A 114,290-nucleotide genomic window follows, 5' to 3' on the forward strand; every position below is an offset into this window, starting at 1 on the left:
CACGGCGTGCGCGTGCTGCCGGTCGATGTGATGCATAGCGACTGGGAATGCACGTTGGTGTTCGATGAGGGGGCAATGATTGGAGGGGCAGTGAAGAAAGGCGCCGTAAAAGGCATAGCAAATGAGAGGACGGAAAATCACAATGCCGCAAAGAAAACCGCAACGAATGGAGTCCCCGGCACCGAAGGTGGGACGAAGGGATTCCCCGCCATCGAAGGCAGCATGGAATTGCGGCATGCGCCGTCGCATGCGCATGCGCCGCGTCCCGCCGTGCGCCTGGGCCTGAATCGCGTCAAGGGCATGGGGCAAGCCGCCGCCGATCGCATCAGCGCGGCGCGCGCCGTCGCGCCTTTCCACGACAGCGAAGACCTGGCGCGCCGCGCCGACCTGAATCGCCACGAACTCGACGCGCTGGCCGCGGGCGATGCCTTGCGCACGCTTGCCGGCCATCGCCGCCAGGCGCGTTGGGCCGCGGCCGCGGGCGGGTCCGCGCGGGGTTTGCTGCGTGATGCCGCCATCGTCGAGGACGCCATGCCGGAACTGCTGGCACCCGAGGAAGGCCAGACCATCGTCGACGACTACCGGGCGTTGGGGCTGACCTTGAATCGCCATCCCTTGGCGCTGTTGCGTGCAGCCTTGCACGCGCGCCGCTTCGAGACCGCGCAAGTCCTGCATACCTATCCCGACCGGCGCCTGGCGCGCGCCTGCGGGCTGGTCACCGTGCGGCAGCGGCCCGGCACCGCCAAGGGCACCATCTTCGTGACGATCGAAGACGAGACCGGCGCGGTGAATGCCGTGATCCGGCCGGAGTTGATCGAAAACCAACGCAAGGAATTGCTGGGAGCGTCGCTGCTGGGCATTTATGGCGTCTGGCAGAACGTGAACCAGGTCCGGCATCTGATCGCCAGCCGGCTGGTGGACCTGACGCCTTTGCTGGGCGCCTTGAACACCCGCAGCCGGGATTTCCATTGATGGGAACGAAAGGAGCTATTTCCCAAAGCGTAAAAAGGAATTCCTGAAGGAATTCATTTTGCCGCAGCGGGAAATGCCATGACGACGGCGTCCCTTCAATTCATGTCCCATGAAATCAAAAAGGAATTTCTTCAGAAATTCCTTTTTTCCTTACCCTGCCGGTTGAGCACGCCAACGCTGAGCATGACGCACTGCGGGGGCATAACGCTTGCTGCCTTATCGGTGATCACGCGGAATTCGCCGCGTGTATCAGCCGTCAAGTCGGCGGCCCTATCAAGCACAGGAGTCCGATGATGAGCCAGCAATCGAATCAGCAAGGCCAAAAGCAGCAAGATCAACAAGGCCAGTCCGGTCAGCAGCACAACCAGGACCAACAGCGTTCCCAGCAGCAACAGCAGCAAAACCGTCCAGGCCAGCAGCAGCAACCCGGCCAGAAGCCGTCCGGCGGCCAAGGCCAGGGATCGCATGGCAGCAGCGATGCCCAGAACAAAAACATGCAAAAGCAGCGCTGATCCGCATTGATGCGACGCACAACGGGCAGGTACGGCTGAGTAAGCGCCCGCCCTGATGAGTCAAACGGCTCTGTAGAGCCACCTGCCGGCGGCGGCGCCATACTGGTTCGAAACGGACCATAAGCCCGCCAATGACATGCCGGCGCACCGCACCCCGGCCATGGTCCTTACAAAAAGACCGTGGTCGGGGTGCATTATTTAGAAATCTCCTGCTTCCTTGCAGGATGGGCAGCGCCCGCCAGCGCCGCCGCGCGCAACTCACTTCGGCAGGAACGGCGCGGCATCGATGGGCGCAGGCAGGCCCGCCATCTGCGCCGTCAGCAAGGCCGCGCTGCCGCAAGCCAGTGTGAAACCCAACGCCCCCTGCCCCACGTTCAGCCACAGATTCTGCGCCGCCCGGCTGGGCCCGATAATGGGTTTGCTGCCCGGCGTCGCGGGCCGCAAGCCAGCCCAGGCCACTGCCGTATCCAGATCCAGCCGGGGAAAAATCTCCGCCACCTGGTGCTTGAGCAAGGCAATGCGTTGCGGATCGATGGCGGAGTCGGCACTACCGATATCCACCATCGCCGCGATGCGCAGGATCTTGCCCATGCGCGCATACACGATGCGCCGTTCGTAATCGGTCACGCTGATGGCCGGCCCTTCGTCCTCGTGCGCCAGCGGCACGCTCAGGCTATAGCCCTTGAGCGGATACAAAGGCAGGTTCTCGCCCAAGGGCCCCAGCAAGATCCGGCTGCCCAGCCCCGACGCCACCACGAATGCTTCCGCCTGGATGTCGCCCTTGTCGCTGTCGGCGGCGGTAATCACGGCGCCGCGCCGGCGCAAGCCGCGCACGTTCGTGCTCATGCGCAGCGCCACATTGGGCAGCGTCTTCAGCTTGTCGAACAACCCCTCGGTGAACAGGCGGCAATCGCCGCTTTCCTCGCTGGGCGTGTAGATGGCACCGGCCAGCTTGCCCCGCATGCCGGCCAGGGCCGGTTCCAGCGCCAGGGTTTCTTCGGCCGACAGGACCGATTGTTCCGCCCCGTGCGCCGCCTGGTAAGCCACCAGCCGCCGCGCCTTCTCCAGCAGGTTCGCGTCGCGATACGCGATCAGCTTGCCGTTGCGCACATGGCCGAATTCGATAGGCTCTTGCGCCAGCAGGCCGTGCATGGCATCGCGGCTCAGGTAAGACAGGGTCGATAGCTCAGCCGTGGACGTGCGCGCCACCGACGCGCGGCAGGCCAGCACGAAATCCAGGCACCAGCGCCACTGGTGCGGGTCCAGGCGCGGGCGGAAACGCAAGGGCGAATCCGCCCGCAACAGCCAGCTGGGCACGCTGGGCAGCACGCCAGGCCCGGCCAGGGGAGCGACATAGCTGTAGCTCAACTGGCCGCCATTGGCGAAACTGGAAACCTCGGCAGGCCGTTCCCGCGAGTCCACCAGCGTCACATCGAAACCCTGGCGGGCCAGGAAATAAGCGGAGGTCACGCCGACCACGCCGGCCCCGATCACGCATACACGCATGAAAACATCCTGAAAGATCCACCTGGGGCCGATTCTGGACGTTGCGCGAGGCACCCGCAAATGCCAAAGCCGCCAGCGGACATAACCTTTGGCTATGGAATCGCAGTCCAGGGTTTCCCTTATAAGCGATCCATGCGGGTAGATTGTGGTTAAGCTGCCGCATAACCTTCAGCTATTGCCTTACGAATACCCTCATGCGCCTGCGCCACATAGAATTGTTCGAAGCCATCCGCGCCACGGGATCGCTCAGCCGCGCCGCCCAGACGCTGCATATCTCCCAGCCGGCGGCCAGCAAGATGCTGGCGCATGCCGAAGCGCAGGTCGGCTTCAAGTTGTTCGAACGCATCAAGGGACGGCTGCAGGCCACCCGCGAGGCGGACATCCTGGCGCCGGACATCGCCCGCCTGTCGCGCGACCTGGAAAGCGTGCGCAAGCTGGCCGCCAATCTCAGGCACCATCCGCAGGGCCATTTGCGTCTGGGCTGCGCGCCCAGCCTGGGCCTGGGCATCGTGCCGCGCGCCACGGGGCTGAGCCGGGCCCGCCAGCCGGACATCACTTTCAGCATCCATACGCATCACACCGGCGAACTGATCGCGGGCCTGTTGGCACGGGAAATCGATATGGCGATAACGTACGAGCCGCCCGCCCACCCGGGCATTGCCCGTATCGACCTGGACCGATCGGAAATGGTCTATGTCAGCCGAGAGGCGGACCACGCGCCCATGCCGCTGGCGGCCGTCGATGGCAGCCGGCTGATTTCCATGGATCCGCAAGATCCGCTGGGCGGACTGTTGCAATCCGCCCTGGCCGAGCACGGCACCGCCCTGGGCACCGCGTTGCGGGTGCATACCCATTACATGGCGTGTGCCATGGTCGAGGCGGGCTGCGGCGACGCCATCGTCGATGCCTACAGCGCCCAAGGGGTGGCGCGGCCCAGCCTGTCCCTGCGCCGGCTGGAGCCGCCGGTGTACTTCCATATCGGCGCCCTGGTTCATGCCGACGATCCCTTGTCGTCGCTGCATCACGGGTTTCTGGACTGCCTGCGCCAGGCATGCGCGGAAGCGGCCAAGTCCTTGCCTTAGGCAGGACCTGGATGGCCGGGGCGATCGGCGGCGATCGGCGGTGGTCAGTGGCAGTCAGTGGCGGTCGGCGGCGTCCTGGGCGGTCGACCCGTATGGCCAGGTGCTCGACGCCGCATACACGGTGCGAACCGGTGGCAGAACGCAGTTTCTGGCCGCGCGCCAATGCAGTGCTTCGGCAGGACCAGCCAGGGTGGCCTGCCCCCCGTCCGGCATCGACCACACCACGCTGGCGACCCAGTCCTCGCCTATCGTCCAGCAACGTGCATCCCAGGTGCCGGCCGGTGCGCGCAGCGCCCAGCCGTCAGCCTGGGCGCGCAGGCCGACTGTCCGCATATCCGCCGGAAAGTCCAGGCCGGCGGCCTTGATGAAGGACTCTTTCAAAGTCCATAACTGGTAAAAAAACGTCAACCGGTCCGCCTCGGCCAAGGCCTGCAGGTGGGCCTGCTCGGCGTCGTCGCAGCACCACGGCGCCAGTGCCTCCAGGTCCCTCACCCGCTTGCGCTCCAGGTCTACGCCCATCCGCCACCCGGCCGGGCCATGCGCCACCAGGGCATGCCCATCGCTATGGCTGAGCGACCAGGCCGGCGCCGTCGCAAGGCCGGCGGCATGCCCTGCCACAACAGAGGCGTCTTCTGCGCTGCGGCTTCCCCCGCCGGCAGCCGGACGCCGCGAACCCGAGGCATGCGCCCCTGTTCCTACGCCAGCCTGCTGCAACGCCGCTCGGCTGACCCGCCATTGCAAGGCGGCGCGGGGTGTGCGGGGCGTCCCGGCGCGCGGGATGTCGGCGGGCGACAAGGCGCCGGGATCGTAGTCCTCCGCTGCCGCCGGACAGGCCCACAGCAAGGCGGGCAGGCCGGCCGCGGCGTCGACAACTGACGAGCGCGCTGAAGAATCAGCGCCTGCATCCGCTGCGAATACGCCTGCGGATGCGGAATTTATCCCGTCTCCTGGAACTGAAGTCTTGGTTTCAGACACCCTCTATTCCTGTTCAATCGCTACCCAATGGCCAGCGGATGGCCTCGATGCTGGCCAAATTGCTGACAATAACCTGAACTATGACAAAGTGTATTGCAATATGGAGACAATGTAACAAGATAGTCCCATGGAAGAGCCTGCGGCCCGGTACACTGCGCGCCATGTTGAAATTTTCAATTCCGCAGTGGCACGCCTGGGCGCCTGGAATTGAGAGCGTAGACGCTTGGCGGGACTGGGCGCGCAGCCCTTTCATCCCGACGACGGACACGCGCGCGCCCACGCCTGACATCGGATTCCTCCCCGCAATGCAACGTCGCCGGCTCAGCCCGCTGGCGCGCATGGCCGTGGGCAGCGCCTGGCCGCTGACCGCGGAGGGTGAAGCCATCCCGATGGTCTACGCCTCGCATCATGGCGAGACCACGCGCGGCTACGAGTTGTTGCACGCGCTGGCGCAGGACGAGCCTTTGTCGCCGACCTCCTTCAGCCTGTCCGTGCATAACGCCTGCGCGGGCATGTGGTCCATCCTGCGGCACGATACCACCGAGACCGTGGCCTTGTCGGTGCAGGGCGACGGCCTGGAAAGCGCCATCGTCGAAGCCTCCCTGCTGCTGGACGCCGGCCATCCCGCGGTGCTCGTGGTGCTGGCCGAAGAACGTCCGCCCGAGTCCTATACGGCGTGGATCGACGACATCCCCTTCCCCTACGGCCTGGCGCTGCGCGTTACCGCAGGGCAGGACTACGCGTTGGAACTCCGGGCTCCCGCGCCAAGGGATCCGGCGCTTCACATCCAGGGGGCTGCGGCTTCGCACACTGCTGGAACTCCCACTGCTCCCCTGCGGGAAGACCTGTCCGCTCCCCCGGCGGGCGCCGCCATCGCCCTGCCGAATCCATTGAACCTCTTGCGCCACCTGGCCCTCGGCAGCCGCGACTGGACGCACTCGCATCCGCGCCGCCAGTGGCGCTGGCAGCATCTGTCATGAGCATGGAAAACAGCATCGAACCCTTCGTCGAACCCCTGCCGCCGCGGCAGGACGCCTGGTTGCTGCGACTGTTCGCCACCGCCTTCGCCTTCACCGTCTTCGGCCTGGGCGGCCTGTTCCTGCGGCTGGTCGTCTTCCCGCCGCAGCGCCTGCTGTGCCCCGATCTGGCGCGCCGGCAGCGGCGTGCGCGCGGCGTCATCTTCTGGATGTTCCGCCTGTTCCTCCGCCTGCTGGTGCGCACCGGCATCCTGACCTACGAGTTCCGTGGCGCCGAACGGCTGGGCCGCCCCGGCCAGATGATCGTGGCCAACCACCCGTCGCTGCTGGACGTCGTGTTTCTGCTGGGCCACGTCGCGCGCGCCAACTGCATCGTCAAGCACAGCCTGGCGACCAATATCTTCACCGGCGGGCCGGTGCGCAACGCCCGCTATATCACCAACGACGAAAGCCTGGAGATGTTCGACCACGCCGCCCAGGTGCTGCGCGATGGCGAGACGCTGGTGGTGTTTCCGGAAGGTACCCGCACGCCGCGAGACAGTTCGCCGCGCTTCCATCGGGGCGCCTGCGCCATCGCGATGCGCGGCGCGCGCGTCATCACGCCGGTGGTGATTCACATGAACACACGCAGCCTGACCAAGGGCGAGCCGTGGTACCGCATACCGCGCCAACGCATGCACTACATCTTTGAGGTCGGTGCCGACGTCGATCCGCAGCGTTGGACCAGCCAGCATCCCCTACCGATCGCCGGCCGCCTGATGAATGAACATCTACATAACTATTTTGAAACGGAGCTGAAGCGGGATGAGCCAGCTGGAAAATGAGATCAAAGCCCTTGTCATCGAGGCCCTGGGGCTGGAGGACATCACCCCCGCGGACATCGACAACGACGCCGAGCTGTTCGGCGACGGGCTGGGCCTGGATTCGGTGGATGCGCTGGAGCTGGGGCTCGCCTTGCAGAAACGTTATGGCATCACCATCGATCCCGAAACGAGGAACATGCGTGGCCATTTCGCGACCATAACCAATTTGAGTGAGTTCGTCTCGGCGCAACGCAGCGCCTGAGTCTCTGGAGCAAGTGTGATGCAGACCCGGGAAGACATTTTCAACGTGCTTCGCGACGCGATGGTGGACCTTTTCGAAATCGAACCCGAGCGCGTGGTACCGACCGCCAACCTTTACACGGACCTGGAGATCGACAGTATCGACGCCATCGATCTGCTCGATCACATCAAGCGCAAGACCGGCCACAAGCTGGCCGCGGAAAACTTCCGCACGGTGCGCACGGTGCAGGATGTCGTCGATGCAGTGATGCGGCAACAGGAAGCCGCTGCATGACGAGAGCGGTTCTGGCGCTCGCTTTGCTGGCAGCGGGGCTGGCCTACCCGTTCGTCGTGTATGCCGGCCTGCAGGGCGGCGGCGCGCGCTGGATCGCCCTGCCCCTGGCAGCGCTATGGCTGGCGCGCGCGTTGACCGCGCCGTCCGGCCAGGCCGGCGGCCGCCTGTTGCCGGCCTTGGCCCTGGCCTTCTGCCTGGTGCTGGCCTTCGCCGAGGATCCGCGCTGGCTGCTGTGGTACCCGGTCCTGATCAACGCCGGCCTGTGCGCGGTGTTCGGCGCCAGCCTGGTGCGCGGCATGCCCGCCATCGAGCGGCTGGCGCGGCTGGGCGAAGCGGCGGCCGGACGGCCCGACCTGCCGCCGTCCGGCGTGCGGTACACGCGCCGCGTGACGCAGATCTGGACCGTATTCTTCGCCCTGAACGGCGCGACCGCGGCGGCGCTGGCGCTGTGGGCGCCGGCACGCTGGTGGACTTTGTACAACGGCTGCATCAGCTACATCCTGATAGGCGTCCTGATCGCCGGTGAATGGGTGGTGCGCCCACACGCGCGCAAGGCAGCGTAGCGATGGCCTGGATTTCGCTTCACGCTTTGCTGGACACTGCGTCCGTGAATCGCCTGGTCGCTTATGGGCCTGATCTGGACCGCGCCACGCTGGCGCAGCGCAGCCTGGCCTTGGCGGGAGCGTTGCAAGCGCGCGGCGTGCGCCGGGTCGGACTATGGTTCGACGATGCCGCGCAACTGGCGGTGGCCTTGCTGGCCTGCTGGCGCATCGGCGCCACGGCCGTACTGGCGCCGGACAACCGCGCGGCAACCCGCCTGGCCCTGGCCCGCCTCGATGCCGGGCTGGACCTTTGGTTGACCGATGATGAAGGCGCGGTTGCCTTGGCCATGGCAGGCGCGCCTGCCGCCGCTGTTCCTGCCGCTGGTGCCGTCAGCGAAGCGGATCGAGGTCTGGCGGTCCATGCGATAGGACCGTTGATGGCCGGTGCGGCGCCGCTGTCCGGGGGGCCGTTGGACCTGGACGTGGGCGCGGTGGTGCTGTGTACGTCCGGCTCCAGCGGCCAGCCCAAGCAGATCAGCAAGCGTTGGCGCCAGTTGGCGGCCGAGATCGAAGCGCTGGAAGCCTTGTGGCATTGGTCCGAGACGCCCGCCTGCGTGCTGGGCAGCGTCAGCGCGCAGCATATGTACGGCCTGCCGTTCCGCCTGTTGTGGCCTTTGTGCTCGGGCCGCGTGGTGGCGCGCCGCCAGCTGGTCTATCCCGAAGCCTTGCAGCATGCCAGCCTGCCGCATGCCGATTTCGTCTGGATCGCCAGTCCGGCCCTGCTCAAGCGCCTGGGCACCAGCCTGGACCATGCCGCGCTGCGCGCCGGCCTGCGCCAGATCGTTTCTTCCGGCGGTCCGCTGCCAGTGGATGTCAGCGACATGCTGGCGCGCGACCTCGCCTGCCGTCCCTGCGAAATCTACGGCAGTTCGGAAACCGGTGCCGTGGCCTGGCGCCAGGGCGACACGGCTTGGCAGCCCCTGCCCGGCGCCGAAGTCGGCGCCAGGGATCATGCTGAAACCGCCGAGACCGGTGGCAAGGGCGGTGCTACCGACACCGCCGCGGTTGGCACTACGGGCAACGTTGCCGCCCACAGCGGCGGAACTGCCTCTCCCGCGGCACTGTGGATACGTTCGCCCTGGCTGCAAGCCGGTGAGACGTTCCAGAGCAACGACGCGGTGCGCCTGACGGCGCACGGGTTCGTGTTGCTGGGTCGCATGGACCGTATCGTCAAGATCGAGGAAAAGCGTATTGCCCTGCCGGCCGTCGAACAGGCGCTGGCGACGCACCCTTGCGTACACGAGGCGCGCGTAGACCTGGTGACCGGTGAGGCGCGTCTGTCGGCCCTCATCGCGCTGACGCCGCAGGGCGTGCACACCCTGCGCAATGGCGGGCGTGCCGCGCTGGCGCAGGCCTTGCGCACGCACATTGCCCCCACGCAGGAAGCCCTGGCCGTGCCACGCCACTGGCGCTTCGTGCGCGAACTGCCCTGGAATGCCCAGGGCAAGCTACCACGCGGCGACTTCGAAGCCGCGCTGCAACGGCCCCGCTGGCCGCAGGAGATCGAAGCGGATCGCGCGGAATCGGGGGCGGGGGTAAACAAACCGGGACCTTCGCAGGACCAAGCCGCGCCGGCCAGCGCGGCGATGCACGCCGCCCCAGCCACGGACGGATCGATCCAGCTGCGCAATTACGCTCTGGATGTCCCGCTGGACCTGCGCCAATTCGATGGCCATTTCGCGGCGACACCCGTGGTGCCTGGCGTGGCGCAGATCGACTGGGCCATGAATCTGGCACGCCGGGACCTGTCCGCGGAGCTGCGGTTCCACGGTGCGGACGCGCTCAAGTTCCAGCGCCTGATGCGTCCTGGCGACCGCGTCGCGCTGGCGCTGCGCTGGGAGCCGGCGCGCGGCCGCCTGTATTTTGAATTCCGCGCCGGCGACCAGGCTTGCTCTTCCGGCCGCATCCTTACGCAGGCACGCCATGATGCAGCCTGACTCCATGCCGGCTCGCACGCCCGGGCCGGCGACCTTCAACCCCTGCGCCGTGATCCCTGTCTATAACCACCCAGGCACCGTGCGCGCGGTGGTCGAACGGGTGCGGGCCGCCGGACTGCCCTGCGTGCTGGTCGATGACGGCTCGAACGCCGAGTGCGCCCGCACGCTGGACGACCTGGCCGCGGCGGGCCTGGCGCAGCTCCTGCGCCGCCCCGTCAATGGCGGCAAGGGCCAGGCCGTCCAGGACGGCCTGCGTCATGCCGGCGCCCTGGGCTACAGCCACGCCCTGCAGATCGACGCCGACGGCCAGCACGCGCTGGACGACATCCCCGCCTTCCTCGACGCCGCCCGCCACAGGCCCGATGCCGTCATCTGCGGCGCTCCCGCCTATGGCGCCGACGCCCCGCGCAGCCGCCTCTACGGCCGCTGGCTGACCCGCGTCTGGGTCTGGATCAACACCCTGTCGCGTGCCATCCCGGACGCCATGTGCGGATTCCGTGTCTACCCGCTGGCTCCCACCCTGGCGCTACTGCGCCGCTGCAATCCCGGCCGCCGCATGGACTTCGACATCGCCGTCCTGGTGCGGCTGCACTGGCGCGGCGTCCCGATGGTGTGGCTGCCCACGCGGGTGTCCTATCCGGTTGGCGGTATCTCGCATTTCAAGGGCCTGCGCGACAACCTGTTGATCAGCCGCATGCATGCCCGCCTGTTCTTCGGCATGCTGCCGCGCGCCCCGCGACTCCTGGCGCGCCGCTTGATGGGCCGCACGCCATGAACGCGCATCCGCCGCACTGGGCCGCCCAGAAGGAACGTGGCACACCCGTCCTGTTGCGCCTCACCGCCTGGGCGGCGCGCACCTTCGGCCGCCGCACGGTGCGGCCGCTGGTCCTGCTGATCGTGTTGTATTTCTTTTGCTTCGCGCCGCGCGCACGGCGCGCCATCGCCGACTACCAGCAGCGCCTGCGGGACCAGGGCCTGGACCGGGCGCTGCCGGCCAAGCGTCCGGTATTCGGCCAGTTCATGGCGTTCGCCGACGCCATCCTGGACAAACTCGACATGTGGCAAGGCCGCCTGACCCGCGCCGACATCAGCATGGTCGATCCAGACGACCTGCACAGCCAGATGCGCGGCCAGGCGCATGGCCAGATACAGGGTCAAGCACACGCCAGCCGCGGCCAGATTCTGGTGTGCGCCCATGTCGGCAACATGGACGTCTGCCGCGCCCTGGTCGAACGCAGCGGCCATTTGGCGCTGAACGTGCTGGTGCACACCCGCCATGCCGAGGCCTTCAATCGCCTGCTGGAAAGCCACGGCGCCAGCCGGCTGCGCCTGTACCAGGTCACCGAACTGGACGCGGCCACCATGCTGGACCTGCATCAACGCATCGAGCAGGGCGAGTGGCTGGCCATCGCCGGCGATCGCGTACCGGTCCGCGCCAATCCAGGGCGGGACGTTCCCGAAGGCGGGGTCCAAACGCGGAGCGCACCGCTGGAAGGCACCCGCAAAACCAGCGCCCGCGTCACCACCGCAGACTTCCTCGGCGCGCCGGCATCCTTTCCGCAAGGCCCCTGGCTGCTGGCCGGCCTGCTGCGCTGCCCTGTCAACGTTCTCTTTTGTACCAAGATCGCCGGTCGCTACCGCGTGACGCTGGAGCGCCTGGCCGACACCGTGGCATGGACGCGCGGCCACCGCGAGGCCGAAATCGGCCGCTGGGCGCAACGCTACGCGGACCGCCTGGCGCGCGAGTGCGCGGACGCCCCGCAACAATGGTTCAACTTTTATCCTTTCTGGAATGGCCATGCGTAAGCGCGGTTTATGCAGCGTCGAGATATCCTTGACGGTTCCGTTCTTCGACGTCGATTCCATGAACGTCGTCTGGCACGGCCACTATGTGAAATATTTGGAGCAGGCCCGTTGCGCACTGTTGGACGCCATCGGCTACGGTTACGACGCCATGCGTGAATCGGGCTATGTCTTCCCGGTCATCGACCTGCAACTCCGTTATGTGAACCCCGCCGTGTTCGGGCAGCGCGTATCCGTCCGCGCCGAACTGGTGGAATGGGAGCATCGTTTGAAGATTCATTATTTGATTACGGATGCCGCTTCCGGCACCCGCCTGACCCGGGCCAGCACGGTCCAGGTCGCCGTCTCCATCGCCACCCGCGAAATGCAGCTGATGTCGCCCGAGCCCCTGCTGGCGGCCGCGCGCCACGCCGCCGGCAACGCAGATCACACCGCCGGCAAGGTGGCGGAATGAAGCGTCTTTTCCGTTACCTGGGCGCCTGCGGCGCGCTGTTGCTGGGCGCCGCCGCCCTGCCCGCGCAGGCCTTCGACCTGAACGACCTGCAGCAGCAATTGCAAGCCACCCCCGTGGTGCGCGGCCAGTTCGTGCAGCAGAAATTCCTGCGCTCGTTGCCGCAACCGCTCACCAGCAATGGCGTCTTCGTGCTGTCGGCGGACCGCGGCCTGCTATGGGAATTGCGCGTACCGCTGTTCCAGGACCTGCTGATCACCGCCGAGGGCATCTACCGCCGCGGCGATGGCGGCAAATGGCAGGCTTTGCCGCAGCAGATCGGCTCCGGCCGCGAAACCCGCCTGTTCCTGGCCGTACTGGCCGGCGACACCAAGGGTCTGCAAGACAACTTCGACATGCAAGTCAGTGGCTCGGCCGGCGCCTGGCAACTGGTGATGACCCCCAAGTCTTCCCTGCTCAAGCAGATCTTCCAGGACATCCGCATCAATGGCGGCAAGCTGGTGGAGCGCATCGAGCTGCGCGAGACGCAGGGCGACCGCACCGTGATGGAGATGAAGAACGCACGCGCCGACAACAAACTGAATGCCGATGAAACCCAAGATTTCGCGCCTTGATCCCGAGGCCCCCACCCAACGCGAGCGCCTGCTTTCCCTGATATTCCGCGTGGCCATGGTGCTGGTGCTGCTGGTGGGCGCCTGGCAATGCCGCCATGGTTGGCCGGTGTCGTCCAGCCTGCTCGACCTGCTTCCCAGCGTCAGCAGCGACAAGCTGCGCCACGAGGCCGACGCCCAGATCCAGAAACCGCTGACACGCCAGATGGTGGCGCTGGTGGGCGCGCCGGACCGCGGCCACGCGATCGAACTGGCGCGCGGGCTGGGCCATCTGTGGAACCACAGCGGCCTGTTCGCCAAAGTGCAGGTCGATGCCGACATCGACTTGAACGCGGTGCGCCAGCAAATGGCGACGCAGCGCCTGTCCCTGATTTCCGGCGCCGGCCGCCAGCGCTTCATGAACGATCCGGCGGCCTACGCGGCGCAGCGGGTGCGCGAGCTGGTCGATCCGTTCTCTGTGGGCGGCCTGGTGCCGACCGACGAAGACCTGCTGGGTCTGGCGCGCATGGCGGAGAAGTCCCTGCGGCCGCCCGGGAAGATGCATTTCGACCTGGCCAGCGGCACCCTGCTGACCGAGCAGGACGGCAAGTTCTGGGTGCTGCTGCGGGCTCAGACCAGCGGCGATGCCTTCGACCAGCACTCGCCGGCGGCGATTGCCGCGCTGGTGGACGAAAGCCGCGCCGGCGTGGCCAAGGACGGCGGCGAACTGCTGGCCACCGGCGGCGCGCTGTACGCCGCCGCCGGCCAGTCCCAGGCCCAGGCGGACAGCCTGTGGATAGGCGGCGGATCCCTGCTGGGCATCGTGTTGCTGATGCTGCTGGCCATGCGCCGCTGGCGCGTGCTGCTGGCCTTCGTGCCGGTGGCGGCCGGCCTGCTGTGCGGCATCGTGGCCTGCGTGGCGGCATTCGGCAGCATCCACATCCTGACCCTGGCCATCGGCGCCAGCCTGATCGGCATTGCCGTGGACTTTCCCCTGCACTACCTGGGCAAAAGCTACGGCCTGTCCGACTGGACCGCGCGCGACGCCCTGCGCCGGGTGCTGCCGGGCCTGAGCATCATCCTGGCGGCCACCCTGGTGGGCTATCTGGCCCTGCTGTTCACCCCCTTCCCGGCCCTGACCCAGACCGCCGTGTTTTCCGCCGCCGGCCTGCTGGGCGCCTACGCCTGCACCGTGTGCGAGCTGCCGCGCTGGTTGCGCGGCTGGGCACCGCGCCCGTGGCAAGGCCTGCCGCGCCTGGCGCAAAGCCTGCTGGACACGCTGTCGGTCTGGACCGCACGCCGCACGCTGCGGTGGTTGGCGCTGGGCATCGCGCTGATGTGCGCCGGCGGCCTGTTGAAGCTGAGCGTGCAGGACGACCTGCGCCTGTGGGTCAACCTGCCGCCGACCCTGCTGGACCAGGCCAGGCGCATAGGCGAGATCACCGGCATCATGCCCACCAGCCAGTACTTCCTGGTGCGCGCACCGGATGCTGGCACGCTCTACCAACGCCAGGCCGACCTGGGCCAGAAGCTGGACGGGCTGGTCGAAAAGAAGGCCCTGGCTTCCTACCTGTCCCTGAACCAGTTGCTGGCGCCCGAGTCCGCGCAGCAGCAGTTGCGCGACCGCATGCGCGACCCGTCCTGGCGCGCCCGCCTGACGCCTTCCTTCGAAACCATAGGCGTGCCCGCTTCCACCGTGCTGGCCAATGTCGACGGCCTGGTCAACCTGCCGCCGGTCAAGATGACCGACGCGCTGGCCGGCCCGCTGGGCGAAAGCCGGCGCGACCTGTGGCTGGGCGAACATGACGGCCAGGTCGCCGCCATCGTCAGCCTGCAAGGGCTGCGCGACACGAGCGCCGTGGCCGCCGCGGCCCAGGGCCTGGAAGGCGTGAGCTACATCGACCAGACCGGCGATCTGAACCGCAGCTTCGCCAGCACGCGCTGGGAGGCCGCCGAACTGAAACTGCTGTCCTACCTGGTCGCTGGCGCCTTGCTGTGGCTGACGCTGGGCCGCCACGCCACCTGGCGCCTGCTGGCGGTGCCGCTGGCCGCGTCGGCCTGCACCCTGGGCGCGCTGGGCATCCTGGGCCAGCCGCTGACCCTGTTCAGCCTGTTCGGCCTGCTGCTGGTGTCGGCCATCGGCCTGGACTACGCCATCGTCATGTACGAGCGCGTGGCCGGCGCCGCCTCATGCCTGATCGGCGTGGTGCTGGCGGCCCTGACCACCCTGCTGTCCTTCGGCCTGCTGGGCTTGAGCAGCACGCCTGCGATCGCCAACTTCGGTATCACGGTGGCCTTGGGCGTCAGCTTCAGCGTGCTGTTCGCGCCCTGGGTGCGGCCGACCCCTGAAACCCCTCACCCCCCCACCCACTAAAAAAAAGAGAGAGAACCTGGAAATGCAGGAAGCGCTCATGCAAGAAGTCGACATGCCGAAAGCAGTCATGCAAGAACGTCACGAGATCGTCGTCATCGGCGCCGGCCCGGCCGGCGCCATCGCCGCCGCGCTACTGCAGCGCCGCGGCCATCAGGTCACCATCTTCGAACGTCAGCGCTTCCCCCGTTTCTCCATCGGCGAAAGCCTGCTGGCGCACTGCCTGGAATTCGTCGAGGAAGCCGGCATGATGGACGCGGTCCGGGCCGCGGGTTTCCAGGAAAAGAACGGCGCCGCTTTCGCTTGCGGCGACCGCTATTCCGCTTTCGATTTCCGCGACAAGTTCTCGCCGGGTCCCGGCACCACGTTCCAGGTGTTGCGCTCGCATTTCGACCAGGTGCTGGCCGACGAGGCCGCGCGCCAAGGCGTGCGCATCCACTACGAACACGAAGTGGTGGCGGCGAATTTCGACGGTGCCGAACCGTGGCTGGAAGTGCGCGACGTCAGTGCCGGGGCGGACGCCGCCCCGCGCCGCATCGGCACCCGCTTCGTGCTGGACGCCAGCGGCTATGGCCGGGTGCTGGCACGCCTGCTGGACCTGGAGCGGCCGACCAAGCTGCCGCCGCGCCGCGCCATCTTCACCCATATCGAAGACCACATCACATCCACCGATTTCGATCGCAGCAAGATCCTGATCAGCGTGCATCCTGAACACGAGGACGTGTGGTTCTGGACCATCCCCTTCTCCAACGGCCGCTGCTCGCTGGGCGTGGTCGGCGCGGCAGAGAAGATCAACGCCGACGCCGACCTGATGGCCACCCTGCGCCACTGGGTCGACGGCGCACCCAACCTGCGCAAGCTGCTCGGCAACGCTGTCTGGGACACGCCCGCCAACACCATTGGCGGTTATGCGGCCAGCGTGCAGTCCCTGCATGGACGCGGCTGGGCGCTGCTGGGCAATGCGGCGGAATTCCTCGACCCCGTGTTCTCTTCGGGCGTCACCATCGCCATGCACTCGTCCAAGCTGGCGACCGAATGCCTGCACCGCCAACTGAGCGGCGAGACGGTGGATTGGGAGGCGGACTTCTCCGTGCCGCTGATGCATGGCGTGAATTGCTTCCGCACCTATGTGCAGGGGTGGTACGAGGGCAGCTTCCGCGACGTCGTATTCTTCGAAAAGGCGCAGCCGCAGATCCGCGCCATGATCTCGTCCATCCTGGCGGGCTATGCCTGGGACGAAAACAACCCCTTCGTGGCCGAACATGAACGGCGCCTGCGTATGCTGGCGGAAGTGTGCCGCGGCATGAGCAGCCGCGCCGCGGCCGCCGGCGATGGCGCGGCGGCCAAAGCGCCGCACACGCCGCAAGCGCTGCAAGCGCTGCAAGCAGCCGCCGTGACCGAACCGGCCGCCAATTGATGGATAGACCATGATGCCGATGATGCGCCTCCGACTTCTTCTCGCCTCGTTCTGCGCCGCCCTGCTGGCGGGTTGCGCCTCCGCGCCGCCTACCCCGGTTGCCAGCGCGGAACTGCACCTGCCGCGTTGGGTGCAGGTGCATATCGTCACGCCGGGCCAGCCCGACGAGGACGCCATGCTGGCGGTCCAGGACGAAGGCCAGGGTGCCACGCGCTGGTTGCTGTTCGATCCGCTGGGCATGCCGCGCGCGCGCCAGATCCTGCAGGACGGCAAATGGCGCAACGACGGCTTCATGCGCCCCAACGGCCAGGCCAGCGACATGTTCTCGGCCATCCTGTTCGCCTGGACGCCGGAACAGTCCCTGGCCAGCGCCTATGCCGGCAGCGACTGGCAGAGCCAGCCCACGCCGGCGGGCGGGCGCAGCCGCACGCTGGACCAGGACTGTTCGCCGCGCTGGACGGTGACCTGGGCCGCGCAGGCGCCGGACGACACCTTTTCCATCCATAAGCCAGACGGCACCGTGCTGGCGATCTCGCCGCTGAAGAACACGCCATGAGAGCGCCCTCGACCGCCTGGCTGGGCCGCCCTGGCGTCGTCTGCGCGCTGGGACAGGGCATGGACGCGGTGCACGCCGCCGCCGTGCGTGGCGAGACCGGCGGCATGCAGGCGCAAACGGGCTGGTTGCGCGAACGCGCCATCGTCGTGGGCGCGGCCGCCGGCGACCTGGCCGAACTGCCGCCCACGCTGGCCGGCGGCAAGCCGACACCCGCGCACTATCGCAGCCGCAACAACCGCCTGCTGATGACGGCGGCGGACCAGATCGCCGAAGCCCTGCACGCGGCCGTCGCCCTGTATGGCGCCGATCGGGTCGGCATCGTGCTGGGCACCAGCACCTCCGGCATAGGCGAAGCCAGCCACGCCTTGCGCGCATTGCAGCGCGACGGTGCCTGGCCGCCCGATTACGATTACCGCCGCCAGGCGCTGTCGGCGCCCGCCACGCTGCTGGCCGACTGGCTGGGCGTGGCGGGCCCCGCCTATACCCTGTCGACGGCCTGCACGTCGGGCGCGCGCGCCTTGCTGTCGGCCAAACGCCTGCTGGACGCAGGGCTGTGCGATGCTGTGGTCTGCGGCGGCGTCGATACGCTCTGCCCACTGACCATCAATGGCTTCGCTTCCATCGAAGCGATTGCCGCGGGCCTGAGCAATCCCTTCTCCGCGCAACGCGACGGCATCAACATCGGCGAAGCCGCTGCCCTGTTCCTGATGCAGCGCGAACGTCCCCTGGGCCCGGCCGCCTGCCTGCTGGGCGGCGGCGGCAGTTCCGACGCCTGGCATATGTCCGCGCCCGATCCCTCGGGCAAGGGTGCGATGCTGGCCATGCGCGCCGCGCTCGGCGATGCCGGTGTCGCGGCCGGCGCGATCGGCTGGATCAATCTGCACGGCACTGGCACCCCGCACAATGACGCCATGGAGAGCCATGCTGTGCATGCCGTCTTCCCTGACGGCGTCGCCTGCACCACCACCAAACCCCTGACCGGCCACACCCTGGCTGCCGCCGGCGCGCTGGAAGCGGCGCTCTGCTGGGGCGTGCTGAACCTGCCTCCGGACGGCGGCCTGCCGCCGCAACGCTGGGACGGCGTGGCCGATCCTGCCCTGCCCGCGCTGCGCCTGACCACGCCCGGCCAACGCCTGCCGGGCGACCGGCCGCGCATCGTCATGAGCAATTCCTTTGCCTTCGGCGGCAACAACGCCTGCCTGGTCCTGGCCGACTCCGATGCCGCCGTCGAGATCTCGACCCAGGCCGGTACCCACGGCGCGGCCAGGCGCGCCGGCAGTCCGGCCACCAGCGTCGCCACCACCACGGGAATCGCCGCGTGAACGAAGATGCCGATATCGCCTTGAACGCGCGTCCGGCTGCCGCCGGCAGCGCCGGCGACCCTGCCGCGGCCGTGGATGCGGCGGCGAACACGACGCCTGCCGCCGACGCCTGGCCGGTCGCCGACTGGCCCGTCGAACAGTTGCTGCCCCACGCCGGCGCTGCCGTGCTGCTGGATGCCGTGCTGTCCTGCGACGAAGACACCCTGCTTGCCCGCGCCACCGTGCGCGCCCACCACGGCTATGGCGACAGCGACGGCAACCTGCCGCCCTGGCTGGGCATGGAATTGATGGCGCAGGCGGTCGGCGCCTGGGCCGGCTGCCAGGCGCGCCGCGCGGGGGTTCCCGTGCAACTGGGTTTCCTGCTCGGCACGCGCCGCTACGACTGCCGCGTCGCCGGCTTCAGCGCAGGCATGCAGCTGATCATATCCGCCGAGCGATCCTTCCAGGACACGGCCGGCATGGGCGTTTTCCTGTGCCGGATCCAGCAAGGCGATGAATGCCTGGCCGAAGCCCGCCTGAACGTCTACAGCCCGCCGGACGCCGGCGCCTTCATACACGAAACGTCCCCCACGGACGACGCATCGAACCCATGACCTCACCCCTTTCCAACGCCATCCTGGTCACGGGATCCAGCCGCGGCATCGGCCGCGCCATCGCGCTGTCGCTGGCGCAAGCCGGCCACGACCTGATCCTGCACTGCCGCGCCCGCCGCGCCGACGCCGACGCCGTGCGCGCTGAAATCCTGGCGCTGGGCCGCGCTTGCCGCGTCCTGCAGTTCGACGTGGCCGACCGCGCCGCCACCGCCGCCGCGCTGAACGAAGACGTCGAAGCCCATGGCGCCCCTTACGGTGTCGTCCTCAACGCCGGCCTGACGCGCGATGCCGCCTTTCCCGCCCTCACCGGCGAAGACTGGGACCAGGTGCTGCGCACCAACCTGGACGGCTTCTACAACGTGCTCAATCCGCTGGTCATGCCCATGGTGCGGCGGCGCGCGCCGGGACGCATCGTCTGCATGGCGTCGGTGTCCGGGCTGGTGGGCAACCGCGGCCAGGTGAACTACAGCGCCTCCAAGGCCGGCCTGATCGGCGCCGCCAAGGCACTGGCCATCGAGCTGGCCAAGCGCCACATCACGGTCAACTGCGTGGCCCCGGGCCTGATCGAAACCGACATGATCGACGAACACGTGCCCGTCGACGAAATCCTCAAGGCCATCCCCGCGCAGCGCATGGGACAGCCGGAAGAAGTGGCGGCGGCGGTAGCATTTTTCATGTCGCCGGCCGCGGCCTACGTCACGCGCCAGGTGCTGGCGGTCAATGGAGGACTGTGCTGATGCACCGCGTCGTCATTACCGGCATGGCCGGCATCAGCGCCCTGGGGCGCGACTGGGACACCGTGCGCGGTGCCTTCGAGGAAGGCCGCAATGCCATCCGCACCATGCGCGACTGGGATGTCTACAAGGAATTGAACACGCGCCTGGCGGGCCCCCTGCCGTCGTATGCGCCGCCCTCGCACTGGACCCGCAAGCAGTTGCGCAGCATGGGCCGGGTGTCGCAGCTGGCGGTCAATGCCGCGGAAATGGCCCTGGCCGATGCCGGCCTGCTGGACGACCCGTCCATCGCCGATGGCCGCATGGGCGTGGCCTGCGGTTCGTCCACGGGCAGCACGGCCGACGTCATGGCCTTCGGCAACATGCTGCTCAATGGCGTCAGCGATGACCTCAACGCCAACTCCTATGTGCGCATGATGCCGCACACGACGGCCGCCAACATCGGCATTTTCTTCGGCCTGAAAGGCCGCATCATTCCCACGTCCAGCGCCTGCACGTCGGGCAGCCAGGGCATCGGCTACGCCTTCGAGGCCATCCGCTACGGCCGCCAGCGCATGATGCTGGCCGGCGGCGCGGAGGAACTGTGTCCCACCGAAGCCATCGTCTTCGACGCGCTGTACGCCACCAGCCAGCGCAACGACACGCCGGCGCTGACACCCCGGCCCTACGACGCCACGCGCGACGGCCTGGTGATCGGCGAGGGCGCCGGCATCCTGGTGCTCGAATCGCTGGAAAGCGCCCATGCCCGCGGTGCGCGCATCCATGCGGAAATCGTCGGTTTCGGCAGTAATTCGGACGGCAGCCACATCACCCGTCCGGAAGCCGCAACCATGCAGATCGCCATGGAGCTGGCGCTGGCCGACGCCGGTGTGGCGCCCGAGGCAGTGGGCTATGTCAACGGCCACGGCACGGCCACCGAACAGGGCGACATCGCCGAGACCCAGGCCACGCAGGCCGTGTTCGGCAACCGCATGGCGATCAGCTCGCAGAAAAGCTACCTGGGCCACACGCTGGGCGCCTGCGGCGCGCTGGAGTCGTGGTTCACCATCGAGATGATGCGCAACGACTGGTACGCGCCCACGCTGAACCTGAACCAGGTCGACCCCCGCTGCGGCGACCTGGACTACATCACGGGTGGCGGCCGCGCGCTATCCAGCGAATATGCAATGAACAACAATTTCGCCTTCGGCGGGGTCAACACGTCCCTGCTGTTCCGCCGTTGGCCTTGAAGGCCTCTTTCATTTTTCGACTTTTTTCATCTGACAGGAGCTCTTGATGCACACGCTTTCCAAAACGCTGATCGGTCTGGCCCTATCCTTCACCTGCGTCGCCGCCGCCCAGGCCGCTGACCGCATGTCGATGAACTCCTTCCAGGCCGCCCTGGACGCCGGCAAGGCCGAAGGCAAGCTGGACGGCAGCGTGAAGTTCTACCTGGCCGGCACCGGCCCCAAGGGCAAGGTCGTCAAGGCCGGCGCGGTGACCAACCGCAAGACCAATGCCTTCGGCAAGAGCGATGACAAAGCGTGCGAATGGGCGGCCCTGTCGGCCCTGATCAGCCTGCAGGAAGCGGCCAAGCAGGCGGGCGCCAACGCGGTGATCAACATCGTCAGCTACTACAAGAAGAACGAGAACAAGAGCGCCAGCCAATACGAGTGCCATGCCGGCGCGGTGGTTGCCGGTGTCGCGCTCAAGGGCGACCTGGCCATCGTCAAGTAAGAGCGGTGCAGTAAACTTTCCATCCTCTCCGCCACCGCTTTTAGCAAGGTTCCATCATGAGCACATCCACGCTCAAAGACACCCTGTCGGCCCAGGTCAAGGACGCCATGCGCGCCAAGGACTCGGCGCGCCTCACCACGCTGCGTTTCCTGCTGGCGTCGGTCAAGCAGAAGGAAGTCGACGAGCGCCGCGACGTCAGCGACGCTGAAATCACGGCCATCATCGAAAAACAGGTGAAGCAGCGCCGTGAATCGATCGCCGCCTTCGAACAGGCCGGGCGCACCGAAACCGCCGCGCAGGAAAAGGCGGAGCTGGCCATCCTGCAGGAATTCCTGCCCAAGGCCGCGACGCAGGCCGAGATCGATGCGGCCGTCGACGCCGCCATCGCCGAAGTCAGCGCCAGCGGCGTCACCGGCGCCCCGGCCATGGGCAAGATCATGGCCATCCTGAAGCCGGCACTGGCGGGCAAGGCCGACCTGTCCGCGGTCTCGCAGCAGGTCAAGGCTCGTCTGGCTGGTTGAACGGCGGCGCCTCCTCTTCGGGGAGGTCCTCCGGCAGGTCCGCGAACAGGTCCGCCTGGCGTGGCCTGGCGGCGGCCTCGCCGTCGGGGAAATTGCTCATGCCCACGCCTACCAGCCGGTAGCGCGTGCTGGCGGGCAATTCCACCCGCGCGCGCATCTGCCGCGCCATATCCCCCAGCGCCTGGGCGGACGCCGGCAGCACCGGCGACGTCACACTGCGGGTCAGCAGGCGGAACCGGTCCGTCTTCAGCTTCAGCGTCACCGTATAACCCCTGCCCCGCTTGCGCAGCGCCTGTTCCCACACCCGCAGCGCCAGCTTGTCGATGACTTCGCCCAGGTCGGACAGCGGCCGGTCGTCCTCGAAGGTCGTTTCAGCCGACACCTGCTGCGCCAACTGGTCCGGCTCCACCGGCCGGTCGTCGATGCCGTGCGCCAGTTCATGCAGCCGGCGGCCATAACGGCCGAAGCGCTGCTCCAGTTCCGCCAGGCTGCGGTTGGACAGGTCGCCCACCGTCAGGATTCCCATCTGCTCCAGCTTGCCCTGCATCACGGCGCCCACGCCCGGCACCTTGCGCACCGGTAGCGGCGTCAGGAAGTCCAATACATCGCGGGGCCGCAGCACGAACAGGCCGTCCGGCTTGTTCCAGTCAGAAGCAATCTTGGCCAGGAATTTATTCGGTGCCACGCCGGCGGACGCGGTCAGGCCGGTCTCTGCCTTGATCTGCGCCCGGATGGCGCGCGCGACCTCGGTGGCGGACGCCAGGCCGCCTTTGTTCTCAGTCACATCCAGATAGGCCTCATCGAGCGACAACGGCTCGATCAGGTCGGTATGGCGGGAGAAGATCTCACGCACATGGCGCGAGACCTCGCGGTACTTGTTGAAATCCGGCCCGACATACTGGGCGTGCGGGCACAGCCGCAGCGCGCGCGCGACCGACATGGCCGAGTGCACGCCGTAGCGGCGCGCCTCGTAAGAGGCCGCGCACACCACCGAACGGGGTCCTTTCCAGGCCACCACCACCGGCTGGCCCTGCAAGGCCGGATTGTCGCGTTGCTCGACCGACGCATAAAAAGCGTCCATGTCGACGTGTACGATTTTGCGCATCTCAGCTGCTGGACAGTTCCTGTGTCCGTGCCGCCCGCGCGGCGTAAAAACGCCTATTATGGCGCCTCATTTTCATCGGTTAAGAGCATCATGGAAACCAAGCAAGGCGCGGCCCCCCAGTTTTCCGTCGATTATTTCGGCGCCCGGATCCCCCTGATGGAATACCTGGGCCTGGTCCCCGAACACATCGAACCCAACCTGGCGCGCACCCGCCTGCCCTGGCGCGTCGAGCTGACCAACAGCCGCGGCGACGTCCATGGCGGCACCCTGATGGCCGTGCTGGACTTTACCCTGAGCGCGGCCGCGCGCGGTTCGCTGGAAGCCGGCATCAGCATGGCCACCATCGACATGAGCACCAGCTTCATGGCACCGGCCACCGGCGACCTGACGGTCGAGGCCCGTTGCATCAAGCTGGGCAAGTCCATTGCCTTCTGTGAAGGCGACATCTTCAACGGCAAGGGCGAGCGCGTCTGCAAGGCGACGGCCACCTTCAAGGTGATCCGCCCCCGTGCCGACGGCGGCGGCAAGGCCGGCACGGACTGAGCGCCCGCCCCTGCCCCAGCGCGCCGCCCCCTTACTTCGGCGGCGGCGTCACCGGATTATTGGTGTCGCTGGGCATATAGGACACGCAGGACGGCACCTGGAAGCGAATGGCATCGCGCATCGCGATGACGGCATCCGCGTTCCACACCGAACGGCCCCACATGGCGATATGCACGTCGCTGTGGCCGGCGTCGATGCCGACGATATCCACCCGGGCAACGTCGTTGTCCGAGAACGGCGCGGTCACGCGCAGCGTGGCCTTGCGGCCGGCGTCGTCCACCGTGCCCCGCACCTGGTAGGCATCCTTGCCGGTCAGGCATTGTTCAGCCTGCGTGCGTGCCAGCTGGTAAGCCTTCTGGTAGCCCACTTCGACTTTGTAGTCGCCACTGGGCGACTGGCCCGGGGTGATGCCTATGGCGCACCCGGCCAAACCCACGGCCAGCACTGAGGCGGCCGCCGTAATCCTCAACATAAGACCTCCAATAAACGGCGCAATTATGCGCTATCCGTGGCCGCCGTCCACCTTGGCCCCTGGACGTAACCAGGATTGCGCATTGTGAAGACGCCGTGGCGGGTCACGGACGGCCTGCCGCCGCGGGGCCTGTCCGCGGCTGGATCGGCCGCCGGATGGCCGGCCCCCGGATGGCCGGCCCCTTGATTCGACACCCTCGATGCCGCTATGGCATGATCGTAGGCCCGCCGCGGACGCATTCGTTCGCCCGCAACACCGGAGAGTACCTTGTTCAAATTCATGACCCGGTCCCTGCTGGCCGCCACGCTGATCGGTGCCGCCTCGGGCGCCGCCGCTCAAGCGCCCAAGCAATATCCGCTGAAAGACTTCTTCCGCAATCCCGACCGCGGTTATTTCCGCCTGGCCGAAGACGGTAAGACCCTGGGGTTCATGCAGCCCGTCAGCATCGACGGCCAGCCCGCTCGCATGAACATCTTCGTGCAGAAGCTGGACGGCTCCACGCCGATCGGCGAACCGCGCAAGCTCACCAGCGAAACCGCGCGCGACATCAGCAACTATTTCTGGAAAGGCTCCGACACCATCCTTTATGCCAAGGACTTCGGCGGCGACGAGAACTTCCACGTGCTGGCGGTCAATGTCGCGGACGGCAAGGTCACCGACCTGACGCCCTACGAGCACGTGCGCGCCGGCATCGAGGACGATCTCGAAGACGATCCCGACCACGTGCTGGTCAGCCACAACCAGCGCGATCCACAGGTGTTCGACGTGTATCGCGTCAACATCCGCACCGGCGCGTCCGAACGCGTGGCCGAGAATCCCGGCAATGTCGTCGGCTGGCAGACCGACCATGCCGGCAAGGTGCGCGCGGCCGTCACCAGCGATGGCCTGAACACCACCCTGCTGTATCGCGACAAGGAAAGCGACCCGTTCAAGCCGCTGATCACCACGGACTACCGCACCAGCGTCAGCCCGTCGCTGTTCACCTTCGACGACAAGCGCCTGTATGCCTTGAGCAACCGCGGCCGCGACACCCTGGCGCTGGTCGAGATCGATCCCGCCCACCCCGATACGGAAAAGCTGCTGTTCGACCCGCAGCAGGTCGACCTGGGCGGCATCGCCTATTCGCGCAAGCGCAAGGTGCTGACGGCGGCCGGCTACCAGACCGACAAGACCCACCGCAAGTTCTTCGACGCCCAGACCGAGGCGCTGTACGGCAAGCTGGAAGCGCACCTGCAGGGTTATGAGTTCATCGTCCAGGGCGAGACCCGCGACGAGGACAAGTTCATCGTCGCCGCCTACAACGACCGCACGCCGGGCTCGCGCTATCTGTACGACGTCAAGACGGACATGCTGACCAAGCTGGCCGACATCAACCCCGCCCTGCCTGAATCCGACATGGCGGAGATGCGTCCGGTGTCTTTCCAAAGCCGCGACGGCCTGACCATACACGGCTACCTGACCGTGCCCAAGGGCCGTGCCGCCAAGGACCTGGCGTGCATCGTCAACCCTCACGGCGGCCCGTGGGCGCGTGACAGCTGGGGCTACAACCCGGAAATCCAGTTCCTGGCGAACCGCGGCTTCTGCGTGCTGCAGATCAACTTCCGCGGTTCGACCGGCTATGGCCGCAAGTTCTGGGAAGCCGGCTTCGGCCAGTGGGGCCTGACCATGCAGGACGACATCACCGATGGCGTGCAGTGGCTGATCAAGGAAGGCATTGCCGATCCCAAGCGCATCGGCATCTACGGCGGCAGCTATGGCGGCTATGCCACCCTGGCCGGCATCACCTTCACCCCGGATCTGTATGCGGCCGCGGTGGACTACGTCGGGGTGTCCAATCTGTTCACCTTCATGAACACCATTCCACCGTACTGGAAGCCCTTGCTGGCCAAGATGCACGACATGGTGGGCGATCCGGAGAAAGACAAGGAGCGCCTGGCCGCCACGTCGCCGGCCTTGCATGTGGACCGCATCAAGACCCCCTTGTTCATCGCCCAGGGGGCCAAGGATCCGCGCGTCAACAAGGATGAAAGCGACCAGGTGGTGGAAGCCTTGCGCAAGCGGGGCGTCGAGGTCGAGTACATGGTGAAGGACAACGAAGGGCACGGTTTCCATAACGACGAGAACAAGTTCGAGTTCTACGCCGCGATGGAGAAGTTCTTCAACCAGCACCTGAAGCCGTAAGGCCCCTTCCCTGGGAGCAGGTGTCGTTCATCAAGGCCCGCTGACGCGGGCCTTGATTTTGCCTGGAAGGCTTGGTGCCCATGGGGCGCCTTTTTCCCCTACCCTGAATCTTCTACGCGGCCTTGGCTCGTGGTTTCCTGCGGCCCATGTCCGGCAGGAAGGCCGCCACCATGCCCAGCAGAGGCAGGAACGAGCACACCTTGTAGACGAACCCGATACTCGTGGCATCGGCCAGATTCCCCAGCACCGCGGCCCCTACTCCGCCCAGCCCGAACGACAGGCCGAAGAACAACCCGGCGATGGTCCCCACCTTGCCCGGCACCAATTCCTGCGCGAACACCACGATGGCGGAGAAGGCCGACGCCAGCACCAGGCCGATGATCGCCACCAGCACCGCCGTCCAGAACAGATTGGCATACGGCAGCATCAGCGTGAACGGCGCCACGCCCAGGATCGACGTCCAGATCACCGCCTTGCGCCCGATACGGTCACCGACCGGGCCACCGACCACCGTCCCCACCGCCACGGCGGCCAGGAACACGAACAGGTAAAGCTGCGCCGTGCGCACCGGCAGATGGAACTTGTCGATCAGATAGAAGGTGAAATAGCTGTTCAGGCTGGACAGGTAGAAGTACTTGGAAAACACCAGCACGGCCAGCACACCCAGCGCCATGCCCACCTTGCGCTTGTCCAGCGCCGGCACATCGCCCTCGCGCCTGGCCTTGGGCTTGAGCCGCCAGCGGTTCGCCGCGTACCAGCGGCTGATGCCGATCAACACCATGATGCCGAACAGCGCGGCCAGCGAAAACCACGCCACACTGCCCTGGCCATGCGGGATGATCAGCAGCGCGGCCAACAACGGCCCCAGCGACGACCCCACGTTGCCGCCCACCTGGAACAGCGACTGGGCCAGGCCATGCTGGCCGCCCGAGGCCATGCGCGCCACCCGCGAAGATTCGGGATGGAAGATCGACGATCCCGTTCCCACCAGCACCGCCGCGATCAGCAGGAAGGGATAGGTCGGCGCCACCGACAGCAGCAGCAAGCCCACCAGCGTGAATCCCATGCCGACCGGCAGCGAATACGGCAAGGGCCGCCTGTCCGTGTAGAAGCCGATGCAAGGCTGCAGCAGCGACGCGGCGATCTGGTACGTCAGCGTAATCAGCCCGATCTGGCTGAAACTCAGCTGGAACGATTCCTTCAGCATGGGATAGATGGCCAACAGGATCGACTGGATCATGTCGTTCATCAAATGCGCCACGCTGATCGCGCCCAGCACCTTGAACGCCGTGTTGTCCTTGGGCAGGGGCACGGCCGCGGGTGACGTCGCGACCGGCGGCGTGGCCGTCACGATGGGAGTCTCGATGGATGTAGTCATTATGGGGACAGGGCAAGGGATGAAATCGGGGCATGCCGCCGGTCACCCCGTCGGCCGTGAGGGACATGCCCTCTTGAGCTACCAGGAAACCGGCGCAATCCGGCCGTCACGCGAGTGTAATCACGCCCGCGCGCGGCCGAGTGACAACTTTCGTCGAATAAGTGACACTGTCGCCCATGCCTGCCCGTCCCCCCGCCCATGCCCCCTGGCGCAGCATCGATGCCGACGACTACCAGCGCGTGCCCCGCCCGGTCACCGCGATGGCCAAGGAGTTCGATCCGCGTTCCAACACCGGCCCGCACGCCCATGCGCGGGCCCAGCTCATCTACGCCGCCGAAGGCGTCATGCGGGTTTCCACCGCGCAGGGCGTGTGGGCCCTGCCCGCGCTGCGGGCCTTGTGGGTGCCGCCTGGCGTGGAACACGCGGTGGACATGATCACCCCCGTGTCCATGCGCACCCTGTACGTGGACCGCAGCATCGCCGCCGGCCTGTGGGCCGAATGCTGCGTCATCGAGGTATCGGGCCTGCTGCGCGAACTGGTCCTGGCGCTGGCGCGCGAGCCCATCGAATACGCCCTGGACGGCCGCTGCGGCCAGATCGCCAGCCTGATCCCGGCCGAACTGGCGATCGCCAAGGTATTGCCCATCCGTATTCCCTGGCCCGCCGACCGCCGCCTGCAGGCCGTCTGCCGTGCCATCCTGGACGATCCCGGCAGCCCGCGTACCGTCCATGAATGGGGCGACGTGGTCGGCGCCAGCGGGCGCACGCTGATACGCCTGTTCCAGGCTGAGCTGGGCCTGAATTACCGCCAGTGGGTGCAACAGGTACGCCTGGCCGATGCCGTTGGCCGGCTGGCCCTGGGCCAGCCCGTGGCGCGCATCGCCACCGAACTGGGCTATCGCAGTCCCAGCGCTTTCGCGGCGATGTTCAGGCGGGCGCTGGGCAGCCCGCCCAATCTATATTTGAATCAGGCTGTATCCGGATGAGGCGCGGCAACAATCCGCATCTTCGCCGGCACCCGCGACGCGCCTTCATCGGCTTGCCAGCCTCACCTGCGATAATGCGCGTTTGGTTACCTGAAAACTAATTCCCCCTGGGCGGGTCTATAGACATCTGCCCTAGAATCGCCAGCGATGAGCCAAGCCGCACCTCCCAATACTCCCCGTCCGGACGGTACGCCGGCCCGCCCCTCTTTTCTGCGTCGTTTCGTCGTCAAGACCGCTGTCTTCGCGATCGGTGCCGGCCTGTGCGGCCTGATCGCCCTGGGTCTGGCCCTGGCGCTGGCCTATCCCAGCCTGCCCGACCTGCACGCCATGACCGACTATCGGCCACGCGTACCGCTGCGGGTCTACACCGCGGACAAGGTGCTGATCGGCGAATTCGGCGAAGAGCACCGCAACGTGCTGCGCTTCAACGAGATCCCCGAGGTCATGCGGCATGCCGTCCTGGCCGCCGAGGACGATCGCTTCTACCAGCACGGCGGCGTGGACTGGAGCGGCGTGGTGCGCGCCGTGGCGGCCAACGTGCTGCGCGGCTCCAAGAGCCAGGGCGCCAGCACCATCACCATGCAGGTGGCGCGCAACTTCTACCTGTCCTCGGAAAAGACCTATTCGCGCAAGTTCTACGAACTGCTGCTGACATTCAAGATCGAGAACACGCTGACCAAGGACCAGATCCTTGAGCTGTACATGAACCAGATCTACCTGGGTCACCGCGCCTACGGCTTCGCCGCCGCCGCGCGTACGTACCTGGGCAAGGAACTGAGCCAGGTCACGCCGGCCGAAGCCGCGCTGCTGGCCGGCCTTCCGAAGGCGCCTTCGCGCTACAACCCCATCAACAACCTGCCTCGCGCGCAGCTGCGCCAGCATTACGTGCTGGGCCGCATGCGCGCGCTGGGCTGGCTGGACGACACCGCTTACCAGGCCGCCATGGCACAGCCGCTGGTCGTGCGCGGCAGCGGGGAAAGCGGCGCCGGCGGCAGCGCGTTCCGCGTGCATGGCGAGTATCCGGCCGAACTGGTGCGCCAGGCCATGTACAACACCTTCGGCGACCAGACCTATTCGCGCGGCATCAACGTCTACACCACCATCGACTCCAAGGACCAGGACGCGGCGTATAAAGCCGTGCGCGCCGGCGTGCTCGATTACACCCGCCGCGCTGCGTATCCCGGCCCCGAAGACAATATCGACCTGCCCGACGACATCGAGAAAGATCCGCAGGCGCTGGACGACCTGCTGGACGGCTTGCAGGACAAGTATCCCGACAGCGACGACCTGTATGCCGGCGTGGTGCTGGAAGCCAGCCCCACCGCCATCAAGGTGGCGCGCGGCGGGCACGACATCGTCACCGTCGACGACAAGAAAGCCCTGTCGGTGGTGGCCCGCGCGCTGGGCCCCAAGGCCAAGGATGACGTGCGTATCCAGCGTGGCTCGGTGGTCTACGTGCACAAGAACGGCGACGCCTGGGAAGTGATCAACATGCCGGCGTTGCAAGCGGCGCTGGTGTCCATGGTGCCGGACGACGGCGCCATCCGCGCCATGATCGGCGGCTTCGATTTCAACCGCGGCAACTTCAACCGAACCGTGCAGGCCTGGCGCCAGCCCGGTTCCAACATCAAGCCCTTCATCTACTCGGCCGGGCTGACGCGCGGCCTGACGCCGGCCACGCAGATTTCCGACCAGCCGTTCGCGCTGACCGCCGAGCAGACCGGCTCCAAGGCCTGGAATCCGAAGAACGACGGCAATGCCTATGAGCCCATGCTGACGCTGCGGCAGGCCTTGTACAAGTCCAAGAACATGGTGTCGATCCGCATCCTGCAAGCCATCACGCCGGCTTACGGGCAGGAGTTCCTGACGCGCTTCGGCTTCGACAAGGCGCGCTGGCCCGCGGTGCTGCCCATCGCGTTGGGCGCCGGTTCGGCCACGCCGCTGCAAGTGGTGAACGCCTATTCCGTGTGGGCCAATGGCGGCTATCGCGTCACGCCCTACCTGATCGACAAGGTCACCGACAGCGATGGCAAGGTGCTGATGCAGGCGCAGCCGCAGAAGGCGGGCGATGAAAGCACGCGCGTCGTCGATCCGCGCGTGGCGTGGATCATGGACGACATGCTGAAGGGCGTGGCTACCTACGGCACCGCGGCGCGCGCGCATTCCGTGCTCAAGCGCAACGACGTGGGCGGCAAGACGGGGACCACCAATGATTCGGTGGACGTCTGGTTCTCCGGCTATACGCCCGCCCTGGCCACCACGGTGTGGATGGGCTTCGACCAGCCGCGTTCGCTGGGGTCGAATGAATTCGGCGCCGGCCTGACCCTGTCGGCGTGGATACAGTACATGCAGACAGGGCTCAAGGGCGTGCCCGAAGCCAAGCCGCGTCCGCAGCCGCAGGGCATGCTGGTCGACAACGGCGAGTATTACCTGTCCGAGTTTCCGCCGGGGCAGGCCGTGGCGACGCTGGACCTGCCGACGGATGATGCGCTGGGTGATTTCCTGAATAACGGCGGCACGGGTGGGATGCCCATGCTGAATCCGACGGTGCCGGGGGGCCAGCCGGGTTCGATGCCTGGGGCACAACCTGGCGTTCAGCCTGGGGCCCAGCCCGGAGCGCGGCCGGGGGCTCAGCCCGGCTCTTCATCGGGCGCCGGCCAGTTGCCCCCGTCGGGCGTCGAAAGCCTGCCCATCCCCATCCCGCAGGTCGGCGAGCCGATCCGCCAGCGCCCGCCAGGCACGCCGGCAGCGGCGTCGGCGCCGAACTCGCCCAACGCGCCGGCAGCGGGCGGCCAGGCGCCGGTCCAACAGCCCTTCTTCCCCCCTATCCCGGTGCCGCGCGTGGACGCCGGGCCGGCCGGCGGCACGCCAGTCGCGATGGCGATTCGTTGAGGCCAGCGACCGCAGCGCTGCTGCTGTGAGCGAAAATCAAGAGGGGCTGTTCAAAATGAACAGCGCCCTTCTTGTTTTCACCCCGTGCGGTTCGCCAGAACGTTACTCCTTGCTCGCCTCGTAGCGCGCCTTCGCTTCTTCATTCGGCGGATACAGCCCCGGCAGCGCGGCGCCGTTGTCGATCTCCTGCATGATCCACGCCTCCTGGCGCTCCTGCTCAACGGCGATCGGCACGATCTCCTCCAGCAAGGCCGCAGGAATCACCACCGCGCCATCGTCGTCGACCACGATCACGTCATCCGGAAAGACCGCCACGCCGCCGCAGCCGATCGGTTCCTGCCAGCTCACAAAGGTCAGCCCGGCCACCGACGGAGGCGCGGCCACCCCTTGGCACCACACCGGAAGATTCGTGCCCAGCACCCCGGCGCCATCGCGCACCACGCCGTCGCTGACCAAGGCCGCCACGCCGCGCTTGCGCATGCGCGCGCACAGGATGTCGCCAAAGATGCCCGCGTCCGTCACGCCCATCGCATCGACCACCGCCACGCAGCCGGCCGGCATGGCCTCGATGGCGGCGCGGGTGGACGTCGGCGACGACCACGAAGCCGGCGTCGCCAGGTCCTCGCGAGCCGGCACGAAACGCAGCGTGAAAGCACGGCCCACCACGCGCGCCTGGCCGGAACGCAAGGGCCGCGTACCGCGCATCCACACATTGCGCAGCCCCTTCTTCAGCAACACGGTGGTCAAGGTCGCGGTGGACACACCGCTCAGGGCATCGATGATCTTTTGGTCTAGCGTCATGCCAGCAAATCTCCTGACTGCGAATCGCGGCCTCAGGCCAGGGCCGCGGAGGGTAAAGGAAGCGCCGGTACGGCGCGCAACGTCGACAGGTCCAGCAACGTGAAATAACCATCCGGTTGCCAGCCGCCGGTGTCGATATGGTAGACGTTGCCCAGCACGGTGGCGCGCGTTACTGGGGTATGTCCCACCACCAAGGCGCGCAAACCGACGACGCAGGTGGCGTCGTGCTGCTCCAGGCGCTGGCGCGACCACTGGCAGATGCCGCGCGCGCGCTTCGGCCGGGTACGCAGCAGCGCGTCGAACTTATGCCATTCCCGCACGGGCGTATCGGCGTGTACCACGCCCACCAGGCCCTCCCGGGTTTCCACCTCCAACGCCAATGGCAGACGGGCCAGCGCCTCTGCATGGATACGCTGGTCCTCGTCCGTCATGTCCAGGAACCAGCCGCCGCCGTTCTCGCGCCAGTTTTGGGTGTCCACCTGGCCATGGCGCACGTGGCGCACGGCATAGTCCTCGTGGTTGCCCTGCACCGCGTGGAACCAGGGCTGACGCAGCCATTCCAGCGCGGCACGGCACTCCGGACCGCGGTCGATCAGGTCGCCCACGGAGAACAGGCGGTCGCGCGCCGAATTGAAGCCTGCCCGCGCCAGCGTCTCGCGCAGGCGTGTGAAATGGCCGTGGATATCCCCGACGGCCCAATCGCGGCCGGACGTATTGCGTGCGAAATGCTGAATCAGAGGCGACATGGGACGGTACTCGCGAAGACAGCACCGCGCCGCGACCAGACGCCGCGCCGCGCATTGCCCATACGCTAACACGGCGGGCAACGACGACGCCGTGTCGGCGACAAAGCTCGGCCATATACCCTAATGCGTCACTACAAAGGTTTTTTTGAGCAACGCTCGTCGACCGGCACCCGCCGCGGCAACAGGGGCGATAGCCCACGAAAGGGGCGATGGGGGTACCCTGTTTAAAAAAACCTTATAGCCGGACGGTTGTAGCTCGATCGACGCCCTTGAATATCGCCCCTATTTCGCCGGGGCGTTCTTCTTCAACCAGCCCTGCAGGAACGCGATCTCCTTCTCTTGCGCGTCGATCACCTCCTGCGCCAGCTTGCGCATTTCCGGATCGCGGCCGTACTTGAGCTCGGTGCGCGCCATATCGATGGCGCCCTGGTGATGCGGAATCATGCCGCGCGCGAAATCGACATCCGCGTTGCCGGAATAATCGATCGCCATATTGCTGTGCATGCGCTGCATGCTTTCCTGATAGGCCTGGGTACTGGGCGTACCCGCGCCCGACGACATCGACATGTGCATGTCGCCATGCTTGGTCCCGGTCTGGGCTTGCGCCACGCCCGTAGCAAAAAACATCGCGCAAAATATCGACGACACCGCGCCCAGCGCGGCAACATGAGACTTCTTCATCGAAACATTCCTTTCATGGCAAGGATGCGGCGGTGGAATCCAGGCCGCACGGCGAATACTCGCACAATCGGCGCCCAGGCGTGTACATTGGCCGGTGCTCGCCTCGATTCCCACCGATTGCAGGAGCACGCATATGAAGCCACGTGTCGCCATCGTCGCCCCTGGCGCCATGGGTAGCGCCATCGGCCGCCGCCTGGATGAACACGGTCTGCAAGTCCTGACCTCCCTTACCGGCCGCAGTGGCGCCAGCGTTGAACGCGCCCGCGCCGCCGGCATGCACCACCGCACTGACGCGGAACTCTCCCACGCCGATCTTTTCCTGGCCATCGTACCGCCCGCCGAAGCCGAAGCGGTGGCCCGCTACTATGCCGCGCTGTTCCGCGATGCGGGGCGCTCGCCCGTCTATGTCGATTGCAATGCCGTCAGCCCGCGCACGGTGGCCCGCATTGCCGACATCATCCACGATAGCGGTGCTGCCTTCGTCGACGGCGGCATCATCGGCCGGCCGCCGCAACCTGGACACCCGGGCCCGGTGCTGTACTGTTCAGGGCCGGCGGCGGGCGCGGTCGAGGCGCTGGGCCGCGCTGGCATGCGCGTGAAAGTGATGCCCGCCGAAATCGGCGCGGCGTCAGCCTTGAAAATGTCCTATGCCGGCATCACCAAGGGCCTGACCGCGCTGGCCGCCACCATGTTGCTGGCGGCCACCCGCAACGGCGCGGGTGCGGCCCTGCATGCGGAACTGGCCGACAGCCAGCCGCAACTGCTGGCCCAATTCAGCCGCGCCGTACCGGACATGTTCGGCAAGGCCTATCGCTGGGTGGCCGAGATGCATGAGATCGCCGATTTCCTGCAAGAGGATGCCGCCGGCAGCGACGTGTACCGCCGCTTCGGCGACATCTACGAGGCCCTGGCGGCCGCCCACCGTGATCGAGGCGATTCCATCGAGCGCCTGGATGCCTTCTTCGCGCAGGAACCGTAGGAAAAATCTCCACTGTTTTCGGAACCAGAGTTAGTAAATCGCAACCTACGTGCGGAACCGTGCGGTTGATGTCTTGAAGATTCAACATCGACCGTACCTTTCTTCACTGTGTTTACAACAAAGTTCCGGAGACAGCATTTTGCGCTATATCCCTTCTTTCGCCCGGCATAGGCCTTGGGCGGCACGCGCCCTGTTCGCGTTGCGTGTGCTGCGCGCGCGCAGCCCGCGTCATTCCCAGTTCCACGAATCCATGCTGCCCTGCTGGCAACCGCTGCGCCACGCCGTGGCCGCCGCGCCGCGCCATGGCCGTTACCTGAGCCTTCTCGCCTGCCGTCCCGTGACGGCCGATCTGCACTAACCGTCTACCGGAGACCCACGACATGGATGCCAATGCTGCCAGCCTGTCCTTTACTTCTGCCACCCCTCAACATCTCGAGGTAACCACATCACCTGACGCCGTCAAGGTCCAGCGCCGGGAATCTTTCCCGTTCACCCCCGCCGCCGGTCAGAAAAACCGCACGAACACGGGGCCCAGCAGCGTCTGGACGGACGTACCGGCCATCGTGCAGACGTCGGTCGGCAGGACACGCGCTGCCTCGGGCGACCAGGGCGATACCGCCCCGGCCGCGACGAATGAGAACGTCGCACTGGAGACTGTCGCCCCGGAGACCGTTGCGCAGGACGTCGCCGCCGGCACGGACGGCAAGCCGGTCAAGGCCGGCAAGAATGGCCACTCGCGCAAGCCGTCCATCTTCGACAAGCTGTCGTTCAAGTGGTCGAAATCGACCGTGGAGGCCAGGCAGGCCGGCGCCAACAACCAGGGCCCCACGCCAAGCACGGAACAGGGCGGGTTGGTGCTGGCCTCGAACATCAATGAATTGACCGCGAAGGCACTGCAGCCGGAGGCAACGCTGATGCTGGTCAAAGCCGAAGAGATGGAAGCGGCCCCGCTGGACGCGGAAAACCGGCCGCCGCTGGAGGGCGGCAAGGAGCAGAAGAAGGGTAAATCGGGCCGCTTCCTCGCCTGCATCAGCCCCCGCACCAAGGACGACTGACCTACGCCCTGCGTGTCAGCCCCAGGGAGATACCACTGTCAGCGGCATCTCCCTGGGCTTGGCCTGGATCGGCGCGCGGTGTATCTCCCTGGGCTTTTCATGGATCGGCCGCGCGGTGTATCACATCGGGCTTGGCCTGGATCGGCCGCGGGCGGCATCGCCCGGGGACTTAGCCCAGATCGGCTACGGTATCGACGTCGCGCAGGACGCCTGCGTCATCGCAAGGCAGCATATGTACGCCATGGCGCTGCACCAGGTCGCGCGCGCCTGTGTCGCCATCGAGCCGTGCCAGTTCCGGCAGCAGGTGCCACGCGAAAGCGACCGGGTGGCCACGCCGACCCTCGCATGCAGGCGCCACGATGGGATGCGCCAGACCTGCGGCGCACACCGCCCGCAAGGTATCCGGCGCGATCCACGGCATATCTCCCAATGCCACCAGCACCCCATGCGGAGGCACGGCGCTGCCATCGGCCAACGCCGTGTGCGGAGGCGCGGCGTTGCCAACGGCCAAGGCCTCATGCGAGGGTGCGGCGCCATCGCCATGCCGCGCGAGCAGATGACGAGCGGCGGCGGCCAGGCTGGCGCCCATGCCACGGGCGGCGTCCATCGGCTCGATCAGTTCACAACCAGGCAACTGAACCAACGCCTCACGCAAGGCAGGACGGCTGGGCCGCAGGACGATCAGCACATGCGCTGCCACCTCACGTAAAGCGGTGGCCGCGGCGAGCACGACGGGCTGCCCATCCGGCAGCGGCGCCAACAATTTGTCGGCGTGTTCATCTCCCGCCGAAGCACGAAAACGCGTGCCTGCGCCGCCCGCCAGCAGGATGCCGACATAGACAGGACCGGATGACGAACTTGGCGAAACGGAGTTCAACGACATCGCGCCAGTGTAAGCGGAGCAGGATGGCACTGAAGCAGCGGCGCACTTGTGGCTCCAGCGGTGACGATGCCCGCGGCCACGCCAGCGGTCACAGCCACCGCCGTAGCCGTAGCCACGCCACGCCAGGCCAGGCCAGACCCGGCCAGGCGGATCAGGGTCGAGCGGAGGCGCGGGCCGAAGCCCTGGCTGCGGCCGACCGGCGGCGGCCACTCATTCCGGCATCGGATCCGGGATGCCCTCTTCGTCGACGCTCTTCACCGCGGCCAAGGCGTTGCGGGCGGCGGACATGGCTTCGATGCCGTTGCGAAAGCGCCGAGTCTTGAAAATGCGGAAAGTCAGCGGCTCTTCCTCGCTGCCATCCTTCTTCGTTTCCATGTACGCACAAGCCGGCCCGTCTTCGTTGGGCGGTGTCGAATAGGCGTAAACCGTATAGCCACTTACCAGCCTGGGAGTCGTCATCGCGGAATGTCCTGTCCTGGGGGCCGTCGGACGCGCCATGCGCCCCGGCGTCGCCTGCCGTCAGGCGAGGCGCCACGGCCGTCGCCCAGCTGCCCGTCCAACGGGCGGCAGGTCGTCAGCGCGAGAGGATCGCAGAAAAATCAATACTTCGCAAGAAATACGAACAATGTGAAATATTACTGACATTGCCCAGGCCGCCACCGAATTAGCGCCGCGGGGCGCACCCGCTCTGCTGACGGCCGGCAGCGTTGGACAAACGCACTTCCGGCGCACGCCGTCTGGGACCGGCACCCCACGGGTCGCCGGATCCCCCACGGTATCGGTCGCGGCGCTTCTGCCTGGCTCAGCCGGCCGGCAACGCGTCGTAGCTGGTGGCCAGGTGATACGGCGTTGTCGATGGCATATCCGTGCGCGCCACGATGCCGTCGGCCTGCAGGCATTCGTACCACCCGCGCGGCTGTAGAAACCGCTCGCGCAGCCGCTGCAACTGCCGCTTCAGCAGCGCCGCCACGGCGGGATCGCCATGCACCGCCAACGCCCGCGCATATTCGGTCTGCGCCCAGATCCGCTGGGTGGCGTCGATGACATCACCCTTCAGGTCCAGCGCCGCGCACACGCCGTCGGTCGCCATATCCACGCCGCGCGCCTGGGCGAACGTGAACGCGTGTTCCAGGGCGTCGCCCAGCACGGTATCGCCGAACACATCCGGCGCACTGCGCGCCAGCGCCAGCCATTCGAACTGGTGCCCAGGCTCGATGCGGTTATCCGCTACGCCCACCCGCAACTCCGTGATGCACTGCGTGGGCCCGTGCAGAAAGGCCCCAGCCATGCCACTGACGATCCGCCGCAACGCCGGCGTGAACGCCGCATCGCCCGTCGCCTGGCGCGCGGCCAGGTAAGCCTCGGTCAAATGCATCACGGGATTCTGCTGCACGTCCAGCAACGGCGCGGAAAGATCCGCCTTCAGCTGCGCCCAGTACAGCCCCGCCGGCGCCGAGAAACGCGTCTCCACCTGGCCCGCCGTGGCGCCCAGCAGGTCCAGCGCGCGCCGGTCGCGCGTCACGCCGTAATGCGCCGCACACGCGAAGATCGCGAAAGCATACGTATAGAGATCGTGCGTCGTATCCAGCGGCGCGCCTTGCGCGTCGACGCTATAGACCCACCCCCCTTCCGGATGCACGAAGCGCTGGCGCAAGGCATCGAACAACCGGGCCGCGTGCTCAGTGGCGCCGGCCGTCGTGTGGACATAGAGTTGGCGCGCGCACGCCATCGCGCGGTAGCGCGTCACCGGCAGCACTTGCAGGCGCATGCCATCCACGGCTTCGTAGGGGAGTTGCAGGTCCGCGTTATAGCCCGTCGTGCGCCACAGGGGCAACACGATATCGCGGTAGTGCTGGCGCAGGTCGGCGACCAGGGCCAGGACGGAGGAATCGAAAGAATCGGAAGGGGAAGCGGGCATGAAAACGCGCGGGCGGCGGCGAAAAAAACCACAGCCCGCACGATACCCGATGCGCGCGGCGCGGACCAGCGCAGGAGTACCTGGCCAGAGACCGCTTGGCCTTGCGCCTGCGCGGTTCACGTCGCTGGTGGCGCTATCAGTGTCCGAGGACGACTTGCAGGACCACGCCGGTACCGATGGCGCTCAACACGAAGTCAGGGCCTATACCCATCCACTGATAACCGCGCGGCGGCGCCGACAGGTTATAGCGATGCCAATCCTCGACGATGTACTGGCGGTTGCGATAGTCCGGCGGCAGGCGATCGCCCTTGGCCCAGCGCGGACCGCCAGGGCCGTGCGCGTCGGGACCATACTGCGGCCCATGGCCGTGGTTCTTGTCCGGCCCAGGCTTGCCCGAGTGTCCCGGACCGTCCTGCGGACCGCCGGGACGCCCCGGCCCCTGCGCACCCGGACCGCCGGGACGCCCCGGCCCCCCATTCTGCGGACCGCCAGGACCGCCGGGACGCCCTTGCCCCGGTCCACCCGGGCCACGGTCCTGCTGGGCCAGGGGACCGATCGGCCGTTGCCCATGATCACGGTCATCGGCGTGTGCCGGCGCGCTGATCGCCAGCGAGGCCGCCGTCAGCATTCCGGCCATCAAGGCACCGGTGGCGCGCAGTGCGCGCTGGCGAGCCGGAGAGGCGTTATATAACGGTTTCTTATGCATGTTCAGTTCCTTCCTCATGCGCGGCACACAACAATCGCGTAATCCCTACACGCATGGACCTATGTAGGGTACCGAAATCGGGGCCGGGACAATGCCCGCTCCGCTGCAAAAATACGGAGAATTCGGCACGACATGCGAATGGATGTAACCGGAGAGAAAGCGGCGGGGACTCGCTTCGGAAGAATCGTTCGGGTGACCAGCGTGGTGAATCAGAACTCGCCGGAGCCGTCCATATGCAGGGCCAGACGCCCCTTCTCCGTCACGATAAGCAGGCCGGCGTCATTACGCTTCACGCAACGCAAGGTGGTCAAGGCGTCGACGAATTCAGCGGGAACGGGCTCGTATTCCTTCTCCCCCGCCGAATTGTCTGCCACGACTTGCAACCAATGACCTAGTTCACCTTTTTTGAAATTGTGCAGCGGCATCGATGGACTCCCTAATGCTGGCTAATCTGTTTAGAACACCCGCATTATCGACCACGGTCGCGTTCAAGCCCATTTCCCTCCGTTTTCGGAATCCGGCCGCTCTCCTGCATAATGTGCGCCAAATCGCCTGGAGCCCCCATGTCATTCCGTTTTGCCCTCTTCGCCGTCGCGCTGGCCACCCTGGCCGGCTGCTCGACCACCATGGGCCCCGTCATGGAAACCGGACAACCGGACCAATACACCATCACCAACCGCAACACCGTCCAAAGCGTGTCGTGGGTCGATATCAAGAGCAAGGCCTTGCTGCGCGCCAGCGAGTATTGCCAATCGCTGGGCCGCAAGATGACCAAGCCGGTCATCACGTCCAACCACGCCACCGGCCTGGGCCCGCGTGAAGCCTACGTGACCTTCAACTGCTCGCCCTTCCCGCAGCCCAGCGAGAAGGACGCCGACGGCAAGAGCCAGTAGCCCCCAGCAGCCCGCAGGTAGCCCAGGGCCCGCTCGCGGCCCTCGCCCCCCGTCCGAAAAGCGCCCGACGGGCCTCGGGCCAGTGCAGGCCACGGCCGGCGTCGGCTCGCCCACGGCAATCATCACCAACGCAGTTCCCCGGCAAGCGGGGATGCACCTCATTGCCGCTCCGATATAAATGGTATACCGTAGGATACAAACATAAATGCCGGGCCTGGACAGGCACCGGCTTTCCCTCAAAGGAAATCGGAGACGCTCCATGAAAATGCCCCGCCGCCTGGTTTTGTGCGCCCTCGCCGTGCTGACCCCCATCTGTGTGAGCCACGCGCAGAAGGCGCCCGCCGACAACTATCCCAGCCGGCCGATACGCCTGATCACGCCCTACGAACCGGGCGGCGGCGTGGATATCATGGCGCGGCTGGTGGCGCGCAACCTGACCAGCGAGCTGGGCGTTTCGGTGGTGGTGGAGAACCGGCCCGGCGCCGGCGGCGTGGTGGGAACGCAAGTCCTCACCGTCGCCGCCCCCGATGGCTACACCCTCATTCTCGACTCCCCTTCCCCGCTGGTCGTGGCGCCGTACCTGATGAAGAAACTGAACTATGACCCGCAGAAGGACCTGGCGCCCATCAGCCTGATTGCCGACGTGCCCGCCGTGCTGCTGGTCAAGAACGACTCGCCCATCCACTCCGTCAAGGATCTGCTTACCCTGGCCCGCAAGGAGCCGGGCAAGCTGACGTTCTCGTCTTCCGGGCTTGGCGGCACCGCCCACCTGTCGGCGCAATTGCTCAAAGTGCTGGCCGACGTCGACCTGCTGCACGTGCCCTATAAAGGCACCGCGCCCGCCATCCAGGCCGTGCTCACCGGCGAAGTCACGATGACGTTCGCCGACATGACCGCCGGCCTGCCCTTCGCCAAGAATCATCAGTTGCGCGCGGTTGCCGTGACCACGCCCCAGCGCAACCCGGCGCTGCCCGATGTGCCCACCGTTGCCGAGGCCGTGCCCAACTACGCGTCCAGCGTGTGGTACGGCCTGCTGGCGCCGAAGAACACGCCCCGTCCCATCATCGACAAGCTGAACCAGGCTATCGTCAAGTTCGTGCAGACACCCGACGTCAACAAGATGCTGGTGGAGGAAGGCGCCGAGCCCAAGGGCTCCTCGCCCGAACAGTTCCGCGTCTTCCTGCAGCAGGAAAGCGAGCGCTGGGGCAACGTCATACGCAAGTCCGGCCTGGAGCCGCAATAGGTATTGGGCAACAGGTAGCAGGCATCACGCCGCCCCCACCTCAGGAGAAGTCATGCTGTTGATCAACAATGAAGTCGTCGAGAAAGTGCTGACGATGCGCGAGTGCATCGAAGCGCAGGAACAAGCGTTTGCCGGTCTGCTGACCGGCGCGGCCATCGGCCGTCCGCGCATGGACATGTATGTCCCCTGCGACCGCGACGACGGGTATTACCGCTGGGGCTCGGTCGAGGGCAGCAGCGGTGGCATCCTGGCGGTGCGCCTGAAATCCGACATCCTGGTCTGGCCGCGCGATCATGCCGCGGGCGGCAGCGAGCAGAAATACTGCATGCAGCCAGGCACCTACTGCGGCCTGGTTTTTCTATTCAGCACCGGCAACGGCGAACCCCTGGCCCTGCTCAATGACGGCCATCTGCAGCACATGCGCGTGGGCGGCGCGGCAGGCATCGGCACCCGCCTGCTGTCGCGCGAGGATTCGCGCGAGCTGGGCATCATCGGCTCCGGCGGCATGGCGCAGACCTTCCTGGAAGCGATACTGGCGGTGCGCGACATACGGCGCGTCCGGGTCTACAGCCGCAAGGCGGAGAACCGCGAACGCTTCGCCCGCGAGAACACGCAACGCCACGGCATCGAGGTCATCGCGGTGGACGACCCGCGCGAAGCCGTGCGCGGCGCCGACATCGTCGCCACCTGCACCGACAGCATGACGCCGGTGCTGCAACCGGAGTGGCTGGAACCGGGCATGCACGTGGTGGTACTGACCCCACGCGAAATCGACCCCGCCATCGTGCAGCATTTCGATGTCGTCGTGCAGCAGGGTCGTGAAGATATGCCGATGGCGGAAACCGAACGCTTCCGCAAAGGCATATCGGGCAGCCCGCAGGCTTATGTCGCCGGCAACGCCGAAGAACAGGCGCGTCTGCCCAAACCCAAGAAGGCGCGCCTGCCGACGCAAGACTGGCCGGTCTACACCGACGTCATCTCCGGCAAGGTGCCCGGGCGCGCGCGTGACGACCAGATCACCTTCTACTACACGGTCGGCAACTGGGGCGTGCAATTCTCATCAGTAGGTGGACTGGTCTATCGCAAGGCCAAGGAGCAAGGCCTGGGGCATGATTTGCCGCTGGAATGGTTCATCCAGGATATCCGCAACTGAGGGTCGCAACTGAGGGCCGCCGACCAAGGGCAGCAACTGAGGGCAGCAACCGAGGCCCACCGATATCCCCAACAGGATGATGCGTCCGTCCTAGGCCGAAAAGTTCTGGTCTATCCAGGTGCGGGCCCATTGCTCCGCGCCTTGCCGGGCCATGCCCGGCGTGCCGATGCGCGCGCCGGGATAAGGCGGGAATTCGAAACCGTTGACGGGCTCTCCGCCTTCGAGCAATGAGATGAAGATGCGGGCCTGGTATTGGCCGTTCTGGGCAGGGGCGGCCTCGACCGCGCACTCGATAATGAAGTCTCTGTACTGAATCATGGCATCGCTCCGGTGGTGACGGTGTTGCCGCGAGCTATCGCCGCGCCCGCCGTGCCTCGCCACTATCGCACCGCAAAAGCCTTAAGCCTAGGCGCGGAGAGATTGCAATTGCAAGAACAATTGTCGCGCCGCGCCATGGTCCTGAGCCATCATTGAAGAGCATATTTTGCGCAGGGATGGTATCTATTTCATTAGAAACGGCGCAACTTCTACGCCTTTGGTACCACAACGCAAAACGACCGGATGAATCCGGTCGTTCCTGGGTTGATCATGCTTATGGCCGCCTGGTGCACATCCCGCCGCCCGGTGTCTCCCCCAGGCGCATGACTGAACCGCCGCCCGTGCCGCCGGACTGTCCTACAGCGCATGCCCGATGGCGCGCCGCGCGCGCCATTACTTGCCCATTTCGTGGCCGATCACCCCGCCAAGAACCGCGCCGCCCACCGTACCCGCGGTACTGCCGTTGGTGGCTTCGTGGCCGATGACGCCACCGGCGGCCGCCCCGCCCAGCGTGCAGCCCGACATGAAAGGAATACCCAGGGCCAAAGCCGCAACCGCAACAAACTTGATGACCTGTCGCATTTTTTTCTCCCGCGAAGTTCGGTACGGAAGACCAAGCAAGGGCTGTACCTGAAGAGGTCCACTTCTCCCTGCAACAGCAGGGGTGCGGTGCATCAAAGCCGGAACACCTCTTCCAGGTCCTGCGTGGCATCGAAGGGCTCCAGCTTCACGCTTTCCTCGATATGGTCGAGGTGATGCAGGGTCAAGGCCTCTGCCCGCGCGACATCGCGCGCCTCGATGGCGTCGATGATCAGGATGTGGTCGTCATCACGGCAACTGGTGGCCGTAGGCAGGTTGTACAGGAAGATCACCAGGCAGCTCAGGGTAGACAGCTCGCGCATGATGCGCGCGTACTCGCCGTTGCCGGCCAGCTCGCTCAAGACGATGTGGAATTCGCCAGCCAGGCGGATGATGGCGCGCTTGTCCTTGCGTTCGCGCGCCTCATGTTCCAGGCGCGTGTGCGCCCGTAGCCGGGCCAGCTTTTCCGGGGTCAGGCAATCGATCAGGCGCCGCACCACCGCGGGCTCGATCAGGCGCCGCGCCTCGAACACGTCGATGGCTTTCTCGATGGTCGGTTTGGCCACGTAGGCCCCACGCTGCGGGAACAGCTCGACGATCTGCTCGTGCGCCAGCCGCGCCAGCACCTCGCGCACGCGCGGGCGGCTGACGGCGAAGATTTCGGCCAGGCGCTCTTCCACCAGCTTGGTGCCGGGCTTGAGCCGATTGTCCAGGATGGCGTTGTAGATGTGCTCGTAGACATCCGCGCTGGAGAGTTCCCGCTTTTCGGTTGCCATCGCCTGTAGTTTTGGTTTGACCTGACGTGCCATTCGCTGCAGTGGAAAGGATAAGGATAGGGAAGATAACTGATCGACTACGCACATGCCATCCCGGTCAGCATAATGCCTCAAAAATGTAAACATTTTTAGAGATAAATGTCTTCCATCGGGTTATCACTAATGTTTCCAAGATTATTGCGAGTCCTAGAATGCCCTGGCCGGCAGCACAAGAAACGCAACGCGAATCTGGCGCTGAACCACCGGCCATAAAAAAAGGCGCATCGAAAATGACAGCAAGGGGTTTCGATCGGGTTTTCGATCTGGTCATCCGCAATGCATTGGTGACGACGGCCAGCGACACATATGCCGCCGACATCGGCATCACCGATGGCCGCATCGTGCAACTGGGCCGGCAGCTGGGCCAGGGGCTGCGCGAGATCGACGCGGCCGGCCGCAGGGTCACGCCTGGGGGCGTCGACGCGCATTGCCACCTGGACCAGCCGATGGCGCCGCCCGTGCGGCTGGCCGACGATTTTTTCACCGGCACGCGCTCGGCCGCCTGCGGCGGCACGACCACCGTCATCCCCTTCGCGGCGCAGAAGAAAGGCGGCACCTTGCGGGCCGCGCTGGACGACTATCACCAGCGCGCCACGGGCCGCGCCTGCGTCGACTACGCCTTCCACCTGATCATCACCGACCCTGCTCCCGCCGTCCTGCGCGATGAACTGCCGGGGCTGATCGAACAGGGCTACACCTCGTACAAGCTGTACATGACGTACGACCGCCTGAAACTGGACGACGGCCAGATCCTGGATGTGCTGGACGTGGCGCGGCGCCATGGCGGCATGCCCATGATCCATGCGGAGAATTCCGACTGCATCACGTGGCTGACGCAGAAGCTGGAGGCCGCGGGCAAAGTGGCGCCGCGCTTCCATGCGCTGTCACGGCCGACGCTGGTCGAACGCGAAGGCGCGCATCGTGCCATCGCGCTGTCCGAACTGCTGGACGTGCCGGTGTTGCTGGTGCATATCTCCGGCGCCGAGGCGGTGGAGCAGATCCGCGCGGCGCGCGTGCGCGGCCTGAACATCTATGCCGAAACCTGCCCGCAGTACCTGTTGCTGACCGCCGCCGACCTGGGCCTGGACGACAGCTACGAAGGCGCCCGCTGCGTGTGCAGCCCGCCGCCGCGCGATACGGCCAGCCAGCACGCCATCTGGCAGGGCCTGGCCGATGGCCTGTTCACCCTGGTTTCCTCCGATCATTCGCCCTTCAACCTGGAAGGGCCCGATGGCAAGACGCCAGGTGGGCAGGAAGTCGCCTTCCGCCACATTCCCAACGGCATCCCCGGCATCGAGACCCGCATGCCGCTGCTCTATTCCGAAGGCGTGCTGGGCGGCCGCATCAGCGCCAACAGATTCGTCGAGCTGACCGCCACCGCGCCGGCCCGCACATATGGCCTGTATCCGCGCAAGGGCACCATCGCCATCGGCAGTGACGCCGATCTCGTCATCTGGGACGAACGTGAATTCACCCTCGGCAACGAACACCTGCACCATGCCGTCGACTACACGCCCTACGCTGGACGCACACTGCGCGCGTGGCCGGCGCTGACGCTGCTGCGCGGCGTCACGGTCTGGGATGGCCGCGACTTCACCGGGGCGGCGGGTGCCGGTGCCTTCCTGCCGCGCGGCCTGCCTTCGATTCCCGCCATCGGCCTGCGCACGCCCGAACGCGCGTCCTGGCTGCGCGACGTACTCCCCACCTGATTACCGTGGCGCGGCGACCACTGCCGCGCCAGGCCCGCCTTTGCATTTCCGCCTTCGACCTGGACTACACCAAGGACGCCGCTGTGAATCACAACGCAGAAAAAACCACCCTCATCAAGAACGCCCACACCGTTGTCGCCTGGGACGAGGCGCGCCAGACCCATGTGTATCGCCACCAGGCCGATGTCGCCTTCGCCGGCGGCCAGGTCACGCACGTCGGCCCGGGCTACGTACCCGCGCCGGGCGCGGACTGCACCGTGGTCGATGGGTCGGGCATGATGGTCATGCCGGGCCTGGTCGACATCCACAGCCACCTGGTGCATGAGCCCATCAACAAGGGCTATACCGACGAGACCGGCTCGGCGGGCCTGTACAACTCCAATCTCTACGAGTACATGCCCACCATGTCGGGCGATGCCGAAGCCGCGCCCGCGCAACTGACGCTGGCCGCCGCCGAACTGTTGATGTCCGGCGTCACCACCGTGGTCGACATGTCCATCATCCACGAGCACTGGCTGGACGTGCTGGCACGCAGCGGCCTGCGCGCCTACGTGGCGCCCATGTTCCGCTCCGCACGCTGGTACACGCGCAATGGGCACGTGGTCGAGTACGACTGGAATGAAAAAGCCGGCATCGAAGGCATGGAGCGCGCGCTCAAGCTGATCGATCTGGCCGAAGCGCATGAATGCGGCCGCCTGCGTGGCATGGTGGTCCCCGCGCAGATCGACACCTGCACCCCGGACCTGCTGCGCGACAGCCATGCCGAGGCGCGTCGCCGCAAGATAGGCTGGCAGACCCATGCGGCCCAGTCCCTGCCCGAATTCCACGAGATCACGCGGCGCCACGGCCTGACGCCCGTGCAATGGCTGCAGGACCTGGGCGTGCTGGACCAGGACAGCATCGTCGGCCACGGCATCTTCGTCGACGACCATCCCAACACGCATTGGAGCACCGCCACCGACCTGGCCATCCTGGCCGAGACCGGCGCCAGCGTGGCCCACTGCCCCACCGTCTTCATGCGCCGCGGCATGGCCTTGCGCGATTTCGGCCGCTATCGCCGCGCCGGCATCAACCTGGGCATAGGCACGGATACCTACCCCCATAACATGATCGAGGAAATGCGCCACGTCGGCTATCTGGCCCGCCTGATGGCACAGTCGCCGCGCACGGTCACCACGGGCCAGGTCTTCCACGCCGCCACCGCCGGCGGCGCCAAGGCGCTGGGCCGCACGGACATCGGCCGCATCGCCGTGGGCGCGCGCGCCGACCTGGTGCTGGTGGACATGACGCATCACCTGATGCAGCCCGCCCGTGATCCCATCCGCAGCCTGGTCTACGCCGCCGCCGACCGCGCCGTGCACACGGTCTACATCGACGGCCAGCGCGTGGTGCATGAGGGCGAGGTGCATTCGCTGGATTACCGCGACGCCGCCATGAAGGTCAACGAAGCCCAGCAACGCGCGCTCAAGCTGGTGTCGGAGCGCGACCTCGTGGCCGGCCGCTCGGCGGAACAGATGTCGCCACTGTCCTTCGACACGATCTGACTTTCCGTTTCCGATACAAGCTTCAAACGAGCACTGCAGGCATACCTTAGACAAACACCACAGGCCGCGTCGCCGCATTCTGGTTGCCGGCCTGGCACAAGGGGAATTTCAAGATGGCTACCAACGATATGACCACCACCGGCAAGCGCAACTGGCTGGCCCAGGCCTGCGGCGCCACCCTGCTGTCCGCCTTCTGCGCGTCGGCCGCCTGGTCGCAGACGCTGACGGCGGTGATGGCCAGCAAGGTGACGGTACTGGATCCGGTGCTGACCGCGTCGCATCAGACGCGCAATCACGCATACATGATCTACGACACCCTGCTGGCGACCGACGCCGACAATCACGTGCGCCCGCAGATGGCGGACAAGTGGGAGATCTCGGCGGACGGCAAGACCTACACCTTCACGCTGCGCGACGGCCTGAAGTGGCATGACGGCACGCCCGTCAAGGCCGAGGACTGCGTGGCGTCGATCCAGCGCTGGGCCCAGCAGGACAAGATGGCCCGCCAGTTCATGCCGCTGGTGGCGTCCATGAACGTGGTCGACGACAAGACCTTCACTGTAGTCCTGAAAGAGCCCGTGGACATCCTGCCGGCCCTGGCCAAGCCCAGCGGCCTGCCCGCTTTCATGATGCCCAAGCGCGTGGCGCAAACACCCGCCACCCAGGCCATCACGGACTACACCGGATCCGGCCCCTTCAAGTTCGTCCAGGCCGAATACAAGCCCGGCGTGAAGGCGGTCTACGCCAAGAACACCGACTACGTGCCCCGCAACGAGCCGCCCAGCGGCACCGCCGGCGGCAAGGTGGTGAAGGTCGATCGCGTCGAATGGGTCAACATGCCCGACGCCATGACCGCCATCAACGCCCTGCAGAACGGCGAAGTCGACTATATGGAGACGGTGCCCTACGACCTGACGCCCATGGTCGAAGGCAACAAGGACCTGACCCTGCGCGTGCTGGACAAGATGGGTTACCAGCCCATGTATCGTTTCAACCAGCTGCAGAAGCCCTTCAACGACAAGCTGATCCGCCAGGCGGCCATGTACGCCATCGGCCAGGAAGACATCCTGAAGGCCCAGGTTGGCAATCCCGCCTACTACAAGGTCTGCGGCGCCGTGTTCGGCTGCGGCATGCCCTTTGCCAGCGAAATCCGCGCCGACATGATCGTGCCGTCGAACATCGCCAAGGCCAAGGAACTGCTCAAGCAGGCCAAGTACGACAACTCGCCCGTGGTCATCCTGCAAGCCACGGACATCGCCATGGCGTCGGCGATTCCCGTCGTGATGGCGCAGCAGCTGCGCCAGGCCGGCTTCAATGTGTCGCTGCAGGCGATGGACTTCATGACCATGCTGTCGCGCCGCGCCAACCGCGATACCACCGAGAAAGGCGGCTGGAGCATCTTCATGACCACCTGGCATATGAGCGAGATCGCCGATCCCCTGCGCAACTACGGCGTCTCCGCCAACGGTGACCAGGCCTGGTTCGGCTGGCCCACCGTGCCGGCCGTGGAAGAGATGCGCGGCAAGTTCCTGACGGCGCAGACCGATGCGCAGCGCAAGGAAATCGCCGACAAGCTGCAGGACGTCATGCTGGATGAAGGCGTGGTCGTGCCCCTGGGCCAGATCAATGCCGTGGCGGCCTATCGCAACACCCTCAAGGGTGTGCTGGAAGCGCCGGCGCCGGTGTTCTGGAACATCTCGAAGACCGGGAAGTAAGCAAGCATGCTGAGCTACATACTCAGGCGCATCCTGGCCACCATTCCGGTGGTCCTGACGGTGGCGGTGCTGGTGTTCGGCTTGTTGCGGCTGACGCCGGGCGACCCGGCGCTGATCCTGGCCGGCGACTCGGCCACGCCCGAGCAACTGCAGCAGATCCGCGCCCACATGGGCCTGGACCGGCCCATCACCACGCAATTCGCGTTGTGGGCCGGCCAGGTTCTACGTGGCGACCTGGGCGTGTCGCTGCATTCCGGCACGGCGGTCACCTCGATGATCAGCGACCGCCTGGCGCCTTCGCTGGCCCTGGCGTTGAGCACCATCGTGGTATCCACCCTGATTGCCGTGCCCTTGGGCGCTTTCGCGGCATGGCGGCGCGGCAGCCGCGTGGACCGCGCCATCATGGCGTTTTCCGTGCTCGGTTTTTCCGTGCCCATCTTCGTCACCGGCTACGCCCTGATCCTGCTGTTCGCCATGAAGCTGGGCTGGCTGCCGGTGCAGGGCTACAAGTCCATGCAGGACGGCCTGGGATTGTTCACCCAGCACCTGGTCCTGCCCACGCTGGCACTGAGCACCGGTTTCATCGCGCTGATCGCGCGCATCGCCCGCAGCAGCATCCTGGAAGTGATGGGCGAGGACTACATCCGCACCGCGCGCGCCAAGGGCATCACGGAGCGCGCGGTGTTGCTGGCGCATGCGCTGCGCAATGCGGCGGTGCCCATCATCACCATCATCGGCATCAGCATCGCCTTGCTGATCAGCGGCGTGGTGGTCACCGAATCGGTATTCAACCTGCCCGGCCTGGGGCGCCTGGTGGTGGAGTCGGTGCAGGCGCGCGACTATCCCTTGATCCAGGGGCTGATCCTGCTGTTCTCGATGGTCTACATCGTCGTCAACCTGACCATCGACGTGCTGTATTCGGTCTTCGACCCCCGCATCCGCTATTGAATCCGTGCTTGACGCCGCTCGTACAGGGAATCCCTCATGACACCAGCCACCTCCGCGACACCGCCCGCCCCGGCGCCAGCCGGACCGCCACGGCCGCCCCGCCCCTTCGCGGCCCTGCGCGCCAACCTCGGCTCCGGCCCGGTCCTGGCCGCCTGCGCCATCCTGGCGATCATCATCCTGGCGGCACTCAGCGCCAACCTGCTGGGGCTGGCCGATCCGCTGGCCATCAGCCCCATGGAACGCCTCAAGCCCTTCAGCGCCGCGCACTGGTTCGGCACCGATGCCTACGGCCGGGACGTGCTGTCGCGCGTCATCCACGGGGCCCGCAATTCCCTGCTGATCGGCGCCGGCACCACGGTTGCCGCGCTGGTGCCCGGCCTGCTGCTGGGCGTCATCGCCGGCTACTTTCGTGCCGCCGACATGGTGATCATGCGCATCCTGGACGGCATCATGTCGATTCCCAGCATCCTGCTGGCGATCGCCTTCGTCGCCGTCACGGGCGCCAGCATCACCACGGTGCTGATCGCCATCGCCGTGCCGGAGTTTCCCCGCGTGGTGCGGCTGGTGCGTGGCCTGATCCTGACGTTGCGCGAAGAGCCCTATGTCGAGGCGGCCATCTCGCTGGGCACGCCCACGCCGCTGCTGATGCTGCGCCACCTGGTGCCCAATACGATTGCGCCGCTGATCGTGCAAGGCACGTTCATCTTCGCATCGGCCATCCTGTCCGAGGCCGTCATGAGCTTCCTGGGCGTCGGCATGCCGCCGGAGATTCCGTCCTGGGGCAACATCATCGCCGAGGGCCGCATGTATTTCCAGCTCAAGCCCGAGCTGATCCTGTTGCCCGGGGTATTCCTGGCCCTGACGGTGTTGTCGGTCAATCTGCTGGGCGATGCCATGCGCGATGCGCTGGATCCCAAGATGGCGAAACGGGTTTGAAGCATCTTTCATTTCACTTCTCTTCGAGATCAGGCCTATGACCTCCTCTCCCGCGTCTTCCGCCGCCGGCGCGCCGGTCCTGCAGATCCAGGGCCTGGCCGTGCGCCTGGTCGACGGACCGGACGACAGCACAGGCAGCAATGCGGACAGCAATGCGGCAGGCGCTGGCCCGCGCCGCGTCGTGCAGGACATCAGCTTCGACATCCACGCCGGTGAAACGCTGTGCGTGGTGGGCGAATCCGGTTCCGGCAAGTCCGTCACTTCCTTTGCCGTGATGGGCCTGCTGGCGCCCGATGCGCTGCGACCTTGCGCCGGCCGCATCCTGCTCGACGGCGAGGACATCCTCACCTGCTCGCCCGAACGCCTGCGCGAACTGCGCGCCACCCGCATGTCCATGGTGTTCCAGGAACCCATGACAGCGCTCAACCCCGTGCGCACCGTAGGCTGGCAGATCGATGAAGTGCTGCGCGCGCACAGCAGGCTCAGCGCCGCCGAACGCAAGAAGAAGATCCTCGACATGCTGCAGGCCGTGCGCCTGCCGGATATCGAGCGCATCTATGCGTCCTATCCGCATCAATTGTCGGGCGGGCAGCGCCAGCGCATCGTCATCTGCATGGCCTTGATCCTCAACCCCAAGCTGCTGATCGCCGACGAGCCGACCACGGCGCTGGACGTCACCACGCAGAAGCAGATCCTGACCTTGATCCGCGACCTGCAGAAGAGCCACGACACCGCGGTGTTGTTCATCACCCATGATTTCGGCGTGGTGGCCGACATCGCCGACCGCATCGCCGTGATGAACCGCGGCCGCATCGTCGAAGTGGGCACGCGCGAGCAGATCCTGGCGCAGCCGCGCGAGGCCTATACGCGCATGCTGGTTTCCTCGGTGCCCAGCCTGGCGCCCGCCACGCGCGTGGCGGCTGACGGCGTGCCGCTGCTGACCGTGCGCGGCCTGAACAAGACCTATACGGAACGTGGCCTGTTCAAGGCACGCCGCAGCGTGAACGCCGTCAACGACGTCAGCTTCACGCTGCACAAGAAAGAGATCCTTGGCATCGTCGGTGAGTCGGGTTCGGGCAAGTCCACCGTGGCGCGTTGCATCGCGCGCCTGATCGATCCCAGTTCCGGCAGTGTGCGCATCGGTGAGCAGGAGATCGCCACGGCGTCGCGGCGTGAGTTCCGGCCCTTGCGCCAGCGCATCCAGGTGGTGTTCCAGGACCCCTACCGGTCCTTGAATGCACGAATGCGGGTGGGCGACTCCATTACCGAAGGCTTGCGCAATTTCGGCAAGGGCCGGCAGGAAGCACGCCAGCGGGCCACCGAGCTGTTGGAGCTGGTCGGGTTGAGCGGCGAAGCCATGGCACGTTATCCGCATCAATTCTCGGGCGGCCAACGCCAGCGCATCTGCATCGCGCGGGCACTGGCGTTGTCGCCCGACATCCTGATCGCCGACGAAGCCGTGTCGGCCCTGGACGTGTCGGTGCAGGCGCAGGTGCTGGATCTGATCGAATCGATCCGCGAGCAGACCGGCACCGCGGTGCTGTTCATCACCCATGATCTGCGCGTCGCCGCGCAGATCTGCAACACCATCGTGGTGATGAAATCCGGCAAGATCGTCGAAGCCGCGTCCGCCCATGAAGTGTTGAGCCAGCCGCGCGATGCCTACACCCGCCAGTTGATCGACGCCGCGCCTGGCAGGCACTGGGATTTCCAGAACTTCCGGCCGGCCGCGTAGACGTCGGGCCGCGGGGGTGATTCGCCGCCCCCGCCGCGCGTGACCTTGTCGTGCGGGGCCCTGGCCCTGTTACTGGGTCAGCCCGGATCAGCCCGGTTCAGCCCGGTTCGCAGCCCAGCTTGGCGGACAGGCGGGCGGACGCTTCCAGCAACAGCTCTATCCCCTGGCGGATCTTTTCTTCGCTCATGCGTATCGCCGGGGCGGAAATGTTCAATGCCGCCACCAGCTTCCTGCCTTTGGCGTACACCGGCACCGACATGCTCACCAGATGCTCGGAGACTTCGCCCCGGCTGACGACATAGCCCTTGCCGCGCGCTTCGTCCAATGCCTTGCGCAGCGAATCGCGGGCCACCGGCATATCGTTCGCCGCATAAAGACGGTCCAGCGCACTTTCGATTTCCTCCGGACCATCGAAGGCCAGCAGCGCTTTGTTCGACCCCAGGCCCAGGCGCCGGCGGCGGCCCAGCTGGACATGCACGCGCAGGTCGCGGTTGGGTTCCCAGCGGGCTATGCAGACTGACTCTATCCCTTCCCTGATGCGTAGCTGCGTGCTTTCCTGCACCGCCTCGCCGACGCGGGCCAGTTCCACCGTCGCCAGCTTGGCCAGGTCGATCTGATCGGTGGCGGCACTGCCCACCAGCAGCGCCGCGTGGCCCAGCCTGAAGCGCTGATCGTCGGTGCGCTTGACCAGTCCGCACTCTTCCAGCGTACGCAGCAAACGATACGCACGCGCCTTCCCCAAGCCATTCTTGCGGGCCAGTTCGGTAACGCCGAGATCGGGCTGGCCGCAGACGGAAAAAAGCAGATCCATCGCGGTTCGTACGGATTCGATCGTGTAGCCGGAACGGTTTGAAGACGAGTCGGACAAGGACATGGGTGCTATCGGGTGAGGGTTACAGGCGTGGTGGGCGGGGTGGGCTTGCCGGGCTGGGCAGGCCGAATGGACTGAATCGAGCCAGTGGCTGCATGGCTGCATTGTACGCACATCGCCTTTTCTTGTATCGGTTAGCGATACAGGGTATCTCCTGAGTTGCCACCGTCTGGTCCGGCGCGCACCATGACGGCGTCGCTCCCGGCCTGGCTGCCATGCATGGCGCAGGGTCCGGCCGCTCCGATTCAACTCTTGGAAGAGAAAAAACGCATGCGTTCTCCCAGTCGTCGCCGCTTCCTGGCCAACACCACGGCCCTCGCCGCTGCCGGATCGTTCAGCCCCCTGGTCCTGGCCCAGGAAAAGCCCTTGACCATCGGCATGGCCGCGCCCCCAACGACGCTGGACCCGCATCTGCAAAGCAGCGCGCCGAACAACGCGGTAGCCATGCACATCTACGATGCACTGGTGACCAATGACGCGAAATCGCAGTCCAAGCCGGGGCTGGCGTCCTCGTGGCGCCTGATCGACGACACCACCTGGGAATTCACGCTCAACCCCAAGGCGGCGTTCTCCGATGGATCGCCGTTGACCGGCGAGGACGTCATCGCGTCCATCAAGCGCGTCGGCGTGCTGACCAGCGTCGCGCCCTTCACCACCTACACGCGTTCCATCGCGGACATGTCGGTGCCCGGTCCCGGCAAGCTGATCATCAAGACCCACCAGCCCGACCCGCTGCTGCTGAATTCCCTGAGCCGCGTGCGCATCATCAGCCAGAAGTACGCGCAGTCGCCCAGCGCCGACTTCAATTCCGGCAAGGCGGCCATTGGCACCGGCCCCTACCTGCTGAAGGAATACGTGCCCGAAAGCCGCGTGGTCCTGGTGCGCAACCCCCACTACTGGGGGCCGAAGCCGCAGTTCGAGAATGTCGTGTTGCGCATCGTCACCGATCCCGGCGCGCGGCTCGCGGCCCTGCTCGGCGGCGATTGCGACCTGATCGAGACGGTGCCCTCCGAAGGCATCACGCGCGTCCAGCAAAGCGGCAACAAGCACATCATTCGTGGCGTGTCGTCCCGCATGGTCTACATGACCATGGACGAGGGCCGCGACGTCACGCCGTTTGCCACCGACAAGAGCGGCAAGCCGCTGCCGAAGAACCCGTTCAAGGACGAACGCGTACGCCTGGCCTTCGCCAAGGCGATCAATCGCGACCTCATCATCAGCCGGGTCATGCAAGGCAATGCCGTGGCGGCCGACCAGTACGTGCAGCCCGGCACGTTCGGCGCGTTCACCAAGATCAAACCGGTCGCCTACGACCCCAAGGGCGCCAAGGCCCTGCTGGCCCAGGCCGGCTATCCGGATGGCTTCAAGCTGACCATCCACAGCTCCAACAACCGCTACATCAACGACGCCGCCATCGCTCAGGCGGTCGCCCAGTTCCTGACGCGCATCGGCATCGAGACCACCGTCGACGTCATGCCGTGGTCGGTCTATGCCCCGCACATCAGCAAGGGCGAGTACAGCTTCATGCTGGGTTCGTGGGGCACCAACACGGGCGAGACCTCCAATCCCCTGCTGGGCACCGCCGTGTCCTTCGACCCCAAGGCAGGCACCGGCGCCAGCAACTACGGACGCTATTCGAATCCGGACCTGGACAAGCTGGTCCTCGAAGCCAAGTCCACGATGGACGACAAGAAGCGGGAAGCGTTGCTGGCGCAGGCCTGCGAGATCGTCTTCGACAACCACGTAATGCTGCCGCTGCACAACGAAGTACTGGTACTGGCCGCGCGCAAGGGCATCAACTACGAAACCCGCGTCGACCAGTACACGCTGGCCATGGGCATCACCAAATCTTGATATCCGGCAAGACCAGGCAACTCGCACTTCATTTGCGGTGCCGCCCTGAAGGCGCGGCCCGCCCCCCACTCCCCCCCGAGATAAAAAAATGTCCGATAAATTGGATACCGACCAGAAAGCCGGCAAGTTCTACGGCCTTGGCAAGACCGCCATTTTCGCCAGCAAGAAAGATCCGCGCTTTTCCTACGTGATGTACGTGCCCCCCTGCGTAGGGGACGGCGAGAAGGTCGATCTGCTGGTCGCCGTACACGGCACCAGCCGTACGTCCTTCCTGGATTTCCGGGACGGTTACGCCGAATTCGGCCACTGGAACCGCGTTGCCATCCTGTGCCCCCTGTTTCCGATCGGAGTCCTGGGCGACGACGAACGCAGCGGCTACAAGTACTTGAAGGAAGGCGATATCCGCTACGACCAGGTCGTGCTCGACATGGTCGACGAGGTCGCCGCGAAATACAGCCAGGACTGGAGCACCTTCGCCATGTTCGGCTTTTCCGGCGGCGGCCATTACACCCACCGCTTCGCCATCCTGCATCCGCGCAAGTTGTGGGCAGCCTGCGTGGGCGCCCCCGGCTCCATCACCCTGCTCGATCCCGACAAAAAATGGTGGACCGGCCTGGGCGACCTGCAGGAGCAGTTCGGCATCGCGTTCGACAAGGAAGCCCTGGCGCGCGTGCCCGTGCAGATCATCGTCGGCGATGCCGATCTGGAAACGTGGGAGATCACGCACAAGCCCGGCGGCCGCTATTACATGGAAGGCGCCAACGACGCCGGCCGCACTCGCCCCGAACGTGCCCGCGCCCTGGCCGACTCGTTCCGTGCCGCGGGCGTCGACGTCACGCTGGACCTGGTCCCCAATATGGCGCATGACCGCATGAAGGCGGTGCCCCACGTCCAGGAATTCCTGGTCAAGGTTCTCGCCAAGCGCAGGAAGGGGTAAAGCATGAAGAATGGTGTCATCGTCGCGGCGCAGCCCGAGGCCGCGGAAGCCGGTGCCGAAGTGCTGGCCCGCGGGGGTAATGCGGTGGATGCCGCATTGGCCTGCGCTTTCGTGCAAGGTGTCGTCGACCCGCAGATGGCGGGCATCGGCGGCTTCGGTTCCATGCAGGTCTACATGCCGGGCAAAGGGATACACGACATCCTGGAGTTCTACGCCCGCGCACCGCTGGCCTGTACGCCGGACATGTGGGTCGACAAGCTGGTGGGCCAGTCCAGTGACGGCTTCGGCTACATCCTGGAAAACAACATCAGCGAAATCGGCTACCTGGCCGCCTGCACGCCTGGCAGTGTCAAGGGATACGCCCACGCGCTGTCGCACTATGGCACCTTCGACTGGGCCGACCTGATCCAGCCCGCCGTGGCATACGCCCGCAAGGGTTTCATGGTGCGTCCGCATGTGCACTGGTACTGGTCGCAGGACCAGAGCAAGGCCAACCTGGCCAACACCCGTGACAAGCTGGCGTTCAGCGCCACCGGCCGCGAGGTGTACTTCAACGCCGATGGCTCCCTGAAGCGCGTCGGCGACACCGTCGTCAACCTGGAAATGGCGCAGACCCTGGAACGCCTGGCGCGCCTGGGACCGGAAGACTTCTACCATGGCGAACTGGCGGGACAGATCGCCGACGACTTCGCGGCCAATGGCGGCCTGATCAGCCGCAAGGATCTGGCGGAATATGCGCTAAGCGTGACCCAGCCGCTGTGGGGGGAATACCGCGGCCACCGCATTGCGACCAGCCCGCCGCCCGGCAGCGGCATTTCCATGCTGCAACTGCTGCACATCATGGAAAACTTCGACGTCGGCGCCATGGAACACGGCTCCTACGACCACGTCCGCACGCTGGCCGAGGCCATCAAGCTGATGACCGTGGACAAGGACCGCTATATGGGCGACCCCTTGTACGTCGATGTGCCGGTGGAAAAACTGCTGTCCAAGTCCTACTGCGCGGAGCTGGCCCGTGGTATCGCCGCCGGCCAGCGGGCCTCGGTGACGCGCCTGGACGCGTCCCAGCGCGACACCACCCATATCTCCGTGATCGACAAGCAGGGCAATGCCGTCGCCATGACGCACACCCTGGGCAGCCCGTCCGGCGCCATCACCCGCGGTCTCGGCTTCATGTACAACGGCACCATGGCCCGTTTCGATCCGCGCCCCGGCCGCGCGTCGTCGATCGCGCCGGGCAAGCGCCGCGCCAGTTCGGCCGCCCCCACCATCGTCTTCAAGGACGACCGGCCGTTCATCGTGCTGGGCGCGCCGGGAGGCACATACATCGCCCCATCGGTGGCCCAGGGCCTGATGAATGTCCTGGACTTCGACATGTCGATGATCGAGGCCGTCTGCGCCCCACGCATCACGGCCGTCTCCAACTCGATCGAAGTCGGCAACCGCATCCGGCGCAGCGTCACCGACCGCCTGCAGGCCGAGGGCTATGACGTCAAACGGTCGCCCACCAGCTATCCCTATGCCGCGCTGCACGGCATCCGTGTCGACGGCGATACCTGCAAAGGCGCCGCCGATCCCCAGCGCGATGGTTGCGCCTACTCGGTGAGTTGAGCCCGCCCTATGACCGTATGGATATTCCGCAGGGTGTGGCAGGCCTGCCTGGTCATGCTCGCCATGAGCGTGATCGTCTTCATCGCCACCAATGTCCTGGGCAATCCGGTGGACATCCTGATTTCACCGGACTCCACCCAGCAGGACCGCGCCCACATCATCACCCAGCTGGGGCTGGACCTGCCGCTATGGCGCCAGTACCTGTCCTTCCTCGGTTCGGCCTTGCATGGCAACCTGGGCATCAGCTTCGTCTATAGCGAACCCGCCATCCACCTGATCTTCCAGCGCATGCCCGCCACGCTGGAGCTGGCGATCTCCGCGGTGCTGCTGTCCGTCATCATCGGCATTCCGCTGGGACTGTTTGCCGGGCTGGCACCGGAGTCGCCGTTCGCCAAGGGCACCATGGCATTCAGCATCCTGGGATTTTCCCTGCCCACGTTCTGGGTGGGCATCATGTTCATCCTGGTGTTCTCGGTGGAACTGGGCTGGCTGCCCACCGGCGGCCGCGGAGAAACCGCGGCGCTGTTCGGCATCCAGTGGTCCTTCCTGACGGCGGACGGCCTGCGCCATCTGCTGCTGCCCGCGCTGAACCTGTCGCTGTTCAATATCTCGCTGGTGCTGCGCCTGACCCGCGCGGGCGTGGCCGAGGTGCTGCCGCAGGAGTACATCAAGTTCGCGCGCGCCAAGGGGCTGTCCGAAACCCGCATCATCTTCGTCCACGTCCTGAAGAACCTGCTGATTCCCATCGTGACGGTGGTGGGCATGGAGTTCGGTTCGGTCATCGCCTTTTCCGTGGTCACCGAAAGCATCTACTCCTGGCCGGGGATGGGCAAGCTGATCATCGACAGCATCAATTCGCTGGACCGCCCGGTCATCGTCGCCTACCTGATGGTCATCGTGATGGTCTTCGTCACCACCAACCTCGTGGTCGATTTTCTCTATACCGTGCTGGATCCCCGCATCCGGCTCAATGAGGGAGAGCAGTAATGGAAGCGCCCCTTGCCACGACACTGGCCACCGAGCCCATGCCGGCGGACACGATGCGGCGCCTTGCCGTGTTTGCGGCCTTCGCTCGCTCACGCCTGGCGCTGCTGGCCCTGGCTATTTTCATCGTGCTGGCCCTGGTCGCCATCCTGGCGCCCTGGATCTCGCCGCAGAATCCCTACGACCTGGGCCAGATTTCCATCATGGACGCACGCCTGCCCCCCGGATCGGAGAACATGGATGGCGGCCACTACTGGCTGGGCACCGACGACCAGGGCCGCGACATGCTGTCCGGCATGTTCTACGGCCTGCGTATTTCGCTGAGCGTCGGCATCATCTCCGCCGTGCTGGCCGCGCTGGTGGGCACTTCCATCGGCATCCTGGCGGCCTATGCACGCGGCCGCCTCGAAACCCTGCTGATGCGCCTCGTGGACCTGCAACTGTCCTTCCCCGCCATCCTGGTGGCGCTGATGATACTGGCACTGCTGGGTAAAAGCGTGATGAACGTGGTGCTGGCGCTGATCATCGTCGAGTGGGCCACCTATGCCCGCGCGGCCCGCAGCGCGGCATTGGTGGAGCGCGGCAAGGAATACGTGGAAGCGGCGCAAGGCCTGGTGCTGTCGCGCTGGCGCATCGTGTTTCGCCACCTGCTGCCGAACTGCCTGCCGCCCATCATCGTCATCATGACCATCCAGATCGCCCGCGCCATCGCCCTGGAAGCGACGCTGTCCTTCCTGGGCCTGGGCGTGCCGGTGACGGAACCCAGCCTGGGGCTGCTGATCGCCAACGGCTACCAGTACATGCTGTCCGGCATGTACTGGATCAGCGTCTATCCCGGCGTATTGCTGCTGGTCGCCATCGTGTCCATCAACCTGGTGGGAGATCGCCTGCGCGATGTCCTCAACCCGCGCAGGAGGCCGGCATGATGCCCACGTCCAACGCCATGGCAAGCCGCACCGCGGCGACTGCCTCGCCTATCCTGCGCATCAACAGCCTGCGCACCGAGTTCGGCAGCCCTGCACAGCCCGTGCGCGCCGTCGACGACGTCAGCCTGGACATCGGCCGCGGCGAAATCGTCGGCCTGGTGGGAGAAAGCGGCTCCGGTAAATCGGTGACCGGCTTCTCCATCATGGGCCTGCTCGACGGCGGCCGTATCGCCAGTGGCCAGATCCTGTTCGACGGCGAGGATATCGCCCACGCGTCCAACCAACGGTTGCGGACCCTGCGGGGCAAGCGTATCGCCATGATCTTTCAAGATCCGATGATGACGCTGAACCCGGTCCTGCGCATCGACACGCAGATGATCGAGGCGATTACCGCGCACGAAAAGGTTTCCGTCGCCGTGGCGCGGCAACGGGCCTGTGACGCCCTGGGCAAGGTCGGCATACCCAGCCCGCAGGAACGCCTGCAGGCCTATCCCCATCAGTTTTCCGGCGGCATGCGCCAGCGCGTGGCAATCGCCATCGCCCTGCTGCACAATCCGGACCTGATCATCGCCGACGAGCCCACCACCGCGCTGGACGTGACGATACAGGCGCAGATCCTGTCCCAGGTGCAGAAGCTGGCGCGCGAACACAATACCGCCTGGCTGTGGATCACCCACGACCTGGCGATCGTTTCCCGCCTGGCCCATCGCCTGGGCGTCATGTATGCCGGCCGCATCGTCGAAAGCGGCACGGTGAAACAGGTGCTGGGTTCGCCGCGCCATCCCTACACGATGGGCCTGCTTGACTCCGTGCCCGATCGCAACGAGCGGGGCCAGCCCCTGCAACAGATCCAGGGCGCCCCACCGATCGCCGGCCGCTTCCCGCCCGGCTGTCCTTTTCATCCTCGCTGTCCCGCGGCTTCGGTGGAATGTGCCGGCACCGTCCCCCAGACCACGGGTGCGCAAGGCCACGATTACCGCTGTTTTCATCCCCTCGGAGCCACCCAGCCATGAGCCACGACGCACAAACGCCCATGGTCGAAGTCGATGCGGTCTCGCGCCGCTTCGGCCGGCGCCAGGACTGGATCGAGCGCGTCGCCACGCGCATCGGCCTGGCCAAACAACCGCCCGTCGTGCGGGCGGTCGACAACGTCAGCATCACCGTGCGCAAAGGCGAGGTCGTCGGCCTGGTCGGTGAGTCCGGCTGCGGCAAATCGACGCTGGGACGCATGGTGGCCGGCCTGCTGGCGCCCTCTTCCGGCGAAGTCCGCATCGATGGCCAGGCCCTGGGCATGAAAAGCGCGGCACGGGCGCAGGACCGCCGGGCGCATCTGCGCACGCAGATGATCTTCCAGAACCCCTTCGCGTCCTTGAATCCCCGCCTGACGGTGGGAGAGATCATCATGGAAGCACCCATGGCGCACAAGCTGGTGACCGGCAATCCCGCCGACTATCTGGCGCTGCAGATGGAGCGGGCGGGCTTGAATCCTGCCTACCGCGACCGCCTGCCGCACCAGTTCTCCGGCGGCCAGCGCCAGCGCATCGGCATCGCCCGGGCCCTGGCCGTGCAGCCGGAGCTGCTGGTCTGCGATGAATCCGTCGCCGCCCTGGACGTGTCCATCCAGGCGCAGATCCTGAATCTGTTCATGTCCCTGCGCGACCAGTTGGGCCTGACCTACCTGTTCATCAGCCACGACCTGGGTGTGGTCAAGCACATCTCCGACCGCGTGGTCATCATGTACCTGGGCCGCGTGGTGGAAGAAGCCGCCACGGAAACCATCTTCCAGCGCCCCAGCCATCCCTACACCCAGGCCCTGCTGGCGGAAGTGCCTCGCATCGACCTCGAACAGCGCGCGTTCGACACCATCCAGGGCGAACTGCCCAGCCCGCTGTCACCGCCCAGCGGTTGCCACTTCCACCCGCGCTGTCCGCGCGCGATCGAACGCTGCCGCAGCGAGTCGCCCGAGATCCGCATGATAGGCCCGGGCCATCGCGCCGCGTGCCACCTGGCCCAATCCACTACCTAGACTCACTACCTAGAAACCACGACCTGGAACGGACTCACCGAACATGAACTCAGCGATGAAGCCAGACAGCAAGCCGGCACAGTTCGATGGCCTGGAGCGCGCCGCCCCCGCCACCCGCGGCATCGATGCCGAGGCGATAGAGGCGTTTCTCGACGGGCTTGAACAAGAGGGCCTGGAGCTGCACAGCTTCATGTTCTGGAAAGACGGCGCCGTCATCGCCGAGGGCTGGTGGGCGCCCTACGCAGCGGAACTGGGGCATATGCTGCATTCCAGCGTCAAGAGTTTCGTCGGCACGGGGGTCGGCCTGGCCGTGGACCAAGGCCTGATCCCGCTGGACGCCAAGGTCGTCGATTTCTTCCCGGAGCACGTCCCGGCTGACGCCCCGCCTGCCTTGTTCCAGATGACCGTGCGGCATCTGCTGACCATGACCAGCGGGCACGGCTCGGGCATTTCGGGCGGCGAATGGCGGCGGCTTACCACCAGCTGGATCGCCGCGTTCTTCAAGGAACCGATGGTCTACGCACCTGGAGAACGGTTCGTGTACTGCAGCGGCTGCTCCTACATGCTGGCCGCCATCCTGCAGAAAGTCACCGGCGAGCGGGTGCGCGACTGGATGGAGCCCAGGTTCTTCGCGCCGCTGGGTATCCAGGACCTGGCCTGGGATGTCGGACCGGAAGGTGTCAATACCGGCGGCAACGGCATACGCGCGAAGACCGCGGATCTGCTCAAGCTGGCCCTTGTGCATATGCATGGCGGCGCGTGGCAAGGCCGGCAACTGCTGAGCCAGGCATGGACAGCAGCGGCGACCGGCGCCCAGATCAAGGACATCGTCATCGGCCACTTCGACGGCAAGCGCTATGCGGACCCCAGCGCGCCGGGCGCCGAGAAGCGCGAAGGTTACGGCTACCAATGGTGGCGCGGCCCTGACAATACGTTCACGGCCAGCGGCCTGTTCGGCCAGCATGCCATCGCCTTCCCGGACCACAACGCCGTCATCGCCTTCACCGGCGGCATCGCGCCGCGCGAAAAGCGCGTGCATCGCCTGCTGCGGGAGCACATCGTCGCCGACATGCAGCGCCAGCGCGCGCCGTCTGCCGCGCCGACGGCGCAAGCGGTCCGCGCCGATGCGGCGCTGGCGCAACGCCTGGCGGCGCTGGCCCTGCCTATCGAGCACAACACCTCGATCCCCGCGTCGCGCGCTGCTTTCCAGGGGTCCTACGCCGTCGAGCCGAATGACGACGGCATCACGGGCATTGCCATCGATTGCGCGGGCGATCGCTGCACGTTTACATTGACCGACGGCCGTGGACAGCACACCGTCACGGCATCGTTTTCCACCTGGACGGACGGCCAGACGTCGATGACGGGCTGGCAGCTGCATCATTCCTACCAGCCCGAGCAGACCCGGGTATTCGCCCGCGCCTTCTGGCGCACGGAAAACGAGCTGGTCCTGGACTGGATCTTCATCGAGACGGCCTTCCGCGATCACGTCGTGTGCCGCTTCGACGGCAAGGACATGACCTACGACCGGCGCGTCAACACCAATTCCATGCGCAAGGAGATGGACCAGTTATCCGCGCACTCATCCTGACTTCAAAACCGAGGTTTTCCATGAGCACCGATACCCACCTGCTTCCACCCCGCGCGCCCGATCCGGCCACCCGCTGGCCGCAAGGCGCCGGCACCATCGTCAGCGTCACCATTCATATCGACGGTCCGTCGGTCGAGGCCGGCCAGGGACTGCCCTGCGCCGGCATCCACAGCCGCAGCCGTTATTCGATGCGCCGCGGCATCTACCGCTACCTGGACATGCTGGCCCGCCACGGCGTTCCCGCATCGTTCTTCGCCTGCGGCTATGACGTGGAACACTATCCCGCGCCGCATCGGGACATCCTGGCCGCCGGCCATGAAATCGCCGCCCACGGCTACCAGCACGAAGCCTGGGACCTGGGCGCCGCCGAACCGGGCCTGCTGGAAAAGACCCACCGCATCATCGAAGACAAATTGGGCATGTCGCCCGTGGGCTGGTGTTCCCCATCGGGCCGCAAGAGCGCGTTGACCATCCCGACCTTGCAGCGCCTGGGCTATATCTACGATGCCAGCGAAAAAGACCTGGATGAGCCCTATCTGTTGCCCGGCGCCGCGGGTGAGCCGTCCGCTTTCGTCACCTTGCCGAACAACACGGTATCGCTGGACGACGCCCCGGTCTACAACATGGGCCAGGCCCTGCCCGACGAGATCTACGACAACTGGGTGGCGGAGTTCGAAGCCATCCGCAAGCACGAAGGTTACGTGCAGCTGACCGTGCATCCCAAGGCGGGCAATGGCTCCGGCACGCCTGCCCGCGCCCGTACCGTCGATCGATTTCTCGCTTACCTGAAGCAGGCGCCTGACGTCCGCTTCGTCACCATGCGCACGCTGGCTGAACATTGCCTGCGGCACCAAGACAACTGGAGCACCCTGGTCCAAGCGCGGGAGCATCGAGCATGACGACACAACGCCACGCCTTAGTCACCGTCAATGTCCACGGACTTGGCCCCGAGGAACGCGAAACGCCGCCGGAAAGCCTGTTCGGGCGTTTCGGCCATGGGCGCTACACCTATAACGTCGGTTTGCAGCGGGTGCTGGATTTCCTGCGCGGCAACGGCATCAGGGGAACGTTTTTCTGGCCGGTCGTCGAAGCCCGGCGCTGTCCGGACCTGCTGCGCGCCTGCATGGCAGACGGCCACGAAATCGCCTCGCACGGCCTGGCCTTCGAAGATATTTCAAAACTGGGCGACCAGGAAGCCGATCTGCTGAAGCAGGCCAAGCAACAGCTCGAAGACCTGTGCGGCCAGGCCGTCCATGGCTTCCGCGCGCCCGAAGGCCTGGTGTCGCTGGATACGGTGCGCATACTGCAGGATCTTGGGTATGTCTACGACAGCAGCTATATCGATGACGATGCGCCCTATTCACTAGTGTCCGACAACGCTGCGCGCATGGTGGAACTGCCATGGAGCGAAGGGCTGAGCGATATCACGCATTTCCGCCGCCGCTTCACGCAAGGACGGGCCGCGCTCGCGCTGCGCGCCGAATTCCAGGGGCTGATCGAGGCGGAGGGCTATGCCTGCCTCAGCCTGCATCCACGCGGCGACATCGGCAGCGGCCGCGCTGCCAGGCTGGAAATGCTGCAGGGCCTGATCGCCGACATTCGTGCATCGGGGGCGTCCTTCACCCGGGCCATCGACCTCGCGCGGACCTGCCTGGTGGATGGCACCGTCCAATGGCAAGGCCGGACGCGCGCCATCGCGTCCTGGGCATGACGGGAGCCGGCCATCATGAGCATGAATCGAAGAACCGCGTTGAAAGCGCTGGCCGCGGCTGGGCTCCTGACACCCAGCCTGCGCGTATTGGCCGCGGGTGAAGACAGTGTCACGGCGGTGCTGACTTCCGATATTCGCGGGCTGATGCCGGGTAGCGGCCCGGACATCGCCAGCGGCACCGTGCGGCAGCAGATTTACGAGGGCCTGGTGTGCTGGCGTGCCGATGGCTCCGTGGCGCCCATGCTGGCGCAGTCCATTGCGACATCCGAGGATGGCAAGCGGTATACCTTCGTCTTGCGCGACGGCGTCCATTTCCATAATGGCGCGCCGCTGACGGCCAAGGAAGTGGCGTGGACCTGGGGGCGCTATCTGGACCCAAAGGGGGCCTGGGCCGGCCGCGCGACGTTCGATGGCGCCAATGGCATCAAGATCGTGGCGGTGCGGGCGGTCGACGCCAGGACGGTCGAATTCGAACTTGCCGCCCCTTGTGCCGCTTTCCTCAGCGCCATGGCGCGGGCGGACCTCGACAGCACAGGCATCGCCCATCCGGATAGCGTCGATGGCGCTGGCGACTGGAAGCAGGCGATCGGTACCGGTCCCTACAAGCTCAAGCAATGGCGTCCGAAGGAGTACGTCGAGCTGGAGCGTTTCGACGGCTATCAGTCGCGCAGCGAACCCGCCGACGGCCTGTCGGGCCAGAAGCGCCCCTTGCTGGCGCGCGTGCTGCTGCGCGTCGTGCCCGATGCGTCGACGGCGTCGGCGGGGCTGCGCTCCGGAGCACTGGATGTCTATACCGATGTACCTGCCGACCTCTATCCGACGCTCAAGGGGGCGCCGGGCATCCGTACCGAGACCGTGCAGACGGCGTCCGTGCTGACCATTCCCATGCAGACGCGCGATCCCTTATTGGGCGATGTCCGTATCCGGCAAGCGCTGAGCAAGGCCCTGGACCGCCAGCAATTGGTGCAGGCCTTGACGGAAAACACCTCCATTGCCACGGCCAGCCTGGTGCCGACGACCAGCAAGCTGTATGGGGCTGTACAGAAACGCGGCGCCGAACTGGATCTTGAGGGAGCGCGCAAGCTGCTGGCGCAGGCTGGCTATCGCGGCCAGGCCATCACGCTGATGACCAGCAAGCAGAACGCGCTGATGTCCAATACGGCCGTTGCGTGCCAGGGTCTGTGGCAGGCTGCCGGCATCAACGTGCAGATCGAACCGATCGAGTTCGCGGCCATGTATGACCGCTTCTATTCAGGCCGGTACCAGATGATGGTGTGGAACGTCACCGCGTACCTGGATCCTATCTTCATGTTCGACCGATTCATCGGCGACAAGAGCAAGCAGGCCGACCGCGTCTGGGACGATGCGCGGGCCCGTGAACTCGTGCACCAGTTGTTCAACGCCGGCGATGACGCCACGCGGCAGAAGCTGGCTGACTCCCTGCATGAGCTTTACCTTGAACAGATGCCCATGCTGGTCTGGTCCTCCCGCGGCCAGCTCGACGCCAGCCGCAACCGCGTAAGCGGCCTCACCGGCTGGCCCGGCTCCAAACCACGCTTCTGGAACGTTTCGGTAGCCGGCCAGGGCGCGTAAGGTGTCACTGCCAGGGCATGATGGCCGTCCATACCCTTTCACCTGCCCGCCTTGAGTGGCCTGTGGGACGCGCAGGCGGGCTTTCGGTGGAATGCCGTTAACCGGGTTCAGGAATGTGCTGCCGCAAAATCGGCATTGACCGGCATCCTGGGTACCCCGTCCCAGGCGGAGCACGTCCTCACCCCCCTCGAATGGGTCGATGCCTCCGCATTCAACTAAGCCTGGCGTGAGAATGGACGCGTGCCTGCCGCATCGCTTCGCCTGACGTCGATTGTTGAGCGAACGGACCGCAGGAATCATGCGGAAAATTTCAGTTGAGCCTGATGGGCCAGGGTGCCGTCCTGCTCAGCCCACAGGTCAGCCTGGCCAGGTGACGTCACACGGCCGGCGACGTCGAAGGGCGTGGGCGCCAGCAAAGGACGCAGGCCACGATAGGACAGATGTTCAAGCCGCTTGCCCGGATTGGCGCGCTGGAACGCCGCCACCATCATCGTGGCAATCATCGGGCCATGCACGACCAACCCGGGATAGCCTTCCTTGTCCGTGACATAAGGATGATCGTAGTGAATGCGGTGGCCATTGAAGGTCACCGCTGAATAGCGGAATAGCAGCACGGGATCAGGATCCACCGTCTCCCGCCAGGCCGCCTCCGGCGCGGGCTCCGAGCCCTCCAGCTTCGGCGGCGAAGGCTGGCGATAGACGATGTCCTGCTCCTCGGCGATGGCAACGGCGCCGCCCTGGCGATATTCATGGCGCACCGTTACGAACAGCAGCGAGCCGGTGCGCCCCGTCTTTTCCTTGACATCGGCGATGGTGGAATGGCGCTCGGCGGGCACGCCCACCCGCAGCGGCGTAATGAAATCCACGCGCCCGCCCGCCCACATGCGGTTGCGGTCGGCGGCGAGCGGCAGGAAACCGCCCCGTGCTGGATGCCCGTCCTCGCCCAGGCCGTCCATGGGGGCAGTCTGGATAAAGAACGCCCATTGCCAGAGCGGCGGCAAGGGATCGTTCACCGCCAACGATGGGCCGCCCAAGGTAGCGGTGACCCTGCCTGCCAAGGTAACGTCCAGGCCATCGGCCACGGTCTCGCCGCGGCCGATCCAGGCGGTGGGATCGGGATTGTTCATCATCGGTCTCCGTTTACGCTAGGGTGGTATTGCGCTTCTTCGTTCTGACAGCTGTCCCGACGGATAGCCATCACCCATCAAACGACTGGCCAGGCGGCGCGGACTCGCCGATGACGGCGAACACCGCATTCGCCTTCAGCACGCCGCGTCCAGCCACCTCCATGATGCAGGTGGCGTGGATCAGGCGCTTGCCCGGCTTGTCGATGTGAACCCGCGCTTCCAGCCAATCGCCTTCCTTCACCCCGTTCAGATACTCGACGCCCAGTTGCACCGTCACCACCGACTTGCCACTGTGGCGTACGATGACCTGGCCCAGCACACAGTCCGCGATGGTAGCCAGGAAGCCGCCGTGGGCAACGCCCACCTGGTTGCCGTGGTCCTGCGTCACGCGCACACCGAAGGCGTCATCCGCTTCGCGCCAATGGATCGCGCCCAGCTGGTTCAGGTGCTTCATGTACGGGCTGGCGGGTTGCCACGGCGTGTAGCCGTCGGGGATCAGATCGCTCATCTTGCATCAGTCTTATGTCGTTCGAAAGTGGACTCCATCTTAGCGCCCCCACCGCGGGCGGCACCGCGGGTGTGCCCCTGCACCGCCCGGATAAACGTCGGTGCCGACGCTTGCCCCGATTAAATCAACGCCGGGCCATATCCAGGAAACGCCGCGCCGCTTCGCTCAGGCCGTCGGGCCGGTAGGCCGCGCAGATACGTACTTCCAGCAGGCGGGCATCGGCCAGGATGGGGCGGCAGATGACGCTGGCGGGGATCAGGGTGGCGACCGCGCCAGGCAACAGGGAGATGCCGACGCCGCCAGCCACCAGTCCCATCAAGGTGGAGATCTGCACCGCCTCCTGCGCGATGCGCGGTTCGAAGCCGGCCTGGCGGCACAAGGCGCCGATGCGCGATGACAGCGTCGGTACGCCTTCCGCGGAAAACATCACGAAGGATTCATCCGCCAGCGACTCCAATCGAATCGCCGCCGCTGCGGCCAACCTGTGTCCCGCCGGCAGGACGGCGGTCAACATGTCCGTCACCAAGGTGTCCATGGCAATGCCGTCTTCCAGATCCGTCGGCGGCACCAGGAAACCGACGTCCACGGTACCGGCCAGCAACATGGCCGCCACCTGCTTGGAACTGCCTTCATGCAGCGTCAGTTCCACACCAGGGTATCTTTCGCGAAACGCGCGTATGACCTTGGGCAGCAATTCGAACATGGCCGGGCCGATGAAGCCGACGTGCACGCTGCCCAATTCTCCTTGCGCGGCCCGCTGGGTTCTATCCATTGCGCGGTCCGCCTGGCTCAACAGGCGCCGGGCCTCTTCCCTGAAGACCTCGCCGGCCGGGGTCAGCCGTACGCCCCGCGCGGACCGTTCGAACAACTGCGCTTCCAGCAAGCTTTCCAGGCGCTTGATCGCCTGGCTCAAGGGCGGCTGCGCCATGTGCATCTGCTCGGCCGCCTTGCGGAAGCTGAGCGTGTCCGCCACGGTGAGGAACTGGTGGACCATACGCAGGTCCAGGCTGGATGCACGCGTCGTCATGAAATCCCGGCAGTGATACTTGAACTGGATGCGTCGGCATCCGGCCATCCTGGTGCTCCTGATGCCCCTGGTGAGACGGCCAGGGTATCGCCCAGGACGATTTTGGTATTAGACCATCGGGGCGGATCTGCCTACCATCCATGCACAACCATCAAAGCGGATGGCAAGGCGGTAAGCCGGCTTCAGCCCGAGGACCGGACCTGGAACCCAGTCCCAGGGGACCTGCCTGACCAATCCGCAAGGAGACAACGCCATGTATCGCCTGTTGACCGCCCTCGCCTGTCTTTGCCTGGCACCCGCCGCCATGGCTGCCGGCGCCTATCCGGGGCACTCCATCACCATCGTCGTCTCATCCCCGGCCGGATCGACGCCGGACACCGGCACCCGTGCCATTGCGCAATCGATGGCGCGCATCCTGGGCCAACCGGTGGTCGTGGAAAATCGCCCTGGCGCCAACGGCCAGATCGCTGCCCAGGAAGTGCTGAAGAACCCGCCCGACGGCTACACCATCCTGGTCGCGGCCGGCAGCACGATGGCCATCAATCCCCATATCTATCCCCATCAGACGGTGGACATCCTGAAGGACCTGGCCGCCGTCGGAAAGATCTATTCGACCGATTTCTTCCTGATCGTGCGCAGCAACAGCGGAATCAATTCCATGGCAGACCTGGTCGCCAAGGCCAAACAGAAACCCGGCGCGTTGGTTGCCGCCAACAGCGGCCCGGGCAGCGCCGCGCAACTCGCCACCGAGGTACTGAAGGAGAAGACCGGCACGGACATCTACCAGGTGCCGTTCAACGGCAGCCCCGCGGCGGCGCTGGGTGTGGCCGCCGGCAATGCGGACATGCTGATCGAAACCCAGGCAGTGACCGAGCCCTTCGTCGCATCCGGCAAGGTGCGACGTCTGGCCACCACCGGCCGTGAGCGCAATCCGGCGTATCCCGACATTCCGACCATGGCGCAGGCCGGTGTCGCCGGCATGGAAATCTCGTCCTGGGCTGGCATCTTCGCCAGGACCCAGGTCCCCAAGGACCGCATCGACCGGGTCAACGCAGCCATGAACCAGGCATTGACGGAGCCCGATGTCCGCAAGGTGCTGCAAGGCGCCGGCCTGGCGCCGGGCGGCGGCACCAGCGCCGCCTTCCAGGACGAATGGCAGGCGCAATCCCGCCTGTGGGCCGAGGTGGTGGCACGCACGCCGGGACTGACGAATCGTTGAGCCGCGCTTGCCTGATCGAGACACCCGAGATTTCAGCAGCAGAGAACCATGACCGCCTCACATATTGCACGTATCGACGTCTTCGTACTGCAGGACGACAAACCCGCCGCGGTGCGGGCCTCTTTTGGCACGTTCACCCAGCGCACCACGCTCCTGGTCAAGGTCCAGGACCAGCTTGGCCATTGCGGCTGGGGCGAGATATGGAGCGGCTTCCCTGCCTTCGGCGCCTACCATCGTGCCGACATGGTCGAGAAGCTGGTCGGACCCTGGGCCTTGGGACGCACGCTGGAAAACATTCCCGCGCTGCAGGACGAATGGGAAGCCGCGCTGCTCCCCATGCTGAGGCTGGCCGGCGAGCCGGGTCCCATCGCCCAGGTGCTGGCTGGACTGGACTGCGCGCTGTGGGATCTGTCCGCGCGCGCGCAAGGGGTACCGCTGTATCGCCTGCTGGGTGGAGAGGCGCGGCCTTTGCGTGCCTATGCCAGCGGCGTATCGCCCAGCCTGTCACGCGAGCAGTTGGATGCGATGCGCGCGGCAGGCTTCCAAGCATTCAAGTTCAAGGCCGGCTTCGAGGAAGACAGTGCGCTGGACGACCTGGAACGCACGGTCGCGATGCTGGCCGCCGATGAAATCGCCATGATCGACGCCAACTGCGGTTGGACGCCGGAAGCGGCGCACCGCGCCATGGCGCGCATCGAATCCTTGCCCTTGCAGTGGACGGAAGAACCCATCGGCTGCGAACGCAGCCCGGCGGAGTGGCGCTCGTTGCGGGCGGCATCGGCGCATCCTTTCGCGGGAGGCGAAAACCTGCTGAGCCTGGAGGCATTCCGCGCTTCCTTCGAATGGCTGGACGTCATCCAGCCCGACCTCGGCAAATGGGGTGGCGTCAGTCGCGTCGTGCCGCTGGCGAAGGAAGTCATGGCACGCGGCCTGCGCTACTGCCCGCACGCCTTCGGCTCAACCGTCGGCCTGGCCCTGGCCGCGCACGTCCTGTGTGCTGTCGGCGGCGATGGCATTCTGGAGATGGACGCCAATCCCAATCCCCTGCGCACCCTCAGCGGCACCTTTGCCGCGCCTCTGGAAGGCTATCTCACCCCACCCGCGAAATCCGGCGTCGGCGTCACTCCCGACGAACAAGCCATGGGCAGCTACCTGCGCCGCCATGCGGTGGTCGCGCGCGGCATTGCATAAGGCCCCGTGCGCGGCAGGAAAGCCGGCGCCTCGTCATGTTTAGATGATACAAATTGAATTATTTGTGCGATCACCTCTTCAGTAGGAGTCACTGCGGTGGCATAAAGCTACGGCAATCGGGCGATCAAGCATTACGGGAAACGTAATACACGCCGAAAGGTCGCTTTCAAGCTACTGATAAATAACGTTTTTTATCAAGTCTAAAAACTTAAATCCGATCTACGGCCAAATTTACCGTCTATTCGCTAAGACACCCTTAGCGAATCTCAAGAAACTCCTTGTTTCAAATTCCAGATATTCGTCTGGCGAGGACAAGGGTTCGACGCGATCACAGCTGCTGGCGCGACGTTTCATCCGCGCGCTCGCCAGCTGCCATACAAGACATCCGTCGGACCGTCATGAATCACATCTACCGCATCGTCTTCAACCGCGCGCTTGGCGTCCATCAAGTAGCGTCGGAGAACGCCTCCTCTCACCGCGCCGGCTCCAAACGCCTGGCGCTGTCCGTCACCGGCGCACTGGTCATGGCCGCCCTCGCCGGCGCACCGGCCGGCGTGTTCGCGCAGGCCATCCCGATCAATGCGGGTGGCTATGGCGGTGCGGGTGGCATGGGCTCCTCGCTCCCCGCCAGCGCGGGCGGCGCACCGGAAAGGGCGGGCGTTGACGCTGGGATCAGCGTGACCGCGGGAGCCCCTGGCGGCGGTGGCGGTGGTGCCGGCAACTCCGGCGGTATGGGTGGCCTCGATATCAATTCAACCGCGGTGACTCAACCTGCCGGCGGCATGGGGGGCTTGAACGGCGGTACTGTCGGAAACACCACCACTGGAGGGAATGGCAGCGACGGCTTGCCCGCGGCCGCTGCCAGCGGCGACGGCGGCGGCGGTGGTGGCGGTGGACAAACCGCCGCCAATATTTCAAACAGCCCGACGCTGGCGGATATTTACATTGGCGGCGACGGCGGCAACGGCGGCGACGGCGGCCTGAGTGGCGGCGGTGGCGGAGGCGGAGGCGCGGGCGGCTACGGCCTGCGCGTGACCGCTGGCGACGTAATGCTCACAGAAACTGCCGTCGTCACGGGTGGAAAGGGGGGCGCTGGCGGCTCAAGCATGATGGGCTATGCCGGCACTGGCGGCGAAGGTGGCATAGGCGTGCTGTTTTCCAGCGCCGGGGTGCTCACGAACGCCGGCCAGATCAAAGGTGGCGTCGGCGGCAATGGCGGCGGCGGCCAGTCTCACGGGACAGGCGCCAACGGTATTGGCGGCGCCGGCGTGGTACTCGGCGACAACGCCACGCTTATCAACTTGCAGAATGCCAACGGCGACAGCGGCATTTACGGTGGCGCGATGGCCGCGGCACCGGGTCTGTTCGTTGCGCCCGGCGGAGGCACAGGCGTGGTCGCCGGCAGCAACACGCTCATTCTCAACGACAGCCTGATCGCCGGCGGCGTAGGCAACACGCCCCTCAAGCACGGCAACGCGGTGGAAATCCATGGTGACCACAGCCGCCTGGTGATGCAAACCAACGGCACGCTGGATGGGAACGCCATCTCCACGGGCATCGACAACACGCTCGAATTCAACGTCGTCCAGAGCAATAAAAGCCTGGACGTCACGAATATCGTGACGTCCGCGCCGACCACCTACGCCAGCTTCCAGCCGCAGTTCTACGGCTTCTCGAACTACGAGAAAACCGGCAACGGCCAACTGTCACTCACGGGCGCGACGGCCGCGGTCACGAACTGGATGGTCACGGGCGGCACGCTCGGCATCGATAACGAGAGCAATCTCGGCGCGGCGGGCAGCAAGTTGACGCTGGACGGCGGCACACTGTTCACGGACCACAATATAACGATCACCAGTGCGCATGACATCACCCTGGGCGCGGCTGGCGGCACGGTCAATCTCTTCGGCAGCGGAGCCGTGCAATTCGCCGGTGTCATCAGCGGCAGCGGCGGCCTGACCAAGACCGGCTCCAACGTCATCGTGCTACAGGCGGACAACACCTACACCGGCGTGACACGTGCCGCAGGCGGCACCATCAGGATAGGCAACGGCGCCACCGCCGGCAGCGTGGCGGGCGACATCGCCATCGACGCCGGTGCCTTGGTCGAATTCGATCGCACTGACAGCAGCACGTACGGCGGCACCATCTCTGGCGTCGGCGGAATCAAGAAAATCAACTCCGGCACACTGATCCTGACCGGCGACAGCACTTTCACCGGCGGCATCGACGTCGCGGCAGGGACGCTGCAGATCGCCGATGGCATCACCAGCGGATCCATCGTGTCCGACGTCAATGTGGGCAGCGGCGCGACGCTGGCGTTCAACCACAGGAACTCGTCTTCCTCGCCCTACGACGCCTATGACTATGTCGGCAATATCTCCGGCGACGGCCAGGTGGTCGTGCGGGAAAACGCCGAAGTCTCTTTCATCGGCAATGCCACGCATACCGGCGGCACGGTGGTGGAACCCAACGCCACCCTGGCGCTGGGCAACGGCGGCACGACGGGCAGCCTCAGCGGCGATGTCGCCCTGCAAAACAGCGCGGCTTTCGGTTTCATACGTTCCGATGACTACACCTACGCTGGCAAGATTACCGGCGACTCGACCAGCCGCATCGTCCAGGCCGGCACCGGCACCACGTCCCTGACGGGCGACAACAGCGGCTTCTCCGGTCTGGTCTACGTGACCAAGGGCACGCTGGAAATCAACAGCACGATGAACGGTATCGCGGCTGTCATGGGCGGCACGTTGGCCGGTACCGGCCAACTGGCCATGGCCCAGATCGGTGACGGCAGTACGCTGTCGCCTGGTAGCAAGGCCACCCCCACCGGCACCCTGACCGTCAACGGTCCGGTGCAGTTCGCCAGCGGCTCGACCCTGAGCATCAATGCCCTGCCCGATGGAAGCAGCAGCAAGCTGGTGGTCAACGGCGCGGCGATAGTGCAGGACGGCGCCAAGTTCCTGATGGTTGGCCAGGACAATGGGCTGTACGCCGAAGCGACGACGTACAACGTGGTCCAGTCGACCGGTGGCGTAAGCGGCAAGTTCACGACGGTAGGCAGCAGCCTGGCCTTCCTGGAGCCATCGCTGACCTACACGGCCAATGCCGTCGACCTGACGATCAAGCTCAAGGACGTGCCGGTTGACCCGGGCCAAGGCGGGTCGGGCGGCGGCGACACGGGCACCGGCAACACCGGCGGCAACGGCAATACCGGCGGCAACGGCAACACCGGCAGCGGCGGCACGCGTCCCATCCAGTTCGCCGACCTGGCATTGAACCGCAACCAACGTTCAGTCGCCGGCGCCCTGCAATCGCTGCCCAAGAACAGCGCGCTCTACGCCCGCGTCCTGAACCTGCCGGAAGGTGCCCCAAGCGGGGTCTTCGAGAACCTCAGCGGCGAGACCCATGCCAGCACCAGCAACATGCTCAACGGCGTGACCTCCAACGTGGTCAGCCTGCCCATGTCGCATCTGCGCCAGAACATGGATGCCGGCATGATGCCGGGCCGTCCCACGGCACAGATCGGCCGTGGCGATGCGTCCTCCCTGCCCCAATCCGCGGCCCAACCCATCTGGGCCCAGGTCTTCGGCAACTGGCGCACCCTGGGTGGCCGCGATGACACCGCCGAAGTGCGCCAATCCGACGGCGGTCTCTTCGTCGGTGGCGACCAGGCCGTCGGCGGCGGCTGGCGTGCCGGTGGCGCGCTGGGCTACACCGGCAGCCATAGCAGCATCAAGGGCCAGGGTTCGCGCGCCGATGTCGACAGCTACAGCGGCGTCATCTACGGCGGTAAGGGCTTCGCGGCCGGTCCGGGCAAGGTCAACCTGACGCTCGGCATGAGCTACACCTGGCATGACATCGACACCAAGCGCGGCGTCAATGCCGCAGGCGTTTCCCAGGAACTGAAGTCTTCCTACAGCGCCAACACCACGCAGTTCTTCACCGAACTGGGCTACGCCCTGCCGGTGACCGACCGCGTCACGCTGGAACCCTTCGTCGGTGCCGACTACAGCGACCAGCGCACCCGTGGTTTCAGCGAATCCGGCGGTGACGCCGCGCTGATGGGCCAGAGCACGCATAACCAGGTGGGCAGCAGCACCCTGGGCCTGCGTGCCCAGACCACCTTCGAAAGCGGCAGCTCGCAGGGTCGCCTGTATGCCACGGCCGGCTGGCGCCATTCCTACGGTGACCTGGATCCCACCACCACCATGGCCTTCGACGGCAGCCAGGCCTTCTCCGTGGCCGGTGCGCCCATCGCTCGCGATGCGGCCGTGCTGTCCCTGGGTGCTGACCTGGCCGTCACCCGCAACACCACCGTCGGCATCAACTACGGCGGCCAGTTCGGGGGCGGCAACCGCCAGAACAGCGGCGCTGTGAACGTTCGCTGGCGCTTCTAAGGCAGCAAGAGCAGTAAGACGACATCCGGCGCGGACCTGGGACCGTGCCGGATTCGGACCACGCCGGATTCGGACCACGCCTGGTTCGCACCGCAACGGCTTCGCACTACACACCAAGGGCTGGCGTAACGCTTCATTGGCGTCATCGTCAGCCGTCATCGAAAACATCCGTCGGATCGATATGAACCACATCTACCGCATCGTCTTCAACCGCGCCCTGGGCGTCTACCAGGTCGCATCGGAACACGCTTCTTCCCACCGCTCCGGCTCCAAGCGCCTGGCCCTGTCCGTCACCGGCGCGCTGGTCATGGCTGCACTGGCTGGCGCTCCCGCTTTGACCTACTCGCAGAGCGCGTCCCTGATCACCGGCAGCGTCGGTGGCAACGGCGGCGAATTACTGTTGGGCTTCGGCGGTACCGGCGGACAGCCTGGCGTGGCGGGGGGTAACGGATACGGCAACGGCAGTGAGTCAGGTGGCGGCGGCGGTGGCGGTGGCTCCGGTGCAGCGGGCGGTGCGGGCGGCGTTGGCGTGGATCCTCTCATACCCGCGGCCGCCGGAGGCGCCGCAGGTTCCAGCGGCACTGGCATGGATGGCGAGAACGGAGCTGATGGCACCGGCACCAATGGTGGAGGCGGCGGCGGCGGTGGCGCGAGTGCGCTCGAATCCTCATCTGCCAACGTGGGTGTCGTGCCCGGCATCTACACCGGAGGTAAAGGCGGTAACGGCGGGGCCAGCGTTGACATGGACGCCGGCGGCGGCGGCGGCGGTGCAGGCGGCTACGGCCTCCATGTCACCGCGGGCAATGTGACGCTATCCAATGCTGTGCAATTCATCGGCGGCAGTGGTGGCGCCGGTGGCGCAGGCGGCGGCTATGCCGGCAACGGCGGCGATGGCGGTAATGGTGTGCAGTTCGCAAGCACCGGCACGCTGGCAAATACCGGGATGATCATCGGCGGACAAGGCGGCAACGGCGGCGAAGGTAACGATTTCGGCGGCGGCGGACTCGTCGGCGGCCTGGGTGGCCACGGCGGCGCCGGTGTAAGCCTGGGCGATGGCGCGACCTTCATCAACGGCGCGGGGGGCACGGTCAACGGCGGCTCGTCAGGCACACCGGGCGCCGACGCCCCGGGCTCCCTCTTCCGAGGTGGCGCGGGCGTGCTCGCTGGCAGCAATGTCACCATCATCAACAACGGCCACATCTCCGGCGGTAGCAGCCCGGCGCTGGGTTTTCAAGGCTATGCGGTCGAAATCACCGGCAACGACAGCCGCCTGATCCTGCAGGACAACAGCCTGCTGGAAGGTAATGTCGTTGCGCGCGGCGACGGCAACATCCTGGAATACAACATCGTCAGCAGCGCTCCCACCCTGAGCGTCTCGGATATCGTAACGGCTGACCCAACGTTATCCTTCCTGAGCCAGGTGAGAATCTTCGGTTTCTCAGGTTACGAGAAAACGGGCACCGGGACATTGACGCTCGTCAACACGACGGCTGCAACCACGAACTGGACGGTAAAGGGCGGCACACTCGCCATCAGCGACGAGGCCAGTCTCGGCGCGACGGGCAGCAAGCTGACACTCAATGGCGGCGCGCTGTCCGTAGACAGCGACGTAACGATAACAAGCGCGCATGAAGTCGTGCTGGGCGCGCTCGGCGGCGCAGTGGACGTCCAACAGACTAAAACCCTGCGGTTCGACACCGTCATCTCGGGCACGGGCGGCCTGACCAAGACGGGCGACGGCGACCTCGTGCTCGCGGCGGACAACACCTACACGGGTGTCACGCACCTCATGGGTGGCACCACCACGATAGGCAACGGGGCGACCGCAGGCAGCGTCGCGGGCAACATCGAGGTCGACGGCAACAACAATGCTCAAGTCGTATTCGACCGTACTGACACCTACACCTACGGCGGCGTCATTTCCGGTGCCGGAAACGTGCTCAAGAACGGCCCCAACACCTTGATCCTGACTGGCGCGAACACCGCGAATGGTTTGTGGGTGGTCAACCAAGGCACGCTGCAGGTCGGCAACGGCGGCACCATAGGCAGCATCGCCGCCGATGTGATGGTGGGGATGGGCAAGATCGTGTTCGACCGCTCCGATGACACCACTTACGCCGGCTCGATCTCCGATACGGTGGGCTTGGGCTTGGCCGCTCCGATGGAAAAACGCGGCGCCGGCACCCTGACTCTCACCGGCTCGAACACCTACACCGGCGGCACCACGGTCTCGGGCGGCACGCTGGAGATCGGTAATGGCGGCACCACTGGCAGTATCCTAGGCAACGTGGCCGTGGCCGCCGGCGCCACGGTGGCATTCAACCGCCAGGGCCTCAACACCTTCAGCGGCGTCATCAGCGGCGACGGCTCGCTCGACAAGCGTGGCATGGGCCAACTGACCTTGACCGGCGCCAACACCTACACCGGCGGCACGCGTATCTCCGATGGCAACCTGGTGATCGGCAACGCCGGCACCATCGGCTCCATCGTGGGCAACGTCCAGGTCGAACAGGCCGGCACGCTGGTATTCAACCGCAGCGACGACGTCACTTTCGACGGCGCGATCAGTGGTGACGGCAGCTTCACCAAGCGCGGCAACAGCACCCTGATCCTGACCGGCGACAGTACTTTCACCGGCGGCATCAAGCTGGCGGAAGGCACGCTGCAGATCGCCAATGGTGTGACGAGCGGGTCCATCGTGTCCGACGTCAATGTAAGCAGCGGGGCGACACTGGCGTTCAACCACAGGAACTCGTCTTCCTCGCCCTACGACGCCTATGACTACGTCGGCAATATCGCCGGTCTTGGCCAGGTAGTCGTGCGGACAGACTCCCAGGTTTCCTTCACGGGCAATGCCACGCACACCGGCGGTACGGTAGTGGAATCCGGCGCAGGCCTGGCGCTGGGCAATGGCGGCACGACGGGCAGCCTCAGTGGCGATGTGACCCTGCAGTCGAGCAATGGCTCCAACTCAGGCGGTGCCTTCGGCTTCCAGCGCTCCAATGACTACACCTACGCCGGCAAGATCACCGGCGGCACGGACACCCGCATCGTCCAGGCCGGCACCGGCACCACGTCCCTGACGGGCGACAACAGCGGCTTCTCCGGCTTTGTCCTGGTCACCGCCGGCACGCTGGAAATCAATAGCGAGATGAGCGGCATCGCCGGCGTCATGGGCGGCACGCTGGCCGGTACCGGCCAACTGATGATGGCCCAGATCGGCGACGGCGCCACCCTGTCGCCCGGCAGCAAGGCCAATCCCACCGGCACCCTGACCGTCAATGGTCCGGTGCAGTTCGGCGCTGGCTCGACGCTGAGCATCAATGCCCTGCCCGATGGCAGCAACAGCAAGCTGGTCGCCAACGGCGCGGCGATGGTGCAGGACGGCGCCAAGTTCCAGATGGTCGGCCTGGGCAATGGCCTGTATGCCGAATCGACGACGTACAACGTCCTGCAGGCAACGGGCGGCGTGACCGGCAAGTTCACGACGGTGGGCAGCAGCCTGGCCTTCCTGGAGCCGTCGCTGACCTACACGGCCAATGCCGTCGACCTCACGGTCAAGCTCAAGGACGTGCCGGTTGACCCGGGCCAAGGCGGGTCGGGCGGCGGCGACACGGGCACCGGCAACACCGGCGGCGATACCGGCGGCAACGGCAATACCGGCGGCAACGGCAACACCGGCAGCGGCGGCACGCGCCCCATCCAGTTCGCCGACCTGGCATTGAACCGCAACCAACGTTCAGTCGCCGGCGCCCTGCAATCGCTGCCCAAGAACAGCGCGCTCTACGCCCGCGTCCTGAACCTGCCGGAAGGCGCGCCCAGCGGGGTCTTCGAGAACCTCAGCGGCGAGACCCATGCCAGCACCAGCAACATGCTCAACGGCGTGACCTCCAACGTGGTCAGCCTGCCCATGTCGCATCTGCGCCAGAACATGGACGCCGGCATGATGCCGGGCCGTCCCACGGCACAGATCGGCCGTGGCGATGCGTCTTCCCTGCCCCAGTCCGCGGCTCAACCCATCTGGGCCCAGGTCTTCGGCAACTGGCGCACCCTGGGTGGCCGCGATGACACCGCCGAAGTCCGTCAATCCGATGGCGGCCTCTTCGTCGGGGGCGACCAGGCCGTCGGCGGCGGTTGGCGTGCCGGCGGTGCGCTGGGCTACACCGGCAGCCATAGCAGCATCAAGGGCCAGGGGTCGCGTGCCGATGTCGACAGCTACAGCGGCGTCATCTACGGCGGCAAGGGCTTCGCGGCCGGTCCGGGCAAGGTCAACCTGACCCTGGGCATGAGCTACACCTGGCATGACATCGACACCAAGCGTGGCGTCAATGCCGCAGGCGTTTCCCAGGAACTGAAGTCTTCCTACAGCGCCAACACCACGCAGTTCTTCACCGAACTGGGCTACGCCCTGCCGGTGACCGACCGCGTCACGCTGGAACCCTTCGTCGGCGCCGACTACAGCGACCAGCGCACCCGTGGCTTCAGCGAGTCCGGCGGTGACGCCGCGCTGATGGGCCAGAGCACGCATAACCAGGTGGGCAGCAGCACCCTGGGCCTGCGTGCCCAGACCACCTTCGAAAGCGGCAGCTCGCAGGGTCGCCTGTATGCCACGGCCGGCTGGCGCCATTCCTACGGTGACCTGGATCCCACCACCACCATGGCCTTCGATGGCAGCCAGGCCTTCTCCGTGGCCGGTGCGCCCATCGCTCGCGATGCGGCCGTGCTGTCCCTGGGTGCTGACCTGGCCATCACCCGCAACACTACCGTCGGCATCAACTACGGCGGCCAGTTCGGCGGCGGCAACCGCCAGAACAGCGGCGCGGTCAACGTCCGCTGGCGCTTCTAAAGCAGCAAGAGCAGTAAGACGAAATCCCGGCGCGGAGTCAGATCCGTGCCGGGATTGTGCAGTACCCTGAAAGGCCGGATGCGAATCCGGCCTTTGCTTTGCCCAGTGTCAGGCTGGGGCGCCTCGCAGGCGGCGCGACCGGATCAACGCACGCGTCGTGCCATCGGTACCCAGTGCATCCTCGGTCGTATTCCGCGTGGCCGCCACACTGGCGATCGGCCCCACCATGGGCGGCAGCACACTGGCCGCGCCGGCCGCCTGTTGCAGCTCGATCGGCGGATTGCTGAAGGCCATGAAATAACGCTGGAATGGGTACAAGCCCTCCAGGGTGCCCAGGTCGATGGCGCCGTTGGCACGCTGCCGCAGTGCCTCCTGCTCGTCGATAAAGGCCTGCACGGCGCGCGACAGGCGCGCGGTGGCGTATTGGTCGCACAGCCAGTTGGCGGGCTCCCCGGGATCGCACTTGTCTACGTTGCCCGGATGTTGAACCGCGGTAGCCGGGTGGTGAGCGGTTGTAGCAGCGGTCGCGGCCGAACTCGTCGCGGCCTGCTCACGCAGAGCCTGGATACGAGCGGACTGCGCCGGCTGTGCACGCCCGAACCGATCGACTCGGTTCTGCGCGCCCAGGAACTCGGCGACATAGGGATCACGGACGGCATACACATGCACCGGACTCACCCGGTCGACGGCACTGACATTCATGGCAAACTCCCTTGCCCGGGTGCCGTCCCGAGCGCGATGGCAATGGCGATCACGACGGCTGGCGCGGGCATTGAACAGCGGATTCTGGCTGGCGGTACCGGTACAGCTTAGCCGAAAGCTTGCTCGAGGGTCTGGAGCCGTCCGGTCTCGCGCGCGTCATAGCCCACCAATTGGCCGACGAAACCCCGGTAGGCCTCCCCCTGCATCACCGCCAGCAGCGCTTTCCAGGCCCCTTGCTCGACCAGGTCCCTGCGGAGCGCGAAGAAATAGCGCTCGCGGGCCAGGGGCACGAATTCCAGGCCGAAACGATGCGCGGCCGTCTCCACTCCGATGCCGGTGTCAGCCATGCCGCTGGCGATGTGCGCCGCCACCGCCATGTGCGTGAACTCGCTATTCTCGTAGCCCTGCACGCGCGACACCGGAATATCCAGCCGGCGCAGCATCAGTTCGATCAGCTGCCGCGTGCTGGAACCGGTCTGGCGATTGACGAAGCGCACGCCGGGCCGCGCCAGGTCGGCGATGCCCAGGATGCGCTTGGGATTGCCGGGCGGAACGAACAGGCCCGTGTTGCGCACCGCCAGATGCACCAGCAGATGTTCGTCACGATGCAGCCACTGGCGGTAGTGCGCCAGCATGGCCGGCTCGAACTCGCCCAGCGGCACCTGGAAACCCGCCAGGTCGCATTCGCCGGCGTCCAGCGCCGCCAGCGCTTCGCTGGCGGTGCGATAGCGCAGTTCCAGCCCCGGCGCCTGTGCCAGCATATGCTGCATCAAGGCTTCGACCGCGAAGCCGTGGCTGGCATGCAGGCGTAGATGGGGCTTGCCCTCCGGCAGCAGGCGCTGCAGTTCCTCCTGCAGTTCGGAAGCCAGGCTGTCCAGCAGGGGCATCAGGCGCGCCTCGATGCGGCGATTGGCCCACAGCAGCCGCTGCCCGAAGGGCGACAACTCGGTACCTTGGCGTCGATGCGTGACAAGCAAAGGTACGCCGAACAGGGTCTCGAACCGCCGCAGCACGCCCCACGCGTGCCGGTACGACAGGCCGCAGGCGCGGCAGGCCCCCGTGATGTTGCCGGTGGCATCGATGGCTGCCAGCAAGGCCAGGACTTCCTGCAGCGGCACGCCACCGTCGCCATCGAGGCGATCCAGCCACCAGCCGGGGCGCAAGGCAATGCGGAAAGCGCCAGAAGAGTCGTTCATGACGGAGGATCCCAAGCTCAATATGCAATTATTTGCATATTGAACCGTTATTGGACTGGACTTACATTCGCAATCAGGAGACAGCGGCATTGTCATATATGTTCTTGAAAACATATAGACAGCCGTCCTGCAAGCACTATAGAACCTTGGGAGCCCAACTCCATGACCAAAGGTCAAGCCAGGATCGATCTGGCATCCACCGGCGCCGCTCGCGGGGCGCCGCAGACGATACATGGATCCGGCATGCCGGATTCCCATGCGCATGGCAGCCCTGGCGACGCGTCCTGTACGCCCGCGCTGGCCGCCGTCCAGCGCATCGTCGCAGCACATGTCCGGCAACCCGGCCCCCTGCTGCCCATCCTGCACGCGGTGCAGGCCGAACTGGGCTGCATCCCCCCGGACACCGTGCAGGCCATTGCCGACGGCCTGAACCTGTCCCGCGCTGAAGTCCACGGCGTCATCACCTTCTACCCCCATTTCCGCCAGGCACCGGCGGGCCGCCACGTGGTCGAACTGTGCCAGGCCGAGTCCTGCCAGGCCATGGGTAGCGAGCAGTTGGCCCTGCACGCGCGCGGCAAGCTGGGTTGCGATTTCCATGCCAGCAGCGCCGATGGCAACTACACGCTCGAACCGGTCTACTGCCTGGGCCTGTGCGCGCAGTCGCCGGCCATGATGATAGATGGCGTGCCCTATGCGCGGCTGACGCCCCAGCGCTTCGACAAGGTGCTGGGCCAGGTGACGGAGGCCGCGGAATGAACCAGCCGAACCCGATCGGGCAAACCCTGGACCGCCAACCGTCCGTGACACCCGCTTGCGCCACTGCCACTGCGCCGATCACCGTCTTCGTCCCGCGCGACGCCGCCGCGCTGGCTGTCGGCGCCGAGGCCGTCGCCCTGGCCGTCAGCACCGAAGCCGCGCGGCGCGGGCTGGCCGTGCGCGTGGTGCGCAACGGCTCGCGTGGGCTGCTGTGGCTCGAAACCCTGGTCGAGGTCGCCACCCCGGCCGGCCGCGTGGCCTATGGCCCGGTCGAAGCCGAGGATGTCCCCGGCCTGTTCGACGCCGGCTGGCTGACGAACGTCCCCATCGCAGCCGGCTCGGAGCCTGGCCTTGCACCGGACCAGGCACCGGGCGCTGTGCCCGACCAAGCGCCCTGCCATGCGCTTTGCCACGGATTCACCGAAGACATCCCTTATCTCAAGCGCCAGGAACGCCTGACCTTCGCACGAGTCGGCATCATCGACCCGCGCTCGGTCCAGGACTACGAAGCGCACGGCGGCCTGGCCGGCCTGCGCCGCGCGGCCGCCATGGAGCCGGCCAGGATCGTCGAGGAAATACTGCAGTCGGGCCTGCGCGGCCGCGGCGGTGCCGCCTTTCCCACGGGCATCAAGTGGAAGACCGTGGCCGCGGCGGCGGCTACCCAGAAATACATCGTCTGCAACGCCGATGAAGGCGATTCCGGCACCTTCGCCGACCGCCTGCTCATGGAAGGCGACCCCTTCGTGCTGATCGAAGGCATGGCGATCGCCGGCCTGGCAGTGGGCGCGACCTTCGGCTACATCTACGTGCGCTCGGAATACCCGCAATCCATCGAAGCCCTGAACACTGCGATCGCGGCAGCGCGCGGCGCCGGGTGGCTCGGTGACGACGTCTGCGGCAGCGGCCGCCGCTTCGACCTGGAAGTCCGGGTCGGCGCCGGCGCCTACATCTGCGGCGAGGAGACCTCGCTGCTGGAAAGCCTGGAAGGCAAGCGCGGCGTGGTCCGCGCCAAGCCGCCGCTACCGGCCATTGCCGGCCTGTTCGGCAAGCCCACCGTCATCAACAACGTCATATCGCTGGCTTCCGTGCCCGTCATTCTGGCACGTGGCGCGCAGCACTACCGCGACTACGGCGTGGGCCGCTCCGCCGGCACCCTGCCCTTCCAGCTGGCGGGCAATCTGCGCCAGGGCGGCCTGGTGGAAAAAGCCTTCGGCCTGACCTTGCGCGAATTGCTCTACGACTTCGGCGGCGGCAGCGCCAGCGGCCGGCCCCTGCGCGCGGTGCAGGTCGGCGGTCCCCTGGGAGCCTATCTGCCCGAGTCGCAATGGGACATCCCGCTGGACTACGAAGCCTATGCAGCGGCGTCGGCCATGATAGGCCATGGCGGCCTGGTGGCCTTCGACGACAGCGTCGACATGCTGCGCATGGCGCGTTACGCCATGGAATTCTGCGCCATCGAATCCTGCGGCAAATGCACGCCCTGCCGCATCGGCTCGACGCGCGGCGTGGAAACGCTGGACCGCATCGCCGCCGGTGGTCCCGATCACGGCAAGCAGGTGGTCCTGCTGCGCGACCTGTGCGACACCATGCTGGGCGGCTCGCTGTGCGCGCTGGGCGGCATGGCGCCCTTCCCCGTGCTGTCCGCGCTGAATCATTTCCCCCAGGACTTCGGCCTGGATCAAACCCACAAAACCGAGACGGCCCCTCAGCCGGCTTGACGGCCGCGCACTGGAGACAACGATCATGTTAGAGACCGTCGTAAAACGCGAACGCGACTATGGCACCCCGGCACGCGTCGCCGCGGAAATGGTAAGCCTGACCATCGATGGCCAGGAAATCCAGGTACCGGCCGGCACGTCGGTGATGCGCGCGGCCGCCGAGGCCGGCATCAACATCCCCAAGCTGTGCGCGACCGACAGCCTGGAAGCCTTCGGCTCCTGCCGCCTGTGCCTGGTGCAGATCGATGGCCGGCGCGGCTATCCGGCGTCCTGTACCACGCCGGTGGAAGCAGGCATGGTGGTCTACACCGAAACCCCCAAGCTGCACGAACTGCGCCGCGGTGTGATGGAGCTGTACATCTCCGACCACCCGCTGGACTGCCTGACCTGCCCCGCCAACGGCGACTGCGAACTGCAGGACATGGCCGGCGTGGTGGGCCTGCGCGACGTGCGCTACGGCTACAAGGGCGCCAACCACCTGGACAGCGCCAAGGACGAGTCCAATCCCTACTTCGCCTACGATCCCTCGAAGTGCATCGTCTGTAATCGTTGCGTGCGCGCCTGCGAGGAAACCCAGGGCACTTTCGCGCTGACCATTTCGGGCCGCGGCTTCGAGTCGCGCGTCTCGGCGGGCCAGGACCAGGCCTTCATGGACAGCGAATGCGTGTCCTGCGGCGCCTGCGTGCAAGCCTGCCCGACCTCCACCCTGCAGGAAAAGACCGTCATCATGATGGGCCAGGCCGAGCACTCGGTCATCACCACCTGCGCCTACTGCGGCGTGGGCTGCGCCTTCCGGGCCGAAATGAAGGGCCAGGAAGTGGTACGCATGGTGCCGTGGAAGGACGGCCAGGCCAATCGCGGCCATTCCTGCGTCAAGGGGCGTTTCGCCTGGGGCTATGCGACGCACAAGGAACGGGTGCTCAAGCCCATGATCCGCAAGGACATCAGCGACCCGTGGCGCGAAGTCAGCTGGGACGAGGCCATCGGCTACGCGGCGTCCGAATTCAAGCGGCTGCAGGCCAAGTATGGCCGTGATTCCGTCGGCGGCATCACGTCGTCGCGCTGCACCAATGAGGAAACGTGGCTGGTGCAGAAGCTGGTGCGCGCCGCCTTCAACACCAACAACGTCGACACCTGCGCCCGCGTGTGCCATTCGCCCACCGGCTATGGCTTGAAGCAGACCCTGGGCGAATCGGCCGGTACGCAGACCTTCGACTCGGTCATGCACGCCGACGTGGTCATCGTGATGGGGGCCAACCCCAGCAGCGGCCACCCCGTATTCGCCTCGCGCCTGAAGAAGCGGCTGCGCCAGGGCGCGCGCCTGATCGTCATCGACCCGCGCCGCATCGAACTGGTCAATTCACCGCACATCAAGGCCGATTTCCACCTGCAGGTGCGGCCCGGCACCAACGTCGCGCTGCTGTCCTCGCTGGCGCACGTCATCGCCACCGAGAACCTGATCGACGAAGCCTACGTGACTGCCCGTTGCGAGAAAAAAGCCTTCGACGAATGGCGTACCTTCGTATCGCTGCCGGAAAACTCGCCGGAAGCGATGGAAGCCGTGACCGGCGTCCCCGCCGCCGCCGTGCGCGGCGCCGCGCGCTTGTACGCCAGCGCCGGCAACGGCGCCATCTACTACGGCCTGGGCGTCACCGAGCACAGCCAGGGCTCGACCACGGTGATGGGCATCGCCAACCTGGCCATGGCCACCGGCAACATCGGCCGTGAGGGCGTCGGCGTGAATCCGCTGCGGGGCCAGAACAATGTGCAGGGCTCGTGCGACATGGGCTCGTTCCCGCACGAGTTGCCGGGCTACCGCCATATTTCCGACGATGTAGTGCGCAGCCAGTTCGAACAGGACTGGGGCGTGACGCTACAGCCGGAACCCGGCCTGCGCATCCCAAATATGTTCGAGGCGGCGCTGGGCGGCTCCTTCAAGGGCCTGTACTGCCAGGGAGAGGATATCGTCCAGTCCGATCCCAACACGCAGCACGTGGCCGCCGCCCTGGCCGCCATGGAATGCATCGTGGTGCAGGACCTGTTTCTCAACGAGACCGCCAAATACGCCCACGTCTTCCTGCCGGGTTCGTCGTTCCTGGAGAAGGACGGCACCTTCACCAATGCCGAACGACGCATTTCGCGGGTGCGCAAGGTGATGGAGCCCAAGAACGGCAAGGCCGACTGGGAAGTGACGGTGGCCCTGTCCAATGCCTTGGGCTATCCCATGAACTACCGCCACCCGTCGGAAATCATGGACGAGATCGCCCGCCTGACGCCCACGTTTTCGGGAGTCAGCTACCACAAGCTGGAACGCTTGGGCAGCCTGCAATGGCCCTGCAACGATGACGCGCCGGATGGCACGCCCATCATGCACATCGATGAATTCGTGCGCGGCAAGGGACGTTTCATCATCACCAAGTACGTCGCCAGCGACGAGCGCAGCACGCGCAAGTTCCCGCTGCTGCTCACCACCGGGCGCATCCTGTCGCAGTACAACGTCGGCGCCCAGACCCGCCGCACGCCCAATGTCATGTGGCACGGCGAAGACGTACTGGAGGTGCATCCGCAGGACGCCGAGGATCGCGGCATCGCCAGCGGCGACTGGGTAGGCGTGCAGAGCCGCGCCGGGGAAACCGTGCTGCGCGCCGTGCTGACCGATCGCGTGCAGCCGGGTGTGGTGTACACGACCTTCCACTTTCCGGAGTCCGGCGCCAACGTGGTCACCACCGACAATTCCGACTGGGCGACCAACTGTCCGGAATACAAGGTGACGGCGGTACAGCTGGTGCGCGTATCCCAACCTTCGGAATGGCAGCGCCAGTGGAGCCGCTTCACCGACATCCAGCAGAAATTGCTGGCCGAGCGGGAATCGGCTGCCGTTCCCGCCGGCAAGTGAACGTGACAAATGAGCGTGACCATGGACCCGCACAACCTGATCCGCATGGCCAACCGCATCGGCGACTTCTTCGAAGCGATGCCGGACCGGCCCGAAGCCCTCGAAGGCATCGCCGGCCATATCCAGAAATTCTGGGAGCCACGCATGCGCAACGAATTGCTGGCGTACCTCCAGCGACACCCCGATGGCATAGACGGTGACACCAGCCTCGCCCCCATCGTGCTGCAGGCCGTCACGCAATATCGGGAGCGCCTGTTGCCGCGCACGGCGTAAGCGCCACGCCTTGGTCGAGTTCGGAGTATGCTCGCGCCCCCGCACTCGATGCCGCCATTTTTCCACCCACCTTCTTTACCTTGAGCACCCGCGGGACGCCACCATCCCCATGCCGCATTGCTTGTACGAACGCCAGAACGACAATTAAAGGAAATAAGATGAATACGGCAACCACGTTAGACCTGCCTGGGTCCAGACCCGGCTTCCTGGACAAGGAACGCACTATCGCCGGCCCCGGCTTCAGCCGCTGGCTGGTTCCCCCGGCCGCGCTCGCCATCCACCTTTGCATCGGCATGGCCTACGGCTTTTCCGTGTTCTGGCTGCCGCTGTCCAAGGCCTTGGGCGGCAGCGCCCCGCTGGCCTGCCCGGCCGACATGAGCCTGTTCTCCGAACTCTTCACCACCACCTGCGACTGGCGCATTTCCAGCCTGACCGGGACGTACATCCTGTTCTTCGTGCTGCTCGGTTGCTCGGCCGCCTTGTGGGGCGGCTGGCTGGAACGGGCCGGTCCGCGCAAGGCCGGCCTGGTGTCGGCCCTGTGCTGGTGCGGCGGCCTGGTGATCTCCGCGATCGGCATCTACGTGCACCAACTGTGGATGCTGTGGGTGGGGTCCGGCATCATCGGCGGCGTGGGCCTGGGGCTGGGGTATATCTCGCCCGTCAGCACGCTGATCAAATGGTTTCCGGACCGTCGCGGCATGGCCACCGGCATGGCCATCATGGGCTTCGGCGGCGGCGCCATGGTCGGCGCGCCGCTGGCGAATGCCCTGATGCGCTACTACGCCGTCCCCGGTTCGTCGGGCGTGTGGCAGACCTTTCTTACCATGGCCGTGATCTACGCCGTGTTCATGGTTGCCGGTGCGCTGGGCTACCGCGTGCCCGCGTCCAACTGGAAGCCGGAGGGCTGGACCGCCCCTGCCGCGCAGACCAACAACGCCATGATCACGCACGGCCACGTGCACGTGAAGAAGATCTGGGGCGTGCCGCAGTTCTGGCTGGTGTGGTGGGCCCTGTGCCTGAACGTGACCGCGGGCATCGGCATCCTGGGCATGGCTTCGCCGCTGCTGCAGGAAGTGTTCGGCGGCAGCCTGATCAACCAGGCCAGCCTGGGTTTCGCGCAGTTGAACAAGGAGCAGCTGGTGGCCATCGCCACCATCGCCGCCGGCTTCACCGGCCTGCTCAGCCTGTTCAACATCGGCGGCCGTTTCGTCTGGGCCAGCCTGTCGGACAAACTGGGCCGCAAGATGACCTACGCCATGTTCTTCGTGGTCGGCATCATCCTGTACGCCTCGGTGCCGTGGTCCGCGCACAATGGCCACCTGGCCCTGTTCGTCGGCGCTTTCTGCATCATCCTGTCGTTCTACGGCGGCGGCTTCGCCACCGTGCCGGCCTATCTGGCCGACCTGTTCGGCACGCAAATGGTGGGCGCCATCCATGGCCGACTGCTGACCGCGTGGTCGGCCGCGGGCATCTTCGGGCCCATGTTGATCAGCTCGCTGCGTGAGTACCAGCTGTCGATCGGCGTGCCGCGCGCACAGGTGTACGACATCACCATGTACATCCTGGCCGGCTTGCTGCTGCTGGGCCTGCTGTGCAACCTGGCCATCCGCCCGGTCAACCGCAAGTACTTCATGACCGACGAGGAGCTGGCCACCGAGAAGGCGCTGGCGCACGAACGGGCGTCGGCTGCCGCGGTTCACGGCCAAGGCAGCAGCACCTTCCGCACGCCCGCCATCCTGGTGATCTTTGCCTGGGCCTGCGTGGTGATTCCCCTGGCCTACGGCTTCTGGGGCACGCTGCAGCAAGCGGTGGTGCTGTTCCGGTAGGTTCCGACACGCAAGGCAGCCGCCGGTCCACACCGGCGGTTCGCCCTCAGGACGCCCGGGCTTTACGCGGCACGGCCGCGCGGGCCGCCTGCCCCGCCGGGCTGGACGGCGCCTGCACAGCAAGCGCAGTCATTATCTCCCGCGTATGTTCCGGTCCCGCCGCGATGCCACTGAACAGCAGTGACATGGAAAAGTGGATGACTGACTCGATATCCACCGGCCTGTCCTCCGCATTCATGCGCTCCCGAATGATCAGCGTGGCTAAACCATGCTCGACCGACCACGCCGCGTGCGTGACCAGATCCATATCCTTCACTTGCCAACCGTGCCCACGCGCGAAGTCGCGCACGCATGCAGCGAACAATTCGAACGAGACATTCACCGCCTCGGCAAGTTCAAGGTAATCGCTTTTTCGGATGATCCGCGGCCCGATCATCAGGTCGAACAATCCCTTGTGGTCCTGCGCGAATTTCACATAGATCCGCATCATGTCATAAGCGCGCGCAAGCTGGCCCTTCTGCTGCGCCAGCGCCTCGCGCCGTAATGCGATGAGATCAGTGAAGCCGCTGGCGGCAATGGCGGCCAGCAGCCCATTCTTGCCATCGAAATGCCGTGACGGCGCCGCCTCCGACACGCCGACCGCACGCGCCAACTGGCGCAGGCTCATGTCATGTACGCCCGACTTTTCAAGCTCGCGCCTGGCCTCCGCGATCAGTGCGCTACGCAGGTCACCATGGTGATAAGGCGTCCCATCGGCGCCGGTGGCCTTCTTTATCAAAATGCATCTCCAAATTGAGCAGGGAACCGTGGTGAGCATGGGACCTTAACAAACCGCGGCAAGCATGGGTTCTGGCACTAGGGTTTCCCCTTGCACTTCAAACGAAGTTAACGGTGTTACCATGCCCATAAAGTTAATGGCGTTAACTTTATCACAAAGGCTGCGCGCCTCATGAACGCGCGCCCCATCGGAGACCCAAGTGGAAGAGATCATTCAGAAAGAAGTGCACGGCAATGTGGCCGTGCTCACCATGAACTACCGTCCCTACAATCTGTCCGGCCCCACCCTCAGCGGCGCCCTGATGGCCAGCTTGAACGGCGCGGTCGAACAGGGCCAGCGCGCGGTCCTGCTGCGCAGCGGGCTGCGCCACTTTTCAGCGGGAGCGGACGTCGACCTTTTCGACGAACGCATAGAGCGGGAAGGCCGCGCCCGCCTGGACCCCATAGAGGTCCTTGACGCCTTCGAGACACTGCCGATCCCCATCGTGGTCGCCGTCCACGGCGTATGCCTGGGGGGCGGCCTGGAACTCGCCTTGGCCTGCGACTACATCGTCGCCGCGCAATCCGCCAAGATCGGTTCGGTGGAAGTGGCCTTGGGCCTGCATCCCCTGATGGGCGGTATCCAGCGGCAGGTGCAAAGAATCGGCATGGCGCGTGCCAAGGAAATGTCCATGCTGGGGCGGCGCTACGATGCTGCCACCTTGGAACGCTGGGGCTTGATCAATCTGGTGGTAGCCGACGATGAGCTGGAACCGGCTTCGCTGGCCATTGCCCAGGAGCTGGCCAATGGCCCCACCGCGGCCCACGCCGCGACCAAACGCCTGGCACGCATCGCGGCCAACGAAGGCATCGAGGCGGCCGACCGCGCCATGTTCGAAACGCAAAAGCCCATCTGGGCCTCGCGGGACCTCAAGGAAGGGCTCAAATCCTTCCGCGCCAATGGCCCCGGCCTTGCCATCTTCGAGGGGAAATGAAATGAGCGGACCACTTTCTGGCTTGAAAGTCGTTGATTTCTCGCGCGTCCTGGCCGGTCCTTTGTGCGGGCGCACGCTGGCCGACCTGGGCGCCGATGTCCTCAAGATCGAACCCCCACGGCCCGACGTGTCGCGCGGCGCCTTTCCCTACGCCAACGGCATTTCCGGCTACTACGCGCAGCAGAACATCGGCAAGCGCAACATCAGCGTCGACCTCAATGTGCCGGGCGCGGCCGAACTGGTTGCGCGGATGTGCGATTCGGCCGACATCATCGTCGAGAACTTCCGCGCCGGTACCCTCAAGTTCTTCGGCCTGGATTACGCGACACTGGCGCAGCGCAATCCCAGGTTGATCTATGTCTCGATCACCGGCTACGGCCAAGGCGGCCCCTGGGCCTCGCGCATGGCCTATGCGCCCACCGTCCAGGCGGAATCTGGCTTCACCCATAACTCGATGCGCCATTTCGGCGACAACCTGGCTACCGAACAGACCGATGCCCTGTCGCATGCCGACGTCTATGCGGGGATGCAGGCCACCATCGCCGTGCTCGCCGCGCTGGCCAAGCGTGAAAAGACGGGTCGCGGCCAATATATCGACGTCGCGATGGCGGCAGTGATCCTGTCCGCCAACGAGCGGGCGCATCTGGACATCGCCGGCGTCGACAACGGCGCCGAGCCCGGCATCCTCGGCGCCACGGACGGCCCCTTCTTCAATGGCCCCGGCGGCGAACGTTTCGTTGCCGCACAAAGCTTGGTGGGCAGCCTGACCTTTCCCAATTATCTGCGCGCCATGCGCCGTCCCGACCTGGCCAAGGATCCGCGCTTCGCCACGGCGGCGCTGCGGCGCCAGAACTACGCAGCCCTGCATGCCTTGCTGCAAACCTGGATCCTGACTTTCCGCGATCTTGGCGCGCTGGATGCGCAACTGGATGAGTCGAAAATTGCCATTGGCCAAGTCCGCAGCACCCAGGACCTGTGCGAATCCGAATGGGGTGACTATTGGGGCGCAGTGCGCACGGTATCCGACCGGCAAGGCGGAACCTACAAGCTGCACGGCCACCCATGGCGTTTTTCGGATGATGATCTGCCGTCCGCGCCGCTGCAGCCAGCTTACCGTGGCGAGCACAATGCGGAAGTCCTGGCTGAAATGGGGTACGGCGATCTCCAGATACAGGCTTACGTGGAGCGCGGCATGTTTGTCGCCGACCCTGCGTTGGCCGCCATGCGCGCCCCTGCCGATAAGGATACGGGCACGGATACGGGCACGAGTGTTGGCCTGCCACCGGCCGCCCTGGCAGCCGTACCCGTCCACATGGAAAACAGACGCGCGGGATAACGGCGCGCGAACGACACCAACAACACTCCAGCAGGAGGAGACAATCCATGAAATTCCCACGCACGAAACAGGTAACCCGACTGATCGGCTACACCCTGGCGGCACTGCCTGCACTGGGCGCGACGCCGGCATTCGCAGCGGATGGCCCGGCGCATTGCACGGCCATCCGCTTCTACGTTCCATACGCAGCCGGCGGCGGTACCGATGTCTCCGCGCGCCTCATCGCGGCCAAGCTGGGCACGGACCTGAAGGTGCCCGTCATCGTCGAGAATCGGCCCGGCGCGAAATCCGTGATCGCCTACCAGGCGCTCCTGCGTGACCCAGCCGACGGTTGCTCGTATCTGTACGACAATTCCTCACACTCCCTGCAGTCGGTGTATAAGGGCCTGCCTTATGACCCCGCCAAGGATTTCAAACCCGTCGCCATGGTGGCCACGGCGCCGAACGTATTCGTCGTCAATCCAGCCGTCCCGGCGCAGACCATGCAGCAGTTCATTGCCTACGCCAAAGCCAATCCGGGCAAGGTCACGTATGCCTCATTCGGCATCGGCAGTACTTCGCACCTGAGCGGCGAAGTCTTGAACTCGGCGGCCGGCCTGACCATGGTTCACGTCCCCTATCGCGGATCCGCGCCGGCTGTCGCCGACTTGATGGGCGCAACGGTACAGGCCATCTTCCTCGATCCCCTGACGGCACAACCCCTGATGGATTCCGGCAAGGTACGTGGATTGGCGGTCGTAGGATCGCAGCGCTCGGCCACCGCGCCCAATCTGCCGTCCATGGCGGAACTGGGCATCGACGACCTGGCCGTGCCGGGATGGTGGGGCGTGTTCGCCAAGCAAGGGGTGACAGACGCCACCGTCACCGATATGGCGGATCGCTTGCGGCGTATCACAAGCGATCCGGAAGTAAAGCAGAAAATGGCACAACTGGGGGCACAGGCCTTTTCCGATACACCTCAGCAGTTCGCTGGCATGATAGCCAAGGACGCAGCCAGATGGCAGAAAGTCGTCCGCGACAGGAACCTGGTTCTTGAGTAGCAAGTAACACGTCTTGCCTACTCGCGAGAAACGATGCGAGCCTCGCACACGCCAAACCCAATGCCGGCGAAGCCGGGGTGCTCGCAGCGTCCGCGGTAGACAAGACGATCCCCATCCTGCAGATAGGAACGTGTTTCGCCGTTCGCCAACCTCAGTGGCTCGGCGCCATTGCGCGTGCGCTCCAGCAGGCAGCCGGCGTCAGCGATCTCCCGGCCTGACACCGTGCCACTGGACAGAAGGTCGCCTGGCTGCAGATTGCAGCCATTGCTGGTGTGATGGGTCAGCATCTGTGCGAGGGTCCAATATTGATCCGCGAAGTCCGGCCGCGAGATGACCTCGGGCGATTGCCCCAGTTGCCGCATGACGGCGGTTTCCAGGCCAGCCTGCAAGCCAATACGCAACGCACCGCGGGCCGCATGGCCCGGTGAGGTTAACGCGGGGCTGATCCGTGGTTCATCTTCTTTTCTGGTGGGCGGCGCAAGCCGGAATGGCTCCAACGCGTCCAGCGTTACCACCCACGGCGACACACTGGTCATGAAACTCTTGGACAGAAAGGGTCCCAGCGGCTGTGCCTCCCAACGTTGGATGTCGCGGGCGGACCAATCGTTGACAAGGCTCACGCCAAACAGATGCGTCTCGGCGTCATCCAGGCTCACTGGCGCAGCCAAGGCATTGCCGCTGCCGACATAGGCGCCCACCTCCAGTTCGAAATCCAGCGCCTGCGATGGCAGGTAGCGCGCACCCGCGGGATCCGGCCCCAACAAGCCATGCGGGCGCGAGCACGGCGTGCCGCTGATCACGATGGAAGACGCCCGGCCATGGTAGGCAATGGGAAGATGCCTGAAGTTCGCCGCAAGCTCCCCGCCAGGGCGCATGGCCCGCGCCGCGCGGCTCGCGTGGTGCAGCGACGTGTAGAAGTCGGTGAAGTCTCCTATCCTGGCAGGCAATTGCATGGCGACGGCTGCGATGGGGACCAGGCACTCCTGCAATACCGCCTGATGCGGACTGCCGCCGCGTAACAAGTCGAACAGGCTTCTTCGCAGCGCCGACGCGGCACCCCGGCCCAGGGCCATCAACTCGTTCAGCGTCGGTGCGCGCAGCGCCCGATCGAGCGCGGCCTGCGCACTGGCCACACCTGCCGGCGACCTTGTCAGCAATCCCCTGTCCGCCGTGGCGGCCAGGTCGAGGATCATGTCGCCAATGGCGACGCCGACACGGCGTGTGCGGCCATCATCCTGGGAGTACACGCCCAGGGGGAGATTCTGCAACGGGAAATCCGTATCCGCGGAGTTTCCGCTGGAAACCCAAGTGCCGATGCTGCCGTCGTGCGTTTCGTTCAGAATCATGTCGCCTCCTGTGAGCCCTGCTCTTTTGAGATCAGCGTATCGAAGGCAAATGATAACAGCGTTAACTTCAGTTTGTCAGCCGTTCTGGAAACAGCGTGGCGAGGATGGAATTGGCCCCGGCCGGCACCGGCATCAGTGGCCTTCACGAATAAAAATTTGACGGCCGTGCCGGTTCGAACTATGTATGTTCATCGCGCTGCGAGGAACTCCATGGATTTGAACCGGCTGGACCTGAACCTTCTGAAAATCTTTGACGCGGTCTACCGCCTGCGCAGCTTGACGGAAGTGGCGAAGGAGGTACACCTGAGCCAGCCGGCGGTAAGCCATGCGCTGGGCCGCCTGCGCGAAGCGCTGGGCGACCGCCTGTTCATCCGCACGGCGGAAGGCCTGACGCCTACCGCACGCTGCGAACGCCTGGCGCCCCCCGTACGGGCGGCGCTGGAAACCATACGTGATTCACTGCAGGACACGGCGAACTTCTGTCCGGCCGATTGCACGCGCGAGTTTCGCGTGCTGCTGACGGACGTGGGAGAAATGCTGCTGGTGCCGCCGCTGATAGCCCATCTGCGCAGTGTCGCGCCACAGGTGAAACTGGCCATATTCCAGGCACCGCGCACCCACTACGAGCGCATGCTGGGCGAACACGAAGTCGACATCGCCATCAGCAACCTGAACCTGCAGCGCCAGACCTTGCGCAGGGAATCCCTGTTTCGCGACCACTGTGTGGTGCTGCGCCGCGCGCGTGCGGACGATACCCGCGCCACGGCGGGACCGCTGACGCTGGAAGAATTCGAACGCAGCCACCACGTGCTGATCAGCCCGCCGCACGATCCGGTCGAGCAAGTGCTGGCGCAGCTGAACATCACCCGCAAGACCCAGCTGCGCCTGCCCAATTATTTCGCCTTGCCGCGCGTGCTCGCCTCGTCCGACTGGCTGGTGACGGTGCCGTCGCGCATCGCCAGCTACCTGCAGTCGTACGTCGCGCTGGATATCGAGGACGTGCCCTTCCCGTCGCCGGTGTTCGATGTACGCATGTACTGGCACACCCGTCACGATACCGACCCCGCGCACAGCTGGCTGCGCGAGGTCTTCCTTACCGTGTTCCAGGCGGCGCCGGAGCCGGAGGCGCTGGATACATAAGCGCTGCGCTCACGCCGCCCGGCTTTCAGTAACCGCCAGTTTTACCGGTCGCGGCCGCGGCACCGCCGCCCTTGAATTCCCGTACCGTCCTGGTCGCGGCCTGTACCAGCAGCGACGTATCCACCCCCACCGCCACGAACAACGCGCCGGCATCCAGATACTTGTGCGCCACGTCCACCTGGCTCATCAGCACGCCGGGCGCCTTGCCCGCCGCCCGCACCCGGGCAATGCCGTCCAGGATCGCCCGCTGCACTTCCGGGTGATTGACCTGGCCGGGATACCCCATCGAAGCGGACAGGTCGGCCGGGCCGAAGAACACCCCGTCCACCCCGTCGACTTGCGCGATGGCGTCCAGGTTCTCCAGCGCCAGGGTCGTTTCCGCCTGCACCAGCAGGCACATCTGGTCGTTGGCGTGCGCGGTGTAGTCGCCGATCTGGCCGTAGCGCGACGCGCGCGCCAGCGCCGCGCCCATGCCGCGAATGCCGGCCGGCGGATAGCGCATGGCGCGCACCATCAGCTCGGCATCCTCCGCCGTGTCTATCATCGGAATCAGCAGCGTCTGCGCACCGATATCCAGGAACTGTTTGACCAGCGCGACATCACCCTTGGGCGGCCGCAGCACCGGATGGACCGGGTATGGTGCCACCGCGCGCAATTGCGCCAGGAGCGAGCGCACGTCGTTGGGAGCATGTTCGCCGTCGAGCACCAGCCAGTCGTAGCCGCAGCCGGCCAGCAGTTCGGCGGCATTGGCATCGGCCAGGCCGACCCACAGCCCTATCTGTGCCCGGCCGGCACGCAGTTCATCTCGGAAGGTATTGGCAGGCATCTGCAACATATTGCTCCTCTGGGTTTTCGGTTCGGTTTTCGGTTCGGTTTTCGGTTCGGTTCTTCGGGGTTTCTCGGCTCGGCCGGTCGCATACACCGGCTCGGCCTGCAGCCGGCGCGGCACTCAACCGGCCTGGCGTGGACCAATATAGCCCTTCTGGCCGGCCTCCGAGCCCAGATTCAGTATGGGACCGTCCATGCGTTCCTGCCAGATCAGCGATTCCATGCCGATATGCAGCGGGTGATCCTGTACGGTCAGGATCATGGCGCCGGCCTCGTCGTAGTAATGGGCATGCTCCGACCACGACGGCCCGGACAGCAACAGATCGCCGGCCTTCCAGGGAATCACCGTGCCGTCCACCACGCTCTTGCCGTGCCCGGCGAAGTGGTAGTTGATGGCGATGGAACTGTGCTTGTGACCGCGGCCCACGGGCCGGCCGGGCTGTCCCTTGGGATGCGAGAACAGCGTGGCGAAGAACGAATGCGTGGTGCCGTTGCGGCGCTCGGTGGCCGGGTTGTACAGCAGCATGATGTTGCGCTTGCCGTCGCCCTGCGCCACCGCCAGCGTCTGCGAGGTCTCCTGCCATGGCCACACCAGCGGACGATTCTCCACCACCTGGATGTCGGTAAGGAACTCGTAGCCGCGCAGCCGCGCGCCGGCTTCGGCAACGGGCAAGTCTGGCGCGTTGTCGCGATTGATCTCCAGGTTCAACCCGGCACTGGCGGCAATGGTTTTCTTGCGCCAGTCCGCGCCGGCGTACTCAACCCAGTGCACACCCAGTTTGCGCAGCAGCGGCGCATTGGAATAGACCAGCCGCACCCAGGGCTGCGTGCCGGTATTGTGATGGCAATACGGCTGCATCGAGGGCAGCGACAGTACGTCCCACTTCCCCATGGCCATGCTCTGGTCGCCCACCAGCACGGTGCCGCTACCGCTGATGCAGAACTCGATCTGGTTGGCGTTGCGCAGCAGCGGACGGGTTTGTTCCCCCGGCTTGAGCACCGAGATCGTCACCTCGACCCCCGGCCCGAAACCCAGGGTACCGTCGGTGCAGGACGGATGCACCACCGCGGCCGCGCGCCGGCCATCGGCGGGCGCGGCCTCGTCGAGCAGGCGCTCGACTTCCAGTTCGATATCCTCGCGCGTCACCAGCACCGGTTGCCACGGAACGATAGGCGCCGGCGCGATGCCGCTGACGTCCACCAGCGTATAAGTCTTGTCGTTCATGCTCGTCTCCAGCTGTTTTAATCGGGATGTCTTAATGAGACCGTCCTTACGGGGACGTTCTCATGCAGCTGTCTTGATCAGCTGTCTTGATCAGCTGTCTTGACCAGTTGCGGACGGCGCCAGGCGGAAGGTCACCGCCCCCAGGCGTCCGTAGTCGACGTGGAACACATCGCCCGGCGCACCGGCCACCGGCCGGGTGAAAGAGCCGCTCAACACCACCTCGCCCGCCGCCAGGCCTTCGTCCCACTGCGCCAGGCGATTGGCCAGCCAGGCCACGCCATGGGCTGGATGGTCCAGCACGGCAGCCGCCAGGCCGGACTCCTCGATGATGCCGTTGCGGTACAGCAGCGCCCCGGCCCAGCGCAGATCCAGGGCGTCGACCGCCACGGGCCTGCCGCCCAGCACCACGCCGGCATTGGCGGCGTTGTCCGAGATGGTGTCGGTGACGCGCCGCATGGCCTTGCTCTCGCGGTCGAACTGCTCGATGCGGGCATCGATGATCTCCACCGCCGGCACCACGTATTCGGTGGCGCGCAACACGTCGAACAGCGTGACACCGGGACCGCGCAGCGGCTGGCCCAGGACGAAAGCCAGCTCCACTTCGATGCGTGGCGCGATGAAGGTTTCGAAGGGGATGTCATGGCCGCTGTCGAAGAACATGTCGTCGAACAGCGTGCCGTAGTCGGGCTCGGCTATCTGGCTGGCCTGTTGCATGGCGCGCGACGTCAGGCCGATCTTGTGGCCGCGCACCGTGCGGCCGCGCGCCAGCTTCAGCGCCGACCAGGCGCGCGCCACCGCGTAGCCGTCAGCCACGGTCATCCGCGGATGGCGCAGGGAAAAATGGCGCACCTGCACGCGGGTACGTTCGGCCTGGTCCAGTTCGGCCGCCAGCGCGGCGACGATGTCGGGGCTCAGCATGCGGTCCCCTTGCCGTCGTCGCGCCGCCAGCGGATGGGCGCGGCCGCCGCGCTCACCGGCACCGTCGTCACCGTGCCCGGCGCGGCCGCCACCCGCTCGTGCGCCAGCGCCGCGATGGCCAGGTCCGACAGGCCCATCCCCATGGCTTTGAACAGGGTGATGTCGCCTGAGGCCGTGGCCGTGCCTTTGCCGGGAGCCGCGCCATCGCCTGCGCCTGAGGCCGCCCCCTTGCCGGGAGCCACGCCACCGCCTGTGCCTGTGCCTGTGCCTGCCCCTTTGCCCACGTCCGCAGGCGGCTTGCCGGCCCGGATGACGTCGGCCAAGGTCAGCACCTGGCCCCAGGCGGCGTCCTCGTTGCCGTAGTAGTCACGCAGTTCGCGGGAGGCCTTGCGGGCATTGGCAAGATCATCCACCACCACCGCGCGGGCCCGTGCGAAAACATCCGGCTGGAATTCCGCATTGGCCGGCAGGATCGCGCCCACGGCGTTCAGGTGCGCGCCCGGGACCAGCAGGCGCGCCGGCAAGAAGGCCTCGGTGGCACGCGTCACCAACGTCACCAGGTCGGCCCCGTCGGTCGCCGCCTCCAGGGACGCAGCGGCGTCGACTTTCGCCTGGGGAAAAGCCTCGGCCACCTTGCGCGCGAACGCCGCGCGGCGCTCCGCATCGCGGCCCCACACGCGTATCCGCCGCAACGTGCGCACGGCCGCCACCGCATGGATCTGCGCGATGGCCTGTTTACCCGTGCCAATCACGGCCAGGTCGCCGGCGTCCTCGCGCGCCAGCCACCGGGTGCCCAGCGCGGTCATCGCCGCGGTGCGGATCTGCCCCAGGGTATTGGCTTCGAGCATGGCCAGCAGCCGGCCGTTGCCCGAACTGAACAGCGAATACACCGCCTTGGCGCCGTTCGGGGTGTGGACCCAGGTCTTGAAACCGCATACGCCCAGGCGCGGCGAAGCCGACGCCAATGCGTGCATGGCGCCGCCGCCCAGGTCGCCAAGCGCCTTCGGCACGTTGAAGGCGGCGCCGTCGGCGAGTTCGATCAGGTTGCGTTCGAGGGCTTCGATGCCGTCGTCCAGCGGCACGAGGCGCGCCACGTCCGCTTCGGTCAGCCAATATGTGGCCGTATCCTTGGTGCTTGTTTCCATGCTGTGATGTCCCGGGGAAAAAATGAGTCAGGCGGCAGCCGGCACGGGCAGGTGCGCCGTGCTGGACTTGCGCGCGATGCGCCAAGCGCCGTGTTCGCGGCACAGGCGATCCTCGCAGCGGCGGATGCCGGCGGGCTGCAATGGCGTGGGTAGTTCGCTGCGTAATTCCGTATGCCGCTCAGTGCGCATTTCGGTCGCCCTGCCGGCGGGCTTCTCCGGCGCCTGGCCGACCGTCGCGTCGTACGCCAGCAGATAGAAACGCACCAGGACCGTGTCTTCGTCCAGCCGTTCGAGAATCGGATTGCAGACCGCATGGAATGTCCGCCGTGTGTCCGGCCGCTGCGCCAGGGCCTCGCCTATCTGCGCCGGCCCGGTGAGCGTGGCGCCGCCACGCTGCCACTGTCCATCTTCAGTGAACAGGAATCGAGCGCGCGCGTGGTCGCGCACGTCCAGCGCATCGAAGAAGCCGTAGACCGTGGCCAGGCAAGCCTGCACGGTAGCCGTATCCAGGCCATGCCCGGGATTGTCTCTCTGCTCGCTTCTCTGCTCGTTGCTCTGCCCATTCTTCCGGGCGTGCTCCTGTTCATGCATGGCCAGCCCCCTCGTCTTGCACGGGGTTGGCGAGCACACCGATGCCGGCGATCTCCACTTCGAAGCGATCGCCCGCGCGCAGATAGCGTGGCGGCTTACGGCTCATGCCCACGCCCTCGGGCGTGCCGGTGGCGATGATGTCGCCGGGACGCAGCAGCGTGAACTGGCTGAGATAGGAAATCAGTTGCGGGATCGAGAACACCAGGTCATCCAGCGTGGCATCCTGTACCTGCTCGCCATTCAAGCGCCCCGCCACGCGCACCGAGGCCAGCGCCGGCATCACGTCGGGCGTGACGATCCATGGCCCCAGCGCGCCGGAGCGCAGGAAATTCTTGCCCGGGGTGGCCTGCCGGTTGTGCATCTGGTAGTCGCGCACGGAGTTCTCGGCCATGCAGGTATAGCCGCCGACGTAGTCCATTGCGTCGGCTTCGTCTACATAGCGCGCCGGCTTGCCGATCACCACCGCCAGTTCCGCTTCGTAGTCGAGTTCGGCCGACACGGGCGAGCGCAACACCGGCTCGCCATGGCCGACGAAGGTGTCGGGAAAACGGGGGAACACCGATGGGTGGCCGCCTGAGTCGCGTGCGACTTCCTGGGCATGCTTGCGGTAGTTCAGGCCGACACAGATGATCTTGGTATCCGGCAACACGGGCGGTAGCAATTGCAGGCCCGCGGCTGGCAGCGTTGCGCCGCGCCCCTGCAAGTTACCGTTTCGCGCGGCGGCCAGCGCCTGGGCGAAGTCGGTGGCGCCGGGCAGCGGTATCACCCGGTAATTCGTGACCCGGTCATTCGCGACCCAGTCATTCGTGACCCGGTCATTCGCGACCCGGTCATTCGTGACCTGGTCGTCCTCGACCAGCCCCCAGCCGGTCACGCCGGCCTGGGCATAACGTGCAATTCTCATGAACCTTCCTTGGAATCAGGATGTGTGCGGGTAGCGATAAGGCCCGACGGCCAGTATCAGCAGACTGCAGGCGACGCAGACGACGCCCGAGACAGCCATGGCATAGCCATAGCCATGAAAACGGTCGAAAGCCACGCCTAGCAGGATGGGACCGGCCAGCGTGCCCAGGCAGAACAGCGAGATCAGGCAACCGTAGACCGCGCCGAAGGACTTCAAGCCGAAGTAGCGCTTGACCAGGAAAGGCACCAGATCGCCTTCCGCGCCTATCAACATGGCCGTGAGTCCGGCGCCCAAGGCAAGTTGCCAGTAAGGCGTGTCCGCCGACGAGGTACCCAGAATGGCCACGCCGCAGGCCCCCAACAGGAAGGCGCCGGCCGCGAGCACCCTGGCGGGCGCGATGTCCAGCAGGACGCCGGCGAGAAAGCGTCCTGCCGTCAGGCCCACCGCGGCAAAGGCGCCGCCGGCCGCCGCCATTTCCGGGGAAACGCCGTTATCGGACAGCAGCGCCGGAACGTGGACGATGGCGCCCAGGCCGACGGCGGCGACCAGCGCGACGCACAAGCCCATGAGCCAGAAGCGCCAGTTGCCGAAGGCTTGCGCAGCGGTGTCGCCGGCGACGTGCGGAGTCGGCGACACCGCTGCAGGCCTGGCCGGCGACGTCTCATCATCGATGCCGCGCAGCAGGCGGATCGCCAGGAAACCCAGCACCAGGGCCACGCCGGCCAGCAAGGCATAGGCCGTCTGCCAGCCCTGATGCCGCGTGACCCACCCAGCGAACAAGGGCGCCAGCGCCGCGCCGATGCCGGCGCCGATAGACGCGATACCGAATGCCAGCCCGACGCGCCGCTCGAAGCTGTGCGCAAGAATGGAAAGGTAGCCCACGGGCGAGGTCGCCACGCCCAGCAGGCCGATCAGGAAGGTCTTGGTGCCCACCGCATAAGGCGTCAGCGGTCCGGTGGACATGGCCAGCAGCCCCAGCGCGAACAGCACGATGGACCAGCCGATCACCCGCAGATGCCCGTAGCGGTCCATCAGGCGCCCGGCCAGCGGCGAGCTGACGGCCAGGCCCAGCGAGGCCAGCGCCATACACGTGGCGGCAACGCCGCGCCCCGTACCCAGCGCCGTGGCGACCGGCAGCAGGAACACGCCGGCCGTGCCGGCGAACAGGGCGGTATAGCCCCCCGACAGCCCCAACGACGCTGCGCCCACGCGCAGCATGCCGCGGCGCACCTCGGCCGCGCCCCTTCCTTCGTGCGCGCCGCCGACGCGTCCGGTGCCGGCATGCTCCAGGCTTGCAGGTTCTCGGCTTGCATGCCCCGAGCCGGCATGCCCCAAGGCCGCATGCCTCACACCTGCAAGTTCACCCCCGCCGTTATTGACGCCCTCGGCCGGGCCCGGACCTGCATAGGATCCCTGCATATCTGTCTCCTCATTTGTGGTTTTATGGGAGAAGATTCTGTCAGAGCGATCCGGGCGACGACACTGAAACGTCTGCATGGGGGACATGCAGGAAATGAATGGCTTACTGTCCAGGCGCGGGAAAACCCGAAGTGTATTTTCAAGGCGTCCCGGGTGCGGGATGTGCAGTGGGGCTGCCACATCGTCCGCGCCCCCTGACGCTGGTCAAGGTGATGGACTTGCCGGGAACCCGCCCACGCCATTGCCCACCCCGCTCGTCGTGGCGGCGGACGGCATGACCAACGCGTGTCGCTGCAGCATCGCCTCGATCCGCGATACCTGGAAGTTCATGAAAGAAAAAATCATCGCCAGGCCGGCGATACCCATGCCGATCATCCAGCGCAGCAGCTTCGATTCGAATCCGGCCATATCGGCCCTGAGCAAAAGCCCATCGGCTTTCATCGCCGCTCTCAGTTCAGCGTGATCAGCCTTCAACTCGGTGCTCAGTTCAGCGTGATCAGCCTTCAACTCGGCTCTCAGTTCCGCGTGAGCAGCCTTCAACTCGGCTCTCAGTTCAGCGTGATCAGCCTTCAACTCGGTTCTAAGTTCAGCGTGATCGGCTTTTAATTCGGCTCTCAGCTCGACATGGGCCAACTGAAAATCGGCCCGCAGTGAAAGCAGATCGGACTTGGTGGCCAGGGTGGGCAATATCGTTTCCACCCGCACCAGCCGCGACAGGATGCCGGTATCGGCCTGCCCGGCCCTCGTCGCCATTCTTGAGACATGATGCCTGCGCACGTTCTTTCCTCCCGGTGATATCTGGTAGCTCCTATGCGTAGGGAACAGTTCACTGCATTCCGTGCTCATCATCGACCTCTACGTACGCGTCATCGCAATGAAGGACATGGTGCCGGTATCGGGCCGCTGCGGCTATTCGCAAACATACGAACGGGAAAACCCGCATATGAAAGAAATAAGCCGTCCCGGAAACCCCCTTCCCGACCGACTCGAATCGCTTCCCGGGTAAACCCTGATGCTCAATCAGTGATATATCAGAGTATTATCACTTGATCTTCAGAAGGTCGACGCCTGCATGCTGCCGGTATGTTGCGCTCGCCCCCTGCCGTGCCCGTCCCCCGGCCTTTGTACGTTTCCGATCCCGCATGTCGCGCTCCGTAGTCATCCCGTTGAACGCCGAAACCGCCGAAGCCAAGGTGCAAGCGCCGGCGCCCCGTCCATCGTCCGGCGCCGCCTTGCGCGAACTGGCCTATGCCGAGATCAAGCGCCGCATCATTGCCTGCGAGTTCCGCCCCGGCGAAGCCATCAACGAGTCGCAGGTCGGCGCCCTGCTGGGATTGGGACGCACGCCGGTCCATCAAGCCTTGCACCGCCTGGAAAGCGACGGCCTGGTGACCATCCTGCCGCGCAAAGGCGTGCTGGTGTCCCCGCTGTCCTTGAACGACGTGCTGGACATGATCGAAGTGCGGCTCAGCAACGAGCTGCTCTGTGTGACGCTGGCCGCCGAGCGGGCGCACCAGAGCGACCTGCAGGCCATGCGCGACATCGTGCAACGCTCCGCCGAACTGCTGGAGCACCGCGACATCAACGGCCTGATGGCCCTGGACCTGAAATTCCACATCGCCATCTCCGCGGCCTCGCGCAATCGCGTACTGGCTGAACTGCTGCGCAACCTGCACGAGAAACAGGCCCGTTTCTGGTTCCTGTCCTTGCAGGACCCCGTCCACCTGGCCAATGTCTACCAGGAACACATGGCCGTCATCGACGCCCTGGAGCGCAGAGATGTACCCGCCGCGCGCGAAGCGATACGCGAACACATCGATGAATTCCGCAAGAACATCATCCGCTCGATCTGAGTGCCTGCCCGCAAGGCGGCTGCATCACCTTGCGGTGATCGTCTTGCCATGATCGTCTTGCACCAAGCGAATTGCCACACCGCGGCCACGCCGCATTGAAAGGACCCCATACACTATGCCGAAACTCAACCTGAACATTGCCGGTACCGGCGAGCGCACCGTCCAGATCGACCGCCTGGTCATCGCCGGCTGGGCCGGCCGCGACGCCGAAGGCGTGCAGCATCACATTCGCGAGTTGGAAGCGATCGGTGTGAAGGCACCGTCCACCGTCCCGTGCTACTACCCGCTGGCCGCCGCGCTGCTGACTACCGACGACGAAATCGAAGTGCCGCGCGCGGACTCGTCCGGCGAAGTGGAAGCGGTGCTGCTGGCCACGTCCGAAGGCCTGCTGGTAGGCATCGGTTCGGACCACACCGACCGCAAGGCCGAAGCCTATGACGTCACCGTCTCCAAGCAGATGTGCGCGAAGCCCGTCAGCCGCGACGTCTGGCGCTTCGACGAAGTGGCCGATCACTGGGATGACCTGGTCGCGCGCTGCTGGCGCACCCGTAACGGCGTGCGCGAGCTGTACCAGGAAGGCGCGATGACGTCGCTGCGCGATCCCCGCGAGCTGGCGCAAAAGTACGCCAACGCGGCCGAACTGCCTTTGGGCACTGCCATGTACTGCGGCACGCAACCCGTCAAGGGCGAGCTGGGCTACGGCGAAAAGTTCGAATTCGAACTGCACGATCCGAAGCTGAACCGCTCGCTCAAGTGCGCCTACACGGTGCGCACGCTGCCGGTCGCTGATTGAACCGCTGACTGAACCGCTATAACTGCGCGGCTGACTGAGCGATCCACCGCACAGCCCAACCACAACCCTGCTTCGTCAATCTGGTTCGTAAAGGACTTCACATGCAGACCATCCAACAATTGCAGGCCGACCTGCAAGCGGGCCGTACCACCAGCGAAAACCTCACTGCCCAGGCGCTGGAAGCCATCGAGGCGCATCGCCAGCAAGGCGGCAGCGCCTTCGTCCATGTGGATGCGCAATCCGCCCTGCAGGCGGCCCGCGCCAGCGATGCCGCGCGCAAGGCCGGCAATGCGCAGTCGCCGCTGGCTGGTCTGCCGGTGTCCATCAAGGACCTTTTCGATGTGCAGGGACAGGTGACGCGCGCGGGCTCCAAGGCGCTGGACGGCGCCGCGCCCGCGCAGCAGGACGCCGTTGCCGTCGCGCGTCTGCGCGCGGCCGGCGCCATCCTGATCGGGCGCACCAATATGAGCGAGTTCGCGTTTTCCGGCCTGGGCTGGAATCCGCACTACGGTACGCCGCGCGCGCCATACGACGAAGAACGCGTGTCGGGAGGGTCGACCTCCGGCGGCGCGGTCAGCGTGGCCAAGGGCATGGCGGCGGTTGCGCTGGGCACCGATACCGGCGGCTCCATCCGCATTCCGTCGGCCTTTTGCGGCCTGACCGGTTTCAAGCCGACGGCGCATCGCGTTTCGCTGCAAGGCGGCGTCCCCCTGTCCACCACGCTGGACTCCGCCGGGCCGCTGGCCCGCTCGGTGGCCTGCTGCGCCACGGTCGACGCCATCCTCAGCGGCCAGGCCCTGGATGCACGTCCCGCGCGCCTGGCCGGCCTGCGTTTCTACGTGACGCAAGACTTCATCGGCGACGGCGTCGACGACACGGTGGGTGCGGCCATCGAGTCCGCCTTGAGCCGCTTGTCCGCGCAAGGCGCGCAGATCGTCAAGTTCGACTTCCCCGAACTGCGCGAGCTGCCCACCATCAACGGCGGCGGCGGTTTCTCCGCGGCCGAGTCCTGGCAATGGCACCGCAAGCTGCTGGCCGAACGGGGCGATGCCTACGACCCACGCGTCGCGACGCGTATTCGCCGTGGCGAAAGCATGGGCGCGGCTGACTATATCGAGCTGTTCCATGCGCGCGCACGCATCCAGGCGATTGCCGCCGACCGCCTGCGCGATGCGGATGCATGGCTGATGCCCACGGTTGCCGTGGTGCCGCCGCGCGTAAGCGACCTGGAGCAGGACGAAGCCTTCTTCGCTGCCAACGGCCTGGTGCTGCGCAATCCCAGCGTCATCAACTTCCTGGATGGCTGCGGCGTATCGCTGCCCTGCGGCGAACCAGGCGTCGGCCTGGCCGTCAACGGCCTGCGCGACGCCGACCAACGCATCCTGCAAATAGCGGCTGCGGTAGAGGCCGCGCTGAACTGATTCAACCGATTACCACCAGTCCCCGCCAAACGGGGCTCTTTCAATGCAAGGGGAGTTTCCACCCATGTCGTCCATCGCTACTCCGGCCTCCGGCGGCGCGGCTAATCCAACGCCGTCCGAGAACGAACGCGCGCTAGCCTATCGCAAGATCGCCGTCCGCCTGATTCCTTTCCTGGTTTTCCTGTTCGTGCTGGCGTGGATAGACCGCGTCAACATCGGTTTCGCCAAGCTGCAGATGCTGCAGGACCTGCAGTTCAGCGAGACCGTGTACGGGCTGGGCGCGGGCATTTTCTTCATCGGCTATTTCCTGTTCGAAGTCCCCAGCAATCTGTTGCTGGAGAAAATCGGCGCGCGCCGCACCCTGGCACGTATCACGATCCTGTGGGGCCTGGCCTCCATGGCCATGATCTTCGTGAAGACGCCGACGCAGTTCTACGTGATGCGCTTTCTGCTGGGCGTGTTCGAGGCCGGCTTCTTCCCCGGCGTCGTGCTGTACCTGACCTATTGGTTTCCGTCCGATCGCCGCGCGCGTATCAACGGCTACTTCATGACCTCGTTCGCCATCGCGGGCGTGGTGGGTGGCCCCATCGCCGGCTTCGTCCTGAGCGTCATGAGCAACGTCGAAGGCCTGGCTGCCTGGCAATGGCTGTTCGTCATCGAAGGCATCCCCTCCGTGCTGGCCGGTTTCGCCGTCCTGGCCTGGTTGCCGGAAAAGCCCGAGAACGCAAAATGGCTGCAGCAGGGTGAGCGCGACATCGTCAAGCGCGACCTGGACCAGGAACAACGCGACCCGGCGAAGCATTCCAGCCTGCGCCATGCCTTCAATGCCAAGGTCTGGCTGTGCGCGATCATCTATTTCTGCGTGGTCAGCGGCAACGCCACCATCGCGTTCTGGACGCCGTCCATCATCAAGGAACTGGGTGTGCAAGGGCCGTTGAACATCGGCTTGATCTCCGCCATTCCCTTCGTGCTGGGCACCATTGCCATGGTCTGGAACGGTATCAGTTCGGACCGCAGCGGTGAACGCCGCTGGCACTGCATCCTGGCCAGCGTCGTCGCCGCCGCGGGCCTGATGGGCACCGGCGCGCTGCTGCACAGCCCGGTCATGGCGCTGATTGCTCTGTCGGTCGCCGCCATCGGCATCCTGGCCGCCTTCCCGGTGTTCTGGTCGCTGCCGGCTGCCTTCCTGACCGGCACGGCTGCCGCGGGAGGCATCGCCCTGATCAACTCCGTCGGCAACCTGGCCGGTTTCGCGGCACCGTTCCTGATGGGCTGGCTGCGCGACAAGACGGGCACCCTGGAATCGGGCCTTTACAGCGTGGCGGCGATGGAACTGTGCGCGGCCATCCTGGTGCTGGTGTTCATCAAGGTCAAGCGGGGACAGCCGACCCGTACTTGAAGCTGGACGCTGGAAAGGCCGCGCGGTACCAGGCCTTTCCACCAACATAGTGCTTCCATGGCCCGCCTACCACTTCAGGTAGCGCGGGCCTATCCATGCACCCAGCAAACCCGCGAACATCGGCTGCAGAATCTGTTCGGCCATCTCGCTGGCATAGCCGTAAAGCACCACCAGCAACAGCGCATCGATGCCCAGGCCGCAGGTCAGTGCGACGGTGAGCCGCCGGCTGACCTTATCGCGTTCGATCGGCGACAGGTTGGGAGGCAAGGCGGGAGATGAGATCTTCTGTTCTCATGCTGCCGCCCTGCCCTGGGAGCGCGGCGACCGGTCACCAAGGAAGTAGTCGACAGAAATTCGACCCGGTCCCCACGCCGCGATTGCCATCGCCATGGCGAGCCACGTCAAATGCACAGGCCATCCGTCCGGCACCGTCAACTCGATGACGCATGTCATCAGGACCAGGCCGATGGCGGCAAAGCGGGTGCCAAGCCCGAGTACCAGAAGAACCGGCAATGCCACCTCGCCGCAGCCCGAGAGGAAGGCGACGACGGCAGGTGCGGGAAATGGGTAAGGGCCGCCCGGAAGATGAAGCATGAACTCATCGGTGAACAGTGTGATCGCGACATCGCCGAGCTTCAGGAAACCATCCCACTTCAGGATTCCGGATTTCCAGAATGGCACGGCCAGCGCCAGGCGAAGGAGCAATTGAACCAGCGACGGCGCGGCGAACTTCTCCACCAGGCGCCGCGCCTTGACGAAAGGACCGCCGGCCTGCGCGATTGCCGGGTCCAGGACTTTGATCACTGAAGACATTATTCACATCCAATATCGAAAGATATAAACGCGCCCGCCGAGAACGCTCCGGCCAGGTTGGCGCCAAGGTCGAACGTGGGCGCGTCTTCCAGGGCCGCGGCGACAGCGTCCGCCAGGTTGCGGTCCTGCATGAGGGACTGGAGAAACGCGGCGCCGCCCGGTGGCAGGCTTGAAACGATGACATCCGCCTCCGGCCGTGTGACCAGGCAGTCCTCGGCCGCGCTGGAGCAAACCGGGATCGTTGCCCCACCCTGCTTGTTCGCGGAAAAAATCGTCACGGCCGGATAGCGGGACCTGAGCACTCGCGCGGCAGGATGAGCGACCAGTCGCAGGCGGCCCAACATGCCTGGATCCAGATCGGCAAGCACGCCGGCTTGGACGACTGCGTGATCCTGCGCGTGATAGGCGTCCAGCCAGGCCCGTTCGATCCGGGCGACGTCCGCCAGCCAGGGCATATCCCGGGCGTAGCGGTAGTTCTCGATGAAGACGGCGAACTCCCGTCCGTAGTCATGCAGCAGCGGACCGGCAGGCGGACAGCTTCGAACGTATTGGCGGGCCATCGCGCGAAAGAAATCCGGACCGGTGATTCTTTCCACTGCCGGATAGATCGCCCGTACGGCGTCGATCAAGCTGGACGTCACGTTGTTGCGATACACGTCGTAGCGCTTCACGTGCAGCCCGCTCGCCTCGGCCACCAGGAAGCTGGGCGCTGGCTGAGACGGGTCCAGCAGGCCCGCGGCGAATCCGCTGGCGAACTCGGTGGCCGACTCGGTGGCCAAGCGCACGATGCCTTCCACGGCATCGGCATCGGCGTTTGCTTCGGCATCAGGCAGCATGGCTCGCCCCCTCTGTCGCCGTCAGCGCATGGTCCATGAGTACCTGCTCGGCCTTACGGGCTTCTGCCCGCAACGCCGTCCAAGCAGGCAGGGCGCTATCCCACTCGATCAGCGTGGGCCTGACGCCCGTCTTGCCGATGACTTGCCCATACAGGGCCCAGACCGCGTCGGCAACGGATCGGTCATGGCTATCGATCAAGGTCACGCCGGCTTCATCATCGACCTGTTCGACGTGCCCGGCCAGATGGATCTCGTCCACGGCATGCAGCGGGAAATCAGCCAGGTACTGCCGCGCGGAATATCCATGATTGTTCGCCGACACGAAGACGTTATTGATATCCAGCAGCAAGCGGCATCCGGTCCGACGGACGACCTCGGCCAGGAAGTCCGTTTCACTGATCGTCGACGTCTCGAAGGTCACATAGGTGGCTGGATTCTCCAGCAACAGCGGCCGCCTGATGGCGTCCTGCACCTGGGCGATGTGTTCGCACACGCTGGCCAGGGTCGAGCGCGCGTAGGGCAAGGGAAGCAGGTCGTTCAGATAGGTTCCGGCATGCGACGACCACGCCAGGTGTTCGGACACCAAGACGGGTTCGTAGCGTTGCACCAGCATGCGAAAGCGTTCGAGGTGCGCTTTGTCCAGAGGCGCCAGGCCGCCGATGGACATGCACACGCCGTGGAGCGAAATCGGATAGTCCGCCCGGATCGCGCCGAGCATCCGATGAGGCGGCCCACCCGCACCCATATAGTTCTCGGCGTGGATCTCGAAGAATCCCCCGTCGAACCCGTCGGCACGAATGGCATTGAAGTGTTCATGCTTGACACTCACGCCCGCGAGCAGCGGGCCGCGCGCAGGCGTGTGGGGCTTGCCGGGCTCACACATCACCGACTTAGCGGCGCAAGATCTCATGGCAGTGCCCACACGTTCTCCAGCGTCCTCAGGACTTCAGGGGCGTAAGCGAACCGTGGGCGCCGCCGGGAACCTGGATGCTGGCGCAAGTCCCGCCTTGCACGAACTTCCAGGCATTGCCTTGGAAGTCCATCGTGGAAGTGCCCTGGCACGTGGTTCCCGGACCGGCGGCGCAGTCGTTCTGGCCCTTCAGGGCGACGCCGTAGCACTTTTCCTTGTGAGCGGCGACAGCGGCGCTGGCTTCCGCCTTGGTCAGGGGAGCGGCACTGGCGAACGAAGCCAGGACAGTAGCAACGGCGCCGGCGAGCATGGCGGTGGTGACGGAAGTTTTCGCGGACATGGAAGTTCTCCTGTGTTCAGTGGACGTATCCGCAGCGGATACCTACGCTAGTTCGAGAGAACTGCCCGTCGGGTTACAGCGACACGAAAATATTCTTTTTTGGCTCGGCGCTGACGGGCATCGGCGGCCGTCGATGGGCTGCCCCTCAAGCGACGGATTCCAACGGACGGATTTCAATCGGCTGACTCCGGCTAGTTTTATATCGTATGATCTAAAACACATCATCACCGGACTGCATGCCCATGATCCGCTTCTATTTCCACCCGACACCCAATCCCGCGAAGGTCGCCCTGTTCCTGGAGGAGACCGCCCTTGCGTATGAAGCCATCCCTGTGGATACGCGCAAAGGCGAGCAGCACAGCAGCGCCTTTCGGGCGATCAATCCCAATGGCAAGGTGCCGGCCATCGTGGACACGGAGGGGCCGGGCGGGGTCGAGACCGTGGTTTTCGATTCCACGGCCATCCTGCTGTATCTGGCCGAGAAAACCGGCAGCCTGCTGGGTTCGGACCAAGACCGGCCCGCGCTCCTGTCATGGCTGATGTTCATCGGGACAGGGTTGGGACCATATTCAGGCCAATCGGTGCATTTCCAGACGGCGGCGCCCGCCGGGCTGGACTATGCGGTCAATCGTTATCGACGCGAGGCGGCGCGCCATTATCAAGTGCTCGACGACCACCTGGCCGGCCGCGAATTCATCGTAGGAAAGGATTACTCCATTGCGGATATTTCCGCGTGGGGCTGGATAGATCGTGCCAGCCGCGTCTTCAAGGGTACGGAATCCCCGCTTGCCGACTATCCTGACCTGGCGCGTTGGTTCGATAATGTGGACGGGCGTCCCGCCGTGGCACGCGCGCGCGCGCTGCTTGGCAGCCACGTATTCAAGACAGAGAACGACGAGGCAGCACTCAAGGCCATGTTCCCGTCGAACTATGCCGCGACCTGACCCCGACGGAGCGATCTCCATCAAGCCCGACAACGTCATCCGAGGATAGCGCATGGCTCGCCCAAGAGAATTCGACGAAAGCGCGGCGCTGGACGCGGCGATGCAATGTTTCTGGGCCAAGGGCTATGAAGCCACCTCGGTGAGAGACCTTGCGGACGCCATGAAAATATCTGGCGCCAGCCTTTACAACACCTTCGGTGACAAGCGCGCCCTGTACGAACGCGCTTTTCATCGCTATGCGGAGACAGGCTTTTATCCGCGGGCGCTGCGTTTCGAATCGGAGCTGCCGCCGCTGGATGCCATTGCCGGCTTCTTCGAGGAAATCATCGGCATGTCGCTGCGAGACGAGCAGCGCAGAGGCTGCATGATCGTCAACTCGGCGCTCGAACTGGCCCCGCATGATCCCGCCTTCCAGCAGTCGCTGAAGGTCGTCCTGCAGGATATGGAGGCTTTCTTTTTCCGTTGCGTCAGTGCCGGCCAGCGCGACGGCACCATTGCAAGCCAATCGGCTGCCAGGGATCTGGCGCGGATGCTTCTAGGAATACTGATGGGCGTGCGCGTACTCGCGCGGGCGCGGCCGGAGCCCGAACTTCTCAACGGCCTGGTACGGCCGGCGCTGGCGCAACTGCGCAAATGAAACCCGCCGCCTCGCCCTCCTCG

The 114,290-nt window shown here is 65.8% G+C and carries 106 protein-coding genes (2 of these 106 running past the window's edge); 68 read left to right on the forward strand and 38 right to left on the reverse strand.

Annotated elements, in window-relative coordinates; translation table 11 throughout:
• Nucleotides 1-972, forward strand: the end of a protein-coding gene (locus CEY05_RS06975; RefSeq protein WP_198952716.1) for an error-prone DNA polymerase. The gene continues 2,484 nt to the left of window position 1, outside the view; 972 of the gene's 3,456 nt are visible here — the last part of the coding sequence; the start codon falls outside the window, past its left edge; the stop codon is at nt 970-972.
• 131 nt (nt 973-1,103) lie between these two features.
• Here CEY05_RS06975 and CEY05_RS06980 read toward each other — a convergent pair whose 3' ends face one another.
• Nucleotides 1,104-1,472 (reverse strand): hypothetical protein, encoded by a 369-nt coding sequence (locus CEY05_RS06980; RefSeq protein ID WP_088607517.1) that lies wholly within the window; start codon nt 1,470-1,472, stop codon nt 1,104-1,106.
• 270 nt (nt 1,473-1,742) lie between these two features.
• Nucleotides 1,743-2,990, reverse strand: a complete 1,248-nt coding sequence (locus CEY05_RS06985) for a D-amino acid dehydrogenase (protein WP_088597790.1) — start codon at nt 2,988-2,990, stop codon at nt 1,743-1,745.
• Nucleotides 2,991-3,184: 194 nt separating this feature from the next.
• On the opposite strand from CEY05_RS06985, the gene CEY05_RS06990 reads away from it, so the two are divergent.
• On the forward strand, nt 3,185-4,072 hold the full coding sequence (locus CEY05_RS06990; protein ID WP_088597791.1) for a LysR family transcriptional regulator: 888 nt from the start codon (nt 3,185-3,187) through the stop codon (nt 4,070-4,072).
• 54 nt (nt 4,073-4,126) lie between these two features.
• On the opposite strand, the gene CEY05_RS06995 is transcribed toward CEY05_RS06990, so the two are convergent.
• Nucleotides 4,127-4,915: a 4'-phosphopantetheinyl transferase superfamily protein gene (locus tag CEY05_RS06995; RefSeq protein ID WP_143220308.1), complete on the reverse strand. Its 789-nt coding sequence runs from the start codon at nt 4,913-4,915 to the stop codon at nt 4,127-4,129.
• A 293-nt stretch (nt 4,916-5,208) separates the two neighbouring features.
• Between CEY05_RS06995 and CEY05_RS07000 the strand changes: the two genes are divergently transcribed.
• From CEY05_RS07000 to CEY05_RS07090, 19 genes are all read left to right on the forward strand, one after another.
• Nucleotides 5,209-6,027 carry a beta-ketoacyl synthase chain length factor gene (locus tag CEY05_RS07000; RefSeq protein WP_088597793.1) on the forward strand — a complete coding sequence of 273 codons (819 nt, stop codon included), beginning with the start codon at nt 5,209-5,211 and terminating at the stop codon, nt 6,025-6,027.
• Complete coding sequence (locus tag CEY05_RS07005) at nt 6,024-6,848, forward strand: 1-acyl-sn-glycerol-3-phosphate acyltransferase (protein WP_088597794.1); 825 nt, start codon at nt 6,024-6,026, stop codon at nt 6,846-6,848. The genes CEY05_RS07000 and CEY05_RS07005 overlap by 4 nt, the downstream gene beginning before the upstream one ends.
• Nucleotides 6,829-7,089, forward strand: a complete 261-nt coding sequence (locus CEY05_RS07010) for a phosphopantetheine-binding protein (protein ID WP_088597795.1) — start codon at nt 6,829-6,831, stop codon at nt 7,087-7,089. The genes CEY05_RS07005 and CEY05_RS07010 overlap by 20 nt, the downstream gene beginning before the upstream one ends.
• An 18-nt stretch (nt 7,090-7,107) precedes the next feature.
• Nucleotides 7,108-7,362 (forward strand): acyl carrier protein, encoded by a 255-nt coding sequence (locus CEY05_RS07015; protein WP_088597796.1) that lies wholly within the window; start codon nt 7,108-7,110, stop codon nt 7,360-7,362.
• Nucleotides 7,359-7,925, forward strand: a complete 567-nt coding sequence (locus tag CEY05_RS07020; protein WP_088597797.1) for a hypothetical protein — start codon at nt 7,359-7,361, stop codon at nt 7,923-7,925. Before CEY05_RS07015 ends, CEY05_RS07020 begins: the two co-directional genes overlap by 4 nt.
• Before the next feature lie 44 nt (nt 7,926-7,969).
• Nucleotides 7,970-9,901, forward strand: a complete 1,932-nt coding sequence (locus CEY05_RS07025; protein ID WP_233161413.1) for an AMP-binding protein — start codon at nt 7,970-7,972, stop codon at nt 9,899-9,901.
• Nucleotides 9,891-10,676 (forward strand): glycosyltransferase family 2 protein, encoded by a 786-nt coding sequence (locus CEY05_RS07030; RefSeq protein WP_233161479.1) that lies wholly within the window; start codon nt 9,891-9,893, stop codon nt 10,674-10,676. Before CEY05_RS07025 ends, CEY05_RS07030 begins: the two co-directional genes overlap by 11 nt.
• Nucleotides 10,673-11,707, forward strand: a complete 1,035-nt coding sequence (locus tag CEY05_RS07035; RefSeq protein ID WP_088597799.1) for a glycosyl transferase — start codon at nt 10,673-10,675, stop codon at nt 11,705-11,707. Before CEY05_RS07030 ends, CEY05_RS07035 begins: the two co-directional genes overlap by 4 nt.
• Nucleotides 11,700-12,158: a thioesterase family protein gene (locus CEY05_RS07040; RefSeq protein ID WP_088597800.1), complete on the forward strand. Its 459-nt coding sequence runs from the start codon at nt 11,700-11,702 to the stop codon at nt 12,156-12,158. Before CEY05_RS07035 ends, CEY05_RS07040 begins: the two co-directional genes overlap by 8 nt.
• On the forward strand, nt 12,155-12,769 hold the full coding sequence (locus CEY05_RS07045) for an outer membrane lipoprotein carrier protein LolA (RefSeq protein ID WP_088597801.1): 615 nt from the start codon (nt 12,155-12,157) through the stop codon (nt 12,767-12,769). The genes CEY05_RS07040 and CEY05_RS07045 overlap by 4 nt, the downstream gene beginning before the upstream one ends.
• Nucleotides 12,744-15,119: an MMPL family transporter gene (locus CEY05_RS07050; RefSeq protein ID WP_088597802.1), complete on the forward strand. Its 2,376-nt coding sequence runs from the start codon at nt 12,744-12,746 to the stop codon at nt 15,117-15,119. Before CEY05_RS07045 ends, CEY05_RS07050 begins: the two co-directional genes overlap by 26 nt.
• A 67-nt stretch (nt 15,120-15,186) precedes the next feature.
• Nucleotides 15,187-16,533 carry an NAD(P)/FAD-dependent oxidoreductase gene (locus CEY05_RS07055; RefSeq protein WP_233161414.1) on the forward strand — a complete coding sequence of 449 codons (1,347 nt, stop codon included), beginning with the start codon at nt 15,187-15,189 and terminating at the stop codon, nt 16,531-16,533.
• Nucleotides 16,534-16,543: 10 nt separating this feature from the next.
• On the forward strand, nt 16,544-17,089 hold the full coding sequence (locus CEY05_RS07060) for a hypothetical protein (protein ID WP_088597803.1): 546 nt from the start codon (nt 16,544-16,546) through the stop codon (nt 17,087-17,089).
• Nucleotides 17,086-18,411 carry a beta-ketoacyl-ACP synthase gene (locus CEY05_RS07065; protein WP_088597804.1) on the forward strand — a complete coding sequence of 442 codons (1,326 nt, stop codon included), beginning with the start codon at nt 17,086-17,088 and terminating at the stop codon, nt 18,409-18,411. The genes CEY05_RS07060 and CEY05_RS07065 overlap by 4 nt, the downstream gene beginning before the upstream one ends.
• The gene (locus CEY05_RS07070; RefSeq protein ID WP_233161415.1) at nt 18,408-19,004 is read left to right on the forward strand and encodes a hotdog family protein; all 597 of its coding nucleotides are present in this window, start codon (nt 18,408-18,410) and stop codon (nt 19,002-19,004) included. The genes CEY05_RS07065 and CEY05_RS07070 overlap by 4 nt, the downstream gene beginning before the upstream one ends.
• The gene (fabG, locus tag CEY05_RS07075; RefSeq protein WP_088597805.1) at nt 19,001-19,741 is read left to right on the forward strand and encodes a 3-oxoacyl-ACP reductase FabG; all 741 of its coding nucleotides are present in this window, start codon (nt 19,001-19,003) and stop codon (nt 19,739-19,741) included. The genes CEY05_RS07070 and fabG overlap by 4 nt, the downstream gene beginning before the upstream one ends.
• Nucleotides 19,741-20,967: a beta-ketoacyl-ACP synthase gene (locus CEY05_RS07080; RefSeq protein ID WP_088597806.1), complete on the forward strand. Its 1,227-nt coding sequence runs from the start codon at nt 19,741-19,743 to the stop codon at nt 20,965-20,967. The genes fabG and CEY05_RS07080 overlap by 1 nt, the downstream gene beginning before the upstream one ends.
• A 46-nt stretch (nt 20,968-21,013) precedes the next feature.
• Nucleotides 21,014-21,454, forward strand: a complete 441-nt coding sequence (locus CEY05_RS07085; RefSeq protein ID WP_088597807.1) for an excinuclease — start codon at nt 21,014-21,016, stop codon at nt 21,452-21,454.
• Nucleotides 21,455-21,510: 56 nt separating this feature from the next.
• Complete coding sequence (locus tag CEY05_RS07090) at nt 21,511-21,975, forward strand: GatB/YqeY domain-containing protein (RefSeq protein WP_088597808.1); 465 nt, start codon at nt 21,511-21,513, stop codon at nt 21,973-21,975.
• Here the strand turns inward: CEY05_RS07090 and dinB are convergent.
• On the reverse strand, nt 21,953-23,080 hold the full coding sequence (gene dinB, locus CEY05_RS07095) for a DNA polymerase IV (protein ID WP_088597809.1): 1,128 nt from the start codon (nt 23,078-23,080) through the stop codon (nt 21,953-21,955). The genes CEY05_RS07090 and dinB overlap by 23 nt on opposite strands.
• A gap of 90 nt (nt 23,081-23,170) precedes the next feature.
• Here dinB and CEY05_RS07100 point away from each other — a divergent pair, with 90 nt between their 5' ends.
• On the forward strand, nt 23,171-23,623 hold the full coding sequence (locus CEY05_RS07100; RefSeq protein ID WP_088597810.1) for a PaaI family thioesterase: 453 nt from the start codon (nt 23,171-23,173) through the stop codon (nt 23,621-23,623).
• 31 nt (nt 23,624-23,654) lie between these two features.
• Here the strand turns inward: CEY05_RS07100 and CEY05_RS07105 are convergent, their stop codons facing one another.
• Complete coding sequence (locus tag CEY05_RS07105) at nt 23,655-24,095, reverse strand: BPTD_2524 family lipoprotein (RefSeq protein WP_233161416.1); 441 nt, start codon at nt 24,093-24,095, stop codon at nt 23,655-23,657.
• 279 nt (nt 24,096-24,374) lie between these two features.
• Here CEY05_RS07105 and CEY05_RS07110 point away from each other — a divergent pair, with 279 nt between their 5' ends.
• On the forward strand, nt 24,375-26,276 hold the full coding sequence (locus CEY05_RS07110; protein WP_369825927.1) for a prolyl oligopeptidase family serine peptidase: 1,902 nt from the start codon (nt 24,375-24,377) through the stop codon (nt 26,274-26,276).
• A 112-nt stretch (nt 26,277-26,388) separates the two neighbouring features.
• On the opposite strand, the gene CEY05_RS07115 is transcribed toward CEY05_RS07110, so the two are convergent.
• Nucleotides 26,389-27,654, reverse strand: a complete 1,266-nt coding sequence (locus CEY05_RS07115) for an MFS transporter (protein ID WP_088597812.1) — start codon at nt 27,652-27,654, stop codon at nt 26,389-26,391.
• 176 nt (nt 27,655-27,830) lie between these two features.
• Between CEY05_RS07115 and CEY05_RS07120 the strand changes: the two genes are divergently transcribed.
• Together CEY05_RS07120 and CEY05_RS07125 are read left to right on the forward strand one after the other, a co-directional pair.
• Entirely contained in the window at nt 27,831-28,640 is an 810-nt protein-coding gene (locus CEY05_RS07120; protein ID WP_088597813.1) for a helix-turn-helix domain-containing protein, read from the forward strand.
• Between the two features lie 147 nt (nt 28,641-28,787).
• On the forward strand, nt 28,788-31,532 hold the full coding sequence (locus tag CEY05_RS07125; protein WP_088597814.1) for a penicillin-binding protein 1A: 2,745 nt from the start codon (nt 28,788-28,790) through the stop codon (nt 31,530-31,532).
• Between the two features lie 102 nt (nt 31,533-31,634).
• Here the strand turns inward: CEY05_RS07125 and CEY05_RS07130 are convergent, their stop codons facing one another.
• The 3 genes from CEY05_RS07130 to CEY05_RS07140 all read right to left on the reverse strand — a co-directional run bounded on the left by CEY05_RS07130 (nt 31,635) and on the right by CEY05_RS07140 (nt 33,760).
• Complete coding sequence (locus CEY05_RS07130) at nt 31,635-32,333, reverse strand: ribonuclease activity regulator RraA (RefSeq protein ID WP_088597815.1); 699 nt, start codon at nt 32,331-32,333, stop codon at nt 31,635-31,637.
• A gap of 32 nt (nt 32,334-32,365) precedes the next feature.
• Nucleotides 32,366-33,079: a metallophosphoesterase gene (locus tag CEY05_RS07135; RefSeq protein WP_088597816.1), complete on the reverse strand. Its 714-nt coding sequence runs from the start codon at nt 33,077-33,079 to the stop codon at nt 32,366-32,368.
• A 282-nt stretch (nt 33,080-33,361) separates the two neighbouring features.
• Nucleotides 33,362-33,760, reverse strand: coding sequence for a DUF305 domain-containing protein (locus tag CEY05_RS07140; protein WP_088597817.1), 399 nt, complete (start codon nt 33,758-33,760; stop codon nt 33,362-33,364).
• Nucleotides 33,761-33,893: 133 nt separating this feature from the next.
• Between CEY05_RS07140 and CEY05_RS07145 the strand changes: the two genes are divergently transcribed.
• The 3 genes from CEY05_RS07145 to CEY05_RS07155 all read left to right on the forward strand — a co-directional run bounded on the left by CEY05_RS07145 (nt 33,894) and on the right by CEY05_RS07155 (nt 35,794).
• Nucleotides 33,894-34,739, forward strand: coding sequence for an NAD(P)-dependent oxidoreductase (locus CEY05_RS07145; RefSeq protein ID WP_088597818.1), 846 nt, complete (start codon nt 33,894-33,896; stop codon nt 34,737-34,739).
• A 139-nt stretch (nt 34,740-34,878) separates the two neighbouring features.
• Nucleotides 34,879-35,097 carry a hypothetical protein gene (locus tag CEY05_RS07150; RefSeq protein WP_088597819.1) on the forward strand — a complete coding sequence of 73 codons (219 nt, stop codon included), beginning with the start codon at nt 34,879-34,881 and terminating at the stop codon, nt 35,095-35,097.
• A gap of 22 nt (nt 35,098-35,119) precedes the next feature.
• Entirely contained in the window at nt 35,120-35,794 is a 675-nt protein-coding gene (locus CEY05_RS07155; RefSeq protein WP_088597820.1) for a hypothetical protein, read from the forward strand.
• A gap of 169 nt (nt 35,795-35,963) precedes the next feature.
• Here the strand turns inward: CEY05_RS07155 and CEY05_RS07160 are convergent, their stop codons facing one another.
• The 5 genes from CEY05_RS07160 to CEY05_RS07180 all read right to left on the reverse strand — a co-directional run bounded on the left by CEY05_RS07160 (nt 35,964) and on the right by CEY05_RS07180 (nt 39,675).
• Nucleotides 35,964-36,677 (reverse strand): NTP transferase domain-containing protein, encoded by a 714-nt coding sequence (locus CEY05_RS07160; protein WP_088597821.1) that lies wholly within the window; start codon nt 36,675-36,677, stop codon nt 35,964-35,966.
• A 210-nt stretch (nt 36,678-36,887) separates the two neighbouring features.
• The gene (locus tag CEY05_RS07165; protein ID WP_088597822.1) at nt 36,888-37,136 is read right to left on the reverse strand and encodes a hypothetical protein; all 249 of its coding nucleotides are present in this window, start codon (nt 37,134-37,136) and stop codon (nt 36,888-36,890) included.
• A 343-nt stretch (nt 37,137-37,479) separates the two neighbouring features.
• Nucleotides 37,480-38,595, reverse strand: a complete 1,116-nt coding sequence (locus CEY05_RS07170) for an AGE family epimerase/isomerase (protein WP_088597823.1) — start codon at nt 38,593-38,595, stop codon at nt 37,480-37,482.
• Between the two features lie 136 nt (nt 38,596-38,731).
• Nucleotides 38,732-39,301, reverse strand: coding sequence for an RcnB family protein (locus tag CEY05_RS07175; RefSeq protein WP_233161417.1), 570 nt, complete (start codon nt 39,299-39,301; stop codon nt 38,732-38,734).
• Between the two features lie 209 nt (nt 39,302-39,510).
• Complete coding sequence (locus CEY05_RS07180; protein ID WP_369825896.1) at nt 39,511-39,675, reverse strand: hypothetical protein; 165 nt, start codon at nt 39,673-39,675, stop codon at nt 39,511-39,513.
• 189 nt (nt 39,676-39,864) lie between these two features.
• On the opposite strand from CEY05_RS07180, the gene CEY05_RS07185 reads away from it, so the two are divergent.
• From CEY05_RS07185 to CEY05_RS07195, 3 genes are all read left to right on the forward strand, one after another.
• Entirely contained in the window at nt 39,865-40,194 is a 330-nt protein-coding gene (locus tag CEY05_RS07185; RefSeq protein WP_088597825.1) for a hypothetical protein, read from the forward strand.
• 259 nt (nt 40,195-40,453) lie between these two features.
• Nucleotides 40,454-41,437 (forward strand): tripartite tricarboxylate transporter substrate binding protein, encoded by a 984-nt coding sequence (locus CEY05_RS07190; protein ID WP_158219267.1) that lies wholly within the window; start codon nt 40,454-40,456, stop codon nt 41,435-41,437.
• Nucleotides 41,438-41,489: 52 nt separating this feature from the next.
• Nucleotides 41,490-42,590 carry an ornithine cyclodeaminase family protein gene (locus tag CEY05_RS07195; RefSeq protein WP_088597827.1) on the forward strand — a complete coding sequence of 367 codons (1,101 nt, stop codon included), beginning with the start codon at nt 41,490-41,492 and terminating at the stop codon, nt 42,588-42,590.
• Between the two features lie 90 nt (nt 42,591-42,680).
• On the opposite strand, the gene CEY05_RS07200 is transcribed toward CEY05_RS07195, so the two are convergent.
• The 3 genes from CEY05_RS07200 to CEY05_RS07210 all read right to left on the reverse strand — a co-directional run bounded on the left by CEY05_RS07200 (nt 42,681) and on the right by CEY05_RS07210 (nt 44,263).
• Nucleotides 42,681-42,908, reverse strand: a complete 228-nt coding sequence (locus CEY05_RS07200; protein ID WP_088597828.1) for a hypothetical protein — start codon at nt 42,906-42,908, stop codon at nt 42,681-42,683.
• A gap of 393 nt (nt 42,909-43,301) precedes the next feature.
• Nucleotides 43,302-43,490: a glycine zipper 2TM domain-containing protein gene (locus CEY05_RS07205; RefSeq protein WP_088597829.1), complete on the reverse strand. Its 189-nt coding sequence runs from the start codon at nt 43,488-43,490 to the stop codon at nt 43,302-43,304.
• A gap of 92 nt (nt 43,491-43,582) precedes the next feature.
• A complete protein-coding gene (locus CEY05_RS07210) occupies nt 43,583-44,263 on the reverse strand; it encodes a GntR family transcriptional regulator (RefSeq protein WP_088597830.1) in 681 nt (226 codons plus the stop codon).
• 248 nt (nt 44,264-44,511) lie between these two features.
• On the opposite strand from CEY05_RS07210, the gene hydA reads away from it, so the two are divergent.
• The 6 genes from hydA to CEY05_RS07240 all read left to right on the forward strand — a co-directional run bounded on the left by hydA (nt 44,512) and on the right by CEY05_RS07240 (nt 52,889).
• Nucleotides 44,512-46,011, forward strand: coding sequence for a dihydropyrimidinase (gene hydA, locus CEY05_RS07215; RefSeq protein WP_369825928.1), 1,500 nt, complete (start codon nt 44,512-44,514; stop codon nt 46,009-46,011).
• Nucleotides 46,012-46,094: 83 nt separating this feature from the next.
• Nucleotides 46,095-47,555, forward strand: coding sequence for an amidohydrolase family protein (locus tag CEY05_RS07220; RefSeq protein ID WP_088598538.1), 1,461 nt, complete (start codon nt 46,095-46,097; stop codon nt 47,553-47,555).
• A gap of 113 nt (nt 47,556-47,668) precedes the next feature.
• Nucleotides 47,669-49,270, forward strand: coding sequence for an ABC transporter substrate-binding protein (locus CEY05_RS07225; protein WP_088597832.1), 1,602 nt, complete (start codon nt 47,669-47,671; stop codon nt 49,268-49,270).
• 6 nt (nt 49,271-49,276) lie between these two features.
• Nucleotides 49,277-50,218: an ABC transporter permease gene (locus tag CEY05_RS07230; protein WP_088597833.1), complete on the forward strand. Its 942-nt coding sequence runs from the start codon at nt 49,277-49,279 to the stop codon at nt 50,216-50,218.
• A gap of 36 nt (nt 50,219-50,254) precedes the next feature.
• Nucleotides 50,255-51,154: an ABC transporter permease gene (locus CEY05_RS07235; protein ID WP_088597834.1), complete on the forward strand. Its 900-nt coding sequence runs from the start codon at nt 50,255-50,257 to the stop codon at nt 51,152-51,154.
• Nucleotides 51,155-51,191: 37 nt separating this feature from the next.
• Entirely contained in the window at nt 51,192-52,889 is a 1,698-nt protein-coding gene (locus CEY05_RS07240; protein WP_088597835.1) for an ABC transporter ATP-binding protein, read from the forward strand.
• A 97-nt stretch (nt 52,890-52,986) separates the two neighbouring features.
• On the opposite strand, the gene CEY05_RS30840 is transcribed toward CEY05_RS07240, so the two are convergent.
• On the reverse strand, nt 52,987-53,763 hold the full coding sequence (locus CEY05_RS30840) for an IclR family transcriptional regulator (RefSeq protein WP_158219268.1): 777 nt from the start codon (nt 53,761-53,763) through the stop codon (nt 52,987-52,989).
• A 267-nt stretch (nt 53,764-54,030) separates the two neighbouring features.
• On the opposite strand from CEY05_RS30840, the gene CEY05_RS07255 reads away from it, so the two are divergent.
• The 11 genes from CEY05_RS07255 to CEY05_RS07305 all read left to right on the forward strand — a co-directional run bounded on the left by CEY05_RS07255 (nt 54,031) and on the right by CEY05_RS07305 (nt 66,993).
• A complete protein-coding gene (locus tag CEY05_RS07255) occupies nt 54,031-55,614 on the forward strand; it encodes an ABC transporter substrate-binding protein (protein ID WP_158219269.1) in 1,584 nt (527 codons plus the stop codon).
• 88 nt (nt 55,615-55,702) lie between these two features.
• On the forward strand, nt 55,703-56,551 hold the full coding sequence (locus CEY05_RS07260) for a hydrolase (protein WP_088597838.1): 849 nt from the start codon (nt 55,703-55,705) through the stop codon (nt 56,549-56,551).
• Nucleotides 56,552-56,554: 3 nt separating this feature from the next.
• Nucleotides 56,555-58,162, forward strand: a complete 1,608-nt coding sequence (ggt, locus tag CEY05_RS07265; protein WP_088597839.1) for a gamma-glutamyltransferase — start codon at nt 56,555-56,557, stop codon at nt 58,160-58,162.
• Between the two features lie 9 nt (nt 58,163-58,171).
• On the forward strand, nt 58,172-59,149 hold the full coding sequence (locus CEY05_RS07270; protein WP_088597840.1) for an ABC transporter permease: 978 nt from the start codon (nt 58,172-58,174) through the stop codon (nt 59,147-59,149).
• Complete coding sequence (locus CEY05_RS07275; protein ID WP_088597841.1) at nt 59,149-60,072, forward strand: ABC transporter permease; 924 nt, start codon at nt 59,149-59,151, stop codon at nt 60,070-60,072. Before CEY05_RS07270 ends, CEY05_RS07275 begins: the two co-directional genes overlap by 1 nt.
• The gene (locus CEY05_RS07280; RefSeq protein WP_369825897.1) at nt 60,069-61,085 is read left to right on the forward strand and encodes an ABC transporter ATP-binding protein; all 1,017 of its coding nucleotides are present in this window, start codon (nt 60,069-60,071) and stop codon (nt 61,083-61,085) included. The genes CEY05_RS07275 and CEY05_RS07280 overlap by 4 nt, the downstream gene beginning before the upstream one ends.
• Nucleotides 61,082-62,098 carry an ABC transporter ATP-binding protein gene (locus tag CEY05_RS07285; RefSeq protein ID WP_088597842.1) on the forward strand — a complete coding sequence of 339 codons (1,017 nt, stop codon included), beginning with the start codon at nt 61,082-61,084 and terminating at the stop codon, nt 62,096-62,098. Before CEY05_RS07280 ends, CEY05_RS07285 begins: the two co-directional genes overlap by 4 nt.
• Nucleotides 62,099-62,141: 43 nt before the next feature.
• Nucleotides 62,142-63,689: a serine hydrolase gene (locus tag CEY05_RS07290; protein WP_088597843.1), complete on the forward strand. Its 1,548-nt coding sequence runs from the start codon at nt 62,142-62,144 to the stop codon at nt 63,687-63,689.
• 20 nt (nt 63,690-63,709) lie between these two features.
• Nucleotides 63,710-64,588 carry a polysaccharide deacetylase family protein gene (locus CEY05_RS07295; RefSeq protein WP_088597844.1) on the forward strand — a complete coding sequence of 293 codons (879 nt, stop codon included), beginning with the start codon at nt 63,710-63,712 and terminating at the stop codon, nt 64,586-64,588.
• Nucleotides 64,585-65,400, forward strand: a complete 816-nt coding sequence (locus CEY05_RS07300; protein ID WP_088597845.1) for a polysaccharide deacetylase family protein — start codon at nt 64,585-64,587, stop codon at nt 65,398-65,400. Before CEY05_RS07295 ends, CEY05_RS07300 begins: the two co-directional genes overlap by 4 nt.
• 15 nt (nt 65,401-65,415) lie before the next feature.
• Nucleotides 65,416-66,993 (forward strand): ABC transporter substrate-binding protein, encoded by a 1,578-nt coding sequence (locus CEY05_RS07305; RefSeq protein WP_088597846.1) that lies wholly within the window; start codon nt 65,416-65,418, stop codon nt 66,991-66,993.
• A 296-nt stretch (nt 66,994-67,289) separates the two neighbouring features.
• On the opposite strand, the gene CEY05_RS07310 is transcribed toward CEY05_RS07305, so the two are convergent.
• The 3 genes from CEY05_RS07310 to CEY05_RS07320 form a co-directional block, all read right to left on the reverse strand.
• The gene (locus tag CEY05_RS07310; protein WP_088597847.1) at nt 67,290-68,120 is read right to left on the reverse strand and encodes a MaoC family dehydratase N-terminal domain-containing protein; all 831 of its coding nucleotides are present in this window, start codon (nt 68,118-68,120) and stop codon (nt 67,290-67,292) included.
• 70 nt (nt 68,121-68,190) lie between these two features.
• On the reverse strand, nt 68,191-68,628 hold the full coding sequence (locus tag CEY05_RS07315) for a PaaI family thioesterase (protein WP_088597848.1): 438 nt from the start codon (nt 68,626-68,628) through the stop codon (nt 68,191-68,193).
• 124 nt (nt 68,629-68,752) lie between these two features.
• Nucleotides 68,753-69,703 carry a LysR family transcriptional regulator gene (locus tag CEY05_RS07320; protein WP_088597849.1) on the reverse strand — a complete coding sequence of 317 codons (951 nt, stop codon included), beginning with the start codon at nt 69,701-69,703 and terminating at the stop codon, nt 68,753-68,755.
• Nucleotides 69,704-69,908: 205 nt separating this feature from the next.
• On the opposite strand from CEY05_RS07320, the gene CEY05_RS07325 reads away from it, so the two are divergent.
• The 4 genes from CEY05_RS07325 to CEY05_RS07340 all read left to right on the forward strand — a co-directional run bounded on the left by CEY05_RS07325 (nt 69,909) and on the right by CEY05_RS07340 (nt 81,311).
• Nucleotides 69,909-70,874, forward strand: a complete 966-nt coding sequence (locus tag CEY05_RS07325) for a tripartite tricarboxylate transporter substrate binding protein (protein ID WP_088597850.1) — start codon at nt 69,909-69,911, stop codon at nt 70,872-70,874.
• A gap of 48 nt (nt 70,875-70,922) precedes the next feature.
• Entirely contained in the window at nt 70,923-72,065 is a 1,143-nt protein-coding gene (locus tag CEY05_RS07330; protein ID WP_088597851.1) for a mandelate racemase/muconate lactonizing enzyme family protein, read from the forward strand.
• A 398-nt stretch (nt 72,066-72,463) separates the two neighbouring features.
• A complete protein-coding gene (locus CEY05_RS07335; RefSeq protein WP_088597852.1) occupies nt 72,464-76,465 on the forward strand; it encodes an autotransporter domain-containing protein in 4,002 nt (1,333 codons plus the stop codon).
• A 181-nt stretch (nt 76,466-76,646) separates the two neighbouring features.
• The gene (locus CEY05_RS07340) at nt 76,647-81,311 is read left to right on the forward strand and encodes an autotransporter domain-containing protein (RefSeq protein WP_088597853.1); all 4,665 of its coding nucleotides are present in this window, start codon (nt 76,647-76,649) and stop codon (nt 81,309-81,311) included.
• A gap of 108 nt (nt 81,312-81,419) precedes the next feature.
• Here CEY05_RS07340 and CEY05_RS07345 read toward each other — a convergent pair whose 3' ends face one another.
• The gene (locus CEY05_RS07345) at nt 81,420-82,013 is read right to left on the reverse strand and encodes a hypothetical protein (protein ID WP_088597854.1); all 594 of its coding nucleotides are present in this window, start codon (nt 82,011-82,013) and stop codon (nt 81,420-81,422) included.
• Between the two features lie 107 nt (nt 82,014-82,120).
• Nucleotides 82,121-83,209 (reverse strand): substrate-binding domain-containing protein, encoded by a 1,089-nt coding sequence (locus CEY05_RS07350; RefSeq protein ID WP_088597855.1) that lies wholly within the window; start codon nt 83,207-83,209, stop codon nt 82,121-82,123.
• Between the two features lie 162 nt (nt 83,210-83,371).
• On the opposite strand from CEY05_RS07350, the gene CEY05_RS07355 reads away from it, so the two are divergent.
• From CEY05_RS07355 to CEY05_RS07375, 5 genes are all read left to right on the forward strand, one after another.
• Entirely contained in the window at nt 83,372-83,965 is a 594-nt protein-coding gene (locus CEY05_RS07355) for a formate dehydrogenase subunit gamma (protein WP_088597856.1), read from the forward strand.
• Nucleotides 83,962-85,683: an NADH-quinone oxidoreductase subunit NuoF gene (locus tag CEY05_RS07360; RefSeq protein ID WP_088597857.1), complete on the forward strand. Its 1,722-nt coding sequence runs from the start codon at nt 83,962-83,964 to the stop codon at nt 85,681-85,683. Before CEY05_RS07355 ends, CEY05_RS07360 begins: the two co-directional genes overlap by 4 nt.
• A 25-nt stretch (nt 85,684-85,708) precedes the next feature.
• Nucleotides 85,709-88,579, forward strand: coding sequence for a formate dehydrogenase subunit alpha (fdhF, locus tag CEY05_RS07365; RefSeq protein WP_088597858.1), 2,871 nt, complete (start codon nt 85,709-85,711; stop codon nt 88,577-88,579).
• 21 nt (nt 88,580-88,600) lie between these two features.
• Nucleotides 88,601-88,852, forward strand: coding sequence for a formate dehydrogenase subunit delta (locus tag CEY05_RS07370; RefSeq protein WP_088598540.1), 252 nt, complete (start codon nt 88,601-88,603; stop codon nt 88,850-88,852).
• Between the two features lie 158 nt (nt 88,853-89,010).
• Nucleotides 89,011-90,678 (forward strand): OFA family MFS transporter, encoded by a 1,668-nt coding sequence (locus CEY05_RS07375; protein ID WP_088597859.1) that lies wholly within the window; start codon nt 89,011-89,013, stop codon nt 90,676-90,678.
• A 46-nt stretch (nt 90,679-90,724) separates the two neighbouring features.
• On the opposite strand, the gene CEY05_RS07380 is transcribed toward CEY05_RS07375, so the two are convergent.
• Nucleotides 90,725-91,495, reverse strand: coding sequence for a TetR/AcrR family transcriptional regulator (locus tag CEY05_RS07380; protein ID WP_088597860.1), 771 nt, complete (start codon nt 91,493-91,495; stop codon nt 90,725-90,727).
• Between the two features lie 160 nt (nt 91,496-91,655).
• Here CEY05_RS07380 and CEY05_RS07385 point away from each other — a divergent pair, with 160 nt between their 5' ends.
• The 3 genes from CEY05_RS07385 to CEY05_RS07395 are packed head-to-tail and all read left to right on the forward strand — an operon-like array spanning nt 91,656 to nt 94,805.
• Entirely contained in the window at nt 91,656-92,429 is a 774-nt protein-coding gene (locus CEY05_RS07385; protein WP_233161419.1) for an enoyl-CoA hydratase/isomerase family protein, read from the forward strand.
• 1 nt (nt 92,430) lies between these two features.
• Nucleotides 92,431-93,765, forward strand: coding sequence for a CaiB/BaiF CoA-transferase family protein (locus CEY05_RS07390; protein WP_088597861.1), 1,335 nt, complete (start codon nt 92,431-92,433; stop codon nt 93,763-93,765).
• 47 nt (nt 93,766-93,812) lie between these two features.
• The gene (locus tag CEY05_RS07395; protein ID WP_088597862.1) at nt 93,813-94,805 is read left to right on the forward strand and encodes a tripartite tricarboxylate transporter substrate binding protein; all 993 of its coding nucleotides are present in this window, start codon (nt 93,813-93,815) and stop codon (nt 94,803-94,805) included.
• A 17-nt stretch (nt 94,806-94,822) separates the two neighbouring features.
• Here CEY05_RS07395 and fahA read toward each other — a convergent pair whose 3' ends face one another.
• A complete protein-coding gene (gene fahA, locus CEY05_RS07400; RefSeq protein ID WP_088597863.1) occupies nt 94,823-96,151 on the reverse strand; it encodes a fumarylacetoacetase in 1,329 nt (442 codons plus the stop codon).
• A 210-nt stretch (nt 96,152-96,361) separates the two neighbouring features.
• On the opposite strand from fahA, the gene CEY05_RS07405 reads away from it, so the two are divergent.
• Entirely contained in the window at nt 96,362-97,291 is a 930-nt protein-coding gene (locus CEY05_RS07405) for a LysR family transcriptional regulator (protein ID WP_158219270.1), read from the forward strand.
• 25 nt (nt 97,292-97,316) lie between these two features.
• Here the strand turns inward: CEY05_RS07405 and hpaI are convergent, their stop codons facing one another.
• The 8 genes from hpaI to CEY05_RS07445 form a co-directional block, all read right to left on the reverse strand.
• Nucleotides 97,317-98,126 (reverse strand): 4-hydroxy-2-oxoheptanedioate aldolase, encoded by an 810-nt coding sequence (gene hpaI / locus CEY05_RS07410; RefSeq protein WP_088597865.1) that lies wholly within the window; start codon nt 98,124-98,126, stop codon nt 97,317-97,319.
• Between the two features lie 114 nt (nt 98,127-98,240).
• On the reverse strand, nt 98,241-99,344 hold the full coding sequence (locus CEY05_RS07415; protein ID WP_088597866.1) for a hypothetical protein: 1,104 nt from the start codon (nt 99,342-99,344) through the stop codon (nt 98,241-98,243).
• A gap of 90 nt (nt 99,345-99,434) precedes the next feature.
• Entirely contained in the window at nt 99,435-100,262 is an 828-nt protein-coding gene (hpaH, locus tag CEY05_RS07420; RefSeq protein ID WP_088597867.1) for a 2-oxo-hept-4-ene-1,7-dioate hydratase, read from the reverse strand.
• Nucleotides 100,256-101,407: an ornithine cyclodeaminase family protein gene (locus tag CEY05_RS07425; RefSeq protein WP_088597868.1), complete on the reverse strand. Its 1,152-nt coding sequence runs from the start codon at nt 101,405-101,407 to the stop codon at nt 100,256-100,258. The genes hpaH and CEY05_RS07425 overlap by 7 nt, the downstream gene beginning before the upstream one ends.
• A gap of 27 nt (nt 101,408-101,434) precedes the next feature.
• On the reverse strand, nt 101,435-101,998 hold the full coding sequence (locus CEY05_RS07430; protein WP_088597869.1) for a nuclear transport factor 2 family protein: 564 nt from the start codon (nt 101,996-101,998) through the stop codon (nt 101,435-101,437).
• A complete protein-coding gene (locus CEY05_RS07435; protein WP_088597870.1) occupies nt 101,991-102,902 on the reverse strand; it encodes a fumarylacetoacetate hydrolase family protein in 912 nt (303 codons plus the stop codon). The genes CEY05_RS07430 and CEY05_RS07435 overlap by 8 nt, the downstream gene beginning before the upstream one ends.
• A gap of 15 nt (nt 102,903-102,917) precedes the next feature.
• Nucleotides 102,918-104,321: an MFS transporter gene (locus CEY05_RS07440; protein WP_158219271.1), complete on the reverse strand. Its 1,404-nt coding sequence runs from the start codon at nt 104,319-104,321 to the stop codon at nt 102,918-102,920.
• 204 nt (nt 104,322-104,525) lie between these two features.
• On the reverse strand, nt 104,526-105,098 hold the full coding sequence (locus tag CEY05_RS07445; RefSeq protein ID WP_143220310.1) for a hypothetical protein: 573 nt from the start codon (nt 105,096-105,098) through the stop codon (nt 104,526-104,528).
• Nucleotides 105,099-105,463: 365 nt separating this feature from the next.
• Between CEY05_RS07445 and CEY05_RS07450 the strand changes: the two genes are divergently transcribed.
• From CEY05_RS07450 to CEY05_RS07465, 4 genes are all read left to right on the forward strand, one after another.
• Nucleotides 105,464-106,174, forward strand: coding sequence for a GntR family transcriptional regulator (locus CEY05_RS07450; protein ID WP_088597873.1), 711 nt, complete (start codon nt 105,464-105,466; stop codon nt 106,172-106,174).
• 115 nt (nt 106,175-106,289) lie between these two features.
• Entirely contained in the window at nt 106,290-106,967 is a 678-nt protein-coding gene (locus CEY05_RS07455) for a DUF2848 domain-containing protein (protein WP_088597874.1), read from the forward strand.
• A 101-nt stretch (nt 106,968-107,068) separates the two neighbouring features.
• A complete protein-coding gene (locus CEY05_RS07460; RefSeq protein ID WP_088597875.1) occupies nt 107,069-108,388 on the forward strand; it encodes an amidase in 1,320 nt (439 codons plus the stop codon).
• Between the two features lie 64 nt (nt 108,389-108,452).
• A complete protein-coding gene (locus tag CEY05_RS07465) occupies nt 108,453-109,787 on the forward strand; it encodes an MFS transporter (RefSeq protein ID WP_088597876.1) in 1,335 nt (444 codons plus the stop codon).
• A 66-nt stretch (nt 109,788-109,853) separates the two neighbouring features.
• On the opposite strand, the gene CEY05_RS07470 is transcribed toward CEY05_RS07465, so the two are convergent.
• The 5 genes from CEY05_RS07470 to CEY05_RS07490 are packed head-to-tail and all read right to left on the reverse strand — an operon-like array spanning nt 109,854 to nt 112,686.
• Nucleotides 109,854-110,054, reverse strand: coding sequence for a hypothetical protein (locus tag CEY05_RS07470; RefSeq protein ID WP_088597877.1), 201 nt, complete (start codon nt 110,052-110,054; stop codon nt 109,854-109,856).
• A 24-nt stretch (nt 110,055-110,078) separates the two neighbouring features.
• The gene (locus CEY05_RS07475) at nt 110,079-110,600 is read right to left on the reverse strand and encodes a DoxX family protein (RefSeq protein WP_088597878.1); all 522 of its coding nucleotides are present in this window, start codon (nt 110,598-110,600) and stop codon (nt 110,079-110,081) included.
• Nucleotides 110,600-111,436 (reverse strand): DUF2063 domain-containing protein, encoded by an 837-nt coding sequence (locus tag CEY05_RS07480; protein WP_088597879.1) that lies wholly within the window; start codon nt 111,434-111,436, stop codon nt 110,600-110,602. Before CEY05_RS07480 ends, CEY05_RS07475 begins: the two co-directional genes overlap by 1 nt.
• Entirely contained in the window at nt 111,426-112,346 is a 921-nt protein-coding gene (locus tag CEY05_RS07485) for a DUF692 domain-containing protein (protein WP_369825898.1), read from the reverse strand. The genes CEY05_RS07480 and CEY05_RS07485 overlap by 11 nt, the downstream gene beginning before the upstream one ends.
• Before the next feature lie 28 nt (nt 112,347-112,374).
• Nucleotides 112,375-112,686, reverse strand: coding sequence for a DUF2282 domain-containing protein (locus tag CEY05_RS07490; RefSeq protein WP_088597881.1), 312 nt, complete (start codon nt 112,684-112,686; stop codon nt 112,375-112,377).
• Between the two features lie 242 nt (nt 112,687-112,928).
• Here CEY05_RS07490 and CEY05_RS07495 point away from each other — a divergent pair, with 242 nt between their 5' ends.
• The 3 genes in view from CEY05_RS07495 to CEY05_RS07505 are tightly spaced (at most 52 nt apart) and all read left to right on the forward strand, a layout consistent with a single transcriptional unit that may run on beyond the window.
• On the forward strand, nt 112,929-113,630 hold the full coding sequence (locus CEY05_RS07495) for a glutathione S-transferase family protein (RefSeq protein WP_088597882.1): 702 nt from the start codon (nt 112,929-112,931) through the stop codon (nt 113,628-113,630).
• Nucleotides 113,631-113,682: 52 nt separating this feature from the next.
• Nucleotides 113,683-114,267, forward strand: a complete 585-nt coding sequence (locus CEY05_RS07500) for a TetR/AcrR family transcriptional regulator (RefSeq protein WP_088597883.1) — start codon at nt 113,683-113,685, stop codon at nt 114,265-114,267.
• On the forward strand, nt 114,264-114,290 hold the 5' portion of the coding sequence (locus CEY05_RS07505; RefSeq protein ID WP_088597884.1) for a sigma-70 family RNA polymerase sigma factor. Its footprint extends 546 nt past the window's final position; 27 of the gene's 573 nt are visible here — the first part of the coding sequence; the start codon lies at nt 114,264-114,266; its stop codon lies off the right edge, out of view. The genes CEY05_RS07500 and CEY05_RS07505 overlap by 4 nt, the downstream gene beginning before the upstream one ends.

The sequence above is a fragment of the Achromobacter sp. HZ34 genome, from assembly GCF_002209485.1.
Taxonomy (GTDB): Bacteria; Pseudomonadota; Gammaproteobacteria; order Burkholderiales; family Burkholderiaceae_B; genus Bordetella_C.

Bases quoted from the DNA above. Each gene is read 5' to 3' on its own strand.
- CEY05_RS06985 (WP_088597790.1), bottom strand. From the start codon at position 2,990: ATGCGTGTATGCGTGATCGGGGCCGGCGTGGTCGGCGTGACCTCCGCT.
- CEY05_RS06990 (WP_088597791.1), top strand. From the start codon at position 3,185: ATGCGCCTGCGCCACATAGAATTGTTCGAAGCCATCCGCGCCACGGGA.
- CEY05_RS07000 (WP_088597793.1), top strand. From the start codon at position 5,209: ATGTTGAAATTTTCAATTCCGCAGTGGCACGCCTGGGCGCCTGGAATT.
- CEY05_RS07005 (WP_088597794.1), top strand. From the start codon at position 6,024: ATGAGCATGGAAAACAGCATCGAACCCTTCGTCGAACCCCTGCCGCCG.
- CEY05_RS07010 (WP_088597795.1), top strand. From the start codon at position 6,829: ATGAGCCAGCTGGAAAATGAGATCAAAGCCCTTGTCATCGAGGCCCTG.
- CEY05_RS07015 (WP_088597796.1), top strand. From the start codon at position 7,108: ATGCAGACCCGGGAAGACATTTTCAACGTGCTTCGCGACGCGATGGTG.
- CEY05_RS07020 (WP_088597797.1), top strand. From the start codon at position 7,359: ATGACGAGAGCGGTTCTGGCGCTCGCTTTGCTGGCAGCGGGGCTGGCC.
- CEY05_RS07030 (WP_233161479.1), top strand. From the start codon at position 9,891: ATGCAGCCTGACTCCATGCCGGCTCGCACGCCCGGGCCGGCGACCTTC.
- CEY05_RS07035 (WP_088597799.1), top strand. From the start codon at position 10,673: ATGAACGCGCATCCGCCGCACTGGGCCGCCCAGAAGGAACGTGGCACA.
- CEY05_RS07040 (WP_088597800.1), top strand. From the start codon at position 11,700: ATGCGTAAGCGCGGTTTATGCAGCGTCGAGATATCCTTGACGGTTCCG.
- CEY05_RS07045 (WP_088597801.1), top strand. From the start codon at position 12,155: ATGAAGCGTCTTTTCCGTTACCTGGGCGCCTGCGGCGCGCTGTTGCTG.
- CEY05_RS07050 (WP_088597802.1), top strand. From the start codon at position 12,744: ATGAAACCCAAGATTTCGCGCCTTGATCCCGAGGCCCCCACCCAACGC.
- CEY05_RS07055 (WP_233161414.1), top strand. From the start codon at position 15,187: ATGCAAGAACGTCACGAGATCGTCGTCATCGGCGCCGGCCCGGCCGGC.
- CEY05_RS07060 (WP_088597803.1), top strand. From the start codon at position 16,544: ATGATGCCGATGATGCGCCTCCGACTTCTTCTCGCCTCGTTCTGCGCC.
- CEY05_RS07065 (WP_088597804.1), top strand. From the start codon at position 17,086: ATGAGAGCGCCCTCGACCGCCTGGCTGGGCCGCCCTGGCGTCGTCTGC.
- fabG (WP_088597805.1), top strand. From the start codon at position 19,001: ATGACCTCACCCCTTTCCAACGCCATCCTGGTCACGGGATCCAGCCGC.
- CEY05_RS07080 (WP_088597806.1), top strand. From the start codon at position 19,741: ATGCACCGCGTCGTCATTACCGGCATGGCCGGCATCAGCGCCCTGGGG.
- CEY05_RS07085 (WP_088597807.1), top strand. From the start codon at position 21,014: ATGCACACGCTTTCCAAAACGCTGATCGGTCTGGCCCTATCCTTCACC.
- CEY05_RS07090 (WP_088597808.1), top strand. From the start codon at position 21,511: ATGAGCACATCCACGCTCAAAGACACCCTGTCGGCCCAGGTCAAGGAC.
- dinB (WP_088597809.1), bottom strand. From the start codon at position 23,080: ATGCGCAAAATCGTACACGTCGACATGGACGCTTTTTATGCGTCGGTC.
- CEY05_RS07100 (WP_088597810.1), top strand. From the start codon at position 23,171: ATGGAAACCAAGCAAGGCGCGGCCCCCCAGTTTTCCGTCGATTATTTC.
- CEY05_RS07105 (WP_233161416.1), bottom strand. From the start codon at position 24,095: ATGTTGAGGATTACGGCGGCCGCCTCAGTGCTGGCCGTGGGTTTGGCC.
- CEY05_RS07110 (WP_369825927.1), top strand. From the start codon at position 24,375: ATGACCCGGTCCCTGCTGGCCGCCACGCTGATCGGTGCCGCCTCGGGC.
- CEY05_RS07115 (WP_088597812.1), bottom strand. From the start codon at position 27,654: ATGACTACATCCATCGAGACTCCCATCGTGACGGCCACGCCGCCGGTC.
- CEY05_RS07120 (WP_088597813.1), top strand. From the start codon at position 27,831: ATGCCTGCCCGTCCCCCCGCCCATGCCCCCTGGCGCAGCATCGATGCC.
- CEY05_RS07125 (WP_088597814.1), top strand. From the start codon at position 28,788: ATGAGCCAAGCCGCACCTCCCAATACTCCCCGTCCGGACGGTACGCCG.
- CEY05_RS07130 (WP_088597815.1), bottom strand. From the start codon at position 32,333: ATGACGCTAGACCAAAAGATCATCGATGCCCTGAGCGGTGTGTCCACC.
- CEY05_RS07135 (WP_088597816.1), bottom strand. From the start codon at position 33,079: ATGTCGCCTCTGATTCAGCATTTCGCACGCAATACGTCCGGCCGCGAT.
- CEY05_RS07140 (WP_088597817.1), bottom strand. From the start codon at position 33,760: ATGAAGAAGTCTCATGTTGCCGCGCTGGGCGCGGTGTCGTCGATATTT.
- CEY05_RS07145 (WP_088597818.1), top strand. From the start codon at position 33,894: ATGAAGCCACGTGTCGCCATCGTCGCCCCTGGCGCCATGGGTAGCGCC.
- CEY05_RS07155 (WP_088597820.1), top strand. From the start codon at position 35,120: ATGGATGCCAATGCTGCCAGCCTGTCCTTTACTTCTGCCACCCCTCAA.
- CEY05_RS07160 (WP_088597821.1), bottom strand. From the start codon at position 36,677: ATGTCGTTGAACTCCGTTTCGCCAAGTTCGTCATCCGGTCCTGTCTAT.
- CEY05_RS07165 (WP_088597822.1), bottom strand. From the start codon at position 37,136: ATGACGACTCCCAGGCTGGTAAGTGGCTATACGGTTTACGCCTATTCG.
- CEY05_RS07170 (WP_088597823.1), bottom strand. From the start codon at position 38,595: ATGCCCGCTTCCCCTTCCGATTCTTTCGATTCCTCCGTCCTGGCCCTG.
- CEY05_RS07175 (WP_233161417.1), bottom strand. From the start codon at position 39,301: ATGCATAAGAAACCGTTATATAACGCCTCTCCGGCTCGCCAGCGCGCA.
- CEY05_RS07185 (WP_088597825.1), top strand. From the start codon at position 39,865: ATGTCATTCCGTTTTGCCCTCTTCGCCGTCGCGCTGGCCACCCTGGCC.
- CEY05_RS07190 (WP_158219267.1), top strand. From the start codon at position 40,454: ATGAAAATGCCCCGCCGCCTGGTTTTGTGCGCCCTCGCCGTGCTGACC.
- CEY05_RS07195 (WP_088597827.1), top strand. From the start codon at position 41,490: ATGCTGTTGATCAACAATGAAGTCGTCGAGAAAGTGCTGACGATGCGC.
- CEY05_RS07200 (WP_088597828.1), bottom strand. From the start codon at position 42,908: ATGATTCAGTACAGAGACTTCATTATCGAGTGCGCGGTCGAGGCCGCC.
- CEY05_RS07205 (WP_088597829.1), bottom strand. From the start codon at position 43,490: ATGCGACAGGTCATCAAGTTTGTTGCGGTTGCGGCTTTGGCCCTGGGT.
- CEY05_RS07210 (WP_088597830.1), bottom strand. From the start codon at position 44,263: ATGGCAACCGAAAAGCGGGAACTCTCCAGCGCGGATGTCTACGAGCAC.
- CEY05_RS07225 (WP_088597832.1), top strand. From the start codon at position 47,669: ATGGCTACCAACGATATGACCACCACCGGCAAGCGCAACTGGCTGGCC.
- CEY05_RS07230 (WP_088597833.1), top strand. From the start codon at position 49,277: ATGCTGAGCTACATACTCAGGCGCATCCTGGCCACCATTCCGGTGGTC.
- CEY05_RS07235 (WP_088597834.1), top strand. From the start codon at position 50,255: ATGACACCAGCCACCTCCGCGACACCGCCCGCCCCGGCGCCAGCCGGA.
- CEY05_RS07240 (WP_088597835.1), top strand. From the start codon at position 51,192: ATGACCTCCTCTCCCGCGTCTTCCGCCGCCGGCGCGCCGGTCCTGCAG.
- CEY05_RS30840 (WP_158219268.1), bottom strand. From the start codon at position 53,763: ATGTCCTTGTCCGACTCGTCTTCAAACCGTTCCGGCTACACGATCGAA.
- CEY05_RS07255 (WP_158219269.1), top strand. From the start codon at position 54,031: ATGCGTTCTCCCAGTCGTCGCCGCTTCCTGGCCAACACCACGGCCCTC.
- CEY05_RS07260 (WP_088597838.1), top strand. From the start codon at position 55,703: ATGTCCGATAAATTGGATACCGACCAGAAAGCCGGCAAGTTCTACGGC.
- ggt (WP_088597839.1), top strand. From the start codon at position 56,555: ATGAAGAATGGTGTCATCGTCGCGGCGCAGCCCGAGGCCGCGGAAGCC.
- CEY05_RS07270 (WP_088597840.1), top strand. From the start codon at position 58,172: ATGACCGTATGGATATTCCGCAGGGTGTGGCAGGCCTGCCTGGTCATG.
- CEY05_RS07275 (WP_088597841.1), top strand. From the start codon at position 59,149: ATGGAAGCGCCCCTTGCCACGACACTGGCCACCGAGCCCATGCCGGCG.
- CEY05_RS07280 (WP_369825897.1), top strand. From the start codon at position 60,069: ATGATGCCCACGTCCAACGCCATGGCAAGCCGCACCGCGGCGACTGCC.
- CEY05_RS07285 (WP_088597842.1), top strand. From the start codon at position 61,082: ATGAGCCACGACGCACAAACGCCCATGGTCGAAGTCGATGCGGTCTCG.
- CEY05_RS07290 (WP_088597843.1), top strand. From the start codon at position 62,142: ATGAACTCAGCGATGAAGCCAGACAGCAAGCCGGCACAGTTCGATGGC.
- CEY05_RS07295 (WP_088597844.1), top strand. From the start codon at position 63,710: ATGAGCACCGATACCCACCTGCTTCCACCCCGCGCGCCCGATCCGGCC.
- CEY05_RS07300 (WP_088597845.1), top strand. From the start codon at position 64,585: ATGACGACACAACGCCACGCCTTAGTCACCGTCAATGTCCACGGACTT.
- CEY05_RS07305 (WP_088597846.1), top strand. From the start codon at position 65,416: ATGAGCATGAATCGAAGAACCGCGTTGAAAGCGCTGGCCGCGGCTGGG.
- CEY05_RS07310 (WP_088597847.1), bottom strand. From the start codon at position 68,120: ATGAACAATCCCGATCCCACCGCCTGGATCGGCCGCGGCGAGACCGTG.
- CEY05_RS07315 (WP_088597848.1), bottom strand. From the start codon at position 68,628: ATGAGCGATCTGATCCCCGACGGCTACACGCCGTGGCAACCCGCCAGC.
- CEY05_RS07320 (WP_088597849.1), bottom strand. From the start codon at position 69,703: ATGGCCGGATGCCGACGCATCCAGTTCAAGTATCACTGCCGGGATTTC.
- CEY05_RS07325 (WP_088597850.1), top strand. From the start codon at position 69,909: ATGTATCGCCTGTTGACCGCCCTCGCCTGTCTTTGCCTGGCACCCGCC.
- CEY05_RS07330 (WP_088597851.1), top strand. From the start codon at position 70,923: ATGACCGCCTCACATATTGCACGTATCGACGTCTTCGTACTGCAGGAC.
- CEY05_RS07335 (WP_088597852.1), top strand. From the start codon at position 72,464: ATGAATCACATCTACCGCATCGTCTTCAACCGCGCGCTTGGCGTCCAT.
- CEY05_RS07340 (WP_088597853.1), top strand. From the start codon at position 76,647: ATGAACCACATCTACCGCATCGTCTTCAACCGCGCCCTGGGCGTCTAC.
- CEY05_RS07345 (WP_088597854.1), bottom strand. From the start codon at position 82,013: ATGAATGTCAGTGCCGTCGACCGGGTGAGTCCGGTGCATGTGTATGCC.
- CEY05_RS07350 (WP_088597855.1), bottom strand. From the start codon at position 83,209: ATGAACGACTCTTCTGGCGCTTTCCGCATTGCCTTGCGCCCCGGCTGG.
- CEY05_RS07355 (WP_088597856.1), top strand. From the start codon at position 83,372: ATGACCAAAGGTCAAGCCAGGATCGATCTGGCATCCACCGGCGCCGCT.
- CEY05_RS07360 (WP_088597857.1), top strand. From the start codon at position 83,962: ATGAACCAGCCGAACCCGATCGGGCAAACCCTGGACCGCCAACCGTCC.
- fdhF (WP_088597858.1), top strand. From the start codon at position 85,709: ATGTTAGAGACCGTCGTAAAACGCGAACGCGACTATGGCACCCCGGCA.
- CEY05_RS07370 (WP_088598540.1), top strand. From the start codon at position 88,601: ATGGACCCGCACAACCTGATCCGCATGGCCAACCGCATCGGCGACTTC.
- CEY05_RS07375 (WP_088597859.1), top strand. From the start codon at position 89,011: ATGAATACGGCAACCACGTTAGACCTGCCTGGGTCCAGACCCGGCTTC.
- CEY05_RS07380 (WP_088597860.1), bottom strand. From the start codon at position 91,495: ATGCTCACCACGGTTCCCTGCTCAATTTGGAGATGCATTTTGATAAAG.
- CEY05_RS07390 (WP_088597861.1), top strand. From the start codon at position 92,431: ATGAGCGGACCACTTTCTGGCTTGAAAGTCGTTGATTTCTCGCGCGTC.
- CEY05_RS07395 (WP_088597862.1), top strand. From the start codon at position 93,813: ATGAAATTCCCACGCACGAAACAGGTAACCCGACTGATCGGCTACACC.
- fahA (WP_088597863.1), bottom strand. From the start codon at position 96,151: ATGATTCTGAACGAAACGCACGACGGCAGCATCGGCACTTGGGTTTCC.
- CEY05_RS07405 (WP_158219270.1), top strand. From the start codon at position 96,362: ATGGATTTGAACCGGCTGGACCTGAACCTTCTGAAAATCTTTGACGCG.
- hpaI (WP_088597865.1), bottom strand. From the start codon at position 98,126: ATGTTGCAGATGCCTGCCAATACCTTCCGAGATGAACTGCGTGCCGGC.
- CEY05_RS07415 (WP_088597866.1), bottom strand. From the start codon at position 99,344: ATGAACGACAAGACTTATACGCTGGTGGACGTCAGCGGCATCGCGCCG.
- hpaH (WP_088597867.1), bottom strand. From the start codon at position 100,262: ATGCTGAGCCCCGACATCGTCGCCGCGCTGGCGGCCGAACTGGACCAG.
- CEY05_RS07425 (WP_088597868.1), bottom strand. From the start codon at position 101,407: ATGGAAACAAGCACCAAGGATACGGCCACATATTGGCTGACCGAAGCG.
- CEY05_RS07430 (WP_088597869.1), bottom strand. From the start codon at position 101,998: ATGCATGAACAGGAGCACGCCCGGAAGAATGGGCAGAGCAACGAGCAG.
- CEY05_RS07435 (WP_088597870.1), bottom strand. From the start codon at position 102,902: ATGAGAATTGCACGTTATGCCCAGGCCGGCGTGACCGGCTGGGGGCTG.
- CEY05_RS07440 (WP_158219271.1), bottom strand. From the start codon at position 104,321: ATGCAGGGATCCTATGCAGGTCCGGGCCCGGCCGAGGGCGTCAATAAC.
- CEY05_RS07450 (WP_088597873.1), top strand. From the start codon at position 105,464: ATGTCGCGCTCCGTAGTCATCCCGTTGAACGCCGAAACCGCCGAAGCC.
- CEY05_RS07455 (WP_088597874.1), top strand. From the start codon at position 106,290: ATGCCGAAACTCAACCTGAACATTGCCGGTACCGGCGAGCGCACCGTC.
- CEY05_RS07460 (WP_088597875.1), top strand. From the start codon at position 107,069: ATGCAGACCATCCAACAATTGCAGGCCGACCTGCAAGCGGGCCGTACC.
- CEY05_RS07465 (WP_088597876.1), top strand. From the start codon at position 108,453: ATGTCGTCCATCGCTACTCCGGCCTCCGGCGGCGCGGCTAATCCAACG.
- CEY05_RS07475 (WP_088597878.1), bottom strand. From the start codon at position 110,600: ATGTCTTCAGTGATCAAAGTCCTGGACCCGGCAATCGCGCAGGCCGGC.
- CEY05_RS07480 (WP_088597879.1), bottom strand. From the start codon at position 111,436: ATGCTGCCTGATGCCGAAGCAAACGCCGATGCCGATGCCGTGGAAGGC.
- CEY05_RS07485 (WP_369825898.1), bottom strand. From the start codon at position 112,346: ATGAGATCTTGCGCCGCTAAGTCGGTGATGTGTGAGCCCGGCAAGCCC.
- CEY05_RS07490 (WP_088597881.1), bottom strand. From the start codon at position 112,686: ATGTCCGCGAAAACTTCCGTCACCACCGCCATGCTCGCCGGCGCCGTT.
- CEY05_RS07495 (WP_088597882.1), top strand. From the start codon at position 112,929: ATGATCCGCTTCTATTTCCACCCGACACCCAATCCCGCGAAGGTCGCC.
- CEY05_RS07500 (WP_088597883.1), top strand. From the start codon at position 113,683: ATGGCTCGCCCAAGAGAATTCGACGAAAGCGCGGCGCTGGACGCGGCG.